We start from the raw sequence: 115,343 nt of genomic DNA, 5'->3' as shown, positions 1-115,343 counted from the left end.
CGTCGGGGACCGTGATCAAGGCACGCTGGTCCACGACGACGAGGGGGCCGAATGAGCCGGACACCAGGCCCATGACGTGGTCGCCGACGCGCAGCCCGGTCACCTCGGGGCCGGTCTCGACGACCACACCGGCCGCCTCGCCGCCCATCGGCCCGGCCTCTCCCGGGTACATGCCCAGAGCGCTGAGCACATCGCGGAAGTTGAGCCCGGCGGCCCGTACGGACAGCCGGACCTCGCCGGCCGCCAGTGGCCTGGCGGCCTCCGGCGAGGCTTGCAGGGCCAGGTTGTCGAGCCTGTCCCGCTGCTTGCTGTCCAGTCGCCACGGCGCGCCCGCCGGAGGCATCAGACCCGCCCCCGTGGCCATTCTGGCGAGCCGGCCGGTGCGTACGACGCCGTCGCGCACCACGACCTGGGGCTCGCCCGAGGCGAGGGCGGCGGGCAGCGCCGACATGGAGGTCTCGTGCTGGTCGACGTCGACGAGCAGGAACCGTCCCGGGTGCTCGGCCTGTGCCGACCGCACCAGCCCCCACACCGCGGCCGCGGACAGATCGGACACCGTCGCGCCATCGTCGGCCGCGACGGCTCCCCGGGTGACGAAGAGCAGACGGGAGCCCTCGAGCCGGTCCTCGGCCAGCCAGTCCTGCATGAGGCCCAGGGCCCCTGTCGTGACCTCGTGCACGGCGTCGGGTGTGTCGGTTGGATCAGCGGCGTCGATGGCCACGACGACCAGGTCGGGGCTGCCCTCCAAGGACGCCACATCGGTACTCAGCTCGGCCACGTCCAAGCCTGCGATCGCGTCCATCGGGGAGGTCGGCGCGGGTGCGGGCACCCACTCCAGGCGGTACAGCGAGTCCTGTCGCGCCGTACCGGAGCCGGCCAGCTGATCGGCGGTCACCGGGCGCAGCGCCAGGGATTCGACGGTGAGCACGGTCGCGCCGTCCACGTCGGCAGCGGTCAGGGACACCGCCTCCGCACCGGCCCTGGCCAGTCGTACGCGCAGGACGGACGCCCCGTCGGCGTGCAGCGAGACGCCGTTCCAGGAGAACGGCAGCCTCCCCTGCCCCGCGTCGCCGAAGTCCAGGAAGGACACCGCGTGCAGCGCCGCGTCCAGCAGCGCCGGGTGTACGCCGAAGGACTCCGCGTCCGTGGCCTGCTCGGGCAGCGCCACTTCGGCGAAGATCTCTTCCGCGCGCTGCCAGACGCCGCGCAGCCCCTGAAACAGCGGGCCGTAGGCGAATCCGGCCTCGGCGAAGCGCTGGTAGAACCCGTCCAGGTCCACCGGGGCCGCTCCCTCGGGCGGCCAGACGGACGCGTCGAAGTCCGGCGTGTGCTCGGTGGCGCCGAGCACGCCGGAGGCATGCTCCACCCATGGCTGTTCGGGCGCGTCGGCAGGCCGTGCGTACAGGTGTATGCCGCGGCGGCCGGTCTCGTCGGCGGGTTCCACCCACAGCTGGATGGCGACCGCGTCCCGCTCGCCCAGGATCAGCGGTTCGGCCAGGGTGAATTCCTCCACGCGTCCGCAGCCGACCTGGTCGCCGGCGCGCAGCGCGAGTTCGAGGAAGGCCGTGCCCGGAAACAGCACCGCACCGCCCACGGCGTGATCCGCGAGCCAGGGGTGCGAGCGCAGGGACAGCCGGGCGGTGAACAGCACACCGCCGGAGTCGGCCAGGCCGACGGCGGCCCCCAGCAGCGGGTGTTCGGCGGGCATCAGCCCCAGCCCGGTGGCGTCACCGGTCCGCACCTGCGCGTTGGGCCAGTAGTGTTCGTGTTGGAAGGCGTAGGTGGGCAGGTCGACCCCGCGTGCGCCGGTGCCCGCGAAGTAGGCCGCCCAGTCCACGTCGACACCCGCGATGTGCAGCCGGGACACCGCCGTGATCAGGGCGGCCCGCTCGTCCTGGCCCTTGCGCAGCGAAGAGGTCACGACCGTCTCGTCGGCCGACTCCGGCAGGGCGTCCTGGACCATGGCGGACAGCACGCCGTCCGGGCCGACCTCCAGGAAGGCCGTCACCCCGGCGGCGCCCATCGCCGCCACCCCGTCGGCGAACCGCACCGGCTCCCGGACGTGCCGCACCCAGTAGTCCGCCGAGCAGACCAGCTCCGCCGATGCCACCTCGCCCGTCAGGTTGGACACGAGCGGGATCCGCGGCGCCTCGAACGACAGCCCCTCGACCAGCCGCCGGAACTCCGCCAGCATCGGGTCCATCAGGGCCGAGTGGAAGGCGTGGCTGACCGCGAGCCGCTTGGTCTTGCGGCCCTCGCCCTCGAACCGGTCGGCGATCTCGAGTACGGCAGCCTCATCACCCGAGACCACGACCGAACGCGGTCCGTTCACGGCCGCGATCGACGCCCGGTCGCCCAGATACGGGAGGACTTCCTCCTCGCCCGCCTGGAGGGACACCATCGCCCCGCCCGACGGCAGCTCGCCCATCAGCCGGGCCCGGGCCGCCACCAGCGAGCAGGCGTCCGCCGGCGAGAACACCCCGGCCACATGAGCCGCCGCGATCTCCCCGACCGAATGCCCCGCCACCTGCTCGGGCCGCACCCCCCACGACTCCAGCAGCCGGAACAGCGCCACCTCGACCGCGAACAGCGCGGGCTGCGTCCACCCGGTCTCGTCCAGCAGGGCCGCCTCGGCCGAACCCGGCTCCGCGAACAGCACCTCGCGCAACGGGCGGTCGAGCTTCCCTTCGAAGTGCGCGCACATCTCGTCCAGCGCCTCGGCGAACACCGGGAACGCCTCGTACAGCTCCCGGCCCACCCCCGCCCGCTGACTGCCCTGCCCCGAGAACAGCACCCCGAGCCCGCCGCCCGGCCCGGTGGTCCCCTCGAGCAGACCGGGCGCCGTGGTGCCCTCGGCGAGCGCCCGCAACGCCCCGATGGCCTGGGCGCGGTCCCCGGCCACCACGACACCGCGCCGCTCGAAAGCCGAGCGGGTGGCCGTCAGGGAGAAGGCGACATCGGTCAGGCTCAGGTCCGGCGCCTCGTCCAGGCGGTCGGCGAGCCGTGCCGCCTGGCCGCGGAGCGCGCCCACCGTCTTTCCGGACACCAGCAGCGGCACGACGCCGGGCGCCGCGGCCGCCGGGGGGACGGTGCCCTCCTCGGCGGGCTCCGCCGGGGCCGGGGCCTGCTCGATGATGGTGTGCGCGTTGGTGCCGCTGATCCCGAACGACGACACGGCCGCCCGGCGTGGCCGGCCGGTCTCCGGCCACGAGGACCGCTCGGCGAGCAGCTTCACCGCGCCCGTGGACCAGTCGACGTGCCGGGTCGGCGCGTCCAGGTGCAAGGTGGCGGGCAGCTCCCCGTGCCGCATCGCCATGACCATCTTGATCACACCGGCCACCCCGGCCGCGGCCTGGGTGTGTCCGATGTTCGACTTCACGGAGCCCAGCAGCAGCGGGCGGTCCGCCTGACGGTCCTGGCCGTAGGTCGCGAGCAGCGCCTGCGCCTCGATCGGGTCGCCCAGCGTGGTGCCGGTGCCGTGTGCCTCGACCGCGTCGATGTCGGTGGTGGACAGACCTGCGACGGCCAGGGCCTGCTTGATGACCCGCTGCTGCGACGGGCCGTTCGGCGCGGTCAGGCCGTTCGAGGCACCGTCCTGGTTCACGGCCGAGCCGCGCATGACGGCCAGCACCTCATGGCCGTTGCGCTGTGCGTCCGACAGCCGCTCCAGCATCAGCACGCCGACGCCCTCCGACCAGCCCACGCCGTCCGCGGCGTCCGCGAACGACTTGCACCGGCCGTCCCGGGCCAGCCCGCCCTGGGCGCTGAAGTCCACGAAGGAACCGGGGGTGGCCATCACGGTCACCCCGCCGGCCAGCGCGAGTCCGCACTCGCCGTTGCGCAGCGCCTGAGCGGCCAGATGCATGGCGACCAGGGACGAGGAGCACGCGGTGTCCAGTGTCACCGTGGGGCCTTCGAACCCGAGGGTGTAGGAGACCCGGCCGGACATCACACTGCCCGCGGTGCCGGTGCCCAGGAACGCCATGGTTTCCTGGGGGAATTCGGCGCCACTCCCGTAGTCGTGGTACATCAGCCCCGCGAAGACACCGGTCTGGCTCCCCTGGAGCGAGAGCGGGTCGATGCCGGCCCGCTCGATCGCCTCCCAGGACACCTCGAGCAGCAGCCGCTGCTGCGGGTCCATGGCCAGCGCCTCGCGCGGCGAGATCCCGAAGAAGCCCGGGTCGAACTCCCCGGCCTCGTGCAGAAACCCGCCCTCACGCACATAGCTCGTGGTGCCGCGGCCGTCCCCCTCCGGGTCGTACAGGGAGTCCAGGTCCCATCCGCGGGTGGTGGGGAAGCCGGAGACCGCGTCGCCGTCACCGATGACAAGGCGCCACAGGTCCTCGGGGGAGGACACGCCACCGGGGTAGCGGCAGGCCATCGATACGATCGCGATGGGCTCCTGCCGGCCCGCCTCGACCTCTTCCAGGCGCCGACGGGTCTGGTGCAGATCTGCGGTGACCCACTTGAGGTAATCGACGAGCTTCCGGTCGTCAGGCATGGCTGGGGAACCTCCGTTTGGCTGGAATCTGGGCGCCGGGGTCACCGGTCGTTCAGTCGGCCCAGTTCGTTGTCGATAAAGTCGAGAATCTGGTCGGCACTGGCCGATTCGAACGGGTCGGCGGGACCGGAGCCGTTGCTTTCCGCCTCGTTCTTGGTCACCTTCGCCAGCAGTTGCCGGAGCCGGAGGGCTACACCGGTCCGGGTGATCTCGTCGACGCCGCCGTCCGACAGTTCGGACAGACCGGCGTCCAGCCGGTCGAGGTCCGCCATCAGCGACGGTGCCGGATCAGGGGTGTCCGCGGGCACGAGTTCGCTCTCCAGATATCCGGCCAGCGCCGCCGGGACCGGATAGTCGAAGATCAGGGTGGGGGCCAGCCGCAACCCGGTGCGCAGGCTCAGCCCGTTGCGCAGTTCGACCGCGGTCAGCGAGTCGAAGCCCAGGTCGCTGAACCGATGGGCCGGGTCGATCTTGTCCGCGGACGCATATCCCAGGACGAGGGCCGCCTGTTCCTGTACGAGCCGGACCAGCTGCTCGCGGCGTTCCTCGGCGCGCAGGCCGAGCAGCCGGTCGCGCAGTGACTCGGAGGTCTCCGCGACGGTGGAGTGGGCCATCGGCCGAGCGCCCGTGCCGATCAGGCCGCGGAACACCGGCGGCGGGGTGCCCAGGGCGCGCAGCGCGGCCAGATTGAACGGTGCGGGGACGACGACCGGGTCGTGCAGCACGGTGGCCGCGTCGAACAGGGCCATCCCCTGCTCGGCGCTGATGGGCGGCAGCCCGGCGGCGCTCATCCGCTCCACATCGGCCTCACTCAGACCACGGGTCATCCCGCTCTCCTGCGCCCATGGCCCCCACACCAACGACTGCCCCACACGCCCCTCGGCCCGCCGGCACACCATCAGCGCGTCCAAAAACGCGTTCCCCGCCGCATAATTCGCCTGGCCCGGAGCGCCCATCGAACCCGCCACCGACGAGAACACCACGAACTCCGCCAAGTCCAGATCCCGCGTCAGCTCGTGCAGATGCCACGCCGCGTCCACCTTCGGCCGCAAAACGGTGCGCAACCGCTCGGGGGTCAGCGACTCCACCACGCCGTCGTCCAGCACACCCGCCGTGTGCACCACCGCCGTGAGCGGGTGCTCCGCCGGAATCGACGCCAGCACCCCCGCCACCGCATCACGGTCCGCCACATCGCAGGCCACGACCGACACCTCGGCACCCAGCGCCGACAACTCCGCCCGCAACTCCTCCGCGCCCGGAGCGGCCGCGCCCCGACGGCTCGTCAGTACCAGGTGCCGCGCCCCGCGGTCCTCCACCAGATGCCGCGCCAGCACACCGCCCAGACCACCCGTACCCCCGGTGATCAGCACCGTGCCTTCGGAGTCCCACTCCCGCGGCATGGTCAGCACGATCTTGCCCGTGTGCTTGGCCTGGCTCATGAACCGGAACGCGTCCCGCGCCCGCCGCACATCCCACGCCGCCACCGGCAACGGCCGCAGCACACCCGCCTCGAACAGCTCTTTCAGCTCGACCAGCATCCGCTGTGTCGTGTCGAGCGCCACGTCCGCCAGATCGAAGGGGAGGTAGCGGCCGTCCACCGCCTCCGCTTCACGGATATCGGTCTTGCCCATCTCCAGGAACCGCCCACCGGGGCGCAGCAACCGCGCGGAGGCGTCGATGAACTCACCCGCGAGCGAGTTGAGCACCACATCCACACCACGCCCGCCACTCACCTCCCGGAAACGCTCCTCGAACTCCGTCGTACGCGACGAAGCGATGTGGTCATCCGGGATGCCGAGCGAGCGCAGTGTGTCCCACTTGCCCTCACTCGCCGTCGCGAACACCTCAGCACCCAGATGCCGCGCAAGCTGAATCGCGGCCATACCCACACCACCGGCGCCCGCGTGCACCAACACCGACTCACCCGCCGCCAACCCCGCAAGGTCCACCAGGCCGTAGTACGCGGTCAGGAACACCAGCGGCACCGCCGCCGCATCCTCGAACGACCACGCGTCGGGGACCGTCACCACGGCACGCTGGTCCACGGCCACGAGGGGGCCGAAGGATCCGGGCACCAGGGCCATCACCCGGTCACCGACACGCAGCCCGGTCACCTCGGGACCGGTCTCCACGACCACACCGGCCGCCTCACCACCCAGCGGCCCGGCGTCCCCCGGGTACATGCCCAACGCGCTCAGCACATCGCGGAAGTTCAGCCCGGCAGCCCGGACCGACAACCGGATCTCACCGGACGCCAGCGGCCTGCCGGCCTCCGGCGCCGTCTGAAGAGTGAGGTTCTCCAGCCTGCCCCGCTCCCCGCTCTCCAGCCGCCACGCCCCACCGACCGGAGGGACCAGGCCCGCCCCCGTGGACACCCTGGCCAGCCGACCCGTGCGCACCACGCCGCCGCGCACCACGACCTGGGGCTCGCCCGAGGCGAGCGCCGCGGGCAGCGCCGACATGGAGGTCTCGTGCTGGTCGACATCGACGAGCAGGAACCGCCCCGGGTGCTCGGCCTGTGCCGACCGCACCAGCCCCCACACCGCGGCCCCGCCCAGATCCGCCACCGTCGCACCGTCGTCGGCCGCCACAGCACCCCGTGTGACGAAGAGCAGGCGCGCGTCGGCGAACCGCTCCTCGGCCAGCCACTCCTGGACCAGGCCCAGGACCCGCGCGGTCTCCTCGTGCACCGAGCGCACGACATCGCCGGAGTCGGCCGATCCGATGGCGACCGTCACCACGTCCGGCACCGTCGTCAGCGACGCCAGGCCCGGGGCGCCGGCGGGCAGCTCCACGGTGGTGGGTTCACCGCCGTCCACCGTGATGGCCCCGGCGGGCACCCAGTCGAGCCGGAACAGCATGTCTTCTTCGGCGCGTCGTCCACCCTCGGGCTGCTCGGCGGACAGCTGGCGCAGGGCGAGCGTCGTGGCGGACATCACCGCCGCGCCCGTCGGGTCGAAGGCCGTCAGCGACACGGATTCCGCGCCGACCCTGGTCAGCCGCACACGCAGCAGGGAGGCCCCCGCGGCGTGCAGGGTCACCCCGGTCCAGGAGAAGGGCAGCCGCCCTCGCTCCGACTCCCCGAGGTCTACAAACGCCACCGCGTGCAGGGCCGCGTCCAGCAGGGCCGGATGCACCCCGAACGAGGTGGCGTCGTCCACCTGCTCGGGGAGGGCGACCTCCGCGAAGACCTCGCCGTCGCGCCGCCAGACCGCTCGCAGCCCCTGGAACACCGGCCCGTAGCCGAAGCCACCGTCGGCCACGTGCTCGTAGAAGCCGTCCACCGGGACCGGGGTGGCGCCCTCGGGCGGCCATGCCCGCATCTCGCCCCCGGGGTTCGGCTGCCCGGGCGCCAGGACTCCCGTGGCGTGGTGGGTCCAGGGCCGGTCCACGGCGTCGGCCGGCCGGGAGTAGAGGTTCACGGTGCGGCGGCCCGACTCGTCCGGCCCACCGACCCATAGCTGGATGGCCGCCGTCCGACGGTCGGGTATGACCAGCGGCGAGGCCAGGGTGAGCTCCTCGACCAGGCCGCAGCCGACCTCGTCGCCGGCGCGGAAGGCCAGCTCCAGGAAGCCGGTGCCGGGGAAGAACACCGATCCGTCGATGACGTGATCGGCCAGCCACGGATGGGTCGCCGCCGAAAGGCGCCCGGTGAACAGCACGCCTTCGGCGTCGGCCCGTTCCACCGCCGCGCCCAGCAAGGGGTGCCCCGGGGCTCCGAGACCGGCGGCGGTCACGTCTCCCGTCCGGGCGGCGGGCGCCGGCCAGTACAGCTCTCGCTGGAAGGCGTAGGTGGGCAGGTCCACTCGCCGGGCTCCGGTGCCCGCGAAGAACGCCTCCCAGTCGACCTCGACCCCCTGGGCGTACAGCCGGGCCAGGGCAGTGGCCGCCGCCCGCTCCTCCTCCACGCCCTTCCGCAGCGCCGAGACAACCACCGTGGTGGCGGGCGACTGCTCGGACAGGCTCTCCTGAGCCATCGCCGACAGCACACCGTCCGGCCCCAGCTCCAGATACGCGCTCACCCCGCACCCGTCCAGCCAGCGCACCCCATCGGCGAACCGCACCGGCTCCCGCACATGCCGCACCCAGTACTCCGGCTCACACACCACTTCCTCCGCCAACTCGGGCTCACCGGTCAGGTTCGACACCAGCGGCACCGTCGGAGCCTGGAACGACAGGCCCCGGACCACCCGCCCGAACTCCGCCAACATCCCGTCCATCAAGGGCGAGTGAAACGCATGCGAGACCCGCAAACGCCTAGTCTTACGGCCTTCCTCCGCAAACCGGGCGGCCACGTCCAGCACGGCCGCCTCATCACCGGAGACCACCACCGATCGCGGCCCGTTGACCGCCGCGATCGACACTCCCTCGGTCAGCTGTGGGGTCACCTCGTCCTCGGTGGCCTGGAGGGACACCATCGCCCCGCCCGGCGGCAGCTCGCCCATCAGCCGGGCCCGCGCCGCCACCAGCGTGCACGCGTCCGCCAGCGAGAACACCCCGGCCACATGCGCCGCGGCGATCTCTCCGACCGAATGCCCCGCCACGTAATCCGGCCGCACACCCCACGACTCCACCAGCCGGAACAGCGCCACTTCCAGCGCGAACAGCGCGGGCTGCGTCCACCCCGTCTCATCCAGCGACTCCGCCTCGGCCGAACCGGCCTCGGCGAACATCACCTCACGCAACGGCCGTTCGAGGTGGCCGTCAAGATGCGCGAACACCTCATCCAGCGCCTCGGCGAACACCGGGAACGCCTCGTACAGCTCCCGGCCCATCCCCGCCCGCTGACTGCCCTGGCCGGAGAACAGGAACGCCACCACCCGGTCCTCCCGGGCCAACCCCCGCACCACATTCACATCCGGCTCGCCACACGCCACGGCCCGCAGGCCCTCGACCGCCCCCTCCCGGGCGCCCGCCAGCACCACACCGCGCCGCTCGAACCCCGACCGCGAGGTCGCCAGCGAGAACCCCAGATCCACCAGACCCGGACCGGGATCGGCCTCGACCCGGGACACCAGCCGGGACGCCTGCGCCCGCAGCGCCTCGTCCGACTTCCCCGACACCACCACCGGCACCACACCCGGCACCCGCACCGGGGCGGGAGACTGCGTCGGACCGTCCCCGGCCTCCCGCGGAGCCTGTTCCAGGATGGTGTGCGCGTTGGTGCCGCTGATCCCGAAGGAGGACACCGCGGCGCGGCGCGGCCGGCCGTTCGCCGTCCACTCCCGGACCTCGGTCAGCAAGCGGACCTCACCGGACGACCAGTCCACGTGCGACGAGGGCTCGTCGACATGCAGGGTGGGCGGCAGCGTGCCGTGCCGCATGGCCATCACCATCTTGATCACACCGGCCACGCCCGCCGCCGCCTGCGTGTGCCCGATGTTCGACTTCACCGATCCCAGCCACAGCGGGTGATCGGCGTCCCGGTCCCGGCCGTACGTCGCCAGCAGGGCTTCGGCTTCGATGGGATCGCCCAGCGTGGTGCCGGTACCGTGCCCTTCCACGACATCGACGTCGGTGGGCGAGAGACCGGCGTCGGCCAGAGCCTGCTTGATCACCCGCTGTTGGGACGGGCCGTTCGGCGCCGTGAGCCCGTTCGAGGCACCGTCCTGGTTCACCGCCGAGCCCCGCAACACGGCCAGCACCTCGTGGCCGTTGCGCCGCGCGTCCGACAGCCGCTCAAGCACCAGCATGCCGACACCCTCGGACCAGCCCACGCCATCGGCGCGATCGGAGAACGACTTGCATCGCCCGTCGGCCGCCAGGCCGCCCTGCGCGCTGAAGTCCACGAAGGGCCCCGGGGTGGCCATGACCGTCACTCCACCGGCCAGGGCCAGGGCGCACTCACCGGCGCGCAGCGCCTGGGCCGCCCAGTGCATGGCCACCAGCGACGAGGAGCAGGCTGTGTCGACCGTCACCGCCGGGCCCTCCAGACCGAGGGCGTAGGCGACCCGGCCCGACATCACGCTGCCCGCCGTGCCGGTCCCGATGAAGCTCATCGCCTCCTCCGGGAACTCCGCGCCGGTGCCGTAGTCGTGGTACATCACCCCGGCGAAGACACCGGTCCGGCTGGAGCGCAGCGTCAGCGGGTCGACGCCGGCCCGCTCGATCGCCTCCCACGAGGTCTCCAGCAGCAGCCGCTGCTGCGGATCCATCGCCAGCGCCTCGCGCGGCGAGATCCCGAAGAAGGCCGGGTCGAACTCCCCGGCTTCGTGCAGGAACCCGCCCTCACGCACATAGCTGGTGTTCCCGCGAGTGTCCCGGTCCGGGTTGTACAGCGCGTCCAGATCCCATCCCCGGGAGGTCGGGAATCCGGAGACACCGTCCCGTTCTCCGCTCACGAGCTGCCACAGGCTCTCCGGGGAGTCCACGCCGCCGGGGTAGCGGCAGGCCATGGACACGATCGCGATCGGGTCGTCGTCGACGGGCTTGTGGTGTGACTCCGGCGCGAGCGGGCCGCTGTCGGTGCCGACGAGTTCCGCCACCAGGTGCTCGGCCAGCGCCATCGGTGTGGGGTAGTCGAACACGAGGGTGGACGGCAGGCGCAGGCCGGTGGTGTGGGCCAGCTGGTTGCGCAGTTCCACCGCGGTCAGCGAGTCGAAGCCCAGTTCACGGAACTCGCGCCGGACTTCCACCGCGGCCGGCGACGCGTGCCCGAGGACCGCGGCCACCTCCGTGCTGACCAGGTCCACCACGGCGCGGATCCGGTCCGCCGGGCGCAGCTCCGTCAGCCGCCGGGTGAGCGTGGTCACCGCGGCCGGGTCGCTTCCGGCGGCGCGGCGGCGCGGCATCCGATCGGCGACCGCGCGCACCAGCCACGGCACCTCACGCCGGGCCCGCAGCGCGGCCACATCGACTCGGGCGGGCACCAGCAGCGCATGGCCCAGCGTGCGCGCGGTGTCGAACAGCGCCAGGCCCTGCTCGGCGGGCAGCGGCAGCATTCCGCCGCGGGCCATCCGTTTGACGTCCGCTTCGCCGAGCCCGCCGGTCATTCCCGCGCTCTGTTCCCAGGGGCCCCACGCCAGGGACGTCGCGGCGAGGCCGTGCGCTCGCCGGTATTGGGCCAGGCCGTCCAGGAAGCTGTTCGCGGCGGCGTAGTTGGCCTGCCCGGCGCCTCCGACGAGGCCGGTGACCGACGAGAACACCACGAACGCCGCGAGGTTCATGTCCCGGGTGAGGTCGTGCAGATGCCACGCCGCGTCCACCTTGGGCCGGAAGACGGTGTCCAGCCGGTCCGGTGTCAGCGATCCGATCACACCGTCGTCCAGGACACCCGCGGTGTGGATGACCGCGGTCAGCGGATGTCCCTCGGGGATGTCCGCGAGCAGTCCTGATACTGCGGCCCGGTTGGCCACGTCGCACGCGACGACCCTGACCTCGGCGCCGTGCGCGGTCAGTTCGGCGACCGTCTCGACGACTCCGTCGCTCTCGCCACCACGCCTGCTCGCCAGCAGCACATTCCGCACCCCGTGCTCGGCCACCAGGTGCCGTGCGAACAGGCGGCCCAGACCGCCCGTGCCACCGGTGATCAGGACCGTACCGGCCGGATCCCACGGGCGCGGCTCGGGCGCCCCGGTGGCCGGGCGGCCCAGCCGTCCGACCCGGACGGCGCCGTCGCGGATGACCGCCTGCGGCTCGCCCGAAGCGAGCGCGGCGGGGATCGCCGCGGCGGCGTTGGCGTTCTCGTCGAGGTCGATCAGCACGAACTGGTCAGGGTGCTCCGCCTGCGCGGACCGCACCAGCCCCCACACGGCGGCGGCGGCCGGGTCGAGGACGTCGTCCCCGTCGTCCGCCGCGACCGCGCCCCTGGTCACGAACGCCAGGCGGGACCGGGCCGACCGGTCGTCGGCCGACCAGTCCTGAACCAGCCGCAGCGCCCTGGAAGCGAGTGTCCGCGCCGAGGCGGCCACCGTGTCCGTGCCCGTCTCGCCGCCGGGGGCGTCGCCGCGGATCGGGACCACGATGACGGCCGGGGCGGAGGCGTCGTCGCCCAGCACCTCGTCCAGGGATCCCGCGTCCCGGTGGGCGGTGACCAGGGTCTGCGGTGTCGTCAGTGCCGCTTCCAGCGCGAACTCGTCCGCTCCGAGCACGGCCCACCGGACGTTCTCGGTGCCGGGTACGGACCCGGCGGCCGGCAGGGGGACCCATTCCAGCTGGAACAGCGACTCGTGGCGCCGTACGGAAGCGGCGGCCATGTGTTCCGTGGACACCGGCCGCAGGACGAGCGCGTCGACCGACACCACCGGGTCCCCGGCGGTGTCGAGCGCCATCAGGGACACCGCTTCCGGGCCGGCCTTGGTCAGCCGTACCCGCAGCGTGGACGCGCCACCGGCGTGCAGGGAGACCCCGCTCCAGGAGAACGGCAACCGGCCGGCCGCGCTCGCGTCCAGGTCCACGAACAGCGCCGCGTGCAGCGCGGCGTCCAGCAGCGCGGGGTGCACCCCGAAGGACTCGGCGTCGCCGACCTGTTCGTCCAGTGCGACCTCGGCGAAGATCTCGTCTCCGCGCCTCCACACCGCGCGCAGCCCCTGGAAGGCCGGCCCGTAGGCGAACCCGCCTTCCGCGAACCGCTCGTAGAACCCCTCCAGCCCGACCTCGGTCGCCCCCTCGGGTGGCCACACCGCGCCATCGGGCTCCGCCCGGTGCTCTCCCGCCGCGAGCACGCCCGTGGCGTGCCGCACCCAGGGACCCTCCGCGGCGTCGGCCGGGCGGGAGTACACGTTCAGGCTACGGCGTCCCGAGCCGTCCGGCTCGCCCGCCCACAGCTGCACTGTCACCGCGTCCCGTTCGGGCACCACCAAGGGTGTCGCGAGGGTGAGTTCCTCCACCGAACCGCAGCCGACCTGGTCACCGGCGCGGATCGCCAGCTCCAGGAAACCGGTGCCGGGGAACAGCACCACACCGCCGGCCGCGTGATCGGCCAGCCACGGGTGCGTGGCCACGGACAGCCGGCCGGTGAACAACATGCCGCCGCCATCGGCCAGCTCCACCGCCGCGCCCAGCAGGGGATGGCGCGCGGGCGCCAGTCCCAGCCCCGAGGCGTCCGTGGTACGGAGCGATGTCGCCGGCCAGTAGCGCCGGCGCTGGAAGGCGTAGGTGGGCAGCTCCACCCGTCGGGCGCCCGTTCCGGCGAACAGCGCCTGCCAGTCGACCCGTACGCCGGTGGCAAACAGCCGGGCCAGCGCGGTGAGCAGCGCCCTCTCCTCGTCCTGGTCCTTGCGCAGGGCCGGGGTCACGACGGTGTCGGGGGACGGCTCGGGCAGGGTGTCCTGGGCCATGCCGGAGAGCACACCGTCGGGGCCGACCTCCAGGAACGCGGTCACCCCGGCCTCGTTCATCGCGGCCACCCCGTCGGCGAACCGCACCGTCTCCCGCACATGCCGCACCCAGTACTCCGGCGCGCACACCAGCCCCGCCGACACCACCTCACCCGTCACGTTGGACACCAGCGGGATCCGCGGAGCCTCGGGGGACAGCCCCTCCACCACCCGCCGGAACCCGTCCAGCATCGGCTCCATCAGCGGCGAGTGAAAAGCGTGCGACACTCGCAGCCGCCTGGTCCTGCGTCCTTCCGCCGCGAAGTGGGCCGTGACCGCCGACACCGCCGTCTCGTCACCGGCGATCACCACCGAGCGCCGTCCGTTGACCGCGGCGATCGACACCCGGTCCGTCAGCCGGGGAACCACCTCGTCCTCGGTGGCCTGCAACGACACCATCGCCCCACCCGACGGCAACCCCTGCATCAGCCCCGCTCGCGCCGCCACCAGCGCACAGGCGTCCGCCGTCGAGAACACGCCCGCCACATGCGCCGCCGCGATCTCCCCGACCGAATGCCCCGCCACATAGTCGGGCCGCAGTCCCCAGGACTCCACCAGCCGGAACAGCGCCACCTCGACCGCGAACAGCGCGGGCTGCGTCCACCCCGTCTCGTCCAGCAGTGCCGCCTCGGCCGAACCCGGCTCCGCGAACAGCACCTCGCGCAAGGGCCGGTCCAGGTGCGGGTCCAGATGCGCGCACACCGCGTCCAGCGCGTCGGCGAACACCGGGAACCGCCCGTACAGCTCGCGCCCCATCCCGGCCCGCTGGCTGCCCTGTCCGGAGAACAGGAACGCCACCATGGGTTCGGGGTGGGCAGTGCCCTCGGCGACCTCCGTCGCGCCTTCCCCATCGGCCAGCAGCACCGCGCGGTGCTCGAACACCGACCGGCTCGTGGACAGCGAGAAGCCCACGTCCAGCGGCGCCGGACCGGGGTTCGCGGCCACGAACGACATGAGCTGGTCGATCTGGGCGCGCAGCGCGGGCTCGCTCTTGCCCGACACCGGCCACGGCACCGGGCCCGGAGCCGCGGGAGAGACCTCGGGCGCCTCGGGTGCCACGGGCGCCGGGCCCTGCTCGAGAATGATGTGGGCGTTGGTGCCGCTGATCCCGAACGACGAGACGCCAGCGCGCCGCGGCCGGCCGGCCTCCGGCCACGCGACGGGCTCGCTCAGCAGCTCGACCGCGCCGGCCGCCCAGTCCACATGCGACGACGGGGCGTCCACATGCAGCGTCGAGGGCAGCACTCCGTGCCGCATCGCCATGACCATCTTGATCACACCGGCCACCCCCGCGGCCGCCTGGGTGTGCCCGATGTTCGACTTCACCGACCCCAGCCACAGCGGCCGTTCCGGGGCGCGGCCTCGGCCATACGTGGCCAGCAGCGCCTGCGCCTCGATCGGATCACCGAGCCGGGTCCCCGTGCCGTGCGCCTCCACCGCGTCCACGTCCGGCGTGGACAGCCCCGCACTCGCCAGGGCCTGCCGGATCACCCGCTGCTGCGACGGACCGTTCGGCGCCGTCAGGCCGTTGGACGCGCCGTCCTGGTTGATCGCCGAGCCGCGCACCACCGCCAGCACCTGGTGGCCGTTGCGCCTGGCGTCCGACAGCCGCTCCACCACGAGCATGCCGACACCCTCGGACCAGCCCGTACCGTCCGCCGCGTCGGCGAACGCCTTGCACCGGCCATCCGGTGCCAGCCCGCCCTGGCGGCTGAACCCGGCGAATCCCACCGAGGTGGACATCACCGTCACCCCGCCCGCCAGCGCCAGCGTGCACTCCCCCGACCGCAGCGCCTGGGCCGCCAGGTGCAACGCCACCAGCGAGGAGGAACACGCGGTGTCCACCGTCATCGCCGGACCCTCAAGGGCCAGCGTGTACGACAGACGCCCGGACGCCACGCTCGCGGCGAGCCCGGTGCCGGCGTGCCCGGCCAGCTCCTCCCCGGCGTTCATGACCAGAGTCGAATAGTCCTGGCCGTTGGTGCCGACGAACACGCCGGTGCGGCTGGACCGGAGCGACGCGGGGTCGATCCCGGTGCGCTCGAACGCCTCCCACGAGGCCTCCAGCAGCAGCCGCTGCTGCGGATCCATCGCCAGCGCCTCACGCGGCGAGATCCCGAAGAAGCCCGCGTCGAACTCGGCCGCGTCATAGACGAACCCGCCCTCGCGGACGGCTCCGCCGCCCTTCCCGTCGGGATCGTCGGAGAGCATGCCGAGGTCCCAGCCGCGGTCGGTGGGGAACGGGGAGATCGCGTCACGGCCGTCGGCGACCAGGTCCCACAGCTGCTCGGGAGAGCGCACACCGCCGGGGAAGCGGCAGCTCATTCCGACGATGACGATCGGGTCGTCCATGAGCGGAGCGGTCGGCGAGGTGGGGAGAGCGGTCTCGGCCGGCGTACCCATGAGCTCGGTCAGCAGGAGCTGTGCCAGCGCCGCGGGCGTCGGGTGGTCGAACACCAACGTGGACGGCAGGCTCAGTCCGGTGGTCGCGGCGAGCTGGTTGCGCAGCTCGATCGCGGTCAGCGAGTCGAAGCCCAGGTCCTTGAACGCGCGGTCGGCGCCGATGGCCGCGGTCCGGGAGTGCCGCAGCACCCGGGCGACCTCCGCGCGCACCAGGTCGACCAGGAACCGCGACCGCTCGTCCTCCGGCAGCCCGGCCAGCCGCTCGGCGAGGCCCGTCCGGGACCGCTCCGCGCCACCGCCCGCGGCCGTACGGCGGCCGGGCCGCAGCAGTCCGCGCAGGATGGCGGGTACCCCGCCGGGCAGCCGCAGCGCGCCGTTTCCGACCCCGAGCGGCAGGACCAGTGCCTCGTCGCAGGCGGTGGCGGCGTCGAACAGCGCCAGCCCGCGCTCGACCGACAGCGGCGGCATGCCCGTCTCCCTGAGCCGGCGCAGTTCGTCCTCGCCCAGGGTGCTGGTCATGCCCGTGCCCTGGTCCCAGGCTCCCCAGGCGAGGGAGACCGCGGGCAGGCCGTGGGCGCGCCGGTGCTGCGCCAGGGCGTCCAAGAAGACGTTGCCCGCCGCGTAGTTGGCCTGGCCCGCGGTGCCCATCACACCGGACACCGAGGAGTAGCAGACGAACGCGGCCAGGTCGAGGTCGCGCGTGAGTTCGTGCAGATGCCATGCGGCGTCGACCTTCGGGCGCAGCACCGTGTCCAGCCGCTCGGGGGTCAGCGATCCGACGACTCCGTCGTCCAGTACGCCCGCGGTGTGCACCACCGCGGTGAGCGGGTGTGCGGCCGGGACGGCGGCGAGCAGTTCGGCCGTGGCGGCTCGTTCGGACAGGTCGCAGGCGGCCACGGTGACCTCGGCGCCGTGTGCGGCCAGCTCGTCCCGCAGCTCGACGGCGCCGGGCGCGGTGAGGCCGCGCCGACTGGCCAGCAGCAGGTGCCGGGCGCCTCGGCGGGTCACCAGATGCCGGGCCAGCTCGGCACCGAGTCCACCGGTGCCGCCGGTGATCAGTACGGTGCCCTCGGCGTCCCAGCGGCGGGGCGTGGTCAGTACGACCTTGCCGATGTGCCGGCCCTCGCTCAGGTACCGGAACGCCTCGCGGGCCCGGCGCACGTCCCAGGTGCGCACCGGAAGCGGCCGCAGAGATCCGTTGCCGAACAGCCGCACCAGCGCGACCAGTGTCCGCTGGATGTGCTCGGGGTCCGTCGACTCCAGGTCGAGCGGCTGGTGGCGCACCTCCGGCAGCGCCTGTGGGTCGCGGAGGTCGGCCCGGCCCAGCTCCAGGAACCGGCCGCCCGGTGCCAGCAGGCGCAGTGAGGCGTCGGCGAACTCCCCCGACAGGGAGTTGAGTACGACATCGACCCCGCCGCCGCCCGTGGTGTCGGCGAACCTCGGCGCGAACTCCGTGGTGCGCGAGGAGGCGAGGTGATCCTCCGCCACGCCCAGCGACCGCAGGGTGTCCCACTTGCTTTCGCTCGCGGTGGCGAACACGTCCGCGCCCAGGTGCCTGGCCAGTTGGATCGCCGCCATGCCGACGCCGCCCGCACCCGCGTGGATCAGTACCTTCTCCCCGGCGCGCAGACCGGCGAGGTCCACCAGGGCGTGGTACGCGGTCAGGAACGCCAGCGGCACCGAGGCGGCAGTCTGCCACGTCCAGTCGTCGGGTACGCGGGTGAGGAGCCGTTCGTCAGCCACCCCCACGGGGCCGAATCCGCCGGAGAGCAGGCCCATCACGGGGTCTCCCGGCCGGAGCCCGGTCACCTCGGGGCCGATCGCCTCGACCACGCCGGCGGCCTCGGACCCGAACGGCCCGGCTTCCCCGGGATGCGTGCCGAGCGCGTCGCGGACATCGCGGAAGCTCACCCCGGCGGCGCGTATCGCCACCCGCACCTCGCGGCCCGTCAGTGGCTCGAGCGCCGTGGGGCACGCGGCGAGCGTCAGCCCGTCCAGGCCGCCCTTCTCGCGGGTGTCCAGCCGCCACGGGGTACCGGTCGGCGGCACCAGGCGGTCGGCGGAGGCCAGCCGCGCCAGCCGCGCCACCCGTACCGTACCGGCGCGGACCACGGCCTGCGGCTCGTCGGCGTCCAGCAGGGCGGGGAGCGGGGGCAGCGCCGCGGCGGACCGGGCCGGGTCGTCCAGGTCCACCAGCAGGAAACGGCCGGGGTGTTCCGCCTGGGCGGACCGTACCAGGCCCCATACCGCCGCCGCGGCCAGGTCGGTGACCTCCTGGTCGTCCTCGTCGGCGACCGCTCCCCGGGTGAGGAACAGCAGGCGTGATCCGGCGAGCCGGCCCTCGGCGAGCCAGTCCTGCACCAGCCGCAGGGCGCGGTGGGTCAGTTCGCGCACGGCCGCGGGGCCGCCGTCCGGGCCGCCCGCGATCTCGACGGCCACCACCCGTGGCGGCGTGGTGTCCTCGGGGCCGGCCGATCCCGCCGATACGCCCGGTTCGGCCAGTTCTGCCAGTTCTGCCAGTTCAGCCAGTTCTGCCAGTTCAGCCAGTTCGGCGAGCGAGGACACCGTACGGACCGTGGTCCGGCCGCCGGATTCCAGTGCCGCGGCCAGATCCCACTCGTCGGATCCCAGCAGTGCCCACGGGGCGCTCTGCGCCGCCGTGTCCAGCCGCTGGGGGACCCACGCGACCCGGAAGAGCGAGTCCTCCACCTCGCGGCGTCCCGCGCCCTCCGCGGGCTGGGCCGAGGCCGGGCGCAGCGTCAGCGAGGACACCGAGATCACCGGATCGCCCTGCACGTCGACCGCGGTGAGCGCGACCGTGTCCTGGCCGCTCCCGGTGATTCTGACGCGCAGCGTCGCGGCCCCCGAGGCGTGCAGGGACACCCCGCTCCAGGCGTACGGCAGCAGGTTCCGGTCGCCGTCGCCGCCGGTGAACCGGGTCGCGTGCAGTGCCGCGTCGAGCAGCGCCGGGTGCACACCGAAGGTTTCCGCGTCCCGTACGTCCTCGGGCAGGGCGACTTCGGCGAAGACCCCGGCGTCGCGCCGCCACACCGCCCGCAGTCCGCGGAAGACCGGTCCGTAGGCCGGCCCTGCCTCTTCAGGGGCGTCGTACAGGCCGTCCAGGTCCATCGGGGTCGCGCCGTGCGGCGGCCAGGCCGTCGTGTCGAAGTCGGCCTCCTCGGCAGGCTCCGCGGCCTCGGTGAGGACTCCCTCGGCGTGCAGGGTCCACTCCTGCCCGGGGCCGTCGGCGGGGCGCGAGTGGAACCGCAGTCGCCGGTGTCCGAGGTCGTCCCGGCTCCCCACCCACAGCTGCACCCGCACCGCGCCCCGCTCGGGCAGCACCAGGGGGCTGGTCAGGGTGAGCTCCTCGACCCGATCGCACCCGGCCTGGTCGGCGGCGCGGATCACCAGTTCCAGGAAGCCGGTGCCGGGGAAGGACACCTGCCCGCCCACCAGGTGGTCGGCCAGCCAGGGGTGGGTGGTCAGGGACAGCGTGCCGGTCAGTACGAGTTCGTCGGAGCCCGCCACCGTCATGGCCGCGCCCAGCAGCGGGTGTTCGGTCGGCTCCAGTCCGGCGCCGGTCAGGTCTGCGGCGCGCGCCGAGGGCGAGGGCCAGAACGTCTCGTGCTGGAACGCGTACGTGGGAAGGGGCACCCGGCGGGCTCCGGCTCCGGTCGCGGCTCCGGCGAAGAAGGCCGGCCAGTCGACGCGGACGCCCGTCACATGCAGCCGCGCCAGCGCCGCGACCACCGCGAACCGCTCGTCCCCCGCCCTGCCCAGCACCGGCACCACGGCGGTGCCGTCCGGCACCGACTCGTGGGCCATGGCCGACAGCACACCGTCCGGGCCCAGTTCGACCAGGGCGGTGGCCCCCGCCCGGGCCAGCGTGCCGACGCCGTCGGCGAACCGCACGGTCTCCCGGACGTGGCGCACCCAGTACTCGGGAGCGGTCAGCTCCCCGGCCTCGGCGAGGCCGCCGGTCAGATTGGACACCACGGGGATGGCCGGGTCCTGGAACGACAGGCCCGCCACGACCCGGTGGAAGTCCGTGAGCACCGGGTCCATCAGCGGGGAGTGGAAGGCGTGGCTGACCGCGAGCCGCTTGGTCTTGCGGCCTTCCCTCCCGAACCGGCCCGCCAGCTCGAGCACCGCGGCCTCGTCGCCCGAGACCACCACCGAGCGCGGCCCGTTCACGGCCGCGATCGACACCCGCTCCCCGAGATACGGGGTCACCTCGTCCTCGGTGGCCTGCAATGACACCATCGCGCCGCCCGGCGGCAGCTCGCCCATCAGCCGCGCCCGCGCCGCCACCAGCGTGCACGCGTCCGCCAGCGAGAACACCCCGGCCACATGCGCCGCGGCGATCTCTCCGACCGAATGTCCCGCCACGTAATCCGGCCGCACACCCCACGACTCCACCAGCCGGAACAGCGCCACTTCCAGCGCGAACAGCGCGGGCTGCGTCCACCCCGTCTCATCCAGCGACTCCGCCTCGGCCGAACCGGCCTCGGCGAACATCACCTCACGCAACGGCCGTTCGAGGTGCAGATCGAGATGCGCGAACACCTCATCCAGCGCCTCGGCGAACACCGGGAACGCCTCGTACAGCTCCCGGCCCATCCCCGCCCGCTGACTGCCCTGCCCCGAGAACAGCACCCCGAGCCCGCCGCCTGGCCCGGCGACACCGCTCGCGACGAGCTCCGCCTCGCCCCGGCCGTCGGCCAGCAGCACCGCCCGGTGCTCGAACACCGAGCGGCCCGTCGCCAGGGAGTGGCCCACATCCACCGGCGCCAGGTCCGGATGTTCCTGGGCCCACTGCCGCAGGCGGTCCAGCTGGGCGGACAGCGCCTCCTCGGTCTTGGCCGAGACCGGCCACGGCACCACGCCGGGGGGTGTGGGCGAGGGGTCGGGGAGCGCGGCGTCCGGGCCCTGTTCGAGGATGACGTGGGCGTTGGTACCGCTGATCCCGAACGACGAGACGCCGGCCCGGCGCGGCCGGTCCGCCCGCGGCCACTCGACCGGCTCGGTCAGCAGCTCCACCGCGCCGGCGGACCAGTCCACGTGCGAGGAGGGCCGGTCGATGTGCAGCGTGCGCGGCAGCACTCCGTGCCGCATGGCCATCACCGTCTTGATCACCCCGGCCACGCCCGCCGCCGCCTGGGTGTGGCCGAGGTTGGACTTCACCGACCCGAGCCACAGCGGCCGTTCGCGGTCCTGGCCGTAGGTGGCGAGCAGCGCCTGGGCCTCGATCGGGTCGCCCAGCGTCGTGCCGGTGCCGTGTGCCTCCACCGCGTCCACGTCCGAGGGGGACAGGCCGGCGTCGGCGAGGGCCTGCCGGATCACGCGCTGCTGCGACGGGCCGTTCGGCGCCGTGAGGCCGTTCGACGCGCCGTCCTGGTTCACCGCCGAGCCCCGCACCACCGCCAGCACCTCGTGGCCGTTGCGCCGGGCGTCCGACAGCCGCTCCACCACCAACAGGGCCACGCCCTCGGACCAGCCCGTGCCGTCGGCCGCGTCGGCGAACGCCTTGCACCGGCCGTCCGGGGCCAGCCCGTTCTGCCCGCTGAAGCCCACGAACCCGCCCGGGGTGGACATCACCGTCACACCGCCCGCCAAGGCGAGGGAACACTCTCCGGAGCGCAGGGCCCCGGCCGCCAGGTGCAGCGCCACCAGGGAGGCCGAGCAGGCGGTGTCGACCGTCAGCGCGGGGCCTTCGAGGCCGAGGGTGTAGGAGAGGCGGCCGGAGGCCACACTGGCGGCGATGCCGGTGCCGGTGTGACCGGAGGTGTCGGAGTTCGAGGCCCGCACCAGATCCGAGTAGTCCTGGCCGTTGGTGCCCACGAACACCCCGGTCCGGCTGGACCGGACCGACGCAGGGTCGATCCCGGCGCGCTCGAACGCCTCCCACGCGGTCTCCAGCAGCAGCCGCTGCTGGGGGTCCATCGCCATCGCCTCGCGCGGCGAGATCCCGAAGAAGTCGGCGTCGAACCCGGCCGCGTCACGCAGGAACCCTCCCCTGCCGGTGTCGCTGCTTCCGGGGCCGTCGCCGGTGAGGGCTGCGAGGTCCCAGCCGCGGTCGGCGGGAAAGTCCGAGATGGCGTCCCGGCCCGCGGCCACCAGCCGCCACAGATCCTCCGGGGAGGATATGCCGCCCGGGAAGCGGCAGCTCATCCCGACGATCGCGATCGGGTCGTCGGCCGTGCCGACGGCGACCGGCGCGGGGGCCGGCACCTCGTCGTGCCGCCCCGCCACCTCGGCCAGCAGGAACTCCGCGAGCACCGTGGGGGTGGGGTGGTCGAACACCAGCGTGGCGGGCAGGCTCAGCCCGGTCGTGGCGGCGAGCTGGTTGCGCAGCTCGACGGCGGTCAGCGAGTCGAAGCCCAGGTCCTTGAACGCCCGGTCGGCCTCGATCGCGTCCGCTCCGGAGTACCGCAGCACCGCGGCCACTTCGGTGCGGACCAGGTCCAGCAGGGCGGTGGGGCGCTCCGACTCCGGCAGGCCCGCCAGCCGTTCGAGGAGCGCGGGGGCCGATCGCTCGGCCCGCGGGCGGCCGATGGCTCCGGCGTCGGCGAGCTCGCGGTAGCCCGGCAGGTCGGACAGGACGGGGCTCGGCCGGACGCCGCCGAACACCCGGAGGAACTCGGGCCGCCGGATGTCGGCGACGACGAGCAGCGGGTCGCGCTCTGCGACGGCGCCGCGCAGCGCGGAGATCGCCTGACCGGGCTCCAGCGCGAACGTGCCGGTGCGCCGGGAGAGCGCCGCGTCGCGGCCTTCGCCCGCCATGCCGCCGCCGGCCCAGGCGCCCCAGGCGATGGACGTCGCGGCGAGGCCCCGGGCCCTGCGGCGCTCGGCTATCGCGTCCAGCACGGCGTTGGCGGCCGCGTAGTTGGCCTGGCCCGGGTTGCCCAGCGCGCCCGCGGCCGACGAGAACAGCACGAACGCCGAGAGATCCAGCTCGCGGGTCAGCTCGTCCAGGACCAGCGCGGACGCCACCTTGGAGCGGAACACCGCTTCGAAGCGCTCGGGTGACAGCCCTTCCAGCACTCCGTCGTCCAGCACCCCCGCCGCGTGCACGACACCCGTCAACGGGCAGTCGGCGGGGATGGCGGCCAGCATGGCGGCCACCTGGTCCCGGTCGGCCACGTCACACGCCACGATGGACACCCGGACGCCCGATTCGACCAGCTCGTCGCGGAGTTCGGCCGTCCCCGGCGCCTGGTCGCCGCTGCGGCTGGCCAGCACCACATGGGCGGCCCCGCCGCGCGCCAGCCACCGGGCGACATGGCCGCCCAGAGCACCCGTGCCGCCGGTGATCACCACCGTGCCCGACGGCCGCCACCCCGCGCCCGGCTCGGCCGGGGCCGCGACCAGCCGCCGGCCGTACACCCCGGACGCGCGCACCGCGACCTGGTCCTCCCCGCCGAGACCGGCCAGCACCGCGGTGAACCGGGCTGCGGCCCGCCCGTCCACCACCTCGGGCAGATCCACCAACCCGCCCCACCGGCCGGGAAACTCCAGCGCCGCCACCCGTCCCAGGCCCCACACCGCGGCCTGTGCCACGCCTCGCACCGACTCCGAGCGGCCTACCGCGACCGCTCCCCGGGTCACTGCCCACACCGGCGCGTCGACGCCCGCGTCGCCCAGCGCCTGGAGCAGCGCGGTGGTCAGCAGCACACCGGCGGGTACGGCCGGGCATCGCGCCTCGGCGGGCTCCTCAAGCGCCAGCAACGACACCACGCCCGCGACGGGCCCCGTCGCCACGGCCTCCCGCAGCCGCCCGGCCAGCGCGGCCCGGTCGGTGTCGCCGACCTCCAGCGGCACCGTCGTCACGCCCAGCGCGGCGACCACCGAGGACACCCACGGGTCCGCCGCCCGGCTCCGCGGAACCACCACGAGCCAGCTGCCCAGGAGCGGTCCGTGGTCCGTGCCGGTCAGCGGCTTCCAGGTGACGCGGTGCCGCAGGCCGTCCACGGCCGTCCGCTCGCGCCGTTGCCGCCGCCACGAGGACAGCGCCGGGACCACGGGCTCCAGCACCGCGCCCTCGATGTCCAGGCTCGACGCCAGCGAGCCGAGGTCCTCCCGCTCCACCGCGGCCCAGAACTCGGCGTCCACCGGGTCCGCCGCAGCGGTCGGCTCCGCCGTGGGGGCCTCGGGCCAGAATCGCTCGCGCTGGAAGGCGTACGTGGGCAGATCGACGGGTCGGGCCCCGGTGCCCGCGAAGAACGCGGCCCAGTCCCAGCCCACCCCGGCGAGGTGCGACCGGGTCAGTGCCTCGATGAGCGCGGCCTCCTCGCCGCGGTCGCCGCGCAGGACCGGGACCGCGACGGCGGCCCGCGGCGCCGACTCCAGGGCCAGGGCGGTCAGTGCGCCGTCGGGGCCGACTTCCAGGAAGGAGGTCACTCCCGCGGCGCTCATCGCGGCGACGCCGTCGGCGAACCGCACCGCCTCGCGCACATGCCGCACCCAGTACTCGGGGGAACACACCAGGTCGGCCGTGGCCACTTCGCCGGTCACCAGGGAGACGAGCGGGATCAGCGGGGCCCGGTACGAGAGAGCGCGCGCCACCTCGCCGAACTCCGCCAGCATCGGGTCCATCAGCGGCGAGTGGAAGGCGTGCGACACCCGCAGCCGCCTGGTCTTGCGCCCGTCCCGCTCGAAGCGGGCCGCCACCTCCAGTACGGCCGTCTCGTCGCCCGCGACGACCACCGCGCCGGGCCCGTTGACCGCCGCGATCGACACCTCATCGCCCAGGTGCGGCGTCACCTCCGCCACGGTGGCCCGCAGTGAGACCATCGCCCCGCCCTGCGGCAGCTCGCCCATCAGCCGGGCCCGCGCCGCCACCAGCGTGCACGCGTCCGCCAGCGAGAACACTCCGGCCACATGCGCAGCGGCGATCTCCCCGACCGAGTGCCCGGCCAGCTGGTCGGGGAGCAGCCCCCACGACTCCAGCAGCCGGAACAGCGCCACCTCGACCGCGAACAGCGCCGGCTGAGCCCACTCCGTCCGTTCGAGCAACCCGGCCTCGGCAGAGCCCTCCTCGGCGAACATCACGTCGCGCAGGGGCCGTTCGAGGTGTCCGTCCAGATGCGCACACGCCTCGTCCAGGGCCTCGGTGAAGCCCGGGTACCGCCCGTACAGCTCGCGGCCCATCCCGGCCCGCTGGCTGCCCTGCCCCGAGAACAGCACCGCCAGTCCGCCGTCCGCCCGCACCGAGCCGCGCAGTGCCGCCGCCGGGCGCTCATCCGCGAGCCAGGCGGACAGCGCGGCGCGCAGCCCCGGGGCGTCGTGCGCCAGCACCGCCAGCCGATGCTCGAAGCCCGGCCGGGTGGTCGCCAGGGACATCGCCACGTCCTGCGCGCCTGCCGCCGGGGCGCGTTCGAGATGGGACAGCAGCCGGGCGGCCTGGGCCCGCAGGGCGGGCTCGGTCCTGCCGGACAGCAGCCACGGCACCACGGCGGGCGGCGCGGCCGAAGCGCCCGGGGCAGCCGCGTCCCCGCCTTCCGCGTCCTCTCTTTCCGTGTCCTCGGGCGGCGCCTGCTCCAGGATGGTGTGCGCGTTGGTTCCGCTGACGCCGAACGAGGAGACCCCGGCGCGGCGCGGGCGGTCGCTGTCCGGCCAGGCCACGGCCTCGGTCAGCAGCTCCACCGCACCTGCCGACCAGTTGACGTGCGAGGACGGCGCGTCCACGTGGAGGGACGAGGGGAGCAGACCGTGGCGCATCGCCATGACCATCTTGATCACACCGGCCATGCCCGCGGCGGCCTGCGTGTGGCCGATGTTCGACTTCACCGACCCCAGCCACAGCGGCCGTTCGCGGTCCTGCCCATACGTGGCGAGCAGCGCCTGGGCCTCGATCGGGTCGCCCAGTGTCGTACCGGTGCCGTGCGCCTCCACCGCGTCCACGTCCGCCGCGGACAGCCCCGCGCTCTCCAACGCCTGACGGATCACCCGCTGCTGCGACGGGCCGTTCGGTGCGGTGAAGCCGTTGGACGCGCCGTCCTGGTTGACGGCCGAACCGCGGACGAGGGCGAGCACCCGGTGTCCGTTGCGGCGCGCGTCCGTCAGCCGCTCCACGACCAGCACGCCGACGCCCTCGGCCCACCCGGTGCCGTCGGCCGACTCGGCGAACGCCTTGCAGCGGCCGTCCGGGGCGAGCCCGCCCTGGCGGCTGAACTCGATGAAGGCCCCCGGTGTCGACATCGCCGTGACACCGCCGACCAGCGCCAGCGAACACTCTCCGGTGCGCAGCGCCTGGGCGGCGAAGTGCAGTGCCACCAGCGACGAGGAGCAGGCGGTGTCCACGGTGACGGCGGGGCCTTCGAGGCCCAGGGTGTAGGAGAGCCGTCCGGAGGCGGCGCCGGCGCCCATGCCGGTGCCGACGTTGCCTTCCAGATCGGTCAGGGAGTTCACGGTCAGATACGAGTAGTCCTGGCCGCTCATGCCGACGAAGACCCCGGTGCGGGAGCCCCTCAGCCGGGTCGGGTCGATCCCGGCCCGCTCCACCGCCTCCCAGGAGGTCTCCAGCAGCAGCCGCTGCTGCGGGTCCATGGACAGCGCTTCGCGCGGCGAGATCCCGAAGAAGCCGGGGTCGAAGTCGGCGATGCCGTCGAGGAATCCGCCTTCCCGGGTGACGCTGGAGCCCGGACGGCCGTCATCCGCGGCCAGGGCGTCCAGGTCCCAGCCGCGGTCGGCGGGAAACCCGGAGACCGCGTCGCGGCCGGCGGCGACGAGTTCCCACAGATCCTCCGGTGAGCGCACCCCGCCCGGGAACCGGCAGCTCATCGCCACGATCGCGATCGGCTCCGTCGCGGCGGCGACCAGAGTCTGGTTCTGCCGACGCAGCCGTTCCGTCTCCTTCATGGAGGCCCGGAGCGCTTCGACGACCTTCTCGCTGGGCGTAGCCATGGCCAACTCCGTAATTCGAGCGGATCAGTGGACAGCGTCTGCGTGCGCCGTGTACGCGGGTTCCGGAGCACCGCCCCGCCGATCGGGGTCCATAACTGGAAAGTGAAATCCACGGCCCACTGGCAATCCCCTAGTCATTGCCTGTTTGTTCGCCCCGTCGCTGTTCAGCGCCCAGTGTCCGCCGAATCACTGGGGATTTCTTTGTCTCCGAGCCGGTAGCAAGGAAGTCCGGGCTGCCGATCGAACTCCGATGGTCCGGCCCGTGCGCCGCCGACCGGCACACGGGCGCATTCGGCATGCCTTCCGTCATCCATCCCGCACCTGCGGAGGTGTTGATCGTGACCTCGCCCCGGCGGCCGATCATGTTTGTGAGCTCACCGGAGAGCGGATTGTTCAACTCGCTCTTCCTCATCGCCACCGAGCTGTCCCGGCGGGGGGTGCCCGACCTGTGGTTCGCCACCGACGAGAAGCGGCGTGAGGACATCGAGGGCATCGACGCGGGCAGTCCGGTGCGCTTCGCCTCGCTGGGCGAGGTGGTGCCCGAGCTGTCCTCCCCCACCTGGGACGACGAGACCTATCGGCGGGTGACCCAGCCGTCGCGGTGGAAGGCCCACCGCGCCCTCGTGGAACACACCTTCAACCCGCATCTGACGGTGCCCAAATACCGGGCGCTGGACGCGGTGGCCGAGGAGGTCCGGCCGGCGCTGATGATCATCGACAGCGTGTCGTTCTTCGGGGTGGAGGTGGCGGTCACCAGGAAGATCCCGTTCATGCTGAGCGTGCCCTTCCTGCCCAGCAATCTCTATATGACCAGCCTGTGGAACAACTTCCCGTCGGCGCATTCGGGTCTTCCGCTGAACATGACCTTCGGCCAGCGGATGGCCAATCGCTGGTTCAAGATCCGTAAGGTGTCGATGTTCTTCAAGCCGAGCATGTTGACAGTGCTCGGCAGTTCCAAAAAGACGCGGGAAAAACTGGGAATCTCCCCGGAGACGGTCAAGTTCTCGGCACGGACGGATCTGGCCGAGCTGATTCTGTGTTACTCGGTCACCGGTCTTGAGTATCCGTTCCCCTTCCCCGACAACATGCGTCTGCTGGGGGCGATCATTCCTCCGCTGCCCGAGGCGCCCGAGGACGGCGGACTCTCGCGGTGGCTCGACGCCCATGACTCGGTCGTCTACATGGGCTTCGGTACGGTCACCCGGCTGACCGCGGAGCAGGTCCGCGCCCTGGTGGAGGTGGTCCGCCGGCTGGAGGGGCGCCACCACGTGCTGTGGAAGCTCCCCAAGGACCAGCAGCAGTTGCTGCCGCCGGACGGCGAGCTGCCGGCCAATCTGCGGATCGAGAGCTGGGTGCCCTCGCAGCTCGACGCCCTGGCCCACCCGAACGTCAAGGTCTTCTTCACCCACGGCGGGGGCAACGGCTTCCACGAGGGGATCTACTTCGGCAAGCCGCTGGTGGTCCGGCCGCTGTGGATCGACTGCTACGACCAGGCGGTGCGCGGCGCGGACAGCGGGGTCAGCCTCACGCTGGACCGCCCCGAGACCTTCGACGTCGACGATGTGCTGGACAAGCTGACCCGGGTACTGACCGACCCCTCGTTCGATGCACGCGCCCGGCACTTCGCCCAGGTGCAGCGGGAGGCGGGCGGTCTGCGCACCGCGGCCGATCTGATCCTCGGCTCCCCCGCCCTGGCACCCTGACCTCCGCTCTTCCGGACCTCGCGGCCCGATGACGGTTCCAGCCCCGCTGGATCTGTCATCGGGCCGCTTGCCGTGGCGCGGCCGGGGTGCGGTCAGGGCGCGTTGCCGTCGAGCGCGGCCCTGACCAGGTCGTCCAGGTCCATCGCGTCGATCGAGTCCCCCGGAGCCTGGTCCTCCGCCGCCGGGTGGCCGGCCAGCTGGAGCAGGGGCTCCAGCAGCCCGACCTCCCGCAGCCGGGCGAGGGGCACGGAGGTCAGCAGCGCCCGGATCTCGTGCTCCCGCTCATCGGCGGCGGAACCGCCGCCCGTCTCGGGTACGAGCTCCCGCAGCACATGCCCGGCGAGGGCGACGGGCGTCGGATGGTCGAAGACGAGCGTGGCGGACAGGCTCAGCCCGGTCGTCGCGGTGAGCTGGTTGCGCAGCTCGATCGCGGCCAGCGAGTCGAAGCCGAGGTCCTTGAACGCCCGCTCGGCGCCGACGGCCTCGGGCCCCGCGTACCCGAGCACCTCGGCGACCTGGGCGCGGACCAGGTCCAGCACCATGCGGGGCCGCTCCGCCGCCGGCCGGCCGAGCAGCCGCTCCCGCAGTTCGGCCGCGGCCGACGCCTGGTCGCGCGGGGAGACGACGGCGCCCGCGGTCAGCTCCGCGTACCGGGGCAGCTCTCGTAGCAGGGGGCTGGGCCGCCGGGTGGTGAAGGCGTGGATGAACCGGGCCTGGTCGATGTCGGCGACCACGGGGGTGGGGTCCCCGGACGCCACCGCGACGCGCATGGCCGACAGCGCGTCCTCCGGGGCCATCGCGCTCACCCCGGTGCGCTGCGATGCCTCCTCGGCGCGGGCGCTCGCCGCCATGCCGCCACCGGCCCAGGCGCCCCAGGCCACCGAGGTGGCGGGCAGGCCCTCGTCCCGGCGCCGCTCGGCCAGCGCGTCCAACGCCGCGTTCGCGGCGGCGTAGTTGGCCTGGCCTGCGTTGCCCACGGCGCCGGACGCGGAGGAGAACAGCACGAACGCCGTCAGGTCCAGCTCCCGGGTCAGCTCGTCCAGGACGGCCGCCGACTCCACCTTGGACCGGAACACCGCCTCGAACCGCTGTGGCGACAGGCCGTCGAGGACACCGTCGTCCAGGACGCCCGCCGCATGCACCACGGCAGTCAGCGGGCACTCGGCGGGGATGCCCGCCAGCAGGTCCGCCATCTGCCGCCGGTCGGCGGCGTCGCAGGCCACGATCGACACCTGGACGCCCAGCCCGGCCAGCTCGGACCGCAGTTCCCCGGCGCCCTCGGCCTCCGGGCCGCTGCGGCTGGCGAGCAGGATGTGCTCCGCGCCCTCGCGCGCCAGCCACCGGGCGACATGGCCGCCCAGGGTCCCGGTGCCCCCGGTGACCAGCACCGTGCCCGAGGGCTTCCAGCCGTCCTCGGGTGGGGCGCCGACCGGCCGTTGCAGCCGGCGGCCGAACACCCCCGAGGCGCGCACCGCGATCTGGTCCTCGGCGGGCTCCGGTCCACCGGGCCGCGCCAGCACGCCGGCGAGCCGCGAGGCCGTGCGCCCGTCCAGCTCCTCGGGGAGGTCGACCAACCCGCCCCAGCGCTGCGGGTGTTCCAGCGCGGCCACCCGGCCGAGCCCCCACACCGCCGCCTGCCGCGGGGCGGTCACCCGGTCCGTCCCGCCGGTCGACACCGCGCCCCGGGTGACACACCACAGCGGGGCCTCGATCCCGGCGTCGCCCAGGGCCTGCACCAGTACGGCGGTCAGGGCGAGCCCCGGCGGGACGGCCGGGCCCGCGGAGTCGGCCACGGCCAGCAGCGACACCACGCCGACCGGCCGGAGGCCCTCGGCGACCAGCTCGCGCAGCCGCCCGGCCAGCTCCGTACGGTCCGGTCCGGTGACCTCCAGCCGTACCGTCCCGGTGCCCAGCGCCTCGACCGCCGCGCCCACCCAGGGGTCCTCGGCGTGTCCGGCCGGAACCACGGCCAGCCATGTCCCCGAGGGGGCGGCCGGTGCCATGCGGGTGAGCGGCGTCCAGCCGATCCGGTACCGCCGGCTTTCCGCGGCGGACTGCTCGTGGCGCCTGCGGCGCCAGGTCGAGAGCGCGGGCAGGACCTTCGTCAACGCCTCGTCCTCGACGTCCAGCGCCGTCGCCAGCGAGGCGATGTCCGCCCGGTCGGCCCGTTCCACGATGGCCCAGAAGTCCGCGTCCGCCGTATCGGGGGCCGCGGCCTCCTCATGAGTGGTGTCCTCGGGCCAGAAGCGCTGGTGCTGGAAGGGGTAGGTGGGCAGGTCGATCCGCCGGGCGCCGGAGGAGGCGAAGAAGCCCGCCCAGTCGACTCCGACGCCGTGCGCGTACAGCCGGGCCACGGCCGACACCAGGGCGGCCTCCTCGCCGCGCGTCCTGCGCAACGCGGGGACGAGCAGGGCGTCGGCCGACCGTTCGCCGAGGGTTTCCTGCGCCATGGCGGTCAGTACGGCGTCGGGCCCCACCTCCAGGAAGGTGGTGACGCCCGCGGCGGCGAGCCGGCTGACGCCGTCGGCGAACCGCACCGTACGGCGGACATGCTCCACCCAGTACTCGGGCGCGCACACCCGCTCGGCCGACACCACGTCGCCCGTCAGGTTGGACACCAGCGCGATCCGCGGCGCCGCCATCGTCAGGCCGCGCACGATCCGGCCGAACTCCGCCAGCATCGGCTCCATCAGCGGGGAGTGGAACGCATGGCTGACCGTCAGCCGACTGGTCTTGCGACCCTGCTCGGCGAACCGGGCCGCCACGTCCAGCACGGCTGCCTCGTGGCCCGCCACGACCACCGACCGCGGACCGTTCACGGCCGCGACCGAGGCCCGCTCCCCCAGATGGGGCGCCACCTCCTCCTCGGTGGCCTGAAGCGCCACCATCGCTCCCCCGGGCGGCAGCTCCTGCATCAGCCGGCCGCGCGCCGCCACCAGGGCGCACGCGTCAGGCAGCGAGAAGACGCCCGCCACGTGGGCCGCCGCGATCTCGCCGATCGAATGCCCCGCCAGATAGTCCGGGACGATCCCCCAGGACTCCAGCAGCCGGAACAGCGCCACCTCGACCGCGAACAGCGCGGGCTGGGTCCAGCGCGTCTCGTCCAGCAGCTCCGCCTCGGCCGTTCCGGCCTCCGCGAACACCACCTCGGCCAGCGGCCGTTCGAGGTGGGCGTCCAGGTGTGCGCACACCGCGTCGAACGCCTCGGCGAACGCCGGGAAGGCGCCGTAGAGCTCCCGGCCCATCCCCGCCCGCTGGCTGCCCTGGCCCGAGAAGAGGAAGGCGGTCCGGCCACCGGCCGCGGTGTCCTCGACCACCCGTGCGGACGGGCGTCCTTCGGCCACCGCCTGAAGGCCCTCGGCCAACTCGTCGCGGTCCGCGCTCAGCACCGCGGCCCGTTCCTCGAAGGCCGCCCGGGTGGCGGCCAGCGAGAACGCCAGGTCGGCGAGGTCGAGTTCCGGGTGCGCGGCGACATGGCCGAGCAGTCGGCGGGCCTGGTCGCGCAGCGCCTGGGGGGTGCGGGCCGACAGGGCGACGGGCCACGGCGCGCCGTCGCGCTGTGGCGCAGCGGGGATCCGGGCGGGCTCGTCGTCGGGGGCCTGCTCGATGATCACGTGGGAGTTGGTGCCGCTGGCGCCGAACGAGGAGATCCCGGCCCGGCGCGCCCGCCCGGTCCGCGGCCATGCGGTGGCCTCGGCGGCCAGTTCCACGGCACCGGCGGACCAGTCCACATGCGAGGTGGGAGCGTCCAGATGGAGCGTCCTGGGCACCACGCCGTGGCGCATCGCCATGACCGTCTTGATCACACCGGCGACGCCCGCCGCCGACTGCGTGTGTCCGATGTTGGACTTGACCGAGCCGAGCAGCAGGGGCCGTTCGCGGTCCTGGCCGTAGGTGGCCAGCAGCGCCTGGGCCTCGATGGGGTCGCCGAGTGTGGTTCCGGTGCCATGGGCCTCGACCACGTCCACGTCCGCGGGGGACAGCCCGGCGTTCGCGAGCGCGCGGCGGATGACCCGGCGCTGCGAGGGGCCGTTGGGCGCGGTCAGCCCGTTCGAGGCGCCGTCCTGGTTGACCGCCGAGCCGCGCAGGACCGCCAGGACGCGGTGCCCGTTGCGCCGGGCGTCGGACAGCCGCTCCACCACGAGCATGCCGACGCCCTCGGACCAGCCCGTGCCGTCCGCCGCCTCGGCGAACGCCTTGCACCGGCCGTCGGCGGACAGCGCGCCCATGTCGCTGAACTCCACGATCCCCACCGGCGTGGACATCACCGTCACCCCGCCGGCCAGCGCCAGCGAGCACTCGCCCGAGCGCAGCGCCTGGGCGGCCAGGTGCAGCGCCACCAGCGACGAGGAGCAGGCGGTGTCCACGGTCACCGCGGGGCCCTCCAGGCCGAAGCTGTACGAGAGGCGGCCGGAGATCAGGCTGGCCGCCTGCGCGGTCTGGGCGTGGCCGCGCTGGTCGGCGGGTGGGCGGTAGTCGCCGCTGGTGGCGCCGACGAAGACGCCCGTGTCGCCGCCGCGCAGCGTGTGCGGGTCGACACCGGCCCGCTCCAGCGCCTCCCATGCGGCCTCGAGCACCAGCCGCTGCTGCGGGTCCATCACCATGGCCTCGCGCGGCGCGATGCCGAAGAAGCCCGGGTCGAAGTCGGCGGCGTCGTAGAGGAAGCCGCCGCCCCGGGCGGCGCTGCGCCCGCGTCCGTCCGGGGCGCCGTCGGCCAGTGTGCCGAGGTCCCAGCCGCGGTCGGTGGGCAGGTGGCCGATGGCGTCGGCCTCGTCCACGACCAGTTGCCACAGGTCCTCGGGCGAGCGCACACCGCCGGGGTAGCGGCAGCTCATGCCGACGATCACGATCGGGTCGTCGGTGGTGCGGGCCGGCAGCGCCGCCGTGTCGTCGTCGCCGTCCTCGCCGAGCAGTTCGGCCCATAGGTGGCCGGCGAGCGCCGCCGGGGTCGGGTGGTCGAAGGCGAGGGTGGTGGGCAGGGGCAGACCGGTGGCCTGAGTCAGTTGGTTGCGCAGGTCCACCGCGGTCAGCGAGTCGAATCCGAGGTCCGAGAAGGCCCGGTCGGCCTCGATCGCCTCGGCACCCGTGTGCCCCAGCACCTCGGCGACCTGGCCGCGGACCAGATCCAGCAGGACATGGGAGCGCTGAACTGCGGGCAGGCCCAGCAGCCGTGTCCGCAGTTCGGCCGCCGTGCCCGTGGCGCCGGCAACGGTGTCCCGGCCGGCCGCCGCGGCCTCCAGCGCCGTACGGGCCTCGGGCAGCGCGGCGAACAGCGCGCTCGGGCGTACGGCGGCGAACGCCGGGGCGAACCGGTCCCAGGCCACGTCCGCGAGCGTCACGGCGTCCTGTTCGCCGTCCACCGCCCGGCCCAGCGCGGCCACGGCCAGCCGTGGTGGCAGGGCGGGCAGTCCGCTGAGTCGCAGATGAGCCGCCATCCCGTCGGTCGGAGCGGCAGGAGTGGCCCAGGCGCTCCACGCCACCGAGGTGGCCGCGGCCCCGCGCGCCCGGCGCCGGTCGGCCAGCGCTTCGAGGGCGGCGTCGGCGGCCGCGTCGGTGGCCCGTCCCGTCACGCCCCACACCCCCGCGACCGAGGTGAGCAGCACAAAGGCGTCCAGGGGCCGGTCGCCCAGCAGTTCGTCGAGGTGTGCCGCCTGCGCGATCCGGTCCGCCAGCGCCGCGGCCGGCTCCTCGGTCGCAATCGCGTCGATCCGGTCGGTGGCGCCGGGCGGGGCGGGCGACAGGTCGGGCTGTCCGGCGTGCACCACCGCGTCCGGCGGGAACTCGTCGAGCAGCGCCGCCAGGGCGCCGCGGTCGGCCGGGTCATACGCCCGCGCGGTCACCCGGACGCCCGACTCGGTGAGTTCGGCGAGCAGTTCGGCGGTGGCGGGCGCGTCGGGGTCCTGCGGGCCGGTCAGCACCAGATGCTCGGCCCCCTCCCCGACCAGCCACCGGGCGAGCTGTCCGGCCGTAGCGCCCGTGCCACCGGTCACCCAGACCGTGCCCCGCGGCCGCCACCGCCCGTCGGCGACCGGCGCCGCGGCCCGCACCAGCCGGCGGCCGAAGACCCCGGTGGCGCGCACCGCCACCTGGTCCTCGGCGGGGTCGCCCGCGCCACCGGCCAGGACGGCCGCGAGCCGGGCACGGGCCCGTTGGTCGAGGGAGCCGGGCAGGTCGACGAGACCGCCCCAGCGCTCCGGGTGTTCCAGCGCGGCCACCCGGCCCAGGCCCCACACCGCGGCCTGCCCCGGATCCGCGGCGGCGTCGCCGCGGCCCACGCGGACCGCGCCCAGGGTGGCGCACCACAGCGGTGCCTCGATACCCGCGTCGCCCAACGCCTGGATCAAGGCGAAGGTCGGCGCGGTGGATTCGGGCCCGGTCCGCCCGAGGGCGAGCAGGGACAGCACACCCGCGAACCGCTCCCGCATCTCCCCGAGCCGCCCGGCCAGGACGGCCCGGTCGGCGTCCGCCACCTCGATGCTTACGGTGTCCGGCCCCATCGCCTCGGCGACGGCCGCCACCCATTCCTCATCGACCGTCCTGGCCCCGTCGATGCCGGGGACGACCAGCAGCCAGGTCCCCTCCGGGGCGCCGGTCGGCGTTCCGGCGAAGGCCGGCCCGGTCAGCGGCGTCCAGCTCACCCGGTAGCGCCAGCCGTCCACGACGGACTCGTCGTGGCGGGACCGGCGCCACGACGAGAGCGCGGGCAGTACCGCGGTCAGCGAGTCTCCGTCCACCTCCAACGTGGCCGACAGCGACTCCAGGTCCTCCCGCTCCACGGCCGACCAGAACTCAGCGTCCACCGGGTCGGCCGCCACGGGCCCCGCCGTGTCCGGCGCGAACTCGGGCCAGAACCGCTCGTGCTGGAAGGCGTACGTCGGCAGGGTGGTCCGGCGCGCACCGGACCCGCTGAAGTACGCGGCCCAGTCCACCGGCACGCCGTGCACATGCAGCGCGCCCAGCGCCGCCGTGATCTCGGGTTCCTCGTCGCGGTCCGCGCGCAGCAGCGGCACCACCAGCGGTTCGGGCCCCTCGTCGGTCAGCGTGTGCCGGGCCATCGCGGCCAGCACCCGGTCAGGGCCCAGCTCGACGAAGGCGGTCGCGCCCGCGTCCCGCAGGGTGCGCACTCCGTCGCCGAACCGCACCGGCTCCCGCACCTGGCGCACCCAGTAGCCGGGGGAACACAGCTCCTCGGCCGTGGCCTGTCGGCCGGTCAGGTTGGAGACGACGGGGATCCGCGGCTCCTGGTACGCCAGTTGTCCGGCCACTGCGGCGAACGCGTCGAGCATCGGTTCCATCAGCGGCGAGTGGAAGGCGTGCGAGACCCGCAGCCGCCTGGTCCTGCGCCCTCGGGACTCGAGTTGCCCGGCGATCCGCGCCACCGCCTCCTCGTCACCGGCGATCACCACCGCGGTGGGGCCGTTGACCGCCGCGACGGAGACCAGAGCTTCGTGTCCGGCCAGCAGCGGGGCGACCTCGTCCTCGGTGGCCTCCAGCGAGACCATCGCGCCACCGGCGGGCAACGCGTCCATCAGCCGTGCCCGCGCCGCCACCAGCCGGCACGCGTCGGCGAGCGAGAACACCCCGGCGGCGTGGGCCGCCGCCAGTTCCCCGATGGAGTGCCCGGCGAGCAGGTCCGGGCGTACGCCCCACGACTCCAGCAGCCGGAACAGGGCCACTTCGACGGCGAACAGGGCGGGCTGGGTGTATCCCGTACGGTCCAGCAGCTCCGCCGCGGCCGTCCCGGCGTCGGCGAACATCACCTCGCGCAGCGGACGGTCCAGCTCCGTGTCCAGATGGGCCAGCACGTCGTCCAGCGCCTCGGCGAAGGCGGGGAAGCGGTCGTAGAGCCGCCGCCCCATGCCGGGCCGCTGGCTGCCCTGGCCCGAGAAGAGGAACGCCGTCCTGCCACCGGGGGCGCGTACCACCCCGCGCGCCGCCTCCGTTACCCGGTCGGCGGTGGCCAGCAGCAGCGCGCGGTGGTCGAACGCCGGGCGGCCGAGGGCCAGTGTGTACCCCACGTCCATGGGGGACGGCCGCGGGGCGCTCATGTCAACGAAGGAGGTGAGCCGGTCGAGCTGCGCGTTCAGCGCCGCCTGGCCACGGCCCGAGACGAGCCACGGCACCACGGCCGGGATCGGCCCGGGCTCGTGCGGCCCGGAGGGTTCGGCCACGGGCGCCTGCTCGACGATCACATGGGCGTTGGTGCCGCTGACGCCGAAGGCCGATACACCGGCCCGCCACGGCCGGTCCGTCCGCGGCCACGGCGTGGCCTCGCGCACCAGCGACACCGCGCCCGACGCCCAGTCGACGTGGGAGGACGGCGTGTCCACATGCAGTGTCCGGGGCAGCACACCCTGCCGCATCGCCATGACCATCTTGATCACACCGGCCACACCGGCCGCGGCCTGCGTATGGCCGATGTTGGACTTCACGGTGCCCAGCAGCAGCGGTTCCCGGCGCTCCCGGCCGTAGGTGGCGAGCAGGGCGTGCGCCTCGATGGGGTCGCCCAGGGTGGTGCCGGTGCCGTGTGCCTCGACCGCGTCGACGTCACCCGGCGTCAACCGCGCGTCGGACAGGGCCTGCCGGATCACCCGCTGCTGCGCGGGGCCGTTGGGCGCCGTCAGCCCGTTGGACGCGCCGTCCTGGTTGACCGCGGTGCCGCGTACCACGCCCCAGACCTCGTGTCCGTTGCGTACGGCGTCCGAGAGCCGCTCCAGGACCAGCACCCCGACGCCCTCGGACCAGGCGGTGCCGTCGGCGGCGTCGGCGAAGGCCTTGCACCGGCCGTCCGGGGCAAGTCCGCCCTGCACGCTGAACTCGGTGAAGGAGTCCGGGCTCGACATCACGGAGACGCCGCCGGCCAGGACGAGCGAGCACTCGCCGCGCCGCAGCGCCTGGGCCGCCCAGTGCAGCGACACCAGCGAGGACGAGCAGGCGGTGTCGACGGTGACGGCCGGTCCTTCGAGCCCCAGGGTGTACGACAGCCGGCCCGACATCACGCTGGCCGTGTTGCCGGTGGCCACGTGTCCGCGCACATCGGCGGTGGCCTTGCGCAGCACGCCCGCGTAGTCCTGTCCGTTGGTGCCCACGAAGACGCCGGTGTCGCTGCCCCGAAGCGTGGCGGGGTCGATCCCGGCCCGTTCCAGCGCCTCCCACGAGGTTTCCAGCAGCAGCCGCTGCTGCGGGTCCATGGCGAGGGCCTCGCGCGGGGAGATGCCGAAGAACGCGGCGTCGAAGTCGCCCACGTCGGGCAGGAAGCCGCCCTCCCGCGTGGCGGAGGCTCCGTCCGTGAGCGCGTCGAGGTCCCATCCCCGGTCGGTGGGGAACGGGGAGATGCCGTCCCCGCCGTCGGCGAGCAGCCGCCACAGGTCCTCCGGCGACGCCACGCCGCCGGGGAACCGGCAGCTGATGCCGACGATGGCCACCGGGTCGTCGTCCACGGGCGGTGTCGCCGAGTGCGCCGGGGGCGCGGAGCTGTCAGCCGCCGCGCCGAGCACCTCGGCGAGCAGGAAGTCCGCCAGCGCGTACGGCGTGGGGTAGTCGTAGACCAGGGAGGACGGCAGGGTCAGCCCGGTCTGCGCCGACAGCGCGTTGCGCAGCTCGACCGTGGTGAGCGAGTCGAAGCCCAGGTCCCGGAACGCCTGGTCGGGGGCGATGGCCGCGGTGTCGCCGTGGCCGAGTACGGCGGCCACCCGGCCGCGCAGCAGGTCGAGCACGTACGCGCCCCGCTCGGTCTCGGGCAGGCTCGTCAGCCGGCCGCGCAGCGTCGGCTGGTCCGACGGCGTGCCGCCCCGGCCGGTGTCCGTTGTCTCCCGGGCGCGCCGTACCTCCGGCAGGTCGGCCACCAGGGGCGCGGGCCGTGCCGTGGCGAAGGCGTCGAGGAAGCGGTCCCAGTCGATGTCGGCGACGGTCAGCACCCGCTCGTCGCGTTCGATCGCCTGCCGGAGCGCGGCGACGGCCAGCCGCGGGGGCATCGGGGTGAAGCCGCCCCGGCGTACGCGGCCCTCCAGCGCCGCGCCGTCGGCCACCATCCCGGCCTCGGCCCACGGCCCCCAGGCGAGGGACGTGGCGGCCGGACCGCGGTCCCGGCGGCGCTGGGCCAGGGCGTCCAGATAGGCGTTGGCCGCGGCGTAGTTGCCCTGCCCGGGGGCGCCTATGGTGCCCGCGACCGAGGAGAACAGGACGAACGCGGCGAGATCGTGGCCCTCGGTCAGCTCGTCGAGGTTGCGGGCGGCCTGTGCCTTCGACCGCATCACGGCGGTGAACCGGTCCGGGGTGAGTGCGTCCACCACCCCGTCGTCCAGCACACCGGCGGTGTGGAACACGGCCGTCAGCGGGGTGTCGGCGGGGATCGCGTCCAGCACGGCCGCCAGGGCCTCGCGGTCCGCGGCGTCGCAGGCCGCGACGGTGACCCGGGCGCCGAGCTCGGTCAGCTCCTGGACGAGCGCCTCCGCGCCCGGCGCGCGCGGCCCCCGGCGGCTGAGGAGCACCAGATGCGCGGCGCCCTCGGCGGCCAGCCAGCGGGCGAGGTGCCCGCCGAGCGCGCCGGTGCCACCGGTGATCAGCACGGTGCCGGTCGGGGTGAACTCTCCTGCCTCGGCGGCCGGTTCGGCCGGGTCGTGGGTCAGCCGCCGTACGTAGGTGCCGGAGGCGCGCACCGCCACCTGGTCCTCGTCGGCGCCCCGGCCCAGCACCCCGGCGAGTCGGCGTACCGCCTTGGGGTCGGGCTCGGCGGGCAGGTCGACGAGGCCGCCCCAGCGCTCCGGGTGTTCCAGCGCGGCCACCCGGCCGAGACCCCACACCGCGGCCTGCGCCGGGGCATGGACCGGCTCCGAGCGGCCGATGGACACCGCACCCCGGGTGAGACACCACAGCGGGGCCTCGATGCCCGCGTCGCCCAGGGCCTGGACCACCGTGGCGGCGTGGGCCGCGGCGGTGGCCGGATCCCCGTCGTCCCCGGGCGTGTTGTGCGCGGGCAGCGCCAGGACTCCGGCGAACCCCGCCTCTTCGCTGTCCGCCCGCCGCAGCAGCAGTTCGGCCAGCGTGGCCCGGTCCCCGTCCGCGGGCTCGACCAGCACGGTCGGTACGCCGAGGCCGTCGAGGACGGAGCGCGTCCAGCCGTCCTCGGCAGCTCCGGGCGGCGCCACGACCAGCCAGCGTCCCGAGAGCGCGGGCGCCCGGGTGGCGTCGCCGGTGACGGGCTTCCAGGTGACGCGGTAGCGCCAGCTGTCGGTGGCCGAGCGGTCGCGGCGCTGCCTGCGCCAGGTCGACAGCGCGGGCACCATCGCCGTCAGGACGCCGTCGTCCAGGTCGAGGACCGAGGCCAGCGACTCCAGGTCGGCCCGCTCCACGGCCGACCAGAACTCGGCGTCCTCGGCCCCCGCCGCGTCCGGCGCGCCGTCGCCGTCCGCTCCGACCGCGGTCTCGGGCCAGAAGCGGCGCCGCTGGAACGCGTAGGTGGGCAGGTCGATCCGGTGTGCCCCGGACCCGGCGAAGAACGCCGTCCAGTCCACGGCGACGCCGTGGGTGTGCAGCCGTGCCAGCGCCGAGACGATCGCGGACACCTCGGCACGGCCCTTGCGCAGCACCGGGAGCAGCGCCGTCCGCGGCCGGTCCGCGAGGCTCTCCTGGGCCATCGCGGTCAGCACCCCGTCGGGGCCCAGCTCCAGGAAGGCGGTGACGCCCTGCCCGGCCAGCCACTCCACGCCGTCGGCGAACCGCACGGTGCGGCGCACATGCTCCACCCAGTAGTCCGGCGAGCACACCTGCTCGGCCGAGACCGGCCCGCCGGTCAGGTTCGACACCAGGGCGATGCGCGGGGCCTGGTACGAAAGCCCCTCCGCCACCCGCCGGAACTCGGCCAGCATCGGCTCCATCAGCGGCGAGTGGAAGGCGTGGCTGACGGTCAGCCGCCGGGTCTTGCGGCCCTCGTCCGCGAACCGCGCGGCGATCCGCTCGACCGCGGACTCGTCGCCGGCCACCACCACCGAACGCGGCCCGTTCACCGCCGCGATCGACACCCCCTCGGCCAACTCGGGGACGACCTCGTCCTCCGCCGCCTCGACCGCCACCATGCACCCGCCCGGGGGCAGCTCCTGCATCAGCCGGGCCCGCGCCGCCACCAGTGCGCACGCGTCCGCCCGCGACAGCACCCCCGCCACATGCGCGGCCGCGATCTCGCCGATCGAATGACCCGCCAGGTAGTCCGCCGTGATCCCCCAGGATTCGACGAGCCGGTACAGCGCCACCTCGACGGCGAACAGGGCGGGCTGGGTCCAGCCCGTACGGTCCAGAAGCTCCGCGTCCGCCGAGCCCTCCTCGGCGAACAGCACCTCGAGCAGCGGCCGTTCGAGGTGGCCGTCCAGGTGTGCGCATACCTCGTCCAGGGCCTCCGCGAACACCGGGAAGGCCTCGTACAGCTCCCGGCCCATCCCGGCCCGCTGGCTGCCCTGGCCCGAGAAGAGGAAGGCGGTCCGGCCGCCGGCCGCGCCTCCCTGGACGAGGGAGCCGTGCGGGGCGCCGTCGCGCAGCGCGGCGAGGCCGCTCAGCAGCTCCGTGCGGTCCGCCGCCACGACCGTGGCGCGGCGCTCCAGCGCGGAGCGGGAGGTGGCCAGGGAGAAGGCCACATCCGACAGGGGCAGTTCGGGCCCCGCCTCCAGCAGCGACAGCAGCCGGGCCGCCTGGACGCGCAGGGCCTCGTCGCCACGGGCGGAGAGGGTGACGGGCACCGGGGTACCGGGGGTGTGTTGCTCGACGGGCTCCGCGTTCTCTGTCGCCTCGGGGGCCTGTTCGAGCACGGTGTGGGCGTTGGTGCCGCTGAGGCCGAAGGAGGAGACGGCCGCCCGCCGGGGACGCCCGGTGGCGGGCCACTCGACCGGTTCGGTGAGCAGCTCGATGGCACCGGCCGACCAGTCCACATGGGAGGAGGGCCGGTCGACGTGCAGGGTGGGGGGCAGCAGTCCCCGGCGCATCGCCATGACCATCTTGATCACGCCGGCCACGCCGGAGGCCATCTGGGTGTGGCCGATGTTGGACTTGACCGACCCGAGCAGCAGCGGGCGTTCGCGGTCCTGCCCGTAGGTGGCCAGCAGCGCCTGGGCCTCGATCGGGTCGCCGAGCGCGGTGCCCGTGCCATGGCCCTCGATCGCGTCGACCTCTCCCGCGGTCAGCCGGGCGTTGGCCAGGGCCTGCTGGATCACGCGCTGCTGCGCCGGGCCGTTGGGGGCGGTCAGCCCGTTCGACGCGCCGTCCTGGTTGACCGCGGAGCCACGGACGAGCGCGAGGACCGGGTGGCCGTTGCGCCGGGCGTCGGACAGCCGCTCGATCAGGACGAGGCCGACGCCCTCGGCCAGGCTCATGCCGTCGGCCGCGTCGGAGTATGCCTTGCACCGGCCGTCGGTGGCCATGGCTCGCTGCCTGCTGAAGCCGACGAAGGCGCTGGGGGTGGCCATGACGCTGACGCCGCCCGCCAGGGCGAGGGAGCTCTCCCCGTCGCGCAGCGACTGGCAGGCCAGATGCAGCGCCACCAGCGAGGAGGAGCACGCCGTGTCGAGGGTGACCGCGGGGCCTTCGAGTCCGAACACATAGGACACCCGGCCGGACAGCACGCTGGACAGGGTGCCGGTGATCATGTGGCCCTCGGAGCCCTCGGCGGCCCCCCGCACACCCGTGGTGTAGTCCTGGTAACTGGCCCCGATGAACGTCCCGGTGTCGCTGCCGCGCAGCGTGGCCGGGTCGACGCCGGCGCGTTCGAACGCCTCCCAGGCGGTCTCCAGCAGCAGCCGCTGCTGGGGGTCCATCGCCACGGCCTCGCGCGGCGAGATCCCGAAGAACGCGGCGTCGAAGTCGGCCACGTCGTGCAGGAAGCCGCCCTGGGTGGAGTACGTCCTGCCCTTGCGGTCCGGGTCCGGGTCGTAGAGGGCCTCGGCGTCCCAGCCTCGGTCCACCGGGAAACCGGTGATGGCGTCCCCGCCGCCGACGACGAGATCCCACAGCTCCTCGGGGGATCCGATGGAACCCGGGTACCGGCAGCTCATGCCGATGATGGCGATGGGCTCGTCGGGCGCGGCGGCCGCGACGGCGGGCGCGGACCCGGCCGGGGTGTCCTGGTCGGTGGCGATCCGGGCGCGCAGATACGCGGCCAGGGCGGCCGGGCTCGGGTGGTCGAAGACCAGGGTGGTCGGCAGCGTCAGCGCGGTGGCGGCGGCGAGCCGGTTGCGCAGGTCCACCGCGGTCAGCGAGTCGAACCCGATGTCGCGGAAGGCCCGTTCCTCCGTGAGGGCCTCCGGCGACTGGTGTCCCAGGACCGCGGCGGCCTCGGTGCGGACCAGGTCCAGCAGCTGCCGGTCCCGCTCGGCGTCGGGCAGGGCCAGCAGCCGCGCGGCGAACTCACCGCCGGCACCACCTGTCGGCTCGGCGGTCTCCGCCCGCCGCCGTGCCTCGGGCACCTCGTCGAACAGGTGCGTCGGCCGCACCGAGGTGTAGACCGGGTAGTAGCGCTCCCAGTCGACGTCCGCCACGACCAGCGCGGTCTCGTCGTCGTCCAGGGCCTGCCGCAGTCCGGCCAGGGCCGGTTCGGGGTCCATGAAGACCAGGCCGCTGCGGCGGATCTGCTCCGGGTCGACCCGGCCCAGCCGGGTGTCGTCGGACCAGATGCCCCAGGCCAGTGCCGTGGCGGGCAGCCCTCGGGCGCGGCGGTGGTCGGCCAGCGCGCCGAGGAAGGCGTTGCCGGCCACATAGGCGGCGTGCCGGCCGCTGCCCCAGGTCCCGGCGGTGGACGAGTACAGGACGAGCGCGTCGAGTTCCTCGTCGTCGAGCAGCTCGTCCAGGTGCCGGGCGCCGACCACCTTGGCGCCGACGACCTCGGCGAACTCGGCCATGGTGGTCTCGTCCAGGCTGTGCAGCGCGATGGTCGCGGCCGTGTGCACGGCGGTACGGACCGTGCGTCCGTCGGCCTTGAGCCGCGCCAGCACAGCGGCGAGCGCCTCGCGGTCCGTGACATCGCACGCCACGACCTCGGCCTCGGCGCCCAGCTCGGCCAGTTCGGCCACCAGGGCGGGCGCGCCGGGCGCGGCCATGCCCCGCCTGCTGGTCAGCACGATGTGCTCGGCGCCCTGCCCGGCCAGCCAGCGGGCCAGATGCGGCGCCAGGGTCCCGGTGCCGCCGGTGACCAGCACGGTCCCGCGCGGGGTCCAGGGCGTGTCCGGTTCCGTGTCGCCCGCGGGCGCGCGTACGACACGCCGGGCCAGCACACCGGAGGAGCGGACCGCCAGTTGGTCCTCGCCGGTGGCCCCTGCCAGGACCGCGGCCAGCCGCCGGGCGGCGCGCCGGTCGAGGGTCTCGGGCAGATCGACCAGGCCGCCCCAGCGGTCGGGGTGTTCGAGCGCGGCGGTCCAGCCGACGCCGTGCACCTGGGCCTGGACGGGGTTCGCCACTCGGTCGGAGCGCCCGGTGGACACCGCCCCCCGGGTGAGGCACCACAGCGGCGCCTCGATGCCGGTGTCGCCGAGGGCCTGGATCAGGGCGACGGTCAGGGCGAGGCCGGCCGCCAGCGCGGGGTGGCGGCTGTGCGGCTCCTCGGCTGCCGCGAGCAGGGACACGACCCCGGCGAAGCCCGGGGAGCCGTCCTCAGGGGGCGAGTTGACGTCGTCGAGGCGCGCCGCCAGCACGGCACGGTCGGCGCAGGATTCATCCAGCGCCAGCCGTCGTACGGCAGCCCCGTGTTCGCCGAGCGCGGCCGTAACGGCGTCGGTGGCGGCCTCGGACGCACCGTCGGCGGTGACGACCAGCCAGGTGCCGGACAGGGACGCGGTGGGGACGCCGCGCAGCGGGCGCCAGGCGACCCGGTACCGCCAGCCGTCCACGGTGGCCCGGTCCTGGCGCCGCCTGCGCCAGGACGACAGCGCGGGCAACACCGCGGCCAGCGAGGTCTCGTCGATGTGCAGGGCGGAGGTCAGTGAGGCGAGGTCCTCCCGCTCGACCGCGGTCCAGAAACGGGTGTCCTCCGGGCCCGCCCGGCCTTCCGGGTCCGGCCCGGCGGGCAGCGCCCAGAAGTGCTCCCGCTGGAACGCGTAGGTGGGCAGCTCGACCCGGTGTGCTCCGTGGTCCGCGAACATTCCCGGCCAGCCGACCGGCACACCGCGCACGAACGCCTGGGCCAGCGAGGTGAGGAAGCGGTCGAGACCGCCGTGGTCGCGGCGCAGCGTGCCGCAGACGACGGCGGGGCAGCCGACGGCATCCACCGTCTCCTGTATCCCGACGGCGAGCACGGGGTGGGCGCTGATCTCGATGAACGCCCGGTGTTCCGCGGCCAGGAGGGCACGGATGGCCGGTTCGAAGCACACGGTCCGGCGCAGGTTGCGGTACCAGTAGTCGGCGTCCATGCCCGTGGTGTCGAGCCAGTCACCGGTCACGGTGGAGAAGAACGGCACGTCGCAGGCGCGCGGGCGCAGCGTCGCCAGCCGCTCCAGCAGCTCCTCGTGGAGCTCCTCCACATGGGCGGAGTGCGAGGCGTAGTCCACGGCGATCCGCCGCACCCGCACGTCCTCGCCCGTCACCTCCTCGACCAGGCCGTCCAGCGCCTCCCGGTCGCCGGACACCACGACCGACCGGGGACCGTTGACCGCGGCAATCGACACCCGGCCGTCCCACCGCTCCAGCCGGGCCTCCACCTCGCCGACCGGCAACGGCACCGACGCCATGCCCCCCGCACCGGCAAGCCGCCGTGCGATCGCCTGACTCCGTAGCGCCACGACCTGGGCACCGTCCTCCAGGGACAGCGCACCCGCCACACACGCGGCGGCGATCTCGCCCTGGGAATGGCCGACCACCGCGTCCGGCTCCACACCGCAAGAGCGCCACATCGCCGCGAGCGACACCATCACCGCCCACGACACCGGCTGCACCACATCCACCCGCTCCAACGACGGCGCGCCTTCGACCTGCCGCACCACATCCATCAGCGACCAGTCGATGAACGGTGTCAGGGCAGCGGCGCACTCCCCCAGCCGCTCCGCGAACACCACGGACTCGGCCAACAGCCGGGCCCCCATCCCCGCCCACTGTGAACCCTGCCCGGGGAAGACGAACACCGACTTCCCCTCCACATCGGCAACGCCCCGCACCACGGCGGCCGACGAGGCGCCCTCGGCGAGCGTCTCCAGTTCCCGCCGGAGATCCTCGGTGCGCTCGCCGACGACCACGGCCCGGTGTTCGAAGAGGGACCGCGACGTGACCAGCGAATACGCGATGTCGGCGGACGCCGTGTCGGGGTGGCCGTCCAGGTGGGAGAGCAGGCCTGCGGCCTGCTCCTTCAGCGCGGCGGCACCGCGGGCCGACAGCACCCACGGGAGGGCCCCGACGTCCCGTCGCGGCTCCTCGGCGGGGGTCGGCGGCGGCTCGGTCGCGGGCGCCTGCTCCAGCACGGCGTGCGCGTTGGTGCCGCTCACCCCGAACGAGGAGACGGCACAGCGGCGCGGCGCCCCGGTGTCCGGCCAGGCGACGGGGTCGGTCAGCAGCGCCACCGTGCCGGGCGACCAGTCGATGTGCGACGACGGTCGCTCGGCGTGCAGGGTTTCGGGCAGCAGCCCGTGGCGCATCGCCATGACCATCTTGATCACGCTCGCCACCCCGGCCGCGGACTGGGTGTGCCCGATGTTGGACTTCACCGAGCCGAGCAGCAGCGGCCGGTCCGGGGCGCGCTCCTCGCCGTAGACCGCCTGGAGCGCCTGGACCTCGATCGGGTCGCCCAGCGATGTGCCGGTGCCGTGCGCGTCGATGGCGTCCACGTCACTCGCGGACAGCCGCGCGTTGGCCAGGGCCTGCCGGATGACCCGTTGCTGGGACGGCCCGTTGGGCGCGGTGAGGCCGTTGGACGCGCCGTCCTGGTTCACCGCCGAGCCGCGGACCAGCGCCAGCACCGGGTGTCCGTGGCGCCGGGCGTCGGAGAGCCGTTCGACCAGCAGGATGCCGACGCCCTCGGCGAGGGTCATTCCGTCGGCGGCGTCGGAGAACGCCTTGCACCGGCCGTCCGCGGCCAGCGCCCGCTGACGGCTGAAGGCGAGGTACGGAGCGGGCGTGGCCATCACGGTCGCGCCGCCGACCAGGGCGAGTGAGCTCTCTCCCTCGCGCAGCGACCGGCACGCCAGGTGCAGGGCCACCAGCGACGACGAACACGCGGTGTCCACGGTGACGGCGGGGCCTTCGAGGCCGAACACATAGGACAGCCGGCCGGAGAGCACGCTGGGGCTGCTCCCGGTGACCATGTGGCCCTCGGTGCCGTCCGCCACCCCGGTGCCGTAGTCCTGGTAGGTCGATCCGATGAAGGTGCCGGTGAGGCTCGAGCGCAGCGACCTCGGGTCGATGCCCGCCCGTTCGAAGCTCTCCCAGGCCGTCTCCAGCAGCAGTCGCTGCTGTGGATCCATGGACAGCGCCTCACGTGGCGAGATGCCGAAGAACGCCGGGTCGAACTCGCCAGCGTCGTGCAGGAAACCGCCCAGTGTCGAGTACGTCCTGCCCGCCCGGTCGGGGTCGGGGTCGTACAGCGCGGCCGCGTCCCAGCCGCGGTCGGTGGGGAACTCCGAGATGGCGTCCGTCCCCTCGGCCACGAGCCGCCACAGCTGCTCGGGGGAGCGCACGCCGCCGGGGAAGCGGCAGCTCATCCCGATGATGGCGATCGGCTCGTCGCCATGGGCCGAGGAGAGCGCCACGGGCCCGGTGACGGCGGCCCCGGTGCCGAGGAGCAGGGTGCGCAGATGCCGCGCCAGCGCCACGGGGCTCGGGTAGTCGAAGGCCGTGGTGCTCGGCAGGCTCAGCCCGGTCAGGGTGACCAGCCGCTTGCGCAGCTCCACCGCGGTCAGCGAGTCGAACCCCAGGTCGCGGAAGGCACGCTCTTCGGGTACGCCGTCGGCGGAGGCATGCCCGAGCACGGCGGCAGCCTCGGCGCGGACCAGGCTGGTCAGCAGCCGTTCCTGCTCGGCCTCGGCGCGCCCGCGCAGCCGCCGGGCCAGCTCCGATCCGCCGTCCGCGTCCGAGGCCGCGGACCGCTCGCCCGCCTGCGCCCGCGCCTGCTCCCGGGCCTCGGGCAGGTCGCGGAGCAGCGGGCTCGGCCGTACGGAGGTGAAAACGGGCAGATACCGGTCCCAGTCGACGTCGGCGACGGTCACGGTCGCGTCGCCCTGCACCACGGCGCGGCGCAGTTCGGCGATGGCCCGCTCGGGCGCCAGGAACCGCAGACCGTGCCGCTTGAGCCGGTCCGCCATCGCCTCGTGGGTGGCCATACCGGACTCGGCCCAGGGGCCCCAGGCCACGGAGGTGGCCGCGAGTCCGCGGGCGCGGCGGTGTTCCGCCAGCGCGTCCAGGTAGGCGTTCGCCGCGCCGTAGGCGCTCTGGCCGCCGCTTCCCCACACGCCGGCGAGGGAGCCGAACAGCACGAACAGATCCAGGTCACGGTCGCCCAGCAGGGCGTCCAAGTGGGCGGCCCCGGCCAGCTTCGCGGCGACCGCCTCCTCGAACTCCGCGCGCCCCATGCCCTCCAGCGGTGCTGCCGAGGCGACACCCGCGGTGTGTACGACCCCGGTGAGCGGGGAGTCGGCGGGAAGGTCGGCGAGAGCGGCGGCCAGCGCGTCGCGGTCGGCGGCGTCGCAGGCCACGATGCGCACCCCGGCGCCCAGGGCCTCGAGTTCGGCGCGCAGTTCGTCCGCGCCGGGGGCCTGGGCGCCCCGGCGGCTGGTCAGCACCAGGTGTTCGGCGCCGGCGCGCGCCAGCCACCGGGCGACCTCGGCTCCCAGGGCGCCGGTGCCGCCGGTGACCAGGACGGTGCCACGGGCGGTGAAGTCGCGGGGGGCGGGCAGGCCGTCCACCGCGCGATGGGCCAGCCTGCGGGCGGACACTCCGGTGGCGCGGATCGCCACCTGGTCCTCGGCGCGGTGGTCGGAGGCGGGCGCGGCGGGTCCGGCCAGCACGCTCACGAGCCGCTGGGCGGCGGGTCGGTCGAGTACCTCGGGGAGGTCGACCAGTCCGCCCCACCGCTCCGGGTGTTCCAGGGCGGCGGCCCGCCCCAGGCCCCAGATCGCCGCCTGGAGCGGGCTGGTGACCGGGTCGGACGGCCCGGTGGACACGGCGCCCCGCGTGGCGTTCCACAGCGGGGCCGTGACACCGAGGTCGCCGAGCGCCTGCACCAGGGCGACGGTGAGCGCCAGGCCGACGGGCAGCGCCGGATGGGCGGGGTCGGGGCGCTCGGCGACGGCGAGCAGTGAGAGCACGCCTGACACCTCACCGAAGCGCACACCGTCGGTGGTGCCGTCCGCTCCCCGAACGTCTCCCTGAGCGTCCGCGAGCCGCGCGGCCAGGACGGCTCGGTCGGCGCACGCTTCGTCCAGGACCACCCGGTGGACGCGGGCGCCGTGCTCGCGCAGCGCGTCCGCCACGCCGTCCTCGAACCGATCGTCGTGCGTATCGTCCGCCGTGACGACCAGCCAGGTGCCGGCCGGCACCGGTGGCGCGGACACGCGCAGCGTCTTCCACTCCACCTGGTATCGCCAGGAGTCCAGCACGGCCTTCTCATGCCTGTTCTGACGCCACGAGGACAGCGCGGGCAGGAGGGCGTAGAGCGACGCGTGGTGTTCGTCCTCCAGTCCGAGTACGGTGGCCAGTTCCTCGGCGTCCCTGCGTTCGACCGCGCTCCACAGCCGCTCGTCCGCCGGATCCGCGACCGCCTCCGGGCTGGTGCGCGCGGCGGTGTCGGGCCAGTAGAAGTCGTGCTGGAAGGCGTACGTCGGCAGGTCGACACGGCGCGCGCCGCGGCCGGCGAAGTACCTGGGCCAGTCCACGCGCACCCCGCGGACGTGCAGCCTGGCCAGGGCCGTCGCGACGGTCAGGTCCTCGGCGCGGTCGGCCCGCAGCGCGGGCACCGCCTCGGCCGCGGAGTCATCGCCGAGTGTGTCCTCGGCCATCGCGGACAGGACGCCGTCCGGGCCGAGTTCGAGGAGGGTGGTCGCGCCCGCGTCGCGGAGGGTGCGCACGCCGTCGGCGAAGCGAACCGTCCCGCGCACGTGCTCCACCCAGTAGTCCGGGGAGCAGATCTGTTCCTCGCCGACGAACTCGCCGGTCACATTGGACACCATCGGGATGGTCGGCGCGGCGTAGGCCAGGCCGCGCGCCACCTCGCGGAAGCCGTCGAGCATGGCGTCCATGCGGGGCGAGTGGAAGGCGTGGCTGACCCGCAGCCGCTTGGTCTTGCGGCCCAGGTCGAAGAAGTGGGAGGCGACCTCGAGCACGGCCGCCTCGTCACCGGAGAGGACCAGCGCGGTCGGGCCGTTCACCGCGGCCACCGCGATCTCGTGGCCCCGGCCGGCCAGCAGCGGCGCCACCTCGTCCTCGTCGGCCTGCACGGACACCATCGCCCCGCCCGCGGGCAGGGCCTGCATCAGCCGGGCCCGCGCGGCCACCAGGGCGCAGGCGTCCGGGAGGGTCAGCACACCGGCGGCGTGGGCCGCGGCCAGCTCGCCGATCGAGTGGCCCGCGACACAGCCGGGTTCGACGCCCCAGGAGAGCATCAACCGGAAGAGCGCCACCTCGATGGCGAACACGGCGGGTTGCGTCCAGCCGGTCCGGTCGAGCAGTTCGGCTTCGGGCGTGCCCTCGTCGGCGAACAACACCTCGCGCAGGGGGCGGTCCAGGTACGGGTCCAGCTCGGCGCAGACCTCGTCCAGCGCCCGGGCGAACACCGGGAACCCCGCGTACAGTTCCCGGCCCGCTCCCGGCCGCTGGCTGCCCTGGCCGGAGAAGAGCAGCGCCGGCCGGTCCGCGCCTCCCGCCTCGCCCTCGACCACGGCGGGGTCGGGGCGGCCCTCGGCGAGCGCGGCCAGCGCGCGCAGCAGCCCGGACCGGTCCTGCGCGACCACGGCGGCGCGCTGCTCGAAGACCGTGCGGGTGGTGGCGAGCGAGAGCGCCACATCGGTGGCGTCCAACGCGGCGTCGGCCTCCACGCGGGACGCCAGACGGGCGGCCTGGGCCCGCAGCGCCGCGCGGCCGCGGCCGGACAGCAGCCAGGGAACGGCGCCGCGGCCGTCGGTCGGCTGCATGGGCTCGCCGGGCTCGGGGCTCGACGGCGCGGGCTGTTCGACGATCAGGTGGGCGTTGGTGCCGCTGATGCCGAACGAGGACACGCCCGCCCGGCGCACCCGGTCCGTCGACGGCCACTCCACCGCCTGAGTGAGCAGTTCGACCGCGCCCGCTTCCCAGTCCACATGCGACGACGGCGCGTCCACGTGCAGTGTGCCCGGAAGCACACCGTGCCGCATCGCCATCACCATCTTGATCACACCGGCCACGCCCGCCGCGGCCTGGGTGTGCCCGATGTTCGACTTCACCGACCCGAGCCACAGGGGCAGTTCCCGATCCTGCCCGTACGTGGCCAGCAGCGCCTGCGCCTCGATCGGGTCGCCCAGCGTGGTGCCCGTGCCGTGCGCCTCCACCGCGTCCACATCCGAGACGGACAGCCCCCCGCTCGCCAGCGCCTGACGGATCACCCGCTGCTGGGACGGACCGTTCGGAGCGGTCAGGCCGTTGGACGCGCCGTCCTGGTTGACCGCGGAACCCCGGACCACGGCGAGCACCTCGTGCCCGTTGCGCCGCGCGTCCGACAGCCGCTCCAGCACGACCACGCCCACGCCCTCGGACCAGCCCACGCCGTCGGCCGAGTCCGAGAACGCCCTGCACCGCCCGTCCGGCGACAGCCCCCGCTGCCGCGAGAACTCGATCAGCGACGCCGGTGTCGACATGACCGTGGCGCCGCCGGCGAGCGCGAGCGAGCATTCGCCCTCCCGCAGCGCCTGCGCCGCCAGGTGGATGGCCACCAGCGATGACGAACACGCGGTGTCCACGGTCACCGCCGGGCCCTCCAGGCCCAGCGTGTACGACACCCGGCCCGAGGCCACGCTCGGGGAGGTTCCGCTGCCCAGGAAGCCCTCGAAGCCGCCGCCGCCCGCGAGGACGGTGCCGTAGTCGTTGTACATCACCCCGGTGAACACACCGGTCCGGCTGGAGCGCAGCGACACCGGGTCGATCCCGGCCCGCTCCACGGCCTCCCAGGAGGTCTCCAGCAGCAGCCGCTGCTGGGTGTCGGTGGCCAGCGCCTCGCGCGGGCTCATGTTGAAGAAGGCGGCGTCGAACTCGCCCGCGTCGTACAGGAATCCGCCGCCACGCGTGTAGGTGGTGCCGTGGTGGTCGGGGTCCGGGTCGTAGAGCGTCTCCAGGTCCCAGCCGCGGTTGACGGGGAGCCCGGAGATCGCGTCGGTGCCTTCGCTGACCAGCCGCCACAGCTCCTCGGGGGAGCTGACGCCGCCCGGATAGCGGCAGCCCATTCCCACGATGACGACGGGGTCCTCGGCAGCCGCGGCGGAATTCGGCCGTGCCGGGTCGGGGTCAGCCGCGGCACGGCTGCCGAGGAGTTCGTCGAGTACGTGGCGGGCGAGCGCGGTGACCGTGGGGTAGTCGAAGACGGCGGTGGCGGAGGTGCGCAGCCCGGTGGCCGCGCTGAGCCGGTTGCGCAGCTCGATCGCGGTCAGCGAGTCGAACCCCAGGTCCTGGAAGGCGCGGGCCGGATCGACGGCCTCGGGTCCCGAGTGTCCGAGCACGGCGGCGACCTGGGCCCGGACCAGCTCCACCACGGTCCGGGTGCGCTGGTCACCGTCCAGCCGGGCCAGCCGCTGCGCCAGCCCGGAGGCGGTGCCCGACCCCGCCACCACCGATCGGCGGTGGGGCCTGCGGATCAGCCCGCGCAGCAGATGCGGTGGGTCGGCGAGGGCGCGGAGCGCGGCCAGGTCGAGCCGTACCGGCAGCAGGACGGGGTGGCCGCTCGTGACCGCGGTGTCGAACAGGGCCAGGCCCTGCTCGGGCGAGAGGGCGGGGGTGCCCATGCGGGCCAGTCGCCGCAGGTCCGCCTCGGTGAGCGAGCCGGTCATCCCGTCCGAGAGGGCCCACGGCCCCCAGGCGAGGGACTGGGCCGGCAGGCCCTGGGACCGCCGGTGGCGGACGAGCGCGTCGAGGAACGCGTTGGCCGCCGCGTAGTTGCCCTGGCCCGCGGTGCCGACGGTGCCGGCCAGCGACGAGAAGACGATGAACGCGGCCGGCTCCGGCCCGCCGGTCGCCCGGTGCAGGGCCCAGGCCGCGTCGACCTTGGGCCGCAGCACGGTGTCCATGCGCTCGGCCGTCAGCGAGCCGATCATGCCGTCGTCGAGTACTCCGGCCGCGTGGACGACCGCGGTCAGCGGATGCTCGGCGGGGACGCGCGCCAAGACGGCGGCCAGCGCGGCGGGGTCGGCCGCGTCGCAGGCCACGACGGTCGCGTCCGCGCCGAGATCGGCGAGATCCGCGACCAGGTCGGCCACGCCCTCGGCCGCGCCGCCGCGGCGGCTGAGCAGCAGCAGATGGCGTACGCCGCGCTCGGCGGCCAGATGGCGGGCGACCAGGGCACCCAACCCGCCCGTGCCGCCGGTGATCAGGACCGTGCCCTCGGGGTTCCAGCCGGGCGCCGGGTCGGCCGCGGCTCGCGTGGCCGCGGTGTCCGGCGCGGGCGCGGTGACCCGGGCGAGCCGCGGCGCCAGCATGGTGCCTTGGCGGACGGCCAGTTGGGGTTCGTCTGCCGTCAACGCGCTCAGGGGCAGGGCGGCCGAGGAGTCCTCGGGGTCCAAATCCACCAGGGTGAAGCGGCCGGGCGCCTCGGCCTGCGCGGAGCGCACCAGGCCCCAGACGGCCGCTGCCGCGAGGTCGAGGGCCGCATCGCCGCCTTCGCCGTGAGCCTGCCCGGGCGCGGCCTCGTCGCGGTCGGCGGCCACCGCCCCGCGGGTCACGAACACCAGCCGGGTCCCCGCGCGCTCCTCCTCGGCCGACCAGGCGCGCAGCAGGTCCAGCACACGTGACGTCAGCGCGCGGACCGCGTCGGCCATCTCGGCGGCGGCGTCGCCCACGAGCGGGACCAGCACCGTACCGGGCAGCGGGGCGCCGGATCCGGTCGGGGCGGCCGGGTCGTCATGGACCTCCGCCTCGGTGCCGGAGTTCCGAAGGGCCTCGGCGAGCCCCAGGTCGTCGGGGCCGAGGACCACCACGGGCCCGGGTGCGGCCCCCGCCGGCGTCCCGTCCGTCGCCGGGGCGGGCAACGGTGTCCAGGCCACGCGGAACAGCGAGTCCCGCCCGGCCGCGGCGCCGTCACCCGGGCGGCCGGCCGGCAGGGCGCGCAGCGTCAGCGCCTCGACCGAGGCGACGGGTTGGCCGGTGGGATCCGCGACCGCGATCGACAGGCTGTCATCATCGGCCCGGGACATCCGTACCCGTACCTCGGACGCGCCGGTCGCGTGCAGGGACACGCCCTCCCAGGAGAACGGCAGGGCGGTGCCCCGGCCGTCGGGGTCCGGGTCCCGGCCGGGGGCGGCGAGCATCGCGTGGAGGGCGGCGTCCAGCAGGGCGGGGTGCAGCCCGAACGAGCCGTCCGGGCCCTGCGCGGAGGGCGGCAGCGCCACTTCGGCGAAGGTCTCCTCGCCGCGTGTCCAGGCGGCGCGCAGCCCCCGGAAGAGCGGCCCGTAGGCGAGGCCGTCCGCCCCCAGCCGGTCATAGAGGCCGTCCAGCGCGAGGGGCCGCGCGTCGGCCGGGGGCCACTGGACGGCGTCGAAGGCGATCCGGTTGGCGCCGCTGGTGAGCACACCGGTCGCGTGCCGGGTCCAGGGCAGCTCGTCGCCGCCGTCGCCGTCGCTGTCGCCGTCGCCGTCGCCGTCGCCGTCGGGCCGGGAGTAGAGGTTGAGGGTCCGCCGGCCGGACTCGTCCGGGCCGCCGATCCACATCTGCACCTGGACGCCGCCGTGTTCGGGCAGGGCCAGGGGCGCGGCGAGGGTGAGGTCCTCGACCCGGTCGCAGCCGACCTCGTCACCGGCGCGGATGGCCAGCTCCAGGAACGCGGTCGCGGGCAGGATGACGGTGCCGTGCACGGCGTGGTCGGCCAGCCAGGGGTGGGACCGCAGGGAGAGCCTGCCGGTGAGCAGGAAGCCGTCGGAGTCCGCCAGGGACACGGCGGCGGCCAGCAGGGGGTGGTGCGCTGCGCCCATGCCCGCGGCCCGCACATCGCCCGCCGGGGTGAGGACGCCCTTGGGCCAGTACCGGCGGCGCTGGAACGGGTAGGTCGGCAGGTCCACCCGGCGGACACCGGTCCCGGCGAAGTAGCGGTCCCAGTGGACCGGGACGCCGCGTACGTACAGCTCGGCCAGGGCGGTGGTGAGCGTCGCGGGCTCGGGGCGGCCCGGCCGCAGCAGCGGGACGGCGGCGCCGGGCTCGCCCGCGGCCCCGTCGGTGGCGGTGTTCTCGAGGCAGGTCCGGGTCAGCGCGGACAGGACGCCGTCGGGGCCCAGCTCCAGATAGGTGTCGACGCCGTGTCCGTGCAGCCAGCCGATGCCGTCGGCGAACCGCACCGCCTGGCGTACGTGGTCCACCCAGTAGTCGGCGGACGTCAGCTGTCGCACGGTCGCCTGGACACCGGTCAGGTTCGACACGACCGGCACGACCGGTGCCTGCGGCGACAGCCCCGCGACCACGGCGCGGAACTCCGCGAGCATCGGTTCCATGCGGGGCGAGTGGAAGGCGTGGCTGACCCGCAGCCGCTTGGTCTTGCGGCCCTCGCCCGCGAAGTGCGCCTCGATCTCGGCCACCGCGTCCTCGTCGCCCGCCACCACGACGGCCGAGGGACCGTTGACCGCCGCGAGGGAGACGTGGTCGGTCCGCCCGGTCAGCAGTGGCGCCACCTCGGACTCGGTGGCCTGTACGGACACCATCGCGCCGCCGGCCGGGAGCTCCTCCATCAGCCGGCCGCGCGCCACGACCAGGCGCGCCGCGTCGGCCAGGGAGAACACCCCGGCCGCGTGGGCGGCCGCGATCTCCCCGATGGAGTGTCCGGCCAGGAAGTCGGGGGTGATGCCCCAGGACTCGACCAGGCGGAACAGGGCGACCTCGACGGCGAACAGGGCGGGCTGGGCGTATGCGGTGCGGTCCAGCAGGGCGGCTTCGGGGGTGTCCTCGGCCGCGAAGAGGACCTCGCGCAGCGGGCGGTCGAGCTCGGCGTCCAGGGCGGTGACGGCGGTGTCCAGCGCCTGGGCGAACACCGGGAAGCGCTCGGCCAGTTCGCGTCCCATGCCCAGCCGCTGGCTGCCCTGCCCGGCGAACAGGAACGCCAGCTTTCGAGTGGCGCGCGCGGTGCCCCTGACCAGGCCGGCGGGGGCGTCGTCGGAGGCCAGCGCGGACAGTGCGGCGGCCGCGGTGGCCCGCTCGCCCGCGGTGATGACGGCCCGGTGCTCGAAGCCCGCCCGGGTGGTGGCCAGCGAGAAGGCGAGGTCGGCGAGGTCGGCCCCGGGGGCCGTGTCGAGGAGGGTACGGATCCGGGTGGCCTGCTCCCGCAGCGCCTCGGGGGTCCGGCCCGACACCGGGAGCGGCACCATGCCCGGGTCGAGCGTCGCGACGGGTTCGGGTGTCTCGGCGGCGTGCGGGTCCTCCCCGGCCGCCGTGTCGCCGGGGCCGGTCGGCTCGTCCTCCCCGTCCCCGTCCGGCGCCGCGGCGGGGGCCTGTTCGATGATGGTGTGGGCGTTGGTGCCGCTGATGCCGAACGAGGAGACCCCGGCCCGGCGCGGCTCGCCCGTCGCCGGCCAGGGGGTCGGCTCGGTCAGCAGTTCCACGGCGCCGGACGCCCAGTCCACATGGGTCGAGGGCCGGTCGATGTGCAGGGTGCGCGGCAGCACCCCGTGCCGCATCGCCATGACCATCTTGATGATGCCCGCGACGCCCGCCGCGGCCTGGGTGTGCCCGAGGTTCGACTTGACCGACCCGAGCAGCAACGGGCTCCGGTCGCCGCGGTTCTGGCCGTAGGTGGCCAGCAGGGCCTGGGCCTCGACCGGGTCGCCCAGCGTCGTGCCGGTGCCGTGTGCCTCCACCGCGTCGATCTGGTCGGCGGACAGCCGGGCGTTGATCAGCGCCTGCTCGATCACGCGCTGCTGGGAGGGGCCGTTGGGCGCGGTCAGCCCGTTGGACGCGCCGTCCTGGTTGACGGCCGTGCCCCGCACCACGGCCAGCACCTCGTGGCCGTTGCGCCGGGCGTCCGACAGCCGTTCCAGGACGAGCACGCCGACGCCCTCGGCCCAGCCGGTGCCGTCCGCGGAGTCGGCGAACGAGCGGCAGCGGCCGTCGGCCGACAGACCGCCCTGGCGGCCGAACTCGATGAAGGTGGCCGGGCTCGACATGATGGTGATGCCGCCCGCGAGCGCCAGCGAGCACTCCCCCGCGCGCAGCGACTGGGTGGCCAGATGCAGGGCCACCAGCGAAGACGAACACGCCGTGTCCACGGTGACGGCCGGTCCGACGACACCGAAGGTGTAGGAGAGCCTGCCGGACATCACGCTGGTGGTGTTGCCGGTGAGCTGGAAGCCCTCCACGCCGTCGGCCGGGCCCACCCGGTAGTCCTGCGCCATCGCGCCCACGAACATCCCGGTCCGGCTGGAGCGCAGGGTGCCCGGTTCGATTCCGGCCCGCTCGAACGCCTCCCAGGCCGCTTCCAGCAGCACCCGCTGCTGCGGGTCCATCGCCAGCGCCTCGCGCGGGGAGATGCCGAAGAAGTCCGCGTCGAACTCGGGAGCGTCGTGCAGGAAACCACCGGAGACGGCCGTCCCGGCCAGCTCGCCGAGGTCCCAGCCCCGGTCGGCCGGCAGACCGGAGATGCCGTCCTCACCGGACTCGACCATGCGCCAGAGGTCCTCGGGGCCGGTCACCCCGCCCGGGTAGCGGCAGCTCATCCCGACGATGGCGATGGGCTCCTGTGCCGCGGCCTCGATCTCGCCCAGCCGGCGGCGAGTCCGCCGGAGATCGGCGCTCGCCCGCTTGAGATAGTCCCTGAGCTTCTGTTCGTTGTCCATCTCACTCAACCCGTCTCGACGCAGGCGGCAGGCAAACCGCAGGGCAGGGGAGCGGATTCGGCGCGGCCGAACCCACCGGACACACGCGGCCGGGGCCGGGGCCACCAAGGGCGGGTCCGCGGCCGCCCGGCTTCCCCCCACATGGGAAGCGGCGGCCGCGGCCCCTCGGTGGTGGCCATGAGCGATGGCGAACCAGGCTCCCGCAGCCCAGTGTCATCACGGGCCGGCGAGGAAACCCCTAGTCATCCGGGACCGGTGTCCAGGGAACACGACGGTGCCCGGTGGCGCTCGGCGCGCCACCGGGCAACTTATGCGGAGGTGTTCACCAGCTCGTGGCCGACAGCAGATCTCCGTAGTCGCGTTCGCGGGAGGCCTGGCTGAGGTCGGACTCCACCATCATGGCCATCAGTTCACGGAAGTCCACGGCCGGCTCCCAGCCCAGCTCGGTGCGGGCCCGTGTGCTGTCGGCACACAGCGTCTCCACCTCGGCGGGGCGGACCAGGGTCGGGTCGATGGCCACGTAGTCCTCCCAGTCGAGGTCCACGCACTCGAAGGCGATGCGCACGGCGTCGCCCACCGAGTGGATGCGGCCGGTTCCCACCACATAGTCGGACGGCTCGTCCTGCTGAAGCATCAGGTGCATCGCGCGGACGTAGTCCCCCGCGAAGCCCCAGTCGCGCACCGCGTCCAGGTTGCCCAGGAAGAGCTTGTCCTGGAGCCCGAGCTTGATCTGGGCCACCGCCAGCGAGATCTTCCTGGTCACGAACTCCGCGCCACGGCGCGGCGATTCATGGTTGAACAGCATGCCGGACACGGCGTACATCCCGAAGGACTCGCGGTAGTTGCGGGTGATGAAGTGCCCGTACGCCTTGGCCGCACCGTACGGGCTGCGGGGGTGGAAGATCGTCGTCTCCCGCTGCGGTGTCTCGGTGACCTTCCCGAACATCTCCGAGGACGACGCCTGATAGAAGCGGATCCCGCCGCCACCGCCGCCGCGGGACTTGTCCAGCCCGCTCACCATGCGGATCGCCTCGAGCATCCGCAGCACGCCCATGGCGTTGACCTCGGTGACGAGTTCGGACTGCTGCCAGGACATCGGCACGAACGAGATGGCGCCGAGGTTGTACACCTCGTCCGGCTGAACCGCGTCGACGGCCGCGACCAGGCTCGCCTGGTCCATCAGATCGCCGTCTATAAAGGTGACGTCCGAGGCCAGTCGGCTGATCCTCAGCTTTCTTGGATTCGCCTGGCCCCTGATCAGTCCCCAGACCTGATAGCCCTGAGCGATCAGGTGCTCGGCCAGATAAGATCCATCCTGGCCGGTTATTCCGGTGATCAGCGCACGCTTGGACATAAAGGACCCCTTCCACGACCGCGGAAACACCGTCGAGTGGTTTTTTCGCGCAGTGGGCGGCACAGGGAATTCGACGCATTCCACTGCTTGAGGCACACCCGCAATGGCCATGGGTCGGTTGCCCGGTTCCGAATGCGAGGTTGTCTAGCCCAACCTTCACAGCCGCTCAGGAATCATGTCAAGGAACCGGCTGTACGCTAGGGGATTTCCGAGACTTGAAGCGCCTCTCCAGGTTCACCATTTCTCATGTTCTCGCAGGTAGCAAGGGGATACTGACCAGTTTCGGCCCGCCGATGATCGTATTCCGTTTCCACCCACCGAGACTCCTTCACACCGCGGCCGCGCCCCCGCTCTTACACTGCCCGCCCCGCACACAACCGGTGACCGACGCGGGCACTCGGGCAAGAACGGTCACCACAAGGCGACATACGGGCAGCGGGTCGGAGCAGGGTTCGGATATACACTTAGAACTGCGCCTAACACCCGTCACTCGATCCCCTAGCGATATCACCAGTTGACCTTCGCGGGGGTAGCGCGAAACATATCCGCCGTTTCCTCGATCCGCTCGGGGAAACGGATCACTGAAAGCAAACTTAAAGCATGGTCAATTGACGTCGCCGAGGCCGCACATCAGGTCCGCGCCCTGAGCATTTCATGGGCAAGGTCCCTCGCGTCGTCGCTGAAACGACCGAAAGAGGTGACTCCTCTTGACCCTCTCCAACACCATTCCGGTGACACACCCGGCACCCGGTCAGAGAGACGCAGGGAACCGGGCCCGAGTGTCCACGGGCGAGTACGGCACGGGCATGGCCACTCTGGATCCGGACCTCCGGGTCCAGGCGGGAAACGACGACTTCTTCCGCTACTTCGCCGGATCCTCGGCGGAGCTGTGCGGCCGGAACCTGTTCGAGTTGCTGCGTCCCAGCTCGCCCTCCGTCCTCCGCGAACACTTCCTGCGGCTGCACGACGGCCGGCGCACCCGGTTCACCGAACGGGTCGTGGGATACCGCTCCACTGGGCACCCGTTCTCGGGGGTGCTGACCGCGACCGCCGTCCAGGGCTCCTCGGACGGGCTGTCGGCCATCGTCGTGCTGGTCAAGCCGGACAACCAGTCGCCGGAGGACGAGCCCCGCGCCCAGCGCCGTCTGCTGCTCTCACCGCTGGAGGCCCGGATCCTGGAGGGGGTGGCCACCGGCGCGTCGACCGTGCAGATGGCCTCCAAGCTCTATCTCAGCAGGCAGGGCGTCGAATACCACGTGGGCTCGATGCTCCGGAAGATGAAGGCCCCGAACCGCGCCGCCCTGATATCCCGGGCGTACTCGGCGGGCATGCTCACCGTGGGCACCTGGCCGGCCCGGGTCGTCTCGGACTTCGTGAAGTAGGCCGGCCGTCCCTCTTGTCACCCGGCGGCGGACAGCCGCTCACGCCACCAGTCCACGGTCGCCTCGACCTGCTCGTCGAGTGGGGTGGCCCGTCCTGCGAACTCTGCTTCGTAAGCGCTCGAATCGACCACGAACGGCCGGTCGAACTGATAGCGGATCTCCTTCAGTTCGCGGAGCAGCGGGGAGAAGACCGATGCGAGACCCAGTACGGCCGGCGACAGCCCGCGCACCGCGACCGGCCCCGTTCCCGACCGCGCGGCGAGGAGACCGACCATCTCCCGGACGGACAGCGCGGGCTCCGTCGGCACGTGCCAGGCCCGCCCCCAGGCCCGTTCGTCCCCCGCGACCTCGACCAGGGCCCGGGCCACATCGGGGAGATAGCTCCAGCTGTGCGGGGCGTCCGGGTCCCCGAGCGTGGAGACCGGTTTGCCGCGCAGCAGTCGAGGCATGACACGGGCCGCCAGGTGTCCGCCGTCGGTCACGCCGGGCCCGAAGAAGTCCGAGGGCCGCACCTCGACCGCCTTGATACGGCCCTGCTCGTGCAGTGCCAGCGCCTGCTCCCAGACGGCGGCGCGCACGCGCCCCTTGGGACCGGTCGCGGCGAGCGGCAGCGCCTCGGTCATGGGGCCGTCCACCGGGCCGTAGCCGTAGAGGTTGCCCAGCATGACCAGCACGGCCCCGGTCTCCTCGGCCGCCGCGCAGACCGACGCGGCCAGCGGCGGCCAGTCACGCGTCCAGCGGTGGTAGGGCGGTGCGGCACAGCTGTGGATCGCGGCCGCGCCCCGCGCGGCCGCGATCAGTCGCTCCGTGTCCGCCGCGTCCAGCGCCACGTGCTCGATGCCCGGCTCCGGGCTTCGGCCGGACCTGGTGACGACCCGTACCGAATGACCCTGTTCGACCAGCAGCCGGGCGGTGGCGGCTCCGGCGGGCCCGAATCCCATCACGACATGAAGGCTCACACACGCACACTAGCGCGAGCGCGTGTTGCCTTCGCGCCCGCGTCAGCCGGGAAGCGGGGGCGTGGTCGCACGGCCGGGGCGTACCACGTTGGTGAGCGGACTCCCCTGTTCCAGGCGGGTGATGTTGGCCGCGATCTCCGTGGCCCGGGAGGCGAAGGTCTCCTCGGTATGGCCGGAGTTGTGCGGTGTCATCACCACGTTGGGCAGGGTGTGGAACGGCAGGCGGCTCGGCGCGTGCGGAGGGCCCGCCCACCACACGTCAAGGGCCGCGCCGGCGATGGTGCCGGCCGACAGCGCCTCGTACAGGGCCTCCTCCTGGACCACGGGGCCGCGGGCGACATTGACGAGGAGGGAGTGGCGGCCCATCGCGGCCAGTTCGGCCGGTCCGATCAGTCCGCGGGTCGCGGGGCCCAGCGGAACGGTGACCACGACGACGTCGGACTCGGCCAGCAGTTCCGGGAGCCGGTCCGTGCCGCCCACCCAGTCGGGTCGCAGATCCGCCGGCAGGGGGGCCGATGGATCGCGGCGCACGGCCCGCACGCCCAGGCCGACCGCCTGGCACAGCCGGGCGATCTCCGTCCCCGTCTCCCCGAAGCCGATGACGCCGACGCGCCGCCCCCGCAGGGTGTCCCCGAAGGGCAGCGTGGGGTCGACGGCGACGTTCCGCCACCGCCCGGCGCGCAGCTCCCGATCGGCGGTGAGCACGCGCCGGGACAGCATCAGCACGCACATCAGGACGTGTTCGGCGATCGATCTGCCGTGGTGGTGGGTGTTGGCCACGGTCACCTCCGGCCCCAGCGCCTCCAGGGGGATGCCGTCGTAGCCCGCACCGACCACGTGGACGAGACGGAGCCGTCGGGCCCGCCGCGCGTCGTCCTCGCCGAGCTGTGAGCCGACGTACACGTCGACGTCGGCGATCGCGCCGGCGATCCGCTCCGGGTCCCAGTCGGAGGCCTCGAGCCACTCGTGCCGGCCGTCGGTCAGTGCCCTCAGCCGCTCGGTGAACCTGCTCAGGATGCGGTGGTTGAGCATGATGCGCATGGCGCGGTCACCACCGGGGCGTCTTGGGCTCGAAGGCGGGGTCGAAGCGGCGCATGTAGCCGGTGTCGTCGCGGTCGCGCAGCCCGCAGTCGAGGTACTGCTGGTGCAGCCGGGCGAGCGCGTCCCGGTCCAGCTCCACGCCGAGCCCCGGGGCGGTGGGCGCCTCGACCCGCCCTTCGGTGAACCGCAGGACTCCTGGGGCGATCACGTCCTCGTCCGGCTGCTTCCACGGCCAGTGTGTGTCGCAGGCGTAGGTCAGCCGTGGCGTGGCGGCGGCCAGATGGGTCATCGCGGCGAGACTGATGCCCAGGTGGGAGTTGGAGTGCATGGACAGGCCGAGGCCGAAGGTCTCGCAGATCGCGGCGAGCTGTGCGCAGCGTCGCAGCCCGCCCCAGAAATGGTGGTCGGACAGCACGATGCCCACCGCGCCCTGGGCGACGGCGGGGGCGAGGTCGTCGAAGGAGACGACGCACATGTTGGTCGCCAGGGGGGTGTCGGTCTGCCCGGCCACGGCCGCCATGTTGGCGATGGACTCGGTCGGGTCCTCCAGGTACTGGAGGGTGCCGTCGAGTTCGCGCGCGACGTGCAGCGAGGTTTCCACGCTCCACGCGGCGTTCGGGTCCAGCCGCAGCGGCAAGTCGGGGAAGGCCGCCCGCAGGGCGCGTATCGCGGCGATCTCCTCGTCAGGGGGGAAGACGCCGCCCTTGAGCTTGATGGACGAGAAGCCGTACTGGTCGATCATGCGACGGGCCTGTTCGACCAGTCCCTCCGGGTCCAGCGCGGCGCCCCAGTCGTCGTCCGGCTGGTCCGGGTGTCCCGCCCACTTGTAGAAGAGGTAGGCGCTGTACGGCACGCTGGGGCGCACGGCGCCGCCGAGGAGGTCGCTGACCGGCCGTCCCACCAGCTTGCCCTGGATGTCCAGGCAGGCCACGTCGAACGGGGAGACGACCCGGTCCACCGTGCTGCTGCCGGTGACCATGCCGGACATGCCGTCCCCTCCGGAGGTGTCCGAACCGAGCGCGCGACGGGTGCGCAGCAGCAGGTCGTTCAGGCTCCAGACGTCCATGCCGACGACATCCTCGGCGGTCCGGCGCAGCCGCTCCAGGTGCACGGTTCCGCCGTAGGTCTCGCCGACGCCGGTGACGCCGCCCTCGGTGGTGACTTCCACGATGGAGCGCAGCGCGTACGGCTCGTGCACTCCCACCGTGTTGAGCAGGGGGTAGTCCCGGAACGCCACCGGGGTGACGGTGACGTCGGCGATGCGTTCAGCCGGCCTGGCCATAACACCATCCTCATATGTAGCTGGTGTCTTCATTTGTAAACAGGTGGCGATATGGCTGTCAATGCGTCGGTACCGGCGTGACAAGCGTGCCCTCGGTCATGAAGTGATGCAGATTGCGGAACGTGAGCTCGCCCATGGCCTCACGTGTCTCGTGTGTCGCACTGGCGATATGCGGCAGCAGCACGACCGTGTCGAGGTCCAGCAGGGCCTTGGGAACGTGGGGCTCGTCCACGAACACATCGAGCGCCGCGCCCGCTATTCCGCCGTTCACCAGGGCGTCCACCAGTGCCGGCTCGTCGATGACACTGCCCCGCGAGACATTCACCAGGTAGCCCCGAGGGCCGAGCGCCTCGAGCACCTCCGCCGAGACCAGGCCCTGGGTGGCGCCGCCCCCGGCGACCGCCACGACCAGCGCGTCGCATTCCGCGGCAAGCTCGGTGGGCGAGGACACCCGGCGATAGCGCACATCCTCGACGGGCGTGCGCGAGAAATAGAGGAGCTCCACGCCGAAGCCCTCCAGCCGCCGCGCGATGGCACGGCCGATCCTGCCGAGCCCGAGGACGCCCACGCGTTTCCCGCTCACCTTGGCCGCGAGGGGGAAGGCGTCCGAGGCCCATGCGCCGCGGCGGACGAAGCGGTCGGCGGCCGACAGGCGGCGCATCACATCGATCAGGGCGCCGACGGCGAGGTCGGCCACGCAGTCGGTGAGCACGTCCGGGGTGTTGCTGACATCGATGCCACGCGCGCGGGCCCGGGAGACGTCCGTGGTCTCGTAGCCGACCCCGAAGTGGACGATCGCGCGGAGCGCGGGCAGGGCGTCCATCAGGTCGTTCGACACTCCGATCCGCGCGCTGGTCACGGCGGCCACCACCTCGCCGGCATGGTCACGCAGATAGGCGGCGGGGTCGGGCAGATCCGCGAGTTTCACGGTGTGATGGTGCTCGGCCAGCGCGGTCTCCAGGGACGGCAGCAGCGGACACACCTGAAGAACAGTGCCGTCAGTGCCGTCGTTGCCAGTTGAGGACATGGGGCCACTCCCGTTCTTGTGGAATGGCCGGGAGCGTATGGCCGATTTCGATGCCTGTCTAAGACTCAAAGTGTATTGATCAATACCTTCTCCGCATCATGTGAGCAGCTGGGGGCCTCGTCCCGACCTGGTCAGCGTTGTCAAACGTCGCTTTGGTCAGATCTCTTGACGCCCCCGCACCTCAGCCTTAGCTTCGGCGTTTACAAATGCAGACCGGGTACGCATGTATGGACAGCCATGTCGACAATCGCGTCTCGGGCGGCACCACTTCAGCCCCTTCGGAGATACGCCGACGATGAAGTCCTCCGTACGCTCCATCCCGCGCCGAGGACCGGGCCGGGTTCGCCCGGTCCTCACCCTCCTGACCTCGGGCGCGATGCTGCTGACCAGCGCGTGCGCCGTGGCGAACAGCGACGCCGCGGGTGACGCCGGCAGCGCGGACGGCCGCACCCTACGTGTGGTACTCACCCAGGAACCCCCGACCCTGGAGCCCTGCGAGTCATCGACAACCGCGACCGGTGTCGTGGTCCGCTCCAACATCACTGAACCGCTGATCGAACGGGACCCCACCTCGGGCAAGCTGGAACCCCTGCTGTCGACCGGCTGGCGGCAGACGAAGCCCACGACATGGACCTTCGACATCCGCTCCGGTGTGACCTTCCAGAACGGGCAGCCGTTCACGGCGAAAGACGCCGCCTTCTCCATCGACCGCGCCGTCAACTCCGACCTCGCCTGCAATGTGGACGGCTATGTCTTCGGCGACGAGAAGCTCGTTGTGCGCGCCGTCTCCCCCACCCGGCTGACCGTCACCACCAAGAAGGCCGATCCCATCCTCCCGCTGCGGCTCAGCTTCATCGAGATCGTGCCGCGCACCACCGACTCCAGGGCCAAGGTGCGCATACCGATCGGCACCGGTCCCTACGCCGTCAAGGAGTGGCAGACCGGTGTCTCGATCTCCCTGGCCCGCTACGACAAGTACTGGGGGAAGGCCCCCGCCTACCCCCGGGCCACGTATGTCTGGCGCAGCGATGCCAGTGTCCGAGCCGCCATGATCAACAAGGGCGAGGCCGACATCACCACCTCGCTGGACCCCATGGACGCGACCAAGGAGAACTCGGTCGCCTACCCCAACAACGAGACGACCGCCCTGCGTCTTGACGGCCGCGAGGCACCGCTCGATGACATCCGGGTGCGCAAGGCGATCGGCATGGCCATCGACCGCGACGGCATCATCGATGCCCTACTCGATGGGAAGGCCAAGCCCGCCGCGCAACTCGTCCCACCCGGTGTGGTGGGCCACAACGACGACCTCGTCCCGCCCTCGTACGACGCGGCCAAGGCCCGTGCGCTGGTCAAGGAGGCGGCCGCCGACGGCGTCCCCGTCAAACGGCGGATCACCCTCGTCGCACGCAACGGCCAGTTCGCCGGAATCGCGGAGACGGCCGAGGCCCTCCAGTACGAGATGGCACAGATAGGGCTGAACGTAAGGATTCGCATGGCGGACACGGCCACCAGTCTTCAGTACCAGTTGCGTCCGCTGCCCCGCGGTGTGGGGCCGATCGCGATGCTGGTCCAGCACGGCAACCAGGCCGGGGACGCGGCCTTCACCACCAGCCAGTACCTGCTGAGCGACGGCCCCCAGTCCACGTTCGGCACCAAGGAGCTGGACCGGCGCATCGACGCGGCGAACGCGCTGTCCGGCAAGGCCCGTGAGAAGGCCTTCGCCGATCTGCTCGCCTATCAGAACAAGGAAGTGGCGCAGTTCGCCTACCTGGCCCACATGCGCGGACTGCTGGGTCTGTCGCCGTCGGTCCAGTACCGGCCCAACTCCGCCACCGGAGACGAGATGCGGCTGGCCGAGGTCAGCCCTGCGAAGGCGGGGAAGCACTGATATGACCTCCTTCCTGGGCAAGCGCATCATCTCCAGCGCGATTCCCCTGGTGTTCGTGGTGCTGGGCGTGTTCTGCCTGGCGCGCCTGACCGGCAACCCGGTCGACCTCTACCTGCCGCTGAGCGCCACCCCGCAGCAGCGCGCCGATTTCTCCGCCGCGCACGGCTTCGACGACTCCATCCCGGTGCAGCTGTGGGACTACCTCACCCAGGCCGTGCAGTTCGACTTCGGCACGTCCCTGCGCACCGGGCAGTCGGCCGCCACCATGGTGCTCGACGCGTTCCCCGTCACCCTCCAACTCGCCGGCATGACCATGCTGCTGGCGATCCTCGGCGCGCTGCTGATCGGCAGCCTCGCCGCCTACCGGCCCAACTCGCTCATCGACCGGATCGCCGGTCTGCTGTCGATGATCGCGGCCAGCATCCCCGACTTCTGGTTCGCGATCATGGGTGTGCTCGTCTTCGGGGTGGGCCTGGGCTGGCTGCCGACCTCCGGCACCCTGGGCGGCCCCGAGGTGTGGGTGCTGCCGATCGCCACCCTGCTGATCCGCCCGTTCGGCGTGCTGGTGCAGGTGGTCCGCGGCAGCATGGTCGGCGCGCTCTCCGCGCCCTATGTCAAGGTCGCCCGCAGCAAGGGGGCCGGCGCCGGGCGCGTCGTGTTCGGGCACGCCCTGCGCAACGCCGTCACGCCCGTGCTGACCGTCGCCGGGGATCTCACCGTCGGTCTGGTCAACGGCGCGGTGATCGTGGAAACGATCTTCGGTTGGCCGGGGATCGGCAAACTCATGATCGACTCGATTCTCCAGCGCGACTTCGCCGTGCTCCAGGCCGCCGTCCTGATCACCGCGGTGACGATCTTCGCGCTGAACATCCTCGTCGACGTCTGCCACGCCTTGATCGACCCCCGAGTGCGCCAGGCGGTGCCGGCGTGAGCGAAGGAGCCACCATGACCGACCCCGTCGACCGTCCCGCCGACGCTGTTGACCGTCCCGCCGGGGAGACCCCCGCGCCGCGCACCCGTCCGCCCCGCTGGTGGCTGCTGCTCGGCAGGGACCGGGGCGCGGCCGTCGCCGCCGTCATCCTCTCCCTGGTGTTCCTGGTGGCGCTGTTCGGCCGGCTGTTCATCGGCGACCGGGCGACCCGCCAGGACCTCCGCGCCTCGCTGCGCCCGCCGTCCCTCGACCACGGCTTCTACGGGCTGCTCGGCACGGACGTGCTGGGCCGCAGCGTGGTGGCCCGGCTCATCGAGGCCGCCGGGACGACGCTGTACGTCGCGGTGCCCGCGGTGCTGTGCTCGCTGCTGATCGGCTCCACGCTGGGGATGTGGGCCGGCTACCACGGGGGCTGGCGCGAGAACATCGCGATGCGCGTCGCCGATGTCATCCTCAGCTTCCCGTCCCTGCTGATCGCGGTGGTCGTGCTCTACGTCTTCGCGCCCAGCGCGCTGAACATCGTGCTGATCCTCGCCGTCGCCCGCATCCCCGTCTATCTGCGCACCGCCCGCGCGGAGTCGGCCGAGCTGAGAAGCCGCCTGTTCGTCGACGCGGCCCGGACCTTCGGCACCCCGAGTTGGCAGATCATCTACCGGCACATTCTGCCGATCGCGCTGCCGACGCTGCTGACGGTGGCCACGCTCGACTTCTGTTTCGTCATGCTGACCGAGTCCAGCTTGAGTTTCCTGGGCATCGGGATCCAGCCCCCCGATGTGAGCTGGGGGCTGATGGTGGCCCAGGGGCGCCAGTACCTTCAGACCGCCTGGTGGATCGCCGTACTGCCGGGCATCGCGATCGTACTCACCACGGTGTCGGCCACGGTGCTCGCCGCGTGGGTGCGCCTGGCCACGGATCCCGCCCAGCGCTGGCGTCTGACGCTGCCCAAGAAGCGGCGCGGGGCCCGGGCCACTGTTCCCTCGGAGGTCATCGCATGAAGCCGTCAACCCTGTCCGCGCCCACCGCGGCCGGTCATGCCGCGCTCGAGGTCGAGGGGCTCCGCGTCGAGCTGCGCACCCCCTCCGGCACGGTCCGCGCCGTCGACGACGTCAGCTTCAGCGTGCACAAGGGGCGCACGCTGGCGCTGCTCGGCGAGTCCGGCTGCGGGAAGTCCATGACCGCGCTGTCCATCGTCGGACTGCTCGACCCGGTGGCCGAGGTGACGGACGGTTCCGTGCGGGTGTCCGGCACCGATGTGCTGCGGCTGAGCCGGGCGGGCCGCAGAAAGCTCGCCGGACCCGGTCTTTCGATCGTCTTCCAGGACGCGCTGACCGCGCTCAACCCCGTGCAGCCGGTCGGCAGGCAGCTCGCCGAGCCGTTCCGCATCCACCGCGGGATGTCGCGGCGCGAGGCCGGGGAGAAGGCGATCGAGCTGATGACCCGGGTCGGGATCCCCGAGCCGCGACTGCGGGCCCGCTCGTACCCGCATCAGTTCTCCGGGGGGATGCGCCAGCGGCTGCTGATCGCGATGGCCGTGGCCCTCGACCCCGATGTGCTGATCGCCGACGAGCCCACGACCGCGCTCGACGTCACCGTGCAGGCGCAGATCATGCGGCTGCTGCGGGACCTCCAGACCGAGCGGGACATGGCGATCGTCCTGATCACCCACGACCTGGCGGTGGTCGCCCAGCGCGCCGACGACGTGGTGGTCATGTACGCGGGCAACGTGGTGGAGACCGGCCCGGTGCGGGAGGTGTTCGCCCGCCCCCGCCACCCCTACACCAAGGGGTTGCTCGACTCCGTTCCCGAACACGCCGTGAGGGGCCGCCCGCTGCCCGCCGTACCGGGCAGCCCGCCCGAGCTCAGCGCGGTCCCGCCCGGCTGCGTCTTCCAGGCCAGATGCCCGCTGGCCAGGGAACGCTGTGCCGAGGAACGTCCTCAGCTGGTGTCCGTCGGCGCCTCACGCTCGGCCGCCTGCCACTTCTCCGAGGAGCTCGACCGTGACTGATACATCGGGGATCCACGTCACCGAAACCACCGCCACACACCCACGGGGTCCGGCCGGCTCCCCACCCCTGCTCGAGGTCAAGGGCGTCACCAAGTCGTTCGGCCACGGGCGCCGGCGCCTGACCGCGCTGGACGGAGTCGACGTACGGCTCGAGCGCGGCGAGACCCTGGGCCTGGTGGGCGAGTCCGGATGCGGCAAGTCGACCCTGGCCAGGGTGGTGCTCGGGCTGGAGCGGCCCGACTCGGGCACGGTGCGCTTCAACGGCACCGATCCGTTCACCCTCAAGGGCAAGGAGCTGCTGGCCTGGCGCCGCCGGGTACAGATGGTGTTCCAGGACCCGTTCGCCTCGCTCAACGCCCGGATGTCCGCGGCCGACCTCATCGGTGAGCCGTGGCGCACCCATCGCGACATCGTGCCCACGGCAAAGGACCGGGAACGACGGGTGCGTGAGCTGCTGTCCCTGGTCGGACTGCGGGAGAGCGACGCCCACCGCTACCCGAACGAGTTCTCCGGCGGGCAGCGGCAGCGCATCGGCATCGCGCGGGCGCTCGCGCTCGACCCCGACCTCATCGTGTGCGACGAACCCGTGTCCGCGCTGGACCTGTCGGTGCAGGCCCAGGTGCTCAATGTGCTCTCCGAGCTGCGCGAACGGCTCGGCGTCTCCTATGTGTTCATCTCCCATGACCTGTCCGTGGTCAAGCACGTCTCCGACCGGGTGACGGTGATGTACCTGGGCAAGGTCATCGAACACGGCCGCACCGAAGACGTCTTCGACCGGCCCCTGCACCCCTACACCGCCGCCCTGATGTCGGCCGCGCCCACGCTCGACGTCTCCGGGCAGACCCGCGACGAGGAGATCCAGCTGCGCGGGGAGATCCCCTCCCCGTTCGACATTCCGTCGGGCTGCCGCTTCCGCACCCGCTGCTGGAAGAGCGAGGCCCGGTGCGGCGACCACGCTCCCCTGGCGGTCACCCGCGAAGGAGCGGCGGACACCGGGCCGGAGGCGCACGAGGCCCTGTGCCACTTCCCGCTGGGCATCGGGACGACGGGAGCATGAGCCTGCCGGAGTTCACCCTGCTCTTCATCACCGTGGCGATCGGGTCGCTGCTCCAGGTCGCCATCGGCTTCGGCCTCGGCCTGCTCGCCGCCCCGGTGATCGCGATACTGGACCCCTCGCTCACCCCGGTGGTGGTCCTGCTGCTGGCCACCGGGGTCACGGCCGCGGTCGTGGCGCTGGAAGGCGGACACGCGGACATACGAGGAGCGGGGTGGGCGCTGGTCGGCCGGGTGCCGGGCGTCGTGGGCGGCGCGGCGCTGGTCGCCGTGCTGCCCGCCCGGCACCTCGCGTTCCTCGTCGCCGGCGTCGTCCTCCTGGGCGTCGCGGTGAGTCTGCGCGGCTTCGTACCGCGACCGGGACGGCGGTCCGTGCTGCTGGCCGGCCTGGTGTCGGGGGTGATGGGCACGGCCACCTCCATCGGAGGGCCACCGATGGCCATGGTGTGGCAGCGCTTGAGCGGCCCGAAGCTGCGCTCCACGATGAGCGGTTTCTTCCTGGCCGGCTCCGCGATGAGCCTGGCCTCGCTGGCGGCGACGGGAGCCGTGCACAAGGACAGCCTGCGGTACACCGCCCTGCTGGCCCCGGCCGCGGTGATCGGTGTGCTGCTCGCCCGCCCGCTGTCCGGCAGACTCGACATGCGGCGCACCAGGGCCGCCGCCATGGGGCTCGCGGTGGCGAGCGCGACCGTCCTGGTGATCCAGCAGTTCCTCTGACCCCCACGCGGGCGCCGGCGTGACACGCGCGGGCGCCCGCCGCGTTCTGGCCTCAGGACGCGGTGGCGGCCGCCGCCGCGCGTCCTGTCTGCCGGCCGGAGAACAGACAGCCGCCGAGGAAGGTGCCCTCCAGGGAGCGGTAGCCGTGGACGCCGCCTCCGCCGAATCCCGCGACCTCCCCGGCCGCGTAGAGACCGGGTATGGGGGTTCCGGTGCTGTCCAGGACACGGCCCGAGAGGTCGGTCTGGAGGCCGCCGAGCGTTTTGCGGGTGAGGACGTTGAGGCGCACGGCGATCAGCGGCCCGGCGCCGGAATCCAGGATCTTGTGGGCCGGGGCGGTGCGGCTGAGCGAGTCGCCGGGGTAGCTGAGCGCGTTGCGGATGCCCATGACCTGGATGTCCTTGGTGTACGGGTTGTCGATCTCCCGGTCCCGGGCGTCGATCTGCCGTTTGAGGTCGGCCAGGTCGATGAGGCCGTCCCCGGTGAGCCTGTTCATGCCCGCGACGAGTTCGGGGAGCGTGGAGGCGACGACGAAGTCGGCCCCCCTCTCCTTGAACTTCTCGATCGGCTCCGGGGTCTGCCAGATCCGCGACAGCAGCTTCCAGATGTTCTTCTCGGTGAGGTCCGGGTTCTGCTCGGAGCCGGAGAGCGCGAACTCCTTGGCGATGATCTTCTGGGTGGTGACGAACCAGGAGTAGTCATGGCCGGAGTCGGTGATCGACTTGAGGGTGTGCAGGGTGTCGTACCCGGGGATGTCGGGCGTGTTGAAGCGCTTGCCGGTGGCGTCGAACCACATGGACGACGGGCCGGGCAGGATGCGGATGCCGTGGCCGGGCCAGATGGGGTCGTAGTTTCTGAGGCCCTCGGTGTAGTGCCACATGCGGTCGGGGTTGACGATCCGTCCGCCCGCCTTCTCGGTGATGGCGAGCATGCGGCCGTCCACATGCGCGGGCACGCCGGTGACCATGAACTTCGGCGGGGTGCCGAGTCGGGCCGGCCAGTTCTGCCGTACGAGGTCGTGGTTGGCGCCGATGCCGCCGGAGGTGACGATCACGACAGGGGCGCGGAGTTCGAACTCGCCCACCACGGTGCGGGAGCTGGGTTTGCCGCGCGCGGCGTCGCTCGGCTCCAGGACCGCGCCGCGTACGCCGGTGACGGCGCCGCCGGTCGTCACGATGCCGTCGACGCGATGCCGGAACTTGAAGGTCACCTTGGAGCCCGCCGCCGCGTCCCGCACCTTCTTCTCGAACGGCTCGACGACGGCCGGTCCGGTGCCCCAGGTGACATGGAAGCGGGGCACCGAGTTGCCGTGCCCGTCCGCGAGTCCACCACCGCGCTCGGCCCAGCCGACGATCGGGAACCAGCGCACGCCCAGGCCGTACAGCCAGGACCGCTTCTCGCCGGCGGCGAAGTCCACATACGCCTCGGCCCACTTGTACGCCCAGTGGTCCTGGCCGGCCGGGTCGTCGATCCCCCGGTCGAAGCCGGCCGTGCCCAGCCAGTCCTGCCAGGCCAGTTCACGCGAGTCCTTGATGCCCATCAGCCGCTGCTCGTCGGAGTCCACGAAGAACAGGCCGCCGAAGGACCAGAACGCCTGCCCGCCCAGATTGCTCTCCGGCTCCTGGTCCAGGAGCAGCACCTTGCGTCCCGCAGCGGCCAGCTCGGCTGTCGCGACCAGCCCGGCCAGCCCGTGGCCCACCACGATCGCGTCCGCGTCCGCCGACGCCGCGGGCGCGGCGAAGGCCGGGACCGCCGCCTGGGCGAGCGCCGCGCCGGCGAGCACGCCGCCCGCCACCGTCAGGGCATGGCGGCGGGTGAGTCCGGCGGGGGGCTCCGAGCCGGGCCCGTGCTGCGCTGCGGAGCTTGCTCTGAGGTTCTCCATGGGCTGCCTTCCGGAAGGGGTGCCGAGGGCGCGGGAGATGTGCGTGGGACTACCGAGGCGGCAGGGTGTTACCGACGGTAGCCCAGGGGGTGTCCGGCCGCCAGAGTGCTGCGTCACGCACCGGCCGCCACAGCGGACGGTGACCTGTCCGTCGCGCTCCGTCGACGGAAAGGCGGGGATTCCGGCCACCGCGGCAGGAGCAGTGTGACGCCAAACAAAAGGGGTACCTCGACCTAAAAGCCCTTTATGGGCTCCCCTTGTCGATACGCCATGAGGTAGGCCTTATGTCGGGACGTGGCCGGAACGATGCGGGTGAGCGGGGGGCGCCGGGTGACTGGGCGCCGATGTCGCAGGGGCGCCCGGACGGGCTGCTCACCTGCGCCGGATGGGACGGTTCCGTCCAGTGGCGGAACGGCGACCGGCTTGAGCGGTTGTTCGAGGAGCGCTGCGACCGGATGCGCGCGCAGGGGGACGGGGACCGGCTCGCGGTGGACGCCGGTGAGGTGGCCCTGACCTACGCGCAACTGGACGCCGAAGCCAACCGGCTCGCCCGTTTCCTGATGGCCGAGGGCATACGGCCGGGCGACCGGATCGGGCTGCTGCTCGACGAGGCGGTGGACGCCTACACCGGGATGCTGGCCGTGCTGAAGGCGCACGCCGTGTATGTGCCCCTCGACGTCGGGTTTCCGCCGGATCGTCTGTCGTACATCGCTTCCGACGCCTCCCTGCGCATGGTCCTGTCGCTCTCCCGGCTCGCCGAACGGGCGGAACGTCTCGCGGACGGCGTCGGGCTGCTGTGTCTGGACCGGGCGCGGGCGGGGATCGCGGCGCAGTCCCCCGAGCGCCTCGATCCACTGTCTGTCGGGGACCCGGCCGACGACCTCTGCTACGTCATCTACACCTCCGGATCCACCGGCCGCCCGAAGGGGGTGGCCATCGGACACCCCGCGGTGTGCAACTTCGTGTCGGTGGCCTCGGAGGTCTATGGCATCAGGTCCGAGGACCGGGTCTACCAGGGGATGACCATCGCGTTCGACTTCTCGGTCGAGGAGACATGGGTGCCCTGGATGGCCGGTGCCACCGTGGTGCCCAGGCCCCAGGGGCCGAGCCTGCTCGGTGCCGAGCTGGACGCCTTTCTGCGCGAACGGCGGATCTCGGCCCTGTGCTGCGTTCCCACCTTGCTGGCCACGCTGGACGAGAACACCTCAACGCTGCGGTTTCTGCTGGTCTCCGGGGAATCCTGCCCGCAGGACCTCGTCACCCGCTGGTGCCGGCCCGACCGTCGCTTCCTCAACGTCTACGGCCCGACCGAGGCGACCGTCACGGCCACCTGGACCCTGCTGGCCGCCGGCCGGCCGGTGACGATCGGTGTCCCGCTGCCGACGTACTCGATCGCCGTCCTCGATCCGGAGCGGGACACGGCCCTGCCACCGGGCACGATGGGCGAGATCGCGATCGGCGGCATCGGGCTGGCCGGCGGCTATCTCAACCGGCCCGAGGTGACGGAACACGCCTTCGTGCCGGACTTTCTCGATATCCCCGGCAACCCCTCCGGCAGGATCTACCGCACCGGGGACCTGGGCAGGATCAACACACACGGCGAGATCGAGCACCACGGCCGGATCGACACCCAGGTCAAGATCCGTGGATATCGCGTCGAGCCGACCGAGATCGAGTCGGTGCTGCTGCGCATGCCCGGAATCGCCCAAGCGGTGGTCAGCGGCCAGGAAACCACCCCGGGGAACATGGAGCTGTGCGCCTACTACACCACCTGCGAGGGCATGGCCGTGGACCCCGAGCAGGCCGTGGCGCACCTGCGGGAACGGCTGCCCGGCTATATGGTCCCCGCCTATCTCGAACACCTCGCCTCGATACCGACGCTGCCCGGTGGCAAGGCCGATCGCCAACACTTGCCGAAGCCGACCGGCCCGCGCCGGCTCACCGCGCAGGGCGACTACACGGCGCCGCGCACCGCTGCCGAACGGGCGCTGGCCGAGCTGCTGGCCGGGGTCCTCCAGGTCGAGCGGGTCTCCGTGGACAGCCACTTCTTCGACGACCTCGGGGCCAACTCCCTGCTGATGGCACGCTTCAACGCGGCCGTCCGCGAGCGTCCGGACCTGCCCGGTGTGTCGATGAAGGACGTCTATCTGCATCCCACGGTGCGCGGTCTCGCCACCGCCCTGAGAGATGTGCCACCCCCCGCCCGGACCGTGCCGGACCGGGTACCGCGGCAGCCGGACGCTCCGGCCGTGGGCACACCCCGGTACATGCTGTGCGCGATCCTTCAGGGCCTGGTGTTCCTGGGGTACGCGTGCCTGGCCGCGGTGGCGCTGGACGTGGGAACCGGCTGGATGGCGCGGGGGCAGGGGTGGTTCGGTGTCTACGAGCGCGCGGTCGCCCTCGGGGCCGCGGCGCTGGTCTGCGCGGCGCTGCTGCCGATCGCCGCCAAGTGGACTCTCATCGGGCGGTGGAAACCGACGCGCATCCGGCTGTGGAGCATGGCCTACTTCCGCTTCTGGTGTGTCAGAACCCTGGTCGGCGCCAACCCGGTGGCCCGACTGGCCGTCGGAACGCCGCTGTTCACGCTGTATCTGCGGGCGCTCGGGGCCAAGATCGGCCCACGCACCCTGATCTTCACCCGGTGGGTGCCGGTCTGCACCGACCTGCTGACCGTCGGGGCCGACACCGTGATCCGCAAGGACACCTTCCTCAACGGTTACCGGGCACGCGACGGGGTCATCGAGACCGGCCCGGTGTCCATCGGCCGCGCCGCCTTCGTCGGCGAGCGCAGCACGCTCGACATCGGCACCCGCCTCGGCGACGGAGCCCAGCTCGGCCATGCCTCCTCGCTGCACGAAGGCCAGTCGGTACCGGCCGGGCAGTGCTGGTACGGCTCGCCCGCCCAGCCCGCGCCGGACGGGTGCGACTACCTCACCGTTCCGCCGGGGCGCTGCGGCCGGCTGCGGCGCGTGTGCCACTGCCTCGTACTGCTGCTGGTGCTGTCGACCACCGTGGGCGTGGCGGACGTGGCCGTCGCCGCGCTGCTGGATTCACGGCCCGCGCTGATCCACACGGTCACCGGAGCGGTCGGCCCGGGACACTGGGCGTACTACGCCGAGGGGCTGGAGATCGCGGCGGCCACGGTCTTCGGCCTCGCCCTCCTGGGGTCGGTCCTCATCCCGGCCCTCTCGCGCATGCTGTCCCTTCCCCTCAGGCCGGACACGGTCTACCCGCTGTACGGGGCGCGGTTCGCACTTCAGCGCACCGTCGCCCGGCTGGCCAATATCCGCTTCCACATCGCCCTGTTCGGCGACAGCTCGGCGATCGTGCACTACCTCAAGGCCCTCGGCTACCGTCTGGCACCGGTCCAGCAGACGGGGACCAACTTCGGCGCGATGCTCAAACACGAGGTGCCCACGCTCAGCCGCGTCGGCACCGGGAGCATGGTCTCCGACGGGCTGTCCATCGCGAACGCCGAGTTCTCCAGCACCTCCTTCCGCACCGCACCGGCCGTCATCGGCAACCACAACTACCTGGGCAACAAAATCGTCTATCCGGCCGGCGGCAGGACCGGCGACAACTGTCTGCTGGCCACCAAGGTCATGGTCCCGGTCAGCGGTCCGCTCAGGGAGAACACCGGGCTGCTCGGCTCGCCCCCCATCGAGATTCCTCGCTCCGTCGAGCGCGACCGCCGCTTCGACCACCTCACCACGGGACCTGAGCTCCGGCGCCGCCTCGCCGCCAAGAACCGCCACAACGCCGTGACCATGGCCCTGTTCCTGGCCGTGCGATGCCTCTACATCTATGGCCTGCTGCTGATCGCCATGCTCCCGCTGGCCAACAGCAAAGGGCTGTACTGGCTGGAGACATTCGGCACGATCCTGCTCGAGCTCGTCTTCACGGTCGCCTTCTTCGTCGCGGTCGAACGGGCCCTGCTGGGCTTCGGCCAGCTGCGGCCACGGTTCTGTTCCGTCTACGAGCGGCCCTTCTGGCGACACGAGCGGTACTGGAAGGTGCCGACCATCCACTACCTCGCCCTCTTCAACGGCACCCCCTTCAAGCCCGCCATCTGGCGGCTGCTCGGCGTCCGCATGGGACACCGGGTCTTCGACGACGGCTGCCGGATCCTGGAGCGGACCCTCACCCGGGTGGGCGACGACTGCGTCCTCAACGCGGGCAGCATCATCCAGGCACACTCCCTCGAAGAAGGTGTCTTCAAGTCCGACCACGTCGTCGTCGGCAACCGCTGCACGATCGGCACCAGCGCCTTCCTGCACTACGGCGTCGTCATCGGCGACGACGCCCGCATCGACGCCGACTCCTTCCTGATGAAGGGCGAACACGTACCGGCGCACGCCGAGTGGCGCGGCAACCCGGCGGTCGAGAGCGCCCTCCCGCCGGGGGGACAGGGGCCGTGAACCGGCCTCGTCCTCCCGGGCGGGAAGGCGTCTCCCGCAAACCCGCTGGTCAGCTGCCGCGCAGCACCGTCGAGACCTTGTTGCCCGCGTAGTCCTCCAGTACGGCGACGACCTTACTGGTGGAGCTGGACATGGTCACCGTCATCGCCGCACGGGTGGTGCGGCCGCGGACGATATACGGCTTGCCGCCCGACCCGTACGTCGTGGCGAACGACTTCGGCTGCCCGTCCTCCAGGACGGTCAGCGTGTGCCAGTCCGGAAGGGTCGGGCGGGAGAAGGTGAAGGTGTTCCCCGCGATCTTCACGGCTGAGGCGGGGTAAGCGCCGACCTCGGCGTCGGCGAACGTGCCGCGCACGCCGGTCGCCGTGCCGTCTTCGGTCTTCACGGTGAGAAGGTACTCGTCCCCGTTGACGGGTACGCCGGTCAGGGTCGCGCCCGTCTGCTTGCCCGGCACCGTGACCTTCTTGGTGAAGGGCTTGGACGAATCGAGGCCGCGGACCTCCACGGTGAGGGGCTGACCGGTCTGCCTCGGGGTCCACGCCGCCTTCAGCGTGCCGTCGGCCGCCGCCTTGGCGGTCACGCCGGACGGGGCCGTGGACAGGTCGAAGGACACCGTCGCGGGCTTGCTCCGGGACCCGTCGGGGCCGACCGCGACCAGCTTGAGCTTCCCCGATGTGGCGGTGAATCGCTTGACGTAGAACACGTCGTCGTAGATGCCGCCGAGGTAGGTGTCGTCCAGGTAGACGTCGTAGCGGCGCACCGTGTCGTAGTCGCTTCGCTGCCAGGACAGGAACAGCTCGTCGCTGTCGGGCAGCAGCTGGTCGATGCGCAGCTTCTCGGGCTTGGCCGGGGTGCGGTCCACGCCGTCGTGCAGCGCGAGGGCGCCCAGGTTGACCTGGTAGTTCTCGATCGGCTGCGCGCCCGCGGCCACGACGAGGCCGAGGGAGGCGATGCGCTCGCCGGCGTAGTCCGACAGGTCGGCGGAGACGGTGCTCCAGCCGTCGGTGCGCTTGCCGGTGCCGGTCAGCGGCACCTGCACCACCTTGTCGGGGTCGGAGGCCAGCACCAGAGCGAGCCGGAGCTGGGAGTCGTCGTCCGCCGAGGGCTTGTTGTAGGTCAGGGAAAGTGTCGACTCCGCCTTGACGCTCAGGTCGGTCTTGTACAGGCGCACGGTGTTGTCGCTGTCGAGCTTGCCGCTGAGGACCAGGGAGCTGCCGCCGTTGTAGGCGCCGATCTTCTGGTACGAGAAGCGGCCGGCGGGCGTGTACTCGGGGCCGTAGTCGAAGTCGGCCTTGAGCGGCGAGCTCGCGGCGTCGACCCACCACTGCCAGGTCACCGGGATGTCCTGGAGGTTGATGTTGCCCCATTCGGCGTCATTGGAGAGCTTGCCGTCGCTCCAGGTCGACAGGCCGTGTCCGGTGTTGAAGGACGTCGCGAAGGTGCTGCCCTTGATGACCGAGCGTTCGGCGATGTACTTCGATATGCCCTTCCAGCTGCCCTCCGGCGTGGTGGACCCCTGGGACGACCCGGTCCACCAGCGGCGTTCCCGGTCGAAGACCGTCGACTGGGCCTTGTCGTCGGTCTTGTTGGCGTAGTCGGAGGAGACGAAGTCGGCTCCCAGCGTGGCGATGGCGTTCATGGGACTGCCGTCGGCGCCGAGGTTGTTGTCGAGGTTGTACGGCTGGTCGAACTGGTACATGCCGGCCTCGACACCGGCGAACACGCTCTTGCGGGGGTCGAGACCCACGCTCTCGGCGTAGCTCTTGGACCGGGTGAGCTTGGACTTGTCCCACCAGTAGTTGAGGAAGACGGAGTCGGACACGTCCCCCACGGCCTTGTCCCGGACGAAGGGAGCGTTCACCGAGTTGAACTCGTTCTGGTACGAGACCCGGCCCGTGGAGTTGTCGATCGAGTCGTACCACTGCACATACATGCCGCCGTCGCGCAGCTGCTTGAGGAACTGCTTGAAGGCGGGGATGTCGGCCGGGGCGACCGAGTCCTCCTGGTTGAAGAAGTAGCCGTCGAAGCCGTAGTACTTGGCGACCTCGACGAGCTTCGCGGCGGCCGGGAAGCCGCCGTCGGCGTCCCGGACGAGCAGTTCGGAGTACGCCTGGTCGCCGCGGTCGTTCGGGGAGAAGAAGATGCAGCCCAGCGACCGCACGCCGTTCGCGTGCGCGGCGTTGGTGTAGCCGGGGTTGGGCAGGTTGACCGCCCCGAACTCGAACCACTTCTCCTTCCAGTCGAGATTGGGGTCGTAGTAGTTCACGGGCACGCCCTCGGTGGGCATGCCGTGCCAGGAGGCGTACACGTCGGAGTACTGCCAGTAGTTGAAGAGGTACTGGCTGAACTCGTTGGTGTACGGGTGGCTCTCGAAGAAGGCGTTGCCGTAGTCGCCCGCGAGGGTGAGCTGCTGGGTGCCGGCGGGCAGCGCCGGGTTGCGCTGGGTCTTGGCGTTGGGGGCGATCCGGGTCTGGAGCGGCACCTTGGCGCGCAGCAGCTCGGCGTCGGTGTCGTCCGCCGGGTTCCACCGCAGCAGATCGGTGGAGGAGTAGCCGTGCTGGTAGGGCTGGTTGGCTCCGACGGCGCTCTCTCCCGGCCAGGGGAGGGTGTCACTGGCCAGGGCGGTGCCGGCGCCCAGGGTCAGGGCCAGTGCCGCTGCCAGGACACTGGTACGTGCACGGGCCGAGGCCCGTCTTCTGGTGTCGTGTGGTCGTGCCATGCCTTTCCTCGCTTTCCCTAGTGTGGTCCGGCCTGGGTTGCAGGGCCGACAACCTGGGTGGTGTCGGCCAGGGGGGTGGCGTACGGGCGGATCGTGGTGCCCAGATCCATCACGTACAGGTCGGTGCGGGCCTGGGCGGCGGTCGCGCCCTCGGCGAAGCAGCGCTCGGCGGGCAGGTCCCAGGCGACGGTGACGCGGGTGCGCGGCGGGACGGTGACCCGGCGGAAGGCGAGCAGTTCGCGTCGCCGGGGCAGCACCGCCCCGCCGGTGCGGTGACCGAACAGCGGCGTGATGACCTCGGCTTCGGTGGGGGCGGGGTTGGTGACGTCCACCTCGACGCGCACCGATCGCCCGGACACCTCGGCGGTGAGGCGGTCGAATCCGACGCTGGTGTAGCGCAGCCCGAACCCGAAGGGGAACAGCACGGGGTCGGGCGCGTCCCGGTAGACGCCGGCGGCCGAGTGGCGGTCGTTGTAGCGCACCGGCACCGCGCCGGGGTGGCGGGGCGCGGTGAACGGCAGCAGGCCCACCGGTTCACAGCCGCCGAGCAGCGCGTCGCTGATGGCCTCGGCGCCGTGCGGGCCGGGGTAGCCGGCCCACAACACGGCATCCGCATGGTCCGTCACGGCGGTGAGCACATGCGGCCGGCCCGCGATGACCACCGCGACGACGGGGCAGTCGGACCGGGCGCGCACGGCGGCCACCAGGTCGTCCTGGCCTCCGGGCAGGGACACGTCCGCGAGGTCGACACCCTCTCCGGCGGTCGCCACGGAGGCGGGGCCCGAGACGGCCCCGTTGGCGGCGAAGCCGTCGTCGTAGGCGCGGTGGCTGGTGCCGCCGAGGGCGAGGATCACGACGTCGGCGCCGCTCAGGTCGGCCTGCGAGGGCAGGCCGGGCGGGCACACGATCTCGGCGTGGGGCAGCGCCTGACGCAGCGCGTGCTCCAGCGGTACGGCCGACCGCTCGGGGAGTGGCGGCACGTAGTCGCCCAGCATCGCGGTGACCTCGCGGGCATTGGGGCCGGCGAGCACCACCTTGGTGAGGGAGCGCGGGGCCAGCGGCAGCAGCCGGTCCGGGTTGTGCAGCAGGACCAGGGACTGCCGGGCCAGGCGCCGGGACAGCCGGTCCGTCGTACGGAAGGCCGGCTCGAGCCGCTCCCGCCCGGCCGGCGGGGCCTGTCCTTCGGCGCCGTTCGCCTCCTCCGGCAGGAGGCCCAGGCGGTGTTTGAGGGTGAGCACCCGGCGGCAGGCGGCGTCGACCAGCCCGGCCACCCGGGTGTCCTGGGCGGCGGCCGACTCCAGCTGCGCGAAGGACTCGTCCCACAGCGAGAGATCCACACCCGCCTCAAGGGCGGCCACGGCCGCGGCCGTCGGGCTTCCGGCCATCGCGACCAGGCGGTCCACGGCGAGGCCGTCCGCCATGACGATGCCGTCGAACCCGCACTCGGCGCGCAGGAAGCCGGTGAGCAGCTCGCGGTTGGCGCAGCAGGGCACGCCGTCGATGTCGTTGTAGGCGGCCATGAAGCCCAGCGCCCCCGCCTCCACCGCCGCCCGGACGCTCGGCAGATGCAGTTCGTGCAGGTCGCGCCGGCCGATGACGGCGGACTGGCCGTTGCGCCCGCCGATCGCCTCGCCCTGGGCCGCCAGGTGTTTGAGCACCACGGCGACGCCGCCGGCGCCCCGCGGGCCGCCCGGCCCGCCCTGCATTCCCGTCACCACGGCGCGGGTGAGTTCGGCGGCCAGCAGCGGGTCCTCCCCGAAGCACTCCTCCGCCCGCCCCCAGCGCGGGTCGCGCAGCAGGTCGAGCGCCGAGACCAGGGCCAGATGCACGCCGCTCGCCGCGAGTTCCGCGGCCACCGCCGCCGCGGCCTCGGTCAGCGAGTCGGGGTCCCAGCCCGCGGCGACGGCCAGGTTCGTGGGCAACAGCGTCCCGCCGAGGGCCTGGTGGCCGTGGGGTGCCTCTTCCGAGAGCAGCACCCCGATCCGGTGGCGGCCGGCCCGGGCCACCTCGTCCTGGACCAGGGCCGCGACCTCGGCGCGCTCCTCGGGGCGGATGCCGTCGGCCCACGAGCGGCCCGACCAGGCATCGGCGCGGAACAGCCCGTACAGCGCCCCGAGGCCGCCCCATCGGTCGATCTCGGCGCGGGCCCGGTCGGTGAGCCGGAAGCCGCCCCGGGGGGCGCGCTCAACGGCCTGCCAGCCGTACAGCCGCTGGTTGAGCTGGCCGACCTTCTCCCGCGGGGACAGCTGGGTGAGGATGCGTTCGACGGCGGCGGGCGCGGGGGCGCCCGCGTGTTCAGTGTTCGGCATGCGCGTGAGTCCGGTTGAGTACTTCCGCGTCGCTGACCGAGCTGTAGAAGGTGCGCCCGGTCGGCTCGGCGTGGACGAGGGATTCGATTCCGCGCGCGCTGAGGGCGCCCGGGTCGGCGGCGGTGGCGGAGGTGACCAGGGCGGGGCGCGCCCCGGCGCGGGCACGTCGCATCCACGCCTCGAACACACCGCCGCCCGGGGACAGTTCGGCGCGGGAGACGGGGACGTCCTCGCCGTCGACCGGGACCACGACGGCCTCTCGGCGGGGCGCGGGACGGGGCCGGTCCCGGAGCTCCTCGGCGAGCGCGGCGAAGCGCCGTCCGATCGGCTTCACCCGGCCATCGGCGTCGATGAGGCCCAGGCTGTGCTCCAGATCCGGGAAGTCCCCGAGCCTGCGTTCTACGTCGTGCGAGCACCACCAGGTGACTCCCCACAGCGCCTCGCTGTCGGCCGCCGCCCGTACCGTCTGCTCGCAGAAGTCGGGCGCCTGGTCCTCGGTGAGGTGGTTGAGCGGGGCCCCGACCTCCTGGAGCCACACCGGGCGGGCGGGGTCGAGGGCGAAGGCGCGTGACAGCTCGACCAGATACACGGCGTGGTGGACGCTCTCGTGGGACATGGGGCCATAGCCCTGCGCGGTCCCGTTGAAGATCCACGAGTGCACCACGCTCATCTGGCCGTGCCGGCTGGAGTGGGCCGGGACGAAGGCGTGGTCGTCGGCGTACCAGACGGCGTCGTATTCGGCGTTGAGCCGGAAGTGGCGGGGGTCGCGCGGCCCGGTGCCGTGCAGGGCGTCCAGCCAGGACGTCACCTGCTGTGTCGTGGCGGACATCCGGTTGGGGTGCACCGCCGAGGTGAACTGGTTGACCTCGTTCCCCAGGGTCAGTCCGAGGAAGTTGGGCAGGTCGTGCAGGTGCTCCTCGAACGCCTCGACCAGCAGGGCCTGGGCGACGATGGCATCGGGGTCGCTGAACATGCTGCGCCGGTGCCAGTTCGCCAGCCAACTCGGTACGAAGTCGAAGCCGGACAGATGTCCTTGCAGCACATCGACACTGGCGTCGAGACCGGCCTCTCCGGCGATCTCCACGGACTCGCGGATGTCCTGGAGTGCGCGGCGGCGGATCAGGGTCCGGTTCGGCTGCACCACGGGCCACAGCGGCAGGATGCGTACATGGTCGATGCCCAGGCCGGCCAGGGCCTTCATGTCGCGGCGGGTGACCTCCCGGTCGGGGGCCAGCCAGGAGTAGAACCAGTCCTGAGAAGGCGTGTAGTTGACTCCGAACCTCAGCATTTCAACCTTTCAGGCCGCCGGCTTCCAGCCCGCGGAAGAAGTAGCGCTGCAAGACGGCGAAGAACACCACGATGGGAACCAGGGCGATGATGGTGCCGGCCGCGATGAGGCGCGGGTCGTCGTAGAAGGTGCCGCGCAACCGGTTCAGGCCGACGGTGAGGGTGTAGTTCTGTTCGTCCGACAGGACGATCAGGGGCCAGAGGAAGTCATTCCACGAGCCGACGAAGGCGAAGATCGCCACCACGGTGATCACGCCCTTGACCTGGGGCACGGAAACCCGGATGAACCGCTGCCAGGCGTTGGCACCGTCGACGATGGCGGCCTCTTCGAACTCCGAAGGGAGGTTGCGGAAGGCGTTGCGCATCAGCAGCACGTTCAGTGCCGCCACCAGGGTCGGCAGGGCGACCCCGATCAGCGTGTTCACCAGCCCGGCGGTCCTGATCGTGAGGAACTGCGCGATCAGAACGGTCTCCGAGGGGACCAGCAGGGCGGCCACGACGACCGCGGTCGCCAGGCCCCTGCCGCGGAAGCGCAGCTTGCCCAGCGCATAGCCGGCACAGGTGGCCCCGACAACGTTGCCAACCACGGCCATGGCCGCCACCGCCAGAGAGTTCAGCAGATAGCGCGGCACAGGAACGCGGTCGAGCACCGTGGCGAAGTGATCGAGCGTGGGGTGTTGGGGGATCAGCTCAGGCGGCCGGGTGTACAGCGGTTCGCCGGCGCCTTTGAGGGACAGCGAGAGCTGCCACACCAGCGGTCCCGCCAGGAGCACGGCCATGAGCAGGAGGACGAGGTAGCGCGCCACGGAGCCCGGCCGGGCCCTGCGCCGCCGGGCGGCCGTGGTGTGCGAGCGGGGAGAGGTCCGAGCCATCAGGAACTCCTCCGCTTCCGCTGCATGACGAGTTGCACCAGCAGCAGCGCGCCGAGGATCACGAACATGAAGAGACTGATCGCGCCCGCATAGCCGGTGCGCGCCTGGAGCCCCGTACCCTCGCGCTGGATCAACATGGTCATGGTGAGATCGCCTCCACCCACTCCCCCGGTGCCGCCGGTGAGGACATAGATCTCACCGAACACCCGGAAGGCCGCCACGGAGGACAGCACGGCGATGAGTGACATGGTCGAGCGCACCCCGGGAACCGTGACGTTGAGGAAGGTGCGCACCACACCGGCGCCGTCCATCGCCGCCGCGTCGTACAGGCTCTGGTCGATGTTGGCCAGGGCCGCGAGGTAGATGACCATGTAGTAGCCGAGGCCGGTCCACACGGTCACGAACATCGCGCTGAAGAGCAGCAGCCACCGGTCGCTGAGGAAGGGCACCGGCTCGGCGACCATGTGGAGCGTGCTGAACAGCGCGTTCACCAGGCCCCGCTTGTCGAGCATGTTCGTCCAGATCAGCCCGACGACCACCGGCGACATGATGACCGGCAGATACATGGTGGTGCGGAAGAATCCCGAAAGCCGTCCCGCCCCGCTCACCAGCGTGGCGAGGATGAGCGGGAGCACCACCATGCAGGGCACCACGCACACGGTGTAGAGCGTGGAGTTCAGCAGGGCGGTGGTGAAGCGCTCGTCGTCGAACATCCGCTGGAAGTTCTCCCAGCCGACGAACTGCCCCTGCCGCAGCAGGGTCGAGTCCGTGAAGGCCAGGCCCAGGGTGTTCGCGAACGGCACCATGACCATGAGCACGATGACGGTCAGCCCGGGCAGCAGAAACAGCCACGGGGTCAGGATCCAGCGATGCGTCGCCAGGACGGTCCCCCTGCGGCGAGGCGGGCGGCCGCCTCGCTTCAGGGAGGTCCCACGCTGAACGGAGACGGTCACTTGTTGGCGTCCAGGCGCTCGTTGGAGTAGCGGACGGACTCGTCCAGCGCCTTCTTCACCGACTTCTTGCCCAGCAGCGCCTGGGCTATCTGCTCACGCAGCGTCTGGCTGTCGGCCGCCCCGGAGAACGCCGGCGGCCACCACACGACCGCCTTCTTCACCTGGTCGGTGCTCTCCAGCCGCACCTTGGTGGCCGGGTCCCCGTCGTCCTTGGTGAAGTACGGGTCGTCCAGTGTCCCGGCCGACGAGGGGAACACCGACGCCTTCTTGGCGAAGGCGAGCTGATTGGCGGAGTTGGTCACATACTTGGCGAAGGCGACGGCCAGCGACTGGTTCTTGCTGCCCGCGTTGACGACCAGGGACTCGATGTACATGTTGGGAGCGCTGTTGCTGATCCGCGGCCCGATGCCCAGGTTCTTGTAGATGTCGGGCGCGGTGGCCTTGAGGTCGCCCAGCGTGTAGGAGCTGCCGGGCAGATAGGCCAGGCGGCCCGCCTTGAACTCCTCGACCTCCTTCGTCTGGAGGTTGTTCAGCGCCTCCTCGTCCATGCCCTTCTTGTCGTACAGCTTGCGGAACCGCTCGACGTACTCCACGCCCTTGGCGTCGTTGTAGGTGAACTTCTCGCCGCGCTCGTCCATGAGCGGCACGCCGTACTCGCCGAAGGTCTCGATGGCGGGCATCCTGGCGATCATCATGGTGTCCGAGCACTTCTCGGCCATGGTTTCCGCCTGGTCGAACAGCTCGTCGTAGTTCGCGGGCAGCTTGTCGGGGTTCAGCCCGCACTTCTTGAACAGGGCCTTGTTGAAGAACGACGGCCCCGTGTTCAGGTACCACGGGTAGCCGTACGTGCCGCCGCCCAGGCCCTTGAACGTCATGGCTTCCCAGGCCTTGCCCAGGTACTTGCCCTTGGCCTTCGCGTCGGCCTTGTTGAGGTCGAGCAGGACGCCCGCCTGCGCCAGGGTGTACGCGGCCTCCGGCCCCATGTCGACGACGTCGGGGAGGGAGCCCGCCGCGGCGTCCGCCGACAGCTTGTCCTGGTAGCCCTCGGCGGGCTGGTCCACCCACGTGATGTCGGTGCCCGGGTGGGCCTTCTCGAAGGCGGCGATGAGGTCGTTGAAGTACGAGGTGAACTTGTCGTTCTTCAGGTTCCAGGTCTGGAAGGTGATCTTGCCGGACAGCTTTCCGTCCGATGACTTGCCCGTCGAGTCGCCGCCGCCACCGCCGGTGACGCAGGCGGACAGCATCAACGATCCGACAGCGAGCCCCGCGGTGAACACGGCCCGTCTTCTCACTGACTTCATGGGTCTTCTCCTCATATGGGGTGTCTGGTGGCGCCTTCGTGTCAGGTGGCGATCCGCAGGGTCGCCACCTGGAAGGGGCCGAGATTCAGGGCCGCGCCGTCGGCGGGACGGCGGGTGCCGGCCGGCGTCCGGGGCAGCGCCGTGGGCAGGCCGTCCTCGACGGCGCCATCGGCGTCGTTCGCGGTCGGGAGCTCTCGCTCCAGCAGGTCGGTCTCCCATACGACGGCGTCCGCGCCGAGCTCCGCGCAGGGACGGAGCAGGGCCTGTGCCCGGCTTCCCTGCGTCTCGTAGACGCGCACCACGAGATCGCCCGAGCCGTCGTCGGCGAGTTTGACCCAGTCGACGATCGCGTGGCCGGCCAGCGGCTCGAGCGCCACGAGGGGTTCCAGCGGCGGGAGCGCCGCGATGTCGGGCGCGTTGAACGACGAGGCGGCCTCCACCGTGGCGGGCACGTCGGCACCGGGGAGCAGCGCCCAGCGGAAGTGGTGGCGGCCCGCGTCGGCGCCCGGGTCGGGGAAGCGGCTGCCGCGCAGCAGCGAGAGCCGGACCACGGTGGAGTCGCGGTCAGCGCGCGTGTCGGCGCCGTACATGGTGTCGTTGAGGACGGCCACGCCGTAGTCGGCGTCGGCCACCTGGATGTAGCGGTGCATGGCGGCCTCGAACATCGCGTCCTCCGCCGCGGTGTTCACCAGAAGCGGCCGCTCGACGTATCCGTACTGCGTCTCGAACCGTGCCGTTCGGGCCATGACGTGGACCGGCAGAGCGACCTTGAGCAGCCGCTCACGCTCCTGCCAGTCGACCTCGCACTCCGTCTCGAACCGCCCGGTGCCCGCCCTCAGCCACATCGTCAGCGTGACCGTCGACGCGCCGAACCGCCGGACGATCTCGACGCCGGCATCGGGCCCGTCCTGGACCACCGTCCGGCTGGTGACATCGTCGACCACCTGGAAGTTCCGCAGGGCGTGGCGGTCCACGTCCCACGCGTCCCACCGCACCGGCTCGTCGCGGAACAGCTGAAGTACGCCCACGCGCCCGCCGGGCGGCACCACCTCCCGGCCACCGCGCAGGTCGCGCAGCGAGGTGACGTGGCCGTCGGCGTCGACGACGACCCGCAGCAGGCCGTCGTCCAGAACGGTGGCACCGGCCTCGCCGTCGGAGACCCGGACGGGTTGCGGCTCCCCCGCCGGGTCGGCGGCGCGCGCGCACACGAACGGAGGGAGCGGCCCCGCCGTCTGCCCTGCCGTCGGAGTGCCGAGCGCCTCGGTGGCCTGGTCGATGAGCTCGCGCAGTCGAGCCTCGGTGGCCTCGTAGGTGTCCCGGGCCTCGCGGTGCACCCAGCTGATCGAGGTCCCCGGGAGGATGTCGTGGAACTGGTGCAGGAGCACGCTCTGCCAGATCTCGTCGAGGCTCTCCTGCGGATAGGGCGCTCCCCGCAGGACCGCGGCCGCGGCGCCGAGGTACTCGGCCGCCCGGAGCAGCGACTCGCAAGTCCGGTTGTGCCGCTTCATCGCCACCTGGGACGTCAGGGTGCCCCGGTGCAGCTCCAGGTACAGCTCTCCCCGGTGGACGGGGGCCAGCGGCCGCGCGGCCGACTCGACCTCGCGCAGTTCCGCCTCGGCGTCCTCGAAGAACTCCGCGGGAGTCCGGGACACCACGCGCGGCGCGCCTTCCAGGTCGGCGAAGCGGCGCAGCCGTTCGGCCATCTCCCGGGTGGGGCCGCCACCGCCGTCGCCGTAGCCGTAGGGCAGCAGCGAGTGGGAGGCGATCGCCTTGTCCTTGAAGTTGGTGACCGCGTGGCGCAGTTCGCGGGCCGTGACCTCGGCGGCATAGGTCTCCGCGGGCGGGAAGTGGGTGAAGATCCGGGTGCCGTCGATGCCCTCCCACCAGAAGGAGTGGTGCGGGAAGGTCGTGGTGTCGTTCCAGGAGATCTTCTGGGTCAGGAACCAGCGGGCCCCGGCCCGGCGCGCCAACTGCGGCAGCGCGCCCGAGTAGCCGAACGAGTCGGGCAGCCACACCTCGCGCGCCTCGATGCCGAAGCGGCTGAGGAAGTACCTCTTCCCATAGGTGAGTTGGCGCACCATGGACTCGCCGGTGGGTATGACGCCGTCCGGCTCCACCCACATGCCGCCGACGGGCACCACCCGCCCCCGCTCGACATGGTCCCGCAGCCGCGCGAAGAGTTCCGGGTAGTGCTCTTCGAGCCAGGCGAAGTGCTGTGCCGCCGACATGGTGTAGACGAGGTCCGGGTCGGCGTCCAGCAGGGCGAGGGCGTTCGAGACGGTCCGGGCGAGCTTGCGCACCGTCTCACGCAGCGGCCACAGCCACGCCGAGTCCATGTGCGCGTGCCCCACCGCGGTGATCCGGTGGGCGGTGGAGTGCGCGGGGGCGGCCAGAAGCGGGGCCAGCACGGCGCGCGCCCGGCGGGCACCGGCTTCGGCCTCCGCCTCGTCGTAGACGTCGAGGGCCTGCTCGATCCCGCGGAGCAGCCGCCAGTGGCGCGGCTCGTCCTCGGTGAGTTCGGCGGCCAGGCCGCCGAGCACGTCCAGGTCGGACAGCAGGGCGTGCACCTCCGGCGAGAACGCGGCGGTCTCCGCGCGCCGCAGCCGGAACTGGTCGAACGGCTCCCGCGCGCCCTTCTCGCCGTGCTCGGTGACGACGAAGGGCGGCAGGCCCAGCAGGAGCGGGTTCGCCGCGGCCTCCACGTAGAGCACGAAGCGGCCGTCCGGGTCGAGCAGCCCGGGGGCGGCATCGCCTCCGGCGAGCCGGATCGCCGTCTGCCGCGGGTGCAGGCCCTTGACGATGGTGCCGTCCGGGGTGAAGACCAGGCCCTCGCAGTGACCTCCGACGGAGTGGTCGAACCACCCCAGGTCGAGCAGCAGGTCGACCGGTCCGGGCGTCCCGGGCCCGACCTGGCCGCGGACGCGGAACCAGGTCGTGGACCACGCGGGCCCCCATGCGTCGCCCAGGGCGAAGGGGCGGTAGTCGGGGCAGCTGCGGCCGGGCTCCGACGCCAGCCCGAGGGCGTGGCGGGGGCTCACCGGCTCGCCGTCGTCCCCGACCGCCCATGCCTCGATCTCGACGTCCCCCAGGTGGCTGTGGACCTGCGGAAGGATCCGTTCCCGGCGCACGCGGTCGAGCCGCTCAAGCGTCCTGCTGAAGTGATTGTGCATGCGTTGTTCTCTCCACGGAGGAGCGGCGACAGGCCATGTAATACGTTTTAGTAGTGGTGCGAGTGGCGGCAGACTAATACGTTTTAGAAGCGCGGTCACCGCGGCGCATCATCACGTTTATGTAAAGTCCACGTGGGCCACGATGGAGGATCCATGCCAGCGAAGAACCACCCCACGCCAGGAGCGGGGGCAGACTCGGGCTCCCCCGGCCGCCCGCACACCGGGGAACCGCCGCCCCGGCTGCGCAGCACCGACATCGCCCGGCTCGCGGGGGTCTCCGTCTCGGCGGTGTCCATCGCGATCAACGGTCGCCCCGGCCTCAGCGACGCGACCCGCAAGCGCATCCTCGACGTCGCCGATGAGCTCAACTGGCGCCCGCACCTGGCCGCACGCGCGCTCAAGGGCGCGACCAACGACGTGGTCGGCATCGTCATCGCCCGCCCCGCACGCACACTCGGCGTCGAGCCCTTCTTCGCCCAGTTCCTCTCCGGTCTCCAGTCCTGCCTGTCCAACCGGGGGATCGCCACCCAGCTGCTCATCGTCGAGGACACCGAGGCCCAGATGGCGGTCTATCGGCGCTGGGCCGCCGAGAACCGGGTCGACGGGGTCGTCCTGCTCGACCTCGCGGTCGACGACGTCCGGCCACAGCTCGTCGCCGACCTGGGCATCCCCGCGGTGGTGCTGGGAAGCCACGGGAACCCCATGCCGATGACCAGCGTCTGGGTGGACGACCACGCCGCGGCGGTCAGCATCCTGGACCACCTGGTCGGCCTCGGACACCGGCGTATCGCCCACGTCAGCGGCACCGTGTCCTACCAGCACACACAGCGCCGCCTCCAGGCCATCGCCGAAGTGCGCGAATCCGTCGGCATCGACGTGACCTCCATCGCCACCGACTACTCCGACGCCCAGGGCGCGTCGGCGACCCGCCGTCTGCTGGAAGCGGACCCCCGCTACACGGCGATCGTCTACGACAACGACGTCATGGCGGTCGCCGGGCTCGGCGTGGCCACCGAGATGGGCATCGCCGTTCCCGACGAGGTCTCGGTGGTGTCCTTCGACGACTCCGTCCTCACCACCATGGCGCGGCCCACGCTCACCGCGCTCACCCGCGACACCTTCGCGCTCGGCACCCTCACGGCCACCGAACTGCTCCGCGTGATGGCCGAGCGACCCGAACCCCGCGCCGTGCAGGCCCCCACCCCGCAGCTCGTCGTACGGCAGAGCACCGCCTCTCCCGCCGAGGGGGCAGCGCCCCGGTAGGCCGGCCGCCGCAGCTGGTCCGCCCCGTCTGCGGCGACGGCGAGAAGCGGCTTCACCCTCCGCCTCGGGTCACTTCGCCCCGGCCTTCCACCGCCGGTCGTCGCCGCCTCGGTCCGGCAGCAGGAACAGCCCGTCGCCCCAGTACGGTGTCACCACGTGGCCCGGGGCGATCTCCGGGCGGACCACACCGCGGGAATCGACGGCGAAGCGCAGGTTCCGGCCATTGCGGCTGTGGACCGCGGAACACTCCCAGATGCCGACGCCCTTGTCCGTGGCACCCCGGCTGTCCAGGCAGAAGCCGGGGTCGGCGAGCGACTGGACGACACCGCGCGCGGTGTCCACGCGCCAGCGCTGAGTGGCGGACGAGGTGCAGGGCGCGGTGATGACATCCGTGCCCAGGTCCATCACACCGTCGCGGATGTCGAGGCACCGGCCCGAGCCGACGTTCACCATCTGGGCATACGTGCCGTTCGGGGGATGTGCCGCGGGCGGCTTGGCCGTTGGCTTCGGCTTCGGTTTCCGCGTCGGCTCGGACGCGGTCCTCGTTTTCGGGGGCGCCGGTCGTGCCGTCTTCGACGAAGACGGCTTCGGGGTCCGAGTCGGGCGCGGCGACTTCGTCTTCGACGTCGGGGAGGGGGACGGCGTCTCCGAGACCATCACCTCGGCGGCCGTCGGCGAGGGCGGCGGCGTGTGGACGCCGCTCGCGGCTCGCACTTCCTCCGAACCGCCCGAGATCAGCAGGTAGACCAGCAGCGGTGCCGCCGCCGCCCCCAGGGCCGTCGCGCCCAGCGCGACCCGCCGGGAGGGCCACCAGCTCGAGAGTCCGTCGGCGCCGACCCCGGCCCGCTCGCCCGTGTCCGCCCGGACGTACGCCGCGCCACCCCACAGGAGCAGTCCCTCCGCCAGCGCCGTACGGGGAGTGTCACGCAACTGCGACTGCTCCTCGTACGCGGCGGCGCAGTGCCCGCAGTGGACCATGTGGTTGTGCAGATCCGCGCTCTGGCGCCGGGTGCTGGGTCGCACCGACTGCTCGATCAGCCGCTGGAAACCCTGACAGCGCTGATCGCCGGAGGCGGCCAGCCGGGCTTCCAGCAGGGACTGGCGCAGTCGCCATAACGCCGGTTCGATGCCGTATGCCACGTCCTGCGCGGACAGGCCCAGCAGATGGGCCGCGCGCTCCTGGGGCTCCTGCTCGACGACGCAGTGCCAGACCAGGCCCTGCCCGCGGACCGGAAGTTCCTGGAACGCCGCGAGCATCGGTGGCTGCGGGACCTCGGGAGCCGCCCCGCACGCATACGTGACCAGGTCGGTGTCGAGACGGGCGGCGCGTTCGTCCGCGGCCCAGGCGGCGGCCACGCGACCGGTCAGCAGCAGGAGTTGGTGGCGCCAGGGGCCGTCCGGTTCCTCGCCGCGGACCGTGTCGCGGGCCGCGAGCGCGAACGCCTGGGCGGCGAGCTGCCGGGCCGCGTTCTCGTCGGCCGTGCACACGCGCGCATAGGCGAGGACCGCGGAACGGTGACGTGTGCGCAACTCGCGCAGGGCCGGATAGGCGGCCGGGGAGCCCGTCCGCAGCCACTTGGTGAGCTGGACATCGGACATCTCGCCGAGGTCATCCTCGTCGGCCTCGATGTCGCCGTCGTCCCGCGCCGCCCGGGTCATCCCGTGCCTCCCTCGAACCCTCTGCCACTGCCCGGCGGGCACGTCTGAGAGTTGAGAGGTACCGGCCGGCTAGGGGTGAACCATAGCGGTGCGAAACATCGCGCAGGAAAGGGGTACCGCTGGGTAACCGGAATCAACCGACGGACCATCAGCTCTCGCTCATCCGGGTGAACTTTCCGGGTGCGGCATGACCACCACGGACCGCCCCTATCGGACATCCCGCGAAGAAACCGCGCTCGTCACAGCCCGGGCGGCAACCGAAACGTGATCATCACCAGCGGCGGAAGCGGAGTTCTCATCTAATAGACTCCCAGGGTCAGTTGATCTTCCTGACACCCCCGTGCCCTTCCCCATCTCCCCTCAGGAGAGCCCCCTATGCTGGCTGACGCCGTCGACAACCGGCTGGCCCGAAATCCCGTCGCGATCGTGGGGCTGGCGGGACTCTTCCCCCGGGCGATGAACGTGCGGGAGTTCTGGAACAACATCGTGGCCGGCACCGACTGCACCGAGGAGGTCCCGGCCACCCGGTTCAGCGTCGCCGACTACTTCGACCCCGACCCCTTCGCCGAGGACAAGACCTACTGCCGGCGCGGCGGTTTCCTGCCCCCGTTCCGCTTCGACCCGCGCGAGTTCGGCATCCCGCCGAACACGCTGGACGCCACCGGGCTGATCCAGCTGCTCAGCCTCCATGTGGCCAGGGATGTGCTGCGGGACGCCGGCTGCGACACCTCCGCCTGGTACAACCCGGCGCGGACCGGGGTGGTGCTGGGAGTGTGCGGCGGGAGCTCGAGCATGATGCCCCTGGCGGCGCGGCTCCAGACACCCGCGCTCAAGGCGGCGGTCCTGAGCTGCGGTCTGAGCGAGCGGGACGCCGAGGAGATCGCGCGCCGGTACACGGCGGCCTTCCCGCCCTGGACGGAGAACTCCTTCCCCGGCTTCCTCGGCAACGTCGTCTCCGGCCGGGTGGCGAACCGCCTCAACCTCGGCGCGTTCAACGGCACGGTGGACGCCGCCTGCGCCAGCTCCCTGGCCGCGCTGCGGATGGCCGTCAGCGAGCTGGTCGGGCACCGCGCCGACCTCATGATCACCGGCGGGGCCGACGCGGACAACACCATCTTCTCCTTCATGTGCTTCAGCAAGACCCCGGCGCTCTCGCCGAGCGGCGAGATCCGCCCCTTCGACGAGGACGCCGACGGCACCCTCGTCGGGGAGGGCATCGGGATGCTGGCGCTCAAGCGGCTGGCCGACGCCGAGCGCGACGGAGACCGGATCTACGCCGTCATCCGCGGCCTGGGCACCTCGAGCGACGGCCGGTCCCAGAGCATCTTCGCGCCCTGCGGAGACGGCCAGCTCACCGCGTTGCGCCGGGCCTACGAGGACGCCGACTGCGCGCCGTCCTCGGTCGGTCTGATCGAGGCCCACGGCACCGGCACCTCCACCGGTGACGAAGTGGAACTCGGCGCGCTCAACGCGCTGATGGCAACGCCCGATGACCGGCGGTACGCGGCCGTCGGCAGCGTGAAGTCCCAGATCGGGCACACCAAGGCGGCGGCCGGCGCGGCCGGGCTGATCAAGGCGGCCCTCGCCCTCCACCACAAGGTGCTGCCCGCCACCATCAACGTCCGTACCCCCAGCGCCGCGGCCCGGCAGGAGGACGCGGCGCTGTACGTCAACACCACCACCCGCCCGTGGATCCGCGACCCGCGGCGCCCGGTGCGCCGGGCGGGAGTGTCCGCGTTCGGCTTCGGCGGGGTCAATGTGCACGCCGTGCTGGAGGAACACCAGCCCTTCAGCGATACGCCGCGCACGCTCCACACCACCCCGCGTGCCCATCTCTGGCACGCCCCGACCCCCGAGGCGCTGCGCGAACTGCTCGAACACGGCGAACAGCCCGCCACCCCCGGCGAGATTCCCGCCGACCACGCCCGGCTGGGCTTCGCCGCCACCGACGACACCTACCCCGACATGCTCGCCAAGGCCGTGGCGCAGTTCGACGCGCACCCGGGCCTCGCGAGCTGGACCCACGCGGACGGCATCTGGTACCGGGCCGCCGCGCTCCCCTCGGGCGGCAAGGTGGCGGCGCTCTTCGCCGGCCAGGGCAGCCAGTACGTCAACATGGGCCGCGAGGCGCTTCTCTCCGTCCCGCCGGTGCGTGCCGCCTTCGACGCCGCCAACGCGCTGTACGCGGACGGGGGTCCGCATCACGAGCTGCTGTCCGACGTCGTCTACCCGGCCCCGGGGCGGGACGGGAAGGATCTGCGGCGCGCCTCCGAGCGGCTGCGCCGCACCACCTACGCCCAGCCCGCCATCGGCGCGTTGTCGATGGGGCAGTTCCGCTACCTCTCGGAACTCGGCTTCGCGCCGGACGGCGTGCTCGGCCACAGCTTCGGCGAGCTGACCGCCCTGTGGGCCGCCGGCTGCCTCGACGACGCGGGTTTCCTCGCCGCCACGGCGGCCCGCGCCCGGACGATGGCCCCGCCCGCCGACGCCGCCGGGCACGACCCGGGCGCCATGGCCAGTGTGCGCATCCCGAACGCTCAACTCATCGCGTTGATGGGCGAGTTCCCCGAGCTGCACGTCTGCAACCGCAACGCGCCCGAGGTGGTCGTGGTCGGCGGTCCCACGGCCACCGTCGAGCGGTTCACCGCCACGTGCGGCGAGCGACGCATCCCGGCGCAGCGGCTGCCTGTCGGGGCGGCGTTCCACACCCCGCACGTCCAGCACGCCGTCTCCTCCTTCGCGCGCGGGATCGCCGACATCCCGCTCCACGCCCCACGGGTTCCGGTGTACGCGAACACGCCGGGGGCGGGCTACGGCGACGACCCCGAGGCGAACCGCGGGATCCTGACCCGGCAGATCATCAACACCGTCGACTTCCAGGCCAGGCTGCGGGAGATGTACGCGGACGGCTTCCGGGTCTTCGTGGAGTTCGGGCCCAAGCGCACGCTCTCCCAGTTCGTCGAGCAGACGCTCGGCGAACACGGGGTGGACATCGTCTGGACGGACATCGGCACCGGTGGCGACAGCGCCCTCGCCCTGAAGCAGGCCGCCGTCCAACTGGCCGTTCTGGGCCTGCCGCTGCGCGGCATCGACCGGCACGACGAGCCGGTGCCGCCGCCCCCCGTCGCGTCCGCGGTGGCCCGGGTCCTCGACGGCCCGCAGTTCGCCACGTTCGCCCGCCAGGAGGAGTACCAGCGCGTCCTCGGCACGCCCTACCGGTCGGCCGAGCCCGTCGTCCGGGAGCCCGAGCCCGTTGCCGAGCCGCAGCCCATTGCCGCCGCTCACGACGATCCGCTGGGGCGCGCCGCGGCCGAGCACCTCTCCATGCACACCCGCTATCTCGACGGGCAGCTTCGGACCGCCGACCAGCTGGTGAGCCTGCTGAACGAGGGCGTCGGCAGCGGCTCGCCCGAAGCGGTCCTCGCCGGGATCACCGCCGTCCGCGACCACAGCGTGGCGCTCGGCGAGGCCCACGCCCGCGCCAGCGAGGTGCTGACCGATCTGCTGCGCCTTCCCGGGGGCGGGACACCGACGGGGTATACGCCCCATGGCACGCGCAACGGCACGTCCGAGGGACACGCGCTCGGCACACCGCCGCACGCCGACCGGCTCCCCTCGATGGACGGGCCGCCGGAGATCCCGGCCCCGGTCGAACCCGTCGAGGCCGGCAAAGCCGTCATCACCGGTGAACTGGTCGAAGCCGCCGCGCCGAACAACAAGTCCGCGCTCGAGATGCTGCGCGACACCGACTTCGACGCCGCGATCGACCCCGAGCTCCGCGCCGAGCTGGCCAACCTTGATCCCCTGGAGATCGAGCAGGTGATGCGCGAGGTGGTGGCCGAGAAGACCGGCTACTCGATCGACATGATCGATTCCGACATCGACCTCCAGACGGAGCTCGGCATCGACTCCCTCAAGCAGTTGGAGATCGCCTCCGAGCTCTGGCGCCGCTACCCGGTGTTCTCCCGTGAGGAGATCTTCCGCTTCACGGCGGCCCGAACGGTCAGGGACTTCGCCACGCTGATCCCCGAGGTGCTGAAGAACCCCACCACCAATCTCCGCGTCGCCACCTCCGTACCGCTGGGCCGGGCGCACATCGGCTGGCGCCCGCTGCCCGAGCCGGACCTGCTGCTCGGCGCCTATGGCCAGGAGCCCTGCGCGGTACTGGTCGACGACGGCGGGGAGTTGGGCGGCTGGGTGGCCACGGCGCTCCGGTCGCGCGGCTGGCGGGTCGCCCGGCTGGCGCTGCCCGGGACCCCGGCCGCGTCGGGAGAGACCGAACCGGACACCTGGCACCTGGCCGACTGGGGCGAGGAGAGCCTGGCCGAGCAGGTCGGCCTTCTCGGTGTCGCGGTGCCACGCGTCGACCTGTGTCTGCTCCCCTTCAGCCACGACCCCGAGGTCGACCGCGAGGACGCGGTGCGCCGCCTGGCCCACGCCGTCCTGGTCGCCAAGCATCTGCGTCAGCCCCTCACCGGGGCCTCGGCCGACGGCAGCCGCGCCGGGTTCGTCGCTATCACCCGGCTCGACGGCGCGCTCGGCTACGCCGGGTCGGGCGGCGCGCCCGAGCGGGCGCTGGCCGGCGGCGTGACCGGGCTGGTCAAGTCGCTGGCGCTGGAGGCGCCCGAGCTCTTCTGCCGGACGGTCGACCTGGCTCCCGAGCTGACCGAGGAGCAGGTCGGCGCCTGCCTCGCGGGCGAGATCGCCGACGCCGCCGTCGACCTGCACGAGGTGGCCGCCGGGCCGGCCGGGCGCCGCACGCCGGCCCTGGTCGCCGAGCCGGTCCCGCTGATCGGCGCGGCAGCACCGGACGGCCGGGACGGGGCCGTCGAGCCGCCCGCGGAGCTGACCACCGGCGATGTTCTCCTGGTCACCGGCGGAGCGCGGGGCATCACCGCCTGGTGCGCCATCGCCCTGGCGCGGCAGGTGGCCTGCGGCTACCTGCTGCTCGGCAGCACACCGCCGGCCGACGAGCCGGACTGGGCGGCCGGGCTCGACGGCCGGGAGGAGCTGACGGCGGCCGCCGCCGACCAGCTGCGCGCCACCGGCCAGGACCCGGAGGAGCCGGCCACCGCCGAGCTGATCGCCCGGCAGGTACGCGGGATCACCGCGGGGCGCGAGATCCGCGCCACCCTGGCCGCCCTGCGTGAGGCCGGAGCCGAGGCCGAGTACGTGGCCGTGGATCTGACCGACGCCGCGGCGGTGCGCGCGGCGCTGCGCCCGCACGCCGACCGGGTCACCGGCGTCGTCCACGGGGCGGGCGTCCTCGCCGACCAGTTCCTCGCCGACAAGGACCCGGAGTCTGTCGGGCGGGTGCTGGCCACCAAGCTGACCGGCCTCGGCAACGTACTGGACGCGCTCGACGCCGAACGCCTCCGTCACCTGGTCGCCTTCACCTCCGTCTCCGGCATCTACGGAAACCTCCGGCAGGCCGACTACTCCCTGGCCAACGAGGCGCTGAGCCGGTTCGTCTGCGCCTGGAAGGCCAGGCACCCCGGCCGCCACGCCACCGCCCTGGCCTGGGGGCCGTGGGCCGGCGGCATGGCCACCCCCGGCGTCCAGAAGCTCTTCATGCAGCACGGGGTGCCGATGCTCGCCCGGGACACCGGTACCGGCTACTTCACCGAGCAGATGAGCCCCGAGCACGCCGCGGACCTGGTGACGGTCATCGGCCCGCTGGAGCCCATGTACCGGCGGGGCGAGACGCTGCCGGACGGTGGCGTGGTCGTGGAGCGGCGGATGGCGGCGCTCGCCGACGAGCCGCTGCTCGCCGACCACCGCATCCACGGCTGGCCGGTGCTGCCCCTGACGGCCGCGGTCGGCTGGGGCGTGCGCGTCGTGGAGGCGATGCACGGCGGGCAGCCGGTGATGGAGTGCCGCGACTTCCAGATCAGCAAGGGGCTGGTCTTCGACGGCACGGCGGAGGACGACCGCTTCCTGCTGACGGTCTCGCCGCCCGAGGGCGGGGACTCGAACGCCATCGGCGTCCGGCTCCAGAGCGAGCGGGAGGGCGCCGCGCCGGTGCTCCGCTTCGCGGGAGGCTTCCTGCTCGAGAAACGGGCCGCCCAGCCGCAGGACATCGAGCTGCCGCCCTACGAGCTCCCCGACTTCGACCCTCAGACCCACGAGGCGTACGACGGCTTCCTCTTCCACGGGCCGACCCTGCGCGGCCTCGGCCCGACACTGGAGGAGCAGCCGGGCAGGCTGGTCCTCGCCGCCCGGATGGCCGACCCCGTCTTCGGGCAGGGCGCCTTCGCCGGGGCCAGGTACAGCCCGGCCCTCACCGATCTGCTGCTCCAGGCGGCGGCGCTGCTCGGCCGCCAGCGCCTCGGCCTGCTCTGTCTGCCGGTATCGGTGGAGCGGGTTGAGCTCTTCGCGCCGCTGCCCGCGGACGCGCCGTTCGTCCTCGTGGCCGAATCCGTCGAGGAGAGCCCGCTGCACCTGATCTGTACGGTCACCGCCTGCACGCCGGAGGGCAAGGTGCTCCAGCGGTGGGGCCGGATCGGCATGATCTTCACCTCGCCGGAGATGAAGGACAGCGGCATCTTCCTGCCCGCGGAGCGCGGGGGGCGGCATGGCTGACACCGGCACTCCCGACGGCACCGACGGCGGCACGACCGTCGCCGTCGCCGTCACCGTCGAGGAATCGGGCTTCGGAGGCGTCGAGGAACTGGGCTTCGAAGGTGAGCCGTTCCTCGTTCCCGTCCCGTCCGCACCGTCCGTACCATCCACTCCGCCCGCCCCGCACACCTCACCGCGGGCCCTCGGCGACCTGAGCCACCTCGCGCGCGACATCGCCGACCGGGTCGGCCGCGCGCACGCCGCGGTGCTGGAGGCCCACGAGGCCGTCCAGCGCCACCTTCTCGCGCGCTGCGCGCCGGGCGCGCGGCCTCCGGCGGCGCCCGCGCCGCAACCCACGGGACGCATGGACGGCCCGGCGCGCGTCGAGCTGGTCCGGACGGTCCCGGCGGACGCGGCCTACAGCGTGTCGGGCCAGGCCGATCCGGCGTGGATCCTCGACACCGCCGCGGCGGCCTTGCCACTGCTCGGGGAGCGCGGTCTCGCCCCGGCCGGAACCGTCCACCGGCCCGGTCGTACCGTCCTCACCTGGCACCGGGGGCTACCGGAGGCCGGAGCGGAGCTCCTGGTACGGGCGGGCGCCGAGACCGTCCACCGCGACGAGCGCGGCATCCGCTTCACCTTCGACTGGCAGGTCCACGCCGAGGGGAACCTCCTGGTGGAAGCCACCGGCACGGGCGGCTTCCTGACGCCCGAGCACGCCGCCGAGCCGCTGCCGGACGAAACCCCGTGGCCGGAGCGTCAAGTTCCGCGCTACCCGAGGCAGTTCCGCCCGCTCGCGGTCACCGGGCGGTCCCGGCTGACCTGGCAGGAGCTGCGGGCCCTGGCCAGCGGATTCCTCGCGGAGGTCCTCGGCCCCGACTTCGAGGGAGAGGGCAGCGGCCCGCGGCTGCCAGGACCCGCTCCGCGGCTGATCGGCAGCGTCACGGAGGCGACCTGCGAGGGCGGCCGGTACGGGCAGGGCAGGATGACCGCCCAGCTCACCTTCCACGGCGGCGGGCCGGCGCGCGGAGCGGACGCCAGCGCGCTGCTGGCCGAGGCCGTCTCCGGCGCCCTCCAGGTGTACGCGCTCCGCTGCGGGCTGCATCTGTGCCTGCCCGACGCGCGCTTCCAGCCCTGGGACGGCGGCCCGGCCGCCATCGAGGTGATCGACCCGACCGCGCTCGGCGCCGCCCTGCGCTGCGAGGTCGATGTGGCCGAGGTGGGGCTCGTACCCCGCCCGCACGTCGTCGCCGACGCCGTGGTGTTCGCCGGCGACCGGCCGGTGGCCCGTCTGCACGGCATCGGCGTCGCCCTCCACGAGCCGCCGGGCACCGAACTCGGCGCCCTGACGATCTGGGAGGCGCGGGACTCCTCCGCCGCCCACGATTCGCTGCGGCAGCGCGGCGCGCCTCAGCGGATGCTGCTCGCCCACTCGTCCGAGGGCGACCTGTCGGCCGTCACCGGAGAGATCGAGGCATCCTCGGTGACCGTACGGCCCCGGCTGCCGCGCGGCGACCTGCTGATGGTCGACCGGGCCCTCGACTACGACGCCGAGCCTCTGGACTTCCGGTCGGGTGCCACCCTCACCAGCGAGTACGGCGTCCACCCCGACCCCTGGTTCTGCCGGGAGAACGGCTCCGGCGCCGTGCCCAATCTGCTGTACATGGAGTCAAGCCTTCAGGCCGCCGCCCAGTTGAGCGCCATCCAGGGCATCCTTCACCAGCACCGCGACAGCGCCTTCGTCTGCCGGAACCTGGAGGGGCGCGCCACCCTGCTCCGGCACGCCGACCCGCGCGGTCTCGCCCTGCGGCACCGCATCACGCTGGCCGACCACTCGAAGCTGCCCGGGGCGATCCTCCACCGCTACACCTATCAACTCAGCCTTCCCGACGGGCCGGTCTACTCGGGTGAGTCGGTCCATGGCTTCCTCACCAAGGAGGTCCTGGACAACCAGCAGGGGCTCGACGGCGGACAGTACGTTCCGCCCTGGCTGGACCGCCTTCCGACGCGGCCCGCGGGGCTCCGCCGGCTCGATCTCTCCCATGACACCCGGCTCGGCCGCGGACGGTTCGCGCTGCTGCGCGAGGCCGACCTGGTGCCGGACGGCGGTGAACACGGCGCCGGATACCTCCTGTGGGAGCGGACGGTGCCGGAGGACGACTGGTTCATGGCGCACCACTTCCGCTTCGACCCGGTGATGCCCGGTTCGGTGGGCGTCGAGGCGCTGTTCCAGTCCGTCGCGGCATACGCGCTGCACACCGGCCTCGCCGACTCCCTGCCGGACCCGGCCGCGCGGCCCGCGGCCCATGTGGAGCTGGCCTGGAAGTACCGAGGGCAGATCACGCCCGGTCACCGCCGGATGCGCGGCGAAGTGCACATCCGCCGGGTGCGGCGTCAGGGCGATGGTCTGCTCCTGGTCGCCGACGGCAGCGTGTGGCGCGACGACCTGCGGATCTACCAGGTGGACAACATCGGCGTCGAGATCCTGCCGAAGACCGGTGGGACCGTGGACGAGAAGGTGCGGCCATGACGGTGCGATACGACCCGGACGGGGTGTACGCCGTCCTCGCCGACCTCGACGCCCCCTGCTATGTCGTCCGTAACGGGGATCGGGTCGGCGCGAGCGCCGAACCACCCGCGGCGGGCGGCCCGTTGGCCCTGCTGGCCGCCGCCGGGCCGATGCCGTCCACGCGGCTCGGCGAGTCCGGCTTCCGGCGCCGTCACGGCGTGTCCCACGCGTATCTCGCCGGTTCCATGGCCGCCGGCATCGCCTCCGAGGAGCTGGTGGCGGCGCTGGCCCGCGCCGGTTTCCTCGCCTCCTACGGCGCCGCGGGCCTGCCCCCCGAGCGGGTCGAGCGGGCCCTGACACGGCTCGCCCGGGAGATCCCCGGCCTGCCGCACGCCGCCAACCTCATCCACGCGCCGCACGCCCCCCAACTGGAGCGTGCGCTTGTCGACCTCTACCTGGGGTACCGGCTGCGCTGTGTCGAGGCCTCGGCGTTCGTCCAGCTCACCCCCGACCTGGTCCGCTACCGGGTGGCGGGGCTGCGCACCGGCCCCGGTGGCGGGGCGTACGCCGAGAACCGGCTGATCGCCAAGGTGTCCCGCGCCGAGGTGGCCGAGCGGTTCCTGCGTCCGGCCCCCGAGCCGATGGTCCGCGCCCTCTTCGAGCGCGGCGAGATCACGGCCGAGCAGGTCACGCTGGCGCGGCTCGTCCCGATGGCGGACGACCTGACCGTCGAGGCGGACTCCGCGGGACACACCGACCGCCGCCCGCTGGTCACCGCGCTGCCCGCGATGCTGCGGCTGCGGGACCGCGTCGCCCGCGAGCTGGGCCACGCGGTGCCGCCGGTACGCATCGGCGCGGGCGGCGGCATCGGCACCCCGGAGGCGGCGCTGGCCGCCTTCAGCCTGGGCGCCGCCTACGTCGTCACCGGCTCGGTCAACCAGGCCTGCCTGGAGGCGGGCACCTCGCCGGCGGTCAAGGCCCTGCTCGCCGCGGCCGGGCCCGCCGACTACGCGATGGCCCCGGCCGCCGACATGTTCGAGGGGGGCGCCGAGGTCCAGGTCCTCCGCAGCGGCAGCCTCTTCGCCGGCCGGGCGCGCAAGCTGCACGAGCTCTACCGCGCCCACGCCGGCCTGGACGAGATCCCCGCCCCGGACCGCCGGCGCCTGGAGGCGAAGGTGTTCCGGCGCCCGCTGTCCGAGGTCTGGCAGGAGACCGCGGACTATCTCGCCGAACACCACCCCGAACAGCTCCTCCGCGCCGAGATCGACCCCAGGCACCGGATGGCCCTGGTCTTCCGCTGGTACCTGGCCCAGTCGTCCCGCTGGGCCGTCACCGGCGCCGAGCGCGCCGCCGACTACCAGGTCTGGTGCGGGCCGGCGATGGGCGCGTTCAACGAGTGGGCCGCCGGCTCCGTCCTGGCCGATCCCGGCCGGCGCCGGGTCGCCGAGGTGGCGCGCCATCTGCTGCACGGCGCCGCGTTCCACCGCCGCCTCGCCCACCTTCGCTTCAGCGGGGTGCGGATCCCGGCGGCGTGCGCCTCCTATCGCCTGCCACCGGCGTCCTCGGCGGTGTCCGTCACATCTTGACCCGGCACTCGCCCGAAAACGGCGTGCATTCACACCACGGACGTCAATTCGGGTGCTCTGTGGCGGTTTTGATGGGGTGACTATTCAGCCGCGTCAAACGTGATTAGTCTATCTCCGCATCGGAGGGTGTTCCCGGCACTTCCGCGCTCTCCACCTGGGATGACGTGCGGCTTTTTCCCGCGGACGGACGCCTGGCCGGTGGGTCGTCGCTGTCGTGCTAAGGACATGGTTCATGGATTCGCAACTGCCTCCCGATTCGGACACCTCTGCCGCCCCCTCGGACCTGTACTCCCTCACCTCTGTGGAACCCCTGATGACCAGGGAATTCGAGACGCGGCCCGCGCAGGTGTACGAGCGGTTGCGCAACCGGTACGGCCAGGTGGCGCCGGTGGATGTGTTCGGTGCCCGCGCATGGCTGATTCTCGGCTTCAACGAGGTCCGGGAGGTGATGCGCGACGAGAGCCACTGGAAGAAGGACATGGAGAACTGGCGCGCGCTGCGCGAGGGCCGGGTGGCGTCCGACTGGCCACTGATGGCGTCGCAGGGGTTCGGCCACATGCTGCTGCGCGACGATGAGCGGCACAAGACGACACGCCAGGCCGTGGACATGGCGCTCAAGCCGTTTCAGGACCCGGGCGAGCCGCAGGCCTTTGCGCTGAACCAGGCCGTGTCCCGGCACATGGACGAGCTGATCACGTTCTTCGCGGAGGGCGCCACCAGCGGGTGGGTGGATCTGTGCGCCCAGGTCGCGCGGCCGCTCCCGCTGATGGTCCTCAACCGGCTGTTCGGCTTCCCCGTCGAGCAGGGCGACGACATCTTCATGGACTCCTGGCGGATGGTGGACGCCGGCCCTGACGCCGCCGCGGCGGCCGAGCGGCTGGTGAAGGCGACCACCGAGCTGGCCGCCTACAAGCAGTCCCATCCCGGTGACGACCTGACCACGCGGCTGCTGGCGGCCGACCCGCCGCTGTCGGTGGAACAGGTCGGTATCGAGCTGTACGCGATCCTTGTGATCATGTCCGAGCTCGTGGGCCACTCGATCACCAACAGTGTGCTGGAGGTGCTCACCGGAAATTCCGGGGTGCGGACCAGCCTCACGACCGGCCATGCCGACGAGTTGGTCAACCGGGTGCACATCGCCTCGCCACCGTGGACCAACTGCACCTTCCGTTTCCCCGTCGCCGACACGGACCTGGGGAACTTCCGGCTGGCGGCCGGCGACGCGGTCATGGCGTCGATCGCGGCGGCGCACGGGGACCCGCAGTTCCTGAGCGCGATGGACCACGAGGCGTCCAAGAGCTCGCGTGCCCATCTGGCGTGGGGTACCGGCGTACACGCGTGCCCGGGGCGCGGGCTCGCCGACATGATGGTGACCACGGCGGTCAGCCGGCTGTTCGAGCGGTGTGACTTCGAGCTGGGCCTTTCGGTCGACCAGTTGCCCTGGCGCTCCTCCACCTATGTGCGTGGCCTGCGGTCGTTCCCGGTCCGCTTCCGGATGCGGGAGGCGAAGAACACCACCGCGCGGAGCGCCCCGGCCGCCGGTGCGGCGGGCGATTCCACGGCGCAGGAACCCGTGGCGGCCGCCACCTCCGCGGAGCAGGACCGGCCCCGCTCCGCGTTGTGGCGCTTCCTCGCGAGCCTGCGACGTGGCGGCCAGCCCTGACCGTGCTTCGCGGCGACGCCGTGGCCGGGTGGCCTCCGGTGGCCGAGTGGCGACCCCGCCCGGCCGCCGGAGAGCGTGCGTCAGTCATTAATTATGAATACATCTTGACAGGGTTTCGGGCCCCACCCACGATGAACGCACTTCACTGAGCCTTCGTCGCAGGAGCCGCCTGTCATGTTGTCTCTGCACGCCCAAGAACCCCCCACGCCGCTGACCGGCCATCTGCCCATGGGCAGTTCCGCTTCCGCTCCCCGCTCGGTGACGGTCGACAGCCAGAGCCTGATCAGGGACGGCCGCCCGTGGATCCCGGTGATGGGCGAGTTCCACTTCAGCCGCTGCCCGGCGGCCTGGTGGCGCGAGGAACTCCTCAAGATCAAGGCGGGTGGTGTGGACCTGCTGGCCACCTATCTGTTCTGGAACCAGCACGAGAACGAGCGCGGCACACTGCGCTTCGACGGCGATCTGGACCTGCGCCGTTTTGTGACCCTGTGCGGTGAGCTCGGCCTGGCTGTGGCGGTGCGGATCGGCCCCTGGTCCCACGGCGAGTGCCGCAACGGCGGCTTCCCGGACTGGCTGACGGAGACGGGCTGCACCCCGCGCACCGACGACGCGGCCTATCTCGCGCTGGTCGAGCCCTACTACCGCCGCGTCGCCCACGAGTTGCGCGGTCTCTTCCATGACGACGGCGGCCCGATCGTGGCGGTCCAGGTCGAGAACGAGCTCTACGACCAGCCCGGGCATCTGGCCACCCTGCGGCGCATGGCCGAGGACTCCGGCATGCGCGCACCCTTGTGGACCGCGACCGGGTGGGGCGCGGCGGACATTCCGCGCGACACGTTGCTGCCGCTGTACGGCGGCTACCCGGAAGCGTTCTGGGAGGACGCGTACGACGGGTGGACGCGGGAGATGCGCCGCCACTACTTCTTCACGCCGATCCGCGACGATCACGCGATCGGTGCCGACCTGCGCCCCGCCGCCCCGGTCGGCACCGGCCCCGACCCCCGCCGTTATCCCTACGCCACCTGCGAGTTGGGCGGCGGCATGGCGATCGCCTACCACCGCCGGCCCCTGGTGCCGGCCGAGGACATCACCTCACTGGCGCTGGCCAAGCTCGGCAGCGGCTCGGTCTGGCAGGGCTACTACCTGTATCACGGCTGCTCGCAGCGGCTGGACCTCAAGGAGCCCAACCAGGAGAGCCACGACACCGGCTATCCCAACGACCTGCCGACGGTCAACTACGACTTCCAGGCTCCCCTTGGCGCGTACGGACAGGTCAGGCCCTCCTTCCACGCGCTGCGTCTGCAACACCTGTTCCTGCGCGGCTACGGCGCCGAACTGGCGCGGATGCCGCTGTGGCTGCCCGACGCCCGCCCCGCCTCGCTCGACGACCGCACCACGCTGCGCTGGGCCGTTCGCTCGGCGGGCGAGCGGGGCTTTCTGTTCGTCAACAACCACCAGCCGCACGAGACGCTGGCCGACCACCACGGCGTCCGCTTCCGCGTCCACCTCGACGGCGGACGCACCGTCACCCTGCCCGCGCGGCCCGTCTCCGTGCCCTCCGGCGCGCACTTCGTATGGCCGATCGGGCTGGATCTCGGCGCCGGGCTGCACCTGGACTGGGCCACCGCCCAGCCCGTCACCCGGCTCGAGACGGACGGCGCCACGCTGACCGTACTGGCGGCCGTCGACGGCATCCCCGCTTCGCTGTCCCTGCCCGCGGACGTGCGGGTGGAGGGGCCGGCGCGGGTGGAGCGCGGCGCCGACGGCACCCTCGTCACGGTCACCGAGCCGGACGCCGGGGCACTGCTCACCTTGACCGCCCCGTCCGGCGGCGCCCGGGTCCTGGTGCTCCCCCACCGCGAGGCGCTGCGGCTGAGCCGACTACGTGTCTTCGGCCGGGACCGGCTGGTACTCAGCGACGACCTGGTGGTCGCCGACGGAGACGAACTGCGTCTGCACCTCGCCTCCTCGTCCCCGTCCATCGCCCTGCTGCCCGCGCCGGCCGCCTTGCGGGGAGCGGGCGTCGGGCTTCCCGCACCGTACGGCATCTTCACCCGCTGGCCGCTGAACCCCGCACCGCGGCTGCCACAGCCCGTCCTGGAATGCCGTCACGCGCAGGCTGTAGCCGCCCCGGCCCGCACCGGCGGCTCCCATCAGCGCGCCTCCGCCCCGCGCGAGGAGGACTTCGACAAGGCCGCCGTGTACCGCCTCACCATCCCGGCATCGGCCCTGGACGGGGAGGGGGAGGTGCTGCTGCGGCTGCGCTACACCGGGGATGCCGCCCGTGCGTACATCGGCGGGACACTCGTCGCGGACCACTTCTGGTACGGGCCCGACTGGGAGATCGGGCTGCGCCGCTTCGCCGACGCCGCCGTGCGGCACGGCGTGGAGATCCGCGTCCTGCCGCTGCACCCCGCCGCGCGCGTCCATGTCGACGCCTCGGTGCGCGAGGGCCTGGACGCCGCCCGCACCCGGGCCGCGGTCGAGGCCGCCGAGCTGGTGGCCATCGCGCGCGCCACCCTCGTCGGCTCCACCGGCACGGCGCTGCCCGCGCCGAACGCCTACCGCATGGCCTGACGGCACGCCCGGGGTGCGGTCACCATTCCGCGAACGACCCGTCGTCGTGTCGCCACACGGGGCTGCGCCAGTCCCGCGCGCTGCCGTCGGCACGGCGCACCGCCTGCTCGTCGACCTCGATGCCCAGGCCCGGGCCGAGCGGGCGGCGGAGGTGTCCCTCGTCGAACCGGAACACCTCGGGGTCGATGACGTAGTCCAGGAGTTCGGCCCCCTTGTTGTAATGGATGCCGATGCTCTGCTCCTGAATGAGGAAGTTCGGGGTGCTGAAGGCCACTTGGAGACTCGCGGCCAGCGAGATCGGCCCCAGCGGGCAGTGCGGGGCGAGCAGCACGTCGAACGTCTCCGCCAGCGACGCGAGGCGCCGCACCTCGGAGATGCCTCCCGCGTGCGACAGGTCCGGCTGGAGTACCGCGATGCCCGCCTGGAGCGCGGGGAGGGCCTCGGTGCGCGAGTAGATCCGCTCGCCGGTGGCGATCGGGATCGCGGAGGCCGAGACCACGTCGCCGAGCCGGTGGGCGTACTCGGGCAGGACGGGTTCCTCGACGAACAGCGGGTGCAGCGGTGCGAGATGCGGCAGGATCCGGCGCGCGTTGGCGGCGCTGAACCGCCCATGGAAGTCGATCGCGAAGTCCCGCTCGGGCCCCAGCGCGTCGCGGGCGGTGGCGGCCCGTTCCACCACGGCGGCGATGTCGGCGGCGGTGGCCAGCCGGTTCATCCGACCGCAGGCGTTCATCTTGACGGCGGTGAAGCCCGCCTCCACCTGTGCCCTCACGGCTTCCGCGATCTCGCCGGGCTCGTCGCCGCCCACCCAGCTGTAGGCCCGCACCCGTTCGCGCACCGGACCGCCCAGCAGCACATGGACCGGCACCCCGAGCGTCTTGCCGGCGATGTCCCACAGCGCCTGGTCGATTCCGGCGACGGCGCTGGAAAGCACCGGGCCGCCGCGATAGAACGACCCCTTCGTCATCACCTGCCAGTGATCCTCGATCCGCATCGGATCCCGGCCGGCCAGATACTCGGCGAGTTCGTGAACGGCTGTGCGGACCGTGGCCGCCCGCCCCTCCACGACCGGCTCGCCCCACCCCACCGCTCCTTCGTCGGTCTCGATGCGGCAGAACAGCCAACGGGGCGGAACGGCGAACGTTTCGACCTGGGTGATTCTCAAGAGTGTCGCTCCAAAGGCAGGCATGGGAGGACCGGACAGGGCGTGGTCGCCCCGGGGCTCACGAGGAGTTCTTCAGCACGCTCCAGCCGCCGTCGACGACGAGCGAGGCCCCGGTCACGAACGAGGCGTCGGCACTGGTCAGGAAGGCGACCGCCGCGGCGACCTCCTCCGGCCGGCCGAGGCGTCCCACGGCGGTCTCCCGAGCCGCTGCCCGCCGGTCCGCCTCGCCGATGCCGTCCCAGGCCCTGGTCAGGACCGGTCCCGGCAGCACGCTGTTCACCCGGATCCGGCCGCTGTACTCGACGGCCAACTGCCGGGCCAGCCCCGTGAGCCCGGCCTTCGCCGCGGCGTACGCGGGCCGCCCGGGCAGTCCCACCAGGGCGTGCACCGAGGAGACGAGCACCACGCTGCCGCCCGTCGAGATCAGATCGTCCAGGCAGGCGCGCACCCCGAGGAACGACCCGGTGAGGCTCACGGCCAGCTGCCGGTTCCACTCGGCCTCACTGGTCTCGTGGGCCGCCGCGACACGGACCGCGTAGGCATTGCTCACCAGCGCGTGCACGGGCCCGAAGGCCTCGCGGGCCGACCGCACGGCCTGGGTCCATGACGCCTCGTCCGAGACATCGCAGCGCTGGAACCGCGCGCTGCCTCCGGCGTCCCGTATGGCCGCGGCCACCGCCGCGCCTCCCGGCTCGTCGATGTCGGCGACGACCACGCGGGCTCCCTCGGCGGCCAGCCGGTGAGCCGTGGCGGCGCCGATACCGGAGGCCGCACCGGTGACCAGCGCGCACTGCCCGGCGAGGCGGTCCGGGCACGGGGTGGGGGTGGGATGCACGGAAGGACTCCTGCGGGTGGCGGCAGCAACTCACCGCATTAAATATGAATTAATGCGATGTGCCAAGAGGTGACGCAAACGTCGAGGCCGCAGCGCACAGCGCTGCGGCCTCGTCAACGCCCTGCGGCGTCGCGGTACCTAGGGGTGGATCCCGGGGAACATGAGGACGTCCCGCTGCTGTTCCGCGAAGGCGGCGTAGGTCGTCCGGCGCAGTTGCTCGTCCCGCTCGTGCCGCTGCCGCGGGTCCTCCAGCTGCTCCTGTTCGCTCAGCGCGCGGGAGGCGTTGACCATGAGCCGGGTGCGCTCGCGGCGTTGGTCCTCATAGCTGCGCAGTCCGGCGGTGAGATCGCCGGACCCGGCCAGTGTCCCGGCCAGGACGACGGCGTCCTCGATGGCCATCCCGGCCCCCTGGGCGAGGCTGGTGAGCATGGGATGCGCGGCGTCTCCGAGGAGGGTGACCCGGCCGTCGCCCCAGTGCTCCAGGAAGGCGCGGTCGCGGGCCGGGATGGCGATGATGTCCTCTTCGGGCGTCGCGCGGATGGCGGCCTGGACCTCGTCCGCCCAGCCGGCGTACGCCTGGACGATCTCGTCCTTCGTGCCCCGCCAGTCGGCGGCCCGCTCGACGGACATGTTCTTGGTGCCGAACCAGTAGGTCTGTCCGTGGCCCACGTCCAGCAGTCCGAAGCGCTGTCCGCTCCCCCAGTAGTGCAGGACCGAGCCCGTCTCGAAGCTGGGGTGGCTGAACGGGACGATGGCGAGCCAGCACACATATCCGGCCTCGTAGACCGGTTCCGGGCCGGTGATCTGGCGGCGGATGGCGGAGTTGATCCCGTCGGCCCCGACCACGATGTCGCCGTGGGCCCGGCTGCCGTCGGCGAAGCGCACGGTCGCTCCGTCCGGTCCGTTCTCATAGCCCACGGCGGCGGCGCCGAGGGTGATGGGGGTGTCTCCCACCGCCTCCAGGAGGCCCTGTTGCAGGGCGCTGCGGCTGATGACCACGGTGGGCGGCAGCCCCAGCTCCTCGCTGAGCTCCGGAATGGGATACCAGGTGATGTGGTTGCCCTCCGCGTCGTTGATGCCGAAGCGCTGGAGGACCTGCCCGCGTTTTTCCAAGCCGATGTCGATGCCGAGGGCGTCCAGCGCGGCGCCGCCGTTGCTCAGCACACCCAGGCCGGAACCGGCGGCTCTTAATTCGGTGGCGCGCTCGTACACCTCGACGTCGATGTCGACCTGGCGCAGAGCGGCGGCCAGTGTGAGGCCGCCGATCCCCGCCCCGATGACCACTGCTTTGGGCCGGTGGGATGTCATGAGGCTCAGGTGTCCCTTCGGAGATGGGTTGAGGGGTGCAGGATGTCGGCGACCGTCTTGGCCACGTGGGCGACGCCGGGCTCCTCGATCATGGAGAGGTGATCGCCGGGGATGCCGATCACCTGGATGCGGCCGGTGGTCATCCGCCGCCAGCCGTTGGTCGGCTCGTAGTGCAGGCTGCCCGCGGCGCCGTGCATGGCCTCGAGGATCGCGGGCAGCGGTTCGTCTGCCCGCAGGAGGACGATGTCCTGGTCGACGGTGTCCGGCCGGTAGTCCAGGGTGGCCAGCCAGTTCGCCCGGTAGAGGCGGAACAGGCGCCTGATGACGGTTCCGGAACTGTCGGCGGGCAATACGCCCAGGTCGACGGCGCACCGCGCGATGTGTGCGAACTTCGCGTCCAGCGTGGTGGCGTGCTCGGGCATCTCCTCCAGTGGCGAGGCGCCGCCGCGTACGGGCCAGAGCAGTTCCCAGAAGAACCAGCCGAGCAGCGCGTCCTCGGTGTACAGCTCGCGCAGTTGTGGGTTGAGGGCGACGGTGTCCAGGATCAGCACCTCGGCCCGCTCACCCGCCGCGCGGAGTTGGCAGGCCATTTCGAAGGCGACGAAACCACCGAAGGAGTAGCCGCTGATCTTGTACGGGCCTTCGGGCTGGATCCGTCTGACCGCGGTGAGGTAGCTGCGGGCCATGTCGGCGATGGTGTCCAGCGGTTCGGTGCCGGGGTCGGCGCCGGTTGCCTGGAGGGCGTACAGCGGCTGCTCGGGGTCGAGGTGTCTGGAGAAGGGCAGGAAGCACAGCACATTGCCGCCCATGGGATGGACCAGGAACAGCGGGGTCCGCGAACCCGCCGGGTTGAGCGGCACGATCGGGTCGAAGCGGGCCGGTGCCGTCGCGCCCGAGCGCAGCCGGGTGGCCATGGCGGCCACGGTCGGCGCGGCGATGAACTCCGACAGCGGGATGACGGTGCCGAAGCGCTGTTCCAGCGTGGCGATGAGCCGCATCGCGGTCAGTGAGGTGCCGCCCAGGTCGAACATGCTGTCGTGGATGCCGACTTCGGGCAGATGCAGCAGGTCCGCGAGGATCTCGGCGAGGGCCTTTTCGAGCGGGGTGCGCGGCGGGGTGGTGTCGTGGTCGGCGGGTGCCTCGAGCGGTATGGCCCGCAGGGCGGCGTCGTCCCGTTTCCCACTGGGGGTGGACGGCATGGCGGGGAGCCACTGGACGTAGGACGGCACCATGTAGTCGGGCAGCGTCTCCCGCAGCCTGCCGCGCAGCGCGCCGGTGTCCACCGTCGAGCGATCGCCGGTCAGGAAGGCCACCAGGACCGTGTCCGTGCCGGGGCGGCGGTGGGCGACGACGGCGGCTTCCGCGATGCCGGGATGGCGGGGGACGAGGTCGCGGATGGCCAGCTCCACCTCGGCCGTCTCGACCCGGAATCCGCGGACCTTGACCTGGGTGTCGGCGCGGCCGGTGCACACGATCTCGCCGCTCGGCAGCGCGAAGCCGAGGTCGCCGGAGCGGTAGAAGCGGCCGGGTGTGCCGGGCAGCGTGACGAAGCGTTCCTTGGTCAGGTCGTCGCGGCCCAGATAGCCGCGCGCGACCGAGGCGCCCCCGAGGTACAACTCGCCCGTCACACCCGGCGGCACGGGGCGCAGCCGCGGGTCCACCACGACGACCTGGGCGCCGTCGACGGCGGTGCCCACCGGGGGAAGGTCCGGGAAGTCGGCCGGCGGCCCGGTCAGGGTGTGGCGGGTCACCACATGGGTCTCGGTGGGGCCGTACTGGTTCTCCAGCACCACTCCGGGCAGGGCCGAGCACAGACGCCGGATCTCGTCGGTGATCCTCAGCTGTTCGCCGCTCGAGACGATGACGCGCAGCGCGGCCGGTGCGATGCCCAGCGCCTCGGAGGCGAGCGCCAGTTGCTGGAGGGCGATGTAGGGCAGGAAGATCCGCTCGACCCCTTCCTGGTGCATCAGGCGGACCAGGGCCGGCATGTCCCTGCGGATGTCCTCCGGCACCAGGCGGAGTGTGCCGCCCGCGCACAGGGTGGAGAAGATCTCCTGGAGGGAGACGTCGAAGCTCAGCGGGGCGTACTGGAGGGTGATGCCCTGCGAGGCGCTGCGGGCGCGATTCTGCCAGGACACGAGGCACGCCAGCGTGCGGTGGGGGATGTCGACCCCCTTGGGCCGCCCCGTGGAGCCCGAGGTGAACAGGACGCAGGCGGTGCTGTCCGGGGTGAGCGCCGGGAGGGGTGCGGCGGGCGCGTCATCGGTGGGCGGCTCGGCGATCTGCTCGAACCGTACGGTCGGCGCGTCCTGGTCGGGGAAGGCATCGTGTCGGCCGGCGACGACAAGGAAGGGGTCGGCCTCCTCGATCATGCGGGAGAGCCGTTTCGCGGGGTATCCGGTGTCCAGGGGCATGACCGCCGCCCCGGCCCGCATGATGCCGAGGATGGCGGCGATCACCTCGGGTGACCGGTCCGCGGCGACACCGACGACGGCGCCGGGCCGCACGCCCAGGGCGATCAGGTTGCGGGCCACGGTCGCGGTCACCCGGTCGAGCCGCGCGTAGGTCCATCGCTCGTCGTGCGTCGTCAGGGCGAGGGCGTGCGGGGTGCGCGCGGCCTGTTCCGCGAAGCGGTCCACCGCGCTCCGTGCCACGTCCGTGGCGGGCGGAAGCGGCTGCGGCACGGGCGTGAGGAAGTCCCAGCCGGGCTGTTCCAGGGGATGGTGGATCAGGTGGCCGAGGATGCGCGTGTAGGAGTCGGCGAAGAGCCTGACCTGATCGTGGGTGACCGTCTGTCCGTCGTTGTCGATGCGCAGCCAGATGTTCTGGTCGACGGGGTCCGTCACGGCGTTGACGAGGAGCGTGAAGTTGGTCTCCTCCACGGTGCGGAAGTCCATCAGCTCCAGCCCCGGCTCCCCCAGTGCGTCCGTGAGCTGCTGGAACCGTACATAGTTGAAGACGGTGTCGAAAAGCGGTCCACTGCCGCGTTCCTCCTGGATGGCGCTCATGGGGTAGTGGCGGTGGGGATACGCGCCCTGCTCGCGCCGGAACGCCTCCCGTACCGCCTCGAGCCAGCTGGCCTGGGCCGTGTTCACCCTCATGGGCAGGGTGTTGAGGAACAGGCCGACCATGCGCTCGGCGTGGGGGTGTTCCGGCCGGCTGTGCGCGATGAGCCCGGTCATGACGTCCTCGCGGCCGGAGAACAGTCGCAGTGTCATGCAGTGGGCGGCGAACAGCACCGACTTGACCGGCAGCGCCTGCTCGCGGGCGAACGTCCGGACGTCGTCGCCGAGCCGGGCCGGCAGGTTGAAGCGGTGCGACGCGCGTCCACTCGCGGACGACGGGGGCTGGTGCGGGCGGAACGTGCCGATCGAGACGGGCTCGCTTCCGGCGAGCTCCGCCCGCCAGTACCGGCGGTCGGCCTCCGACGCCAGGGCCCGGCGCTCGGCCAGCAGGTGTGCGGCGGGCGAGGGCAGCCGGACCTCGGGCGCCGGGGTCGGGTGCAGGCCCAGGGCGTGCCCGTAGTCGCGCAGCAGCTCGCCGATGAGGTTGGCGACGCTCGCACCGTCCAACAGGGCGTGGTGGAAGCTCAGGACCAGGTCGATCGCGGAGCGGCGGATGTGGACGCGCAGCGAGTACAGGGGCGCGGTGTCGAAGGCGTACTCGTGGTGGCGGCGTTCTTCGATGTGCCGCAGCACCTCCGTTTCCGCGTCGTCGCCGTCGCGGGACCGCAGATCGACGACTTCGAGGCCGTCCTCCATGGGAGGGTGCACCAGTTGGAGCGGTTCGGTGAACCCGGCCAGGCCGAAGCTGGTGCGCAGCGCCGGATGGCGCCGTACGAGCCCGCCGAAGGCCGCGCGGAAGTGCTGCTCGTCCCAGTCGCACCGCAGTGTGT

At 72.7% G+C, this 115,343-nt stretch carries 36 protein-coding genes (2 of these 36 cut by a window edge); 15 read left to right on the top strand and 21 right to left on the bottom strand.

Going from position 1 to position 115,343, the window contains the following annotated elements:
* Both ACZ4WQ_RS36190 and ACZ4WQ_RS36185 read right to left on the bottom strand, forming a co-directional pair.
* Window positions 1–4,501: the start of a type I polyketide synthase gene (locus tag ACZ4WQ_RS36190; protein WP_398374973.1), read on the bottom strand. Its footprint begins 28,097 nt before the window's first position; the window shows 4,501 of its 32,598 coding nt (coding positions 1–4,501); it begins with the start codon at window positions 4,499–4,501; its stop codon lies off the left edge, out of view.
* Between the two features lie 41 nt (window positions 4,502–4,542).
* Complete coding sequence (locus tag ACZ4WQ_RS36185) at window positions 4,543–27,126, bottom strand: type I polyketide synthase (RefSeq protein ID WP_398374971.1); 22,584 nt, start codon at window positions 27,124–27,126, stop codon at window positions 4,543–4,545.
* A gap of 338 nt (window positions 27,127–27,464) precedes the next feature.
* Here ACZ4WQ_RS36185 and ACZ4WQ_RS36180 point away from each other — a divergent pair, with 338 nt between their 5' ends.
* On the top strand, window positions 27,465–28,829 hold the full coding sequence (locus ACZ4WQ_RS36180; RefSeq protein ID WP_361186936.1) for a glycosyltransferase: 1,365 nt from the start codon (window positions 27,465–27,467) through the stop codon (window positions 28,827–28,829).
* 92 nt (window positions 28,830–28,921) lie between these two features.
* Here ACZ4WQ_RS36180 and ACZ4WQ_RS36175 read toward each other — a convergent pair whose 3' ends face one another.
* Both ACZ4WQ_RS36175 and ACZ4WQ_RS36170 read right to left on the bottom strand, forming a co-directional pair.
* A complete protein-coding gene (locus ACZ4WQ_RS36175; RefSeq protein WP_398374968.1) occupies window positions 28,922–57,769 on the bottom strand; it encodes a type I polyketide synthase in 28,848 nt (9,615 codons plus the stop codon).
* Between the two features lie 322 nt (window positions 57,770–58,091).
* Window positions 58,092–59,123, bottom strand: a complete 1,032-nt coding sequence (locus tag ACZ4WQ_RS36170) for a GDP-mannose 4,6-dehydratase (protein ID WP_311723956.1) — start codon at window positions 59,121–59,123, stop codon at window positions 58,092–58,094.
* A 779-nt stretch (window positions 59,124–59,902) separates the two neighbouring features.
* On the opposite strand from ACZ4WQ_RS36170, the gene ACZ4WQ_RS36165 reads away from it, so the two are divergent.
* On the top strand, window positions 59,903–60,505 hold the full coding sequence (locus tag ACZ4WQ_RS36165; RefSeq protein WP_385343645.1) for a helix-turn-helix transcriptional regulator: 603 nt from the start codon (window positions 59,903–59,905) through the stop codon (window positions 60,503–60,505).
* A gap of 17 nt (window positions 60,506–60,522) precedes the next feature.
* Here the strand turns inward: ACZ4WQ_RS36165 and ACZ4WQ_RS36160 are convergent, their stop codons facing one another.
* From ACZ4WQ_RS36160 to ACZ4WQ_RS36145, 4 genes are read right to left on the bottom strand one after another with little or no spacing between them, the layout of a single operon-like run.
* On the bottom strand, window positions 60,523–61,464 hold the full coding sequence (locus tag ACZ4WQ_RS36160) for an NAD-dependent epimerase/dehydratase family protein (RefSeq protein WP_398374966.1): 942 nt from the start codon (window positions 61,462–61,464) through the stop codon (window positions 60,523–60,525).
* A 42-nt stretch (window positions 61,465–61,506) separates the two neighbouring features.
* On the bottom strand, window positions 61,507–62,505 hold the full coding sequence (locus ACZ4WQ_RS36155) for a 2-hydroxyacid dehydrogenase (RefSeq protein ID WP_358844744.1): 999 nt from the start codon (window positions 62,503–62,505) through the stop codon (window positions 61,507–61,509).
* A gap of 7 nt (window positions 62,506–62,512) precedes the next feature.
* A complete protein-coding gene (locus ACZ4WQ_RS36150) occupies window positions 62,513–63,787 on the bottom strand; it encodes a glucarate dehydratase family protein (RefSeq protein WP_398374964.1) in 1,275 nt (424 codons plus the stop codon).
* A gap of 58 nt (window positions 63,788–63,845) precedes the next feature.
* The gene (locus tag ACZ4WQ_RS36145; RefSeq protein WP_398374962.1) at window positions 63,846–64,814 is read right to left on the bottom strand and encodes a 2-hydroxyacid dehydrogenase; all 969 of its coding nucleotides are present in this window, start codon (window positions 64,812–64,814) and stop codon (window positions 63,846–63,848) included.
* Between the two features lie 295 nt (window positions 64,815–65,109).
* On the opposite strand from ACZ4WQ_RS36145, the gene ACZ4WQ_RS36140 reads away from it, so the two are divergent.
* The 6 genes from ACZ4WQ_RS36140 to ACZ4WQ_RS36115 are packed head-to-tail and all read left to right on the top strand — an operon-like array spanning window position 65,110 to window position 71,411.
* On the top strand, window positions 65,110–66,705 hold the full coding sequence (locus tag ACZ4WQ_RS36140) for an ABC transporter substrate-binding protein (protein WP_398374960.1): 1,596 nt from the start codon (window positions 65,110–65,112) through the stop codon (window positions 66,703–66,705).
* A gap of 1 nt (window position 66,706) precedes the next feature.
* Window positions 66,707–67,636, top strand: coding sequence for an ABC transporter permease (locus tag ACZ4WQ_RS36135; RefSeq protein ID WP_358844748.1), 930 nt, complete (start codon window positions 66,707–66,709; stop codon window positions 67,634–67,636).
* A 14-nt stretch (window positions 67,637–67,650) separates the two neighbouring features.
* Entirely contained in the window at window positions 67,651–68,631 is a 981-nt protein-coding gene (locus tag ACZ4WQ_RS36130; RefSeq protein ID WP_311723948.1) for an ABC transporter permease, read from the top strand.
* On the top strand, window positions 68,628–69,641 hold the full coding sequence (locus tag ACZ4WQ_RS36125) for an ABC transporter ATP-binding protein (protein ID WP_311723947.1): 1,014 nt from the start codon (window positions 68,628–68,630) through the stop codon (window positions 69,639–69,641). The genes ACZ4WQ_RS36130 and ACZ4WQ_RS36125 overlap by 4 nt, the downstream gene beginning before the upstream one ends.
* Window positions 69,634–70,698: an ABC transporter ATP-binding protein gene (locus tag ACZ4WQ_RS36120; RefSeq protein WP_385343663.1), complete on the top strand. Its 1,065-nt coding sequence runs from the start codon at window positions 69,634–69,636 to the stop codon at window positions 70,696–70,698. Before ACZ4WQ_RS36125 ends, ACZ4WQ_RS36120 begins: the two co-directional genes overlap by 8 nt.
* On the top strand, window positions 70,695–71,411 hold the full coding sequence (locus ACZ4WQ_RS36115) for a sulfite exporter TauE/SafE family protein (RefSeq protein WP_311723945.1): 717 nt from the start codon (window positions 70,695–70,697) through the stop codon (window positions 71,409–71,411). The genes ACZ4WQ_RS36120 and ACZ4WQ_RS36115 overlap by 4 nt, the downstream gene beginning before the upstream one ends.
* A 52-nt stretch (window positions 71,412–71,463) precedes the next feature.
* Here ACZ4WQ_RS36115 and ACZ4WQ_RS36110 read toward each other — a convergent pair whose 3' ends face one another.
* The gene (locus ACZ4WQ_RS36110; protein ID WP_398374958.1) at window positions 71,464–73,293 is read right to left on the bottom strand and encodes an FAD-binding dehydrogenase; all 1,830 of its coding nucleotides are present in this window, start codon (window positions 73,291–73,293) and stop codon (window positions 71,464–71,466) included.
* Between the two features lie 344 nt (window positions 73,294–73,637).
* Between ACZ4WQ_RS36110 and ACZ4WQ_RS36105 the strand changes: the two genes are divergently transcribed.
* On the top strand, window positions 73,638–77,711 hold the full coding sequence (locus ACZ4WQ_RS36105; RefSeq protein ID WP_398374957.1) for a Pls/PosA family non-ribosomal peptide synthetase: 4,074 nt from the start codon (window positions 73,638–73,640) through the stop codon (window positions 77,709–77,711).
* Between the two features lie 49 nt (window positions 77,712–77,760).
* Here the strand turns inward: ACZ4WQ_RS36105 and ACZ4WQ_RS36100 are convergent, their stop codons facing one another.
* Genes ACZ4WQ_RS36100 through ACZ4WQ_RS36070 form a run of 7 tightly spaced genes read right to left on the bottom strand, consistent with a single transcriptional unit; the run spans window position 77,761 to window position 90,322 of the window.
* Window positions 77,761–80,430 (bottom strand): endo-beta-N-acetylglucosaminidase, encoded by a 2,670-nt coding sequence (locus ACZ4WQ_RS36100; RefSeq protein ID WP_398374956.1) that lies wholly within the window; start codon window positions 80,428–80,430, stop codon window positions 77,761–77,763.
* A 17-nt stretch (window positions 80,431–80,447) separates the two neighbouring features.
* On the bottom strand, window positions 80,448–82,739 hold the full coding sequence (locus ACZ4WQ_RS36095) for a glycoside hydrolase family 3 N-terminal domain-containing protein (RefSeq protein WP_468022726.1): 2,292 nt from the start codon (window positions 82,737–82,739) through the stop codon (window positions 80,448–80,450).
* Window positions 82,726–84,027, bottom strand: coding sequence for a glycoside hydrolase 5 family protein (locus ACZ4WQ_RS36090; RefSeq protein ID WP_468022725.1), 1,302 nt, complete (start codon window positions 84,025–84,027; stop codon window positions 82,726–82,728). Before ACZ4WQ_RS36090 ends, ACZ4WQ_RS36095 begins: the two co-directional genes overlap by 14 nt.
* A 1-nt stretch (window position 84,028) precedes the next feature.
* Window positions 84,029–84,898 carry a carbohydrate ABC transporter permease gene (locus tag ACZ4WQ_RS36085; RefSeq protein ID WP_352133280.1) on the bottom strand — a complete coding sequence of 290 codons (870 nt, stop codon included), beginning with the start codon at window positions 84,896–84,898 and terminating at the stop codon, window positions 84,029–84,031.
* Window positions 84,898–85,851 carry a carbohydrate ABC transporter permease gene (locus ACZ4WQ_RS36080; RefSeq protein ID WP_311723938.1) on the bottom strand — a complete coding sequence of 318 codons (954 nt, stop codon included), beginning with the start codon at window positions 85,849–85,851 and terminating at the stop codon, window positions 84,898–84,900. The genes ACZ4WQ_RS36085 and ACZ4WQ_RS36080 overlap by 1 nt, the downstream gene beginning before the upstream one ends.
* Window positions 85,848–87,152, bottom strand: coding sequence for an ABC transporter substrate-binding protein (locus ACZ4WQ_RS36075; RefSeq protein WP_361186967.1), 1,305 nt, complete (start codon window positions 87,150–87,152; stop codon window positions 85,848–85,850). The genes ACZ4WQ_RS36080 and ACZ4WQ_RS36075 overlap by 4 nt, the downstream gene beginning before the upstream one ends.
* 41 nt (window positions 87,153–87,193) lie before the next feature.
* Window positions 87,194–90,322 carry an alpha-mannosidase gene (locus tag ACZ4WQ_RS36070; RefSeq protein WP_468022724.1) on the bottom strand — a complete coding sequence of 1,043 codons (3,129 nt, stop codon included), beginning with the start codon at window positions 90,320–90,322 and terminating at the stop codon, window positions 87,194–87,196.
* A 153-nt stretch (window positions 90,323–90,475) separates the two neighbouring features.
* Between ACZ4WQ_RS36070 and ACZ4WQ_RS36065 the strand changes: the two genes are divergently transcribed.
* Window positions 90,476–91,585 carry a LacI family DNA-binding transcriptional regulator gene (locus ACZ4WQ_RS36065; protein ID WP_311723935.1) on the top strand — a complete coding sequence of 370 codons (1,110 nt, stop codon included), beginning with the start codon at window positions 90,476–90,478 and terminating at the stop codon, window positions 91,583–91,585.
* Window positions 91,586–91,654: 69 nt separating this feature from the next.
* On the opposite strand, the gene ACZ4WQ_RS36060 is transcribed toward ACZ4WQ_RS36065, so the two are convergent.
* Window positions 91,655–93,244 (bottom strand): ricin-type beta-trefoil lectin domain protein, encoded by a 1,590-nt coding sequence (locus ACZ4WQ_RS36060; RefSeq protein ID WP_468022723.1) that lies wholly within the window; start codon window positions 93,242–93,244, stop codon window positions 91,655–91,657.
* Window positions 93,245–93,619: 375 nt separating this feature from the next.
* Between ACZ4WQ_RS36060 and ACZ4WQ_RS36055 the strand changes: the two genes are divergently transcribed.
* The 5 genes from ACZ4WQ_RS36055 to ACZ4WQ_RS36035 all read left to right on the top strand — a co-directional run bounded on the left by ACZ4WQ_RS36055 (window position 93,620) and on the right by ACZ4WQ_RS36035 (window position 108,140).
* Window positions 93,620–99,826, top strand: coding sequence for an SDR family NAD(P)-dependent oxidoreductase (locus ACZ4WQ_RS36055; RefSeq protein ID WP_468022722.1), 6,207 nt, complete (start codon window positions 93,620–93,622; stop codon window positions 99,824–99,826).
* The gene (locus ACZ4WQ_RS36050; RefSeq protein ID WP_398374945.1) at window positions 99,819–102,335 is read left to right on the top strand and encodes a hypothetical protein; all 2,517 of its coding nucleotides are present in this window, start codon (window positions 99,819–99,821) and stop codon (window positions 102,333–102,335) included. The genes ACZ4WQ_RS36055 and ACZ4WQ_RS36050 overlap by 8 nt, the downstream gene beginning before the upstream one ends.
* Window positions 102,332–103,900 carry a PfaD family polyunsaturated fatty acid/polyketide biosynthesis protein gene (locus tag ACZ4WQ_RS36045; RefSeq protein ID WP_398374943.1) on the top strand — a complete coding sequence of 523 codons (1,569 nt, stop codon included), beginning with the start codon at window positions 102,332–102,334 and terminating at the stop codon, window positions 103,898–103,900. Before ACZ4WQ_RS36050 ends, ACZ4WQ_RS36045 begins: the two co-directional genes overlap by 4 nt.
* Before the next feature lie 313 nt (window positions 103,901–104,213).
* Window positions 104,214–105,563 carry a cytochrome P450 gene (locus ACZ4WQ_RS36040; RefSeq protein ID WP_311723930.1) on the top strand — a complete coding sequence of 450 codons (1,350 nt, stop codon included), beginning with the start codon at window positions 104,214–104,216 and terminating at the stop codon, window positions 105,561–105,563.
* A 174-nt stretch (window positions 105,564–105,737) separates the two neighbouring features.
* Window positions 105,738–108,140, top strand: a complete 2,403-nt coding sequence (locus ACZ4WQ_RS36035; RefSeq protein ID WP_468022721.1) for a beta-galactosidase — start codon at window positions 105,738–105,740, stop codon at window positions 108,138–108,140.
* Window positions 108,141–108,159: 19 nt separating this feature from the next.
* Here ACZ4WQ_RS36035 and dgoD read toward each other — a convergent pair whose 3' ends face one another.
* From dgoD to ACZ4WQ_RS36015, 4 genes are all read right to left on the bottom strand, one after another.
* Window positions 108,160–109,305 carry a galactonate dehydratase gene (dgoD, locus tag ACZ4WQ_RS36030; RefSeq protein ID WP_311723928.1) on the bottom strand — a complete coding sequence of 382 codons (1,146 nt, stop codon included), beginning with the start codon at window positions 109,303–109,305 and terminating at the stop codon, window positions 108,160–108,162.
* A 58-nt stretch (window positions 109,306–109,363) separates the two neighbouring features.
* Window positions 109,364–110,140: an SDR family NAD(P)-dependent oxidoreductase gene (locus ACZ4WQ_RS36025; protein WP_311723927.1), complete on the bottom strand. Its 777-nt coding sequence runs from the start codon at window positions 110,138–110,140 to the stop codon at window positions 109,364–109,366.
* Window positions 110,141–110,278: 138 nt separating this feature from the next.
* A complete protein-coding gene (locus ACZ4WQ_RS36020) occupies window positions 110,279–111,448 on the bottom strand; it encodes an FAD-dependent monooxygenase (RefSeq protein WP_398374939.1) in 1,170 nt (389 codons plus the stop codon).
* Window positions 111,449–111,453: 5 nt separating this feature from the next.
* Window positions 111,454–115,343, bottom strand: partial view of an amino acid adenylation domain-containing protein gene (locus ACZ4WQ_RS36015; RefSeq protein ID WP_468022720.1) — the 3' portion only. Its footprint extends 3,301 nt past the window's final position; the window shows 3,890 of its 7,191 coding nt (coding positions 3,302–7,191); its start codon lies off the right edge, out of view; its stop codon occupies window positions 111,454–111,456.

It is taken from the genome of Streptomyces sp. NPDC028305 (genome assembly GCF_055569495.1).
This window is presented reverse-complemented; position numbering and strand designations above follow the sequence as displayed.

Coding starts and splice junctions, on each gene's coding strand:
- ACZ4WQ_RS36150 (WP_398374964.1), bottom strand. CDS start 63,787: ATGGCCAGGCCGGCTGAACGCATCGCCGACGTCACCGTCACCCCGGTG.
- ACZ4WQ_RS36060 (WP_468022723.1), bottom strand. CDS start 93,244: ATGACCCGGGCGGCGCGGGACGACGGCGACATCGAGGCCGACGAGGAT.
- ACZ4WQ_RS36085 (WP_352133280.1), bottom strand. CDS start 84,898: ATGGCTCGGACCTCTCCCCGCTCGCACACCACGGCCGCCCGGCGGCGC.
- ACZ4WQ_RS36125 (WP_311723947.1), top strand. CDS start 68,628: ATGAAGCCGTCAACCCTGTCCGCGCCCACCGCGGCCGGTCATGCCGCG.
- ACZ4WQ_RS36095 (WP_468022726.1), bottom strand. CDS start 82,739: ATGCCGAACACTGAACACGCGGGCGCCCCCGCGCCCGCCGCCGTCGAA.
- ACZ4WQ_RS36175 (WP_398374968.1), bottom strand. CDS start 57,769: ATGGACAACGAACAGAAGCTCAGGGACTATCTCAAGCGGGCGAGCGCC.
- ACZ4WQ_RS36050 (WP_398374945.1), top strand. CDS start 99,819: ATGGCTGACACCGGCACTCCCGACGGCACCGACGGCGGCACGACCGTC.
- ACZ4WQ_RS36140 (WP_398374960.1), top strand. CDS start 65,110: ATGAAGTCCTCCGTACGCTCCATCCCGCGCCGAGGACCGGGCCGGGTT.
- ACZ4WQ_RS36135 (WP_358844748.1), top strand. CDS start 66,707: ATGACCTCCTTCCTGGGCAAGCGCATCATCTCCAGCGCGATTCCCCTG.
- ACZ4WQ_RS36100 (WP_398374956.1), bottom strand. CDS start 80,430: ATGGCACGACCACACGACACCAGAAGACGGGCCTCGGCCCGTGCACGT.
- ACZ4WQ_RS36055 (WP_468022722.1), top strand. CDS start 93,620: ATGCTGGCTGACGCCGTCGACAACCGGCTGGCCCGAAATCCCGTCGCG.
- ACZ4WQ_RS36070 (WP_468022724.1), bottom strand. CDS start 90,322: ATGCACAATCACTTCAGCAGGACGCTTGAGCGGCTCGACCGCGTGCGC.
- ACZ4WQ_RS36105 (WP_398374957.1), top strand. CDS start 73,638: ATGTCGCAGGGGCGCCCGGACGGGCTGCTCACCTGCGCCGGATGGGAC.
- ACZ4WQ_RS36155 (WP_358844744.1), bottom strand. CDS start 62,505: ATGCGCATCATGCTCAACCACCGCATCCTGAGCAGGTTCACCGAGCGG.
- ACZ4WQ_RS36045 (WP_398374943.1), top strand. CDS start 102,332: ATGACGGTGCGATACGACCCGGACGGGGTGTACGCCGTCCTCGCCGAC.
- ACZ4WQ_RS36130 (WP_311723948.1), top strand. CDS start 67,651: ATGACCGACCCCGTCGACCGTCCCGCCGACGCTGTTGACCGTCCCGCC.
- ACZ4WQ_RS36090 (WP_468022725.1), bottom strand. CDS start 84,027: ATGCTGAGGTTCGGAGTCAACTACACGCCTTCTCAGGACTGGTTCTAC.
- ACZ4WQ_RS36110 (WP_398374958.1), bottom strand. CDS start 73,293: ATGGAGAACCTCAGAGCAAGCTCCGCAGCGCAGCACGGGCCCGGCTCG.
- ACZ4WQ_RS36115 (WP_311723945.1), top strand. CDS start 70,695: ATGAGCCTGCCGGAGTTCACCCTGCTCTTCATCACCGTGGCGATCGGG.
- ACZ4WQ_RS36020 (WP_398374939.1), bottom strand. CDS start 111,448: ATGACATCCCACCGGCCCAAAGCAGTGGTCATCGGGGCGGGGATCGGC.
- ACZ4WQ_RS36075 (WP_361186967.1), bottom strand. CDS start 87,152: ATGAAGTCAGTGAGAAGACGGGCCGTGTTCACCGCGGGGCTCGCTGTC.
- ACZ4WQ_RS36185 (WP_398374971.1), bottom strand. CDS start 27,126: ATGGCTACGCCCAGCGAGAAGGTCGTCGAAGCGCTCCGGGCCTCCATG.
- ACZ4WQ_RS36065 (WP_311723935.1), top strand. CDS start 90,476: ATGCCAGCGAAGAACCACCCCACGCCAGGAGCGGGGGCAGACTCGGGC.
- ACZ4WQ_RS36170 (WP_311723956.1), bottom strand. CDS start 59,123: ATGTCCAAGCGTGCGCTGATCACCGGAATAACCGGCCAGGATGGATCT.
- ACZ4WQ_RS36145 (WP_398374962.1), bottom strand. CDS start 64,814: ATGTCCTCAACTGGCAACGACGGCACTGACGGCACTGTTCTTCAGGTG.
- ACZ4WQ_RS36040 (WP_311723930.1), top strand. CDS start 104,214: ATGACCAGGGAATTCGAGACGCGGCCCGCGCAGGTGTACGAGCGGTTG.
- ACZ4WQ_RS36035 (WP_468022721.1), top strand. CDS start 105,738: ATGTTGTCTCTGCACGCCCAAGAACCCCCCACGCCGCTGACCGGCCAT.